Origin of the sequence: Streptomyces humi, assembly GCF_001005085.2 — a bacterium.
In the GTDB taxonomy this organism is placed as follows: domain Bacteria; phylum Actinomycetota; class Actinomycetes; order Streptomycetales; family Streptomycetaceae; genus Streptomyces; species Streptomyces humi.
Genome location: NZ_LBMU02000088.1, coordinates 112,681 through 225,800 on the forward strand (window position 1 = coordinate 112,681; position 113,120 = coordinate 225,800).

Consider the following 113,120-nt stretch of genomic DNA (forward strand, 5'->3'; position numbering starts at 1 on the left):
ACGTCCTGGCCCGGCACGGCAGCGAGCAGCTGCGCCGCGAGGTGCTCCCGCACGCCGCCACCGGCGACCTGCACGTCTGCTTCGGCGTCACCGAACCCGACGCCGGCACCGACACCACCGGCATCTCCACCTTCGCCCGCCGCGACGGCGACCACTACGTGATCGACGGCCGCAAGATCTGGATCACCAAGGCGGGCGACTCCCAGAAGATGGTCCTGCTCGCCCGTACCACCCCGCGCGACCAGGTCGACAAGCCCACCAAGGGCATCTCGGTGTTCCTGGTCGACGTCGACCGCACGGCGATGGACATCCGCCCGATCCCCAAGATGGGCCGCAACGCCGTCGCCTCCAACGAGATCTTCATCGACGGTCTGCGCGTCCCGGCGAGCGCCCGCATCGGCGAGGAGGGCGAGGGTTTCCGCTACCTCCTCGACGGCCTCAACCCCGAGCGCATCCTGCTCGCCCACGAGGCCCTGGGCCTGGGGCGTGCCGCCCTGGACGCGGCCACCCGCTACGCCCGCGACCGGGTCGTCTTCGGCCGCCCCATCGGCCAGAACCAGGGCATCGCCTTCCCGCTCGCCGAAGCCCTCACCCGCCTGGACGCCGCCCGCCTGATGGCCCGCAACGCCGCCTGGCGCTACGACCGGGGGCTGGCGTGCGGCCGCGAGGCCAACATGGCCAAGTACCTGTGCGCCGACGCCGGTTTCCAGGCCGCCGACCGCGCCGTGCAGACACTGGGCGGCATGGGGTACGCCCGCGAGTACCACGTCGAACGCTACTTCCGCGAGTCACGGCTGCTGCGGCTCGCCCCCGTCAGCCAGGAAATGGTGCTGAACTACGTGTCCCAGCACGTACTGGGGCTGCCCCGGTCCTACTGAGAAGCGCCCGCGCGGAGGCCGAAGCGGCCGCCCGGTCCGGACGCCCGGCCAGGCCGCTCGGTCGGACCGGCCCGCCGCGCCGACGTCGATCCGTCGGCGGTCTGCTCGCTGCCTCCGATCCGAACCGACCTGGACACCGTCGCACCGGCCGGGGTTCCCGGGAACCCCTCCTCAGTCCTCGCGGCTGGGGTCGCACAGCACCATGACCGCGCGGGCGACGAGTTCACCGGCGCCACCGAGTTCCTGCCGGTAGCGGTCCGTGACACCCCGGACGGTCTCCGCGAAGGCCGGGTCGGCGGCGCGGGCGCGAGCCGGCGGCGGGAGCTCCTGGGCCATCGCGCGCCGACGGGCGAGGAGCGCGATGATCTCGTCGTCGAGCCGCTCGATCCGGGCCGGTGACATCTCCGCCGTCGGTGCGGCAACGGGGTAGGCCGTCACGTGTGATCTCCGTTCTCCGGGAGGAATCGGGGCCCGGTTCCCGTCCGTGGTCATCTCCGCGGTCATCGCAGCTGGTCCTTCATCACTTTGCCCGTGGCGTTCACCGGCAACTCCTCCCGGAACTCCACGGACCGCGGAACCTTGAACCCGGCCATGCGCTCACGGCTCCACGCGATCAGCTCGGCCTCGGTCACCGGCCCGTGCCGCACCACGAACGCCTTGCCCACCTGACCCAGCCGCGCGTCCGGCACACCGATCACCGCGACCTGCGCCACCGCGGGGTGGCCGAGCAGGAAACCCTCGATCTCGGCCGGGTAGGCGTTGAAGCCACCGACGAGGAACATGTCCTTCTTGCGGCCCACGATCCTCAGGTGCCCGCGCGCGTCCAGGGTGCCGAGGTCGCCGGTGTGCAGCCAGCCGTCCCCGTCGACGGCCTCGGCGGTCGCCCGCGGGTCGTCGAGGTAGCCGCGCATCACGCTGTAGCCGCGCACCAGCACCTCCCCGTCGTCGGCGATCCGGAGCTCCACGCCGTCGCAGGCGGTGCCCACCGTGGTGGCGATGTCCTCGAAGGAGTCCCCGGGACGGGAGGCCGTGACCGTGCCGGCCTCGGAGAGGCCGTAGCCGGTCATGATCGACCGGAAGGGGAGTTCGTCGCGCATCCGGCGGATCAGCTCCACCGGGATGTCGGCCGCCCCGGTGACCGCGCACCGCAGCGACGACAGGTCCCGGCCGCCCTCCCGCCGGGCCTCCAGAAGGGAGTGGTAGAGGGTCGGCGGCCCCGGAAGCATGGTCACCCGCTCGCGCTCGACCAGGTCGAGCACCCGGTCCACCTCGAACACCGGCACCGGCAGGATCGTGGCCCCGCGGATCAGGGAGGCGATGCAGCCCGCCTTGTAACCGAAGATGTGGAAGAACGGGTTGACGATCAGATAGCGGTCGCCCTCCCGCAGATCGGCCAGGTCGCACCACTCGGCGTACAGGCGGAGCGTCTGGGCGTGCGTCATCATGACGCCCTTGGGCCGGCCGGTCGTGCCCGAGGTGAAGACGATGTCGGCCACGTCGTCGCCGCGCACTTCCCGCACGAACGGCGAACCGCTGTCCAGGAAGCCGGACTTGAGGTCGATCACCGCGACGCCGGGCGGCCCGGTGAACTCCAGGCCCAGGAAGCCCTGTTCGACCAGTACGGCCTTGGCGCCGCTGCGTACGACGATGTCGTGCGCCTCGTCCGCCTTGAACCGGGTGTTGACCGGGACGAGCACCCCGCCGGCGGTCAGCAGCCCGAAAGCGGCCACGATCCACTCCGCGGAGTTGGGCGCCCAGATCGCCACCCGGTCGCCCCTGCCCACCCCCAGCGACGCGAAGGCGCCCGCCGCCACCCGCACCCGCTCGGTGAGCTGGGCGAAGGTGAGACGCAGGGAGCCGTCGACGACCGCTTCGGCGGCACCGAAGCGGTCGGCCGCGCTCAGCACCATCCGGGGGATGGTGTCCCACGTGGCACGAGCCGTCATGTCACGCGGGGATCAGCCGGGACAGGTTGCCGCCCATGATCTTCGCCTGGTCGGCCTGGCTCAGCCCCTGGATGGCGTCGACGTACGAGGCCGGCCGCGCCAGGCCCTCGGGGTGCGGGTAGTCCGAACCGAACAGCACCCGGTCCACGCCGATGAGGTCGACGAGTTCGCTCAGGTTCTCCTCGTAGAACGGGCTGACGTGGATGCTGTCCTTGACCGCCTGCACCGGGTCGCCGAGGAACTGCTCCGGCATCTTCTTGTACACGTCGGCGAGCTGGTCGAGCAGCGGGGCCACCCAGGAAGATCCGTTCTCGATCAGTGCGATCTTCAGTTCCGGGAAGCGGAACAGGGCGCCGTGGCACACCCAGGAGGCCACCGCGTCCTGGATCGGCCGCCATTCGTTCACCTGGCGGAAGGCGTTCGACTTGAACGGCAGCATCTCGGCGCTGTTGCCCTCCCAGTCGTTGGCGTACCGCGAGTACCCGCTGTCGGACGAGTGCATCGCCACCAGCACACCCGTCTCCACGACCCGCTTCCAGAACGGGTCGAACTCCTCCATCGCGAAGGACCGCGAGCCGCCGTACCCGGGCACCGGTGCCGGCCGGACCAGGATCGCCCGCGCGCCGCGCTCCACGGCCCAGTCGAGCTCCGCGATCGCCTTCTCCACGATCGGCAGGGTGATCACCGGGGTGGTGAGGATCCGGTCCTTGTAGTTGAACGACCAGGTCTCGTGGAGCCATTCGTTGAGCGAGTGGATGACGGCGTGGATGAGCTCCGGGTGGTGCCGCATCCGCTCCTCGATGAGACTCGCCAGCGTCGGGAACATCAGCGTCCGCTGCACGCCGAGTTCGTCGAGCAGTTCCAGCCGCGGCCCCGGCTCACGGAAGGCGGGCACGGAGCGCATCGGCTCCCCGAAGATCTCCCGGCGGGACTTGCCGTCCGGGTTGCCGACGCGGAAGTACTCCTCCATGGCGCCGGGCCGGGCGACCACCTCGAAGGTGGGGTTGGGGATGTAGTCGCTGATCTGGCCGAGGATCGCGATCTTGGTACGGCCGCGGACCTGTACGTACTCGATCGCACCCGCGTACTGCTTCGGGAGGAACTTGGTCAGCGCCTCCTCGGTCTCGTACAGGTGGTTGTCCGCGTCGAAGAGCAAATACGGCAGCGCACGCGAAGACATGGAATCCTCCTTTGCGTTTTGAGAGAATCCTATTCTCCTCAGTCGCGTACGGCAATGTCCTGACGGAGCCGGAACTTCTGCACCTTGCCGCTCGCCGTCCGTGGGAAGTCCGCCACCTCGTGCAGCTCCTCGGGCCACTTCTGCCTGGCCAGGCCGGCCCGCTCGAAGTGGGCGCGCATCTCGGCCAGTTCGGGCATCGGGTGGCCGGGCAGCAGGCGCAGGAACCCGGCCGCGTGCTCGCCGAGGCGGGCGTCGGGAGCGGCGACCACCGCGGCCTCCGCGACACCCGGCATCGTGAGGAGCACCTCCTCGACCTCCGGCGCGCTGATGTTCTCGCCGCCCCGGATGATCATGTCGGCCTTGCGGCCGGTGACCGTGAGGTAGCCGTCCTCGTCCACCTCTCCGAGGTCGCCTGTGCGGTACCAGCCCTGCTCGTCGAACGCCCGCGCCGTCAGGGCCGGGTCGGTGTAGCCGAGGCACAGGTCCGGACCCCGGCTGAGGATCTCGCCGTCCTCGGCCAGTCTGACCTCGACGCCCGGGAGCGCGGTGCCGTCCGTGAACAGCCGCTTGGGCTCGGGGGCGTCGTACCGGGACGAGGTGATCGAGGGGTGCTCGGTGCTGCCGTACGCCCGGAACACCCGGATCCCCAGACCGGCCAGCCGCGTGGTGACGGCCGCCGGCACGGTGGATCCGCCGAGCCCCGCGTAGCGCAGGTACCGCAGATGGTCCTCGGTGAAGTCGCAGTGGTCGAGGAGACTGGTGACGTAGTACGGCGCCCCGCCCCCGACGTGGAGCTGGTGGCCGCTCATCAGCCGCAGGGCCCGGGCCGGGTCCCAGACGTCGGTGAGGTGCACGGGGGTGCCGTCCAGGACGGGGATCAGGAAGGCGTTGACCATGCCGATGAAGTGGCCCACGGGCGCCGCGGTGAGCTGCCTGCCGCGGTCGGGCGGGTAGCTCGCGGCGAGCTGCCGGGTCTCGTGGCCGAGGGTCCGGTGGCTGTGCACGACGCCCTTCGGGTCGCGGGTCGTGCCGGAGGTGAAGGCGATCAGGGCGGTGCCGGCCGGGTCGGCCGGGAGCGTCCCGGTGAGCGGGGTGCCGCCGAGCAGGTCCTCGAAGCGCTCGGCGTGGGCCCGGCCCCGGACCGCCTCGCCCACCACCGCCACCACCGGCACGTCCGCGCACAGGTCCGGCCGGAACTCCAGGTGGCCGAAGTGCTCGGCGGTGACGAAGGCGCGCGGCCGGACAGCGTCGAGGATGTAACCGACCTCCTTGCGCCCGTAGAAGTGGACGACCGGGACGACCGCCGCCCCCAGGAACGCCGAGGCCCAGAACACCGCGGCGGCCTCCATCCAGTTGGGCAGCTGGAAGGCCACCGCGTCACCGGGCCCCACCCCCCGCTCCCGCAGCCCGGCCGCGAGCCGGCGCGCGACGGCCTCGACCTCCCGGAAGGTGCCCGCCCAGGGCCGGACGCCCGAGTGCACCCGGAACTCGGTGTCGGGCGCGGCCGCCAGACCCCGTGTCAGCAGGTCACCGATCGTCTCCCGGGTCCACCAGCCCTCGGCTTCATAGCGCTCCACCAGCTCGACGGGGATCTTTCGCATCTGCGGCTACCTCCACTGCGACGGGCGGCTCTTCGAGGCATCGGACGGTGCTGATCAGCGGCGTATACGCTATTCTCGCAAAACGAGAATGCCAATATCTCCAGAGGGGAATCGCGTGATCGACCTGGAGTTGGACGACGGCCTGGCCGTCCTCACGATCGACCGCCCGCACGCCCGCAACGCCATCTCGCTCGCCACGATGGACGAGTTGGAGAAGGCGCTCGATGCGGCGGCGGGCGCGCGGGCACTGGTGATCAAGGGAGCCGGGGACCGGGCGTTCGTCTCCGGGGGAGACCTCAAGGAACTCGCCGCGATCCGTACCGAGGACGAGGCGGCGGCCATGGCCTGGCGGATGCGGGGCCTGTGCGACCGGATCGCCGGCTTTCCCGCCCCTGTCGTCGCCGCGCTCAACGGCCATGCCCTGGGCGGCGGGGCCGAGGTCGCGGTCGCCGCCGACATCCGTGTCGCGGCCGACGACATCAGGATCGGCTTCACCCAGGTGACCCTCGCGATCATGCCTGCCTGGGGCGGCGCCGAACGCCTCGCCGTCCTGGTCGGACGCGGCACAGCACTGCTGCTCGCGGGTACCGGGGCCGTGCTCGGCGCCGCCGAGGCGGAGCGGGCCGGCCTGGTGGACCGGGTGGTGCCGCGCGCCTCCTTCGGGACGGAATGGCGTTCGCTGGCGCGTTCCCTCGCCACCGGCCCCGCGGCGGAGATCAAGAAAGTGGTCGGCGGCGGCACTTCGCCGGACGAGGCGGTGCACGCCTTCGCCCGGCTCTGGGCCTCGGACGCGCACTGGGACGCCGCGGACCGGGCGCTGCGCCGCGGGCAGTGAGCTGCCGGTGCCCCGGGTCCCTCTCGCCACAGCGCCATCATCGGCTCGGCGGCGGGCGCGCGCGAGGGTGCGGACACGCCGGTTGCGTCACGTGCGCGGGAGGGGGTGTCCCTGCGGGTTGACGAAACCCAGGGGGGACACCCTCCCGCGGGACTCAGGTGTTCCGGCCTCCGTTGACCCCGATCACCTGTCCGGTGATGTACCCGGCCTCCTCCGACACCAGGAACGAGCACGCGGCCGCGATGTCCTCGGGGCGCCCCGGCCGCCGTACGGGGGTGAGCTCCGCGTGGTGGTCCACCGACCCGCCGAGCAGACCGCGTTCCTCGGAGTCGCGCAGCATCGGCGTGTCGATGAAACCGGGCGGAATGGTGTTCACCGTGATCCCGTCCGGACCGAGCTCCAGGGCCAGGGACTTGGTGAGCCCGACGAGCCCGGACTTCGAGGCGACGTAGTGCGCCATGTACGGCTGCCCCGAGTGCGTGCTCGACGAGGAGATGTTGACGATCCGGCCCCAGCCCGCCTCCCGCATGTCGGGCACGACCGCCTGGCAGAGATAGAAGGGCCCGTTGAGGTTCACCGCCATGATCCGGTTCCAGGTCTCGTCGGTGATCTTCAGGAACCGGCCCACCTCGCTGATCCCGGCGTTGTTGACCAGCACCAGCACCGGGCCGCCCAGCGTCTCGCGCACCCGCCGCACCGCCGCGTCCACCTGCCCCCGGTCGGACACGTCGACGCCTCCGAAGGCGACCGCCACGTGCCCCTTGCGCCGGGACTCCTCGGCGGCCTCCTCGGCCGCCTCCCCGTTCAGGTCGAGGACGGCGGTGGCGAAGCCGTCCTCGGCCAGCCGCTGCGCGATCGCGCGCCCGATGCCCGAACCGCCGCCCGTGACGAGGGCGGTACGCCGCTCGCTCATGCGACCGCCTCCTCGCCGAGCAGCGAGGTGCGGTGCATCAGCCGGGCGGACCCCGGGCCGTACGGCAGGGCGCGGTGCAGCATTCCGGTGTTGTCCCAGATCACCAGATCGCCCTGGCGCCAGCGGTGGCGCAGGGTGAACTCCGGCCGGGTCGCCCAGTCCAGGAGCCGGCCCAGCAGCGCGCGGCCGTCGGCCGCCGGCCTGCCGGTCACCTCGCCCGCCGTCGCGCCGATGAGCAGTGACCTGCGTCCGCTGCCGCGGGTCCACACCAGGGGGTGCTCGCGGGCCGGGTTGCGGTCCCAGGCCGCCCGCTCCCGCGGCGACGGGTCCGGTGTCACGAGCAGTTGCGAGGCGGCGAAGCTGTGCACGACGCGCAGGCCGTCCAGCTCCTCACGCTCGGCCCGGGGCAACGCCTCGTACGCGGCGTAGGTGTTGGCGAACTCGGTGTCGCCGTCGCCGTCGTCCGACACCTGGCGTGCCGTCAGGAGGGTCGCCTTGTTGGGTACCTGCTCCGTCGTGCCGTCGATGTGCCAGAAGAAGGTGGACTCGCGGTAGGCCGCCAGCGGGCTCTTCGACGGGTCGCGGGTGATCCGCTGGATCTCGCCGTGGGTCGGGTGACCGCCCATCGGCAGCGGGACGACCTCGCCGAGCAGCCTGCTGAACGCGACCAGGTCGGCGTCGTCGACGTCGGCCTCGCGGTAGATCACCACTCCGCGCCGCTCCAGCGCGGTCAGGCACTCCTCCGCGACACCGGGGTCGACCAGCCGGCTCCCGGAGAGTCCGGTGATCTCCACGCCGGTGGTGGGGGTCAGTTCGGTGACGGTGACGGGCATACGGATGCGGCCCTTCTCTCGGTTCCTGTGGGATCGTTGTCGGTGAGCGAGAATCCCGTTCCGGTGGCAGAGGGCCAGGCCGGGACGACCGCCGTGCCGTCCGTCCGGGCGGTGCCGGTCACGTCACCGCCCCCGCCTCCTTCAGCGCCAGGATCCGCTCCCAGTCCAGCCCCAGCTCCAGCAGGACCTCCTCGGTCTGTGCCGCGAACTCCGGCGCCGGGCCCAGCCGCGGTGCGGTGACGTCGAACTGCACCGGATTCGCGACCAGTTCGAGCTCACCGGCCCGGACGACGTACTCGTTCGCCCGGACCTGCGCGTCCCGGCCGGCCCCCAGGGAGTCCTGCACGGGCGCCCACGGGCCGGCCAGCGTCGCGAAGCGCTCGGACCACTCGGCCAGGGTGCCCGTGGCGATCACCTCGCGCAGGATCCTGACGGCCTCCTCCGTGTTCGCGGCGAGCCGTTCGCCCGTCGCGAAGCGCGGATCGTCGGCCAGCTCCGGGCGGCCGATGTGCCGGCACACGTCCGCCCAGAACTTGCCGGGCTGGAGCATCACGAGCGACAGATAGCGGTCGTCGGCCGTGCGGTACAGCCCCGTCAGCGGGTTGGCGGGGGAGTTGTGGGTCCCGGGCGGCGACGCGACCCAGCTCTTGTCGAGGTGGAGGGAGAGCGCGATGCCGTGTCCCATCGCCCACACCCCGCTGCCGAGCAGGGAGACGTCCACGACGGACGGCTCGCCGGTGCGTTCGCGCTTGAGCAGGGCCGCCGCGATGCCCCCGGCCAGGTTGGTGCCCGAGATGGTGTCGCCGTAGGCGGGCACCGGCGGCGGGATCATCCCTTCCGTGCCGGCCGGTGTCAGGCTGGCCGCCGTGCCGGCCCTGGCCCAGAACGCCGTCATGTCGTACCCGCCCCGGTCCGCCTCGCCGCCCCGCGGGCCGAGCGCGCTGCCACGGGCGTAGACGATCCTCGGGTTCACCTCCCGGATGTCGGCCACGTCGATGCCGAACCGCCGCCGCGCCGAGGGCAGGAAGCTGGTCAGGAACACGTCCGCGCGTGCGGCCAGTCGGTACAGCACCTCCCTGCCCTCGGGCCGCGCCATGTCCAGACCGATGCTGCGCTTGCCCCGGTTGGCGTGCTCCACGTTGGGGTTGGGGTCGCCCTCCACCCTGAAGGTGCCGGTCTGCCGCAGCCCGCGCTGCGGATCGCCGCTGACGGCGTGTTCCACCTTGACGACGTCAGCGCCCCAGTCGGCGAGCACCGCACCCGCGGACGGGACGAACCCGTACATCGCCACTTCCAGGACCCGTATTCCGGCCAGCGGGCCGTCGCCGCTCATCCGACCACTTCCCCGAAGGTCTTGCGCTCCATGAACTCCTCCAGACCGGCGCTGTTCGGGAGTGGCATCCCGTCGCCTCCCGGACGCCGGAAACCAAGTTCTCGATTTTGAGAACCCTACCCGTCCGAGGATCCCGCGTCACGTCGTCGGAGACGTGGTCTTGACGCTGTCGCGCAGCAACACAAAGTCGTAAGAAGGGGGTTCCGGCGTCAACTTTCTGAAAGTATGGTTCTCGCATCCGGAAAGGAGATTCTTGTGATCGGAGTCGTGGGCGCCGGTCGGATGGGCCTGCCGGTGGTGCGACGGCTCGCCGGGGCGGGCCACCGGGTACGGGTGACCGGCAGGACCCCCGAAGCCCGCCGCGCCCTCGGCCGGGAGCCCGCGCAGGTCGTCCCCGACGTCGCCCAGGTCGGCGAGGGAGCGGACGTCGTACTGGTGTGTGTCCGCACCGACGGGCAGGTGCGTGAAGTCTGCCTCGACAGCGGGCTGTTGACCACGATGCCGAGCGGCAGCACCCTCGTCGTCCACACCACCGGAAGCCCCCGGACCGTCCAGGCGGTGGCGGACCGGGCCGCGGCAGGCGGGATCGGCGTCGTCGACGCACCGGTCAGCGGCGGCCCACCCGACGTGACGGCCGGCCGGATCACCCTCTACGTCGGAGGCGCCGCCGACACCGTCGCCCGCGTCCGGCCCGTACTGCGCAGCTACGCCGACCCCGTGCTGCACGTCGGACCGCTGGGCTTCGGCCAACGGGTCAAGCTCGTCAACAACACCGTCTTCGCGAGCCAGCTCGGACTGCTCGCCCACGCCACCCGCCTCGGCCGCCGACTGGGCGTCGACGAAAGCCTCCTGCTGGACGCCCTCACCCACGGCAGCGCATCGAGCCGCGCGCTCGCCGGCGTCGTACGCCACGGCTCGGTCACCGAGTTCGCCCGCGCGACAAGGGAGTTCCTCGGCAAGGACATGGACGTCGTGCACGCGGTCGCCGCCGAGCTCGGCGCCGACCTCGGCGCCCTCGCCCCCGCCCTCGACGCCCTGTCCGACGCGACCGTACCGGGGAACGGCGGCTGAGCAGGCGAGCCACGCACCGGAGCCGAGGCGACGACGCGACCCCGACCACCGGCCACCCCGCGGCCCGGGAACGAAGTACAACCACCGAAGAAGGGACACCGCCCATGGGACGAGTCGAGGGCAAGGTCGCGTTCATCACCGGCGCGGCGCGCGGCCAGGGGCGCAGCCACGCCCTGCGGCTGGCCGAGGAAGGCGCCGACATCATCGCGGTGGACATCTGCCGCGACTACGAGACGGTCCGCTATCCGATGGCCACCCCCGAGGACCTCAAGGAGACCGTCCGCCTGGTCGAGGAACAGGGGCGGCGCATCGTCGCCCGGCAGGCCGACGTACGCGACACCGCCCAGCTGCGCGCCGCCCTCGACGCGGGCCTGGCACAACTCGGCGGCCTGGACATCGTGGTGGCACAGGCCGGCATCGCCCCGCTGCGCGGCGAACCCAAGCTGCAAGCATGGTGCGACGCCGTGGACGTCGACCTGATCGGCACCATCAACACCATCCAGGTCTGTCTCCCCGACCTGCGCGAGGGCGCCTCCGTCATCGCCACCGGCTCCACCGCGGCCCTGATGGACCACGGCATCGTCCAGACCCCGGGCGCCAACCCGGGCGGCGCGGGGTACGCCTTCGCCAAGCGGGCGCTGTCCGAGTACGTCCACGAACTCGCCCGCAACCTGGCCCCGTTGAACCAGCGCGCGAACGTCCTGCACCCGACCAACGTCGACACCCACATGCTGCAAAACGAGTCGATGTACGAGTCCTTCCGGCCCGACCTCGAACATCCCACCCGCGCGGACGCCGAGCCGTCCTTCGCCGTGCAGCAGGCCATGCCGATCCCGTTCGTGGAGCCGCGCGACATCAGCAACGCCCTGCTCTTCCTCGCCTCCGACGAGGCCCGCTACATCACGGGAACCCAGCTGCGGGTGGACGCCGGCGGCTACCTCAAGTGGTACGACTGGCGCCGCTGAGCCCAGAGAACCCAGGCCGACGGCGACCAACCACCGCCGAAACCCCAGGCCGACGGCGACCAACCACCGCCGAAACCCCAGGGCGACGGGGAGCAGACCACCGCCGAGACCCCGGGCCGACGGCGACCGACCACCGCCCAGCCCCGAGAGCCACCGTCTGAACCCCAGGTCAACAGGGAGAGGCACCGTGAAGGTACGGGTCGACCCGGAGCGCTGCCAGGGCCACACGCTCTGCGCGATGATCGCTCCGAAGGCATTCCAGCTCGACGACATCGACGGCCACTCCTCGGCCGTCGGCGAAGAAGTCCCCGCCGACCAGGAGGAGCAGGTCCGGGAGGCCGCGCACTCCTGCCCGGAACGGGCCATCCAGCTCTTCTGAGCCAGCCGAACCTCCAGCCGAACTTCCCCGAAAGGAGGGCAGAGCCATGAGCGAGGCCGGCGCCGACGACGACCGCAAGAAGCACCGGGTGCACTTCGACCGCCACACACCGGAGTACCGCGACCAGTTCGAGGAGATCACCCACGACCTGCACGCCAAGTGCCCCATCGCCTGGACCGACACCCACGGCGGCCACTGGGTCGCCAGCGGCAACCGCGAGGTCTTCGAACTGGCCCGCGCGGCCGAGTTCCTCTCCAACGACCACGACGTCAAGGGCGAACGGCGCGGCTACAAGGGCATCACCATCCCCTCGCCGCCCCGCTCCCGCGAACAGCAGGGCGGCTTCCTGGAGATGGACCCGCCCGGCCAGCGCCACTACCGCCAGGCGCTCAACCCCTACCTCTCCCCGGCGGCCGTCGCCCGCTGGATCCCCTTCGTCGACGAGGTCGTACGCGCCTGTCTGGACGAGAAGATCGAGGAAGGCCGCATCGACTTCGTCGACGACCTCGCCAACGTCGTCCCGGCCGTCCTCACCCTCGCCATGCTGGGCATCCCGCTCAAGGACTGGACGGTCTACAACGAGCCCGCCCACGCCTCCGTCTACACCCCGCCCCACTCGCCCGACATGGCACGGGTCCTGGAGCTGAGCCGGAACATGGGCCGCAGCCTCTACAGGTCCCTGCTGGAGATCCGGGAGCACCCCAGGCCCGGTCTGGTCGACGCCCTCGTACACGCCGAGATCCACGGACGGCGGCCGTCCGACGAGGAACTGGTCGGCGTGCTGGCCCTGCTCGTCGGCGGCGGCTTCGACACCACCACGGCACTGACCGCGCACGCCCTGGAGTGGCTGTCGCAGCATCCCGGTGAGCGGGACCGGCTCAGCCGGGAACGGGACACCCTGCTGGACTCGGCGACCGAGGAGTTCCTGCGCTTCTTCACTCCGGCGCCGGGCGACGGCCGCACCATCTCCGCGGACTGCGAGATCGCCGGCCAGCGGTTCGAGGAGGGTGAACGCCTGTGGCTGTCCTGGGCGATGGCCAACCGGGACCCCGCCGTCTTCCCCGACCCCGACCGCGTCCACCTCGACCGCAAGGGCAACCGGCACAGCAGCTTCGGCCTGGGCATCCACCGCTGCATCGGTTCGAACGTCGCCCGCACGGTGTTCAAGCGGATGGTGACGGCCGTGCTGGACCGGATACCGGACTACCGCTGCGACCCCGACGGCACCGTCCACTACGAGACCATCGGCGTCATCCAGGGCATGCGGCACCTCCCGGCGGCCTTCACCCCGGGCAGGCGCCTCGGCCCCTCGCTCGACGAGACGCTGGAGACGCTCCAGAAGGCCTGCGACGAGCAGCGGCTCGCCGAGCCGGTGACCACACGCCCCGGCCGGGCGAAGACCGAACGCTGAAAGGGAGTCGACGAGTGGCCGCATCCCCGGAATCCGGTCCGGCCGGTCCGGCAGCCGCGTCCCCAGGGCGTCCGCTGCCCCTGGTCACCGACCAGAACCAGTTCTTCTGGACGTCAGGGGCGGACGGCCGGCTGCGGATCCAGGAGTGCACGTCCTGCACCGCCCTGATCCACCCGCCGCAGCCCGTGTGCCGGTACTGCCGCGGACGGGAGATGGGCGTACGGGCCGTCTCCGGACGGGCGACCCTCATCGGCTTCACCGTCAGCCACCGCTTCAGCCTCCCCGGCCTGCCGGCGCCGTACGTCGTCGCGCAGGTCGCCCTCGACGAGGACCCCCGGATCCGGCTCACCACCAACACCGTCGGGTGCGACCCCGGCGGACTAGCCCTCGGCATGCGCATGGAAGCCGTGTTCGAGCGGGCCGGGGAGGACGTGTGGCTGCCGCTGTTCCGGCCGGCCGCCGAGCAGGGGGAACCCGCACCGCTCCCCGCCGACGAGACCGCACCGGGCCAGACGACGCGCCGCATACGACCGACGCGGAGCACAAGGAGGTTCGAGGACGACGTCGCCCTCACCGGCATCGGCGCCTCCCCGCTCGGCCGCCGGCTCAGGATCCACCCGCTCTCCCTCACCGTCCAGGCCTGCGAGGCCGCCGTCGCCGACGCCGGACTCACGCTGGACGACATCGACGGGCTGGCCAGCTACCCGGGCGCCGGCGCCTACGGCGGCTTCGCCGAGGGCGGCGTCACCGCCCTGGAGGCGGCCCTCGGTATCCGCCCCACCTGGCACAACGGCGGCAGCGAGACCTTCGGCCCCGGCGGCTCCCTGATCTCGGCGATGCTCGCGGTGGCCGGCGGCCTCGCCCGCCATGTGCTCTGCTTCCGCACCGTGTGGGAGTCCAGCCACGCCGAACTCGTCAAAGAGGGCAGGGTCCCCGTGGCCGGCGGCGCGGACCCCGGCTGGCTCAAGCCCTTCGGCGCCACCTCCGCCGCCCATACCCTCGCCCAGAACGCCCAGCGGCACATGCACCGTTACGGGACCACCCGCGAGACCCTCGGCTGGATCGCCCTCAACCAGCGCGCCAACGCGGCCCTGAACCCCACCGCGATCTACCGCGCCCCGATGACGATGGACGACTACCTCCAGGCCCGCCCCATCACCACCCCCTTCGGCCTCTACGACTGCGACGTCCCCTGCGACGGATCCGTCGCCGTCGTCGTCTCGGCCCGCGACACCGCACGCGACCTCGCGAGGCCACCGGTCCTCGTGGAGGCCGTCGGCACCCGGATCACCGAACGCATCGAATGGGACCAGAGCACCCTCACCCACGAACCCCAGACCCTCGGACCCTCCGCCCACCTGTGGACCCGTACCTCCCTGCGCCCCGCCGACGTCGACGTGGCCGAGCTCTACGACGGCTTCAGCTTCAACTGCCTGTCCTGGATCGAGGCGCTGGGCTTCTGCGGCATCGGCGAGGCGAAGGACTTCCTGGACGGCGGCAAGAACATCGCCCGCGACGGCGTACTGCCCCTGAACACCCATGGCGGCCAGCTCTCCCACGGCCGCACCCACGGCATGGGGCTTGTCCACGAGGCGGTCGTCCAACTGCGCGGCGACGGCGGCGCCCGCCAGGTGCCCGGGGCCCGGGTGGCGGTGGTCAGTACCGGCGGGCTGACGCCCGGCGGGGCCATTCTCCTCAGGACGGACACGTGACAGAAAGCCATCCGGACGTGGTGTCCGGCGCGGTGCGCGTCGACGACATCTCCCTCTCCTACCGGGCGAGTTGGGTACGACAGCCACGCGCCGTCGTCCTCGCCCTGCACGGCGGCGGCACCGACTCGGCCTACTTCGACTGCCCCGGCCACCCTCGGCTCTCGCTGCTGCGCACCGGAGCCGCCCTCGGCTTCACGGTCGTCGCCCTCGACCGGCCCGGCTACGGCGCCTCCCTGCCCCACGCGCCCCGGCTGACCGACCCGGCCCGGCGGGTCGACCTCGCCTACGCGGCCCTGGACCGGCTGCTCGCCGTCCGCCCGGCGGGCGGCGGGGTGTTCCTGGCGGCCCACTCCGCCGGCGGTGAACTCGCCGTGCGGATGGCCGCCGACGAGCGCGGACGCACCCTGCTGGGCCTGGAGATCGCCGGCACCGGACGGCACCACCACCCGCGCTCGGTGGGCTTCCTGGAGAGCGGCGACGAGGAACTGCGCCGCCCCGGCCGGGCCCGCGACCGGCTCCGCGAAGCCCTCTGGGGCGCGAGCCACCTCTACCCGCCGGAGGTCCACGGCGGCGCGAGCATCGCCGCCGCCTCGCCCGCCTACGAGTCCGCCGCCCGCGGCTGGCGGTACGAGTTCCCGGACCTGGCGGCCCGCGTACGCGTACCCGTGCACTTCACCCTGGGCGACCACGAGGAGGTGTGGAGTTCCGGCCCCGCCGCCCTCGCCGACATCGCCTCCCTCTTCACGGCGTCGCCCCGCGTCCGGGTCCACGAACAGCGCGACGCCGGACACAACCTCAGCCTCGGGCACTCGGCCCGGGCCTACCACCTCAGGGTGCTGTCGTTCGCCGAGGAGTGCGCGGTGGCCCGGGAGACCGGCTACGCCCTGCCGCCACGACAAGGGAGAGCGGGATGAACCAAACCGATGCCGTCGCACTGCTGCTGCGCCTGGTGCTGGGCGTCGTCATGATCGCGCACGGCCTCAACCACTGGCGCGGCGGCGGCCGGATCGCGGGCACGGCCCGCTGGTTCACCGGCCTGGGCCTCACCCACGGCACACTCCAGGCGTGGCTGAGCGTGGTCACCGAGGCCGGTGCCGGCGTGCTGCTGCTGGCCGGACTGCTCACCCCGCTGGCCTGCGCGGCCGTCCTGTCGGTGATGCTGGTCGCGGGCCTCCTCGCCCACCGGCCCAACGGCTTCTTCGTCTTCAGAGAGGGTTACGAGTACGTCCTCACCCTCGCCGTCACCGCCCTGGCGCTGGCCGTCCTGGGCCCGGGCAGCGCCTCGCTGGACCACGCGGCGGGCCTCGGCCTCGACGGCTGGACGGGCGCGGGCCTCGCCCTCGGCGTGGCCGCGGTGGCCACCGCGGGCCTGCTCGCCGTGTTCTGGCGCCCCACGCCCGCGCCCACGCCCACGCCGGAACCGGCGCCCGGTCCCGAACCCGCCGAGCAGGAGGCCCGCTGATGCGCGTCGGATTCATCGGCCTGGGCAGCCAGGGCGCCCCGATGGCCCGCAGGATCGTGGACGCCGGCTACCGGACGACGCTGTGGGCCCGCCGGCCCGCCACCCTCGTCCCCTTCGGTGACACCCTGGCCGCACGCGCCGCCTCCCCCGCGGACCTGGCCGCGGCCAGCGACCTGGTCTGCGTCTGCGTCGTCGACGACGCGGACGTCGAGGAGATCCTCACCGGCGAGCACGGCGTCCTGGCCGGGTTGCGCGAGGGCGGGGTGGTCGCCGTGCACAGCACCGTCCATCCCGACACCTGCCGCCGCCTGGCCGACCGGGCCCGCACCCACGGCGTCGCCCTGGTCGACGCCCCGGTCAGCGGCGGTGGCCCGGCGGCCGCCCGCGGCAGACTGGTCCTGATGGCCGGGGGCGAGCCCGGCACCGTCGCCTACTGCCGTCCGGTGTTCGCGACCTACGCGGACCCGGTCGTGCACATGGGGCCGCTCGGCACCGGACAACTGGCCAAGCTCCTCAACAACGTCCTGTTCACCGCTAATCTGGCCACCGCCGCCGACACCCTCGCCCTCGGCCGGGGCCTCGCGATCGACCCGGAGGCCCTCGCCAGGGTCCTCGCCCACGGCAGCGCGGGCAGTTTCGCACTGAACCGGGTGGCGGCGGCCGGCGGCACCCTGGACCGGTTCGGGGACAGGGCCGGCCCCCTGCTCCGCAAGGACGTCCGGCTGGCGACCGACGTCGCCGAGACCGCCGGCGCCGTCCCCGACATCGTCCTGCCGGCCGCGCGCGCCGCCCTCGCCCTGATGAACGGGCAGAACCCGAGGGGCGGTTCAGGGCCGGGCATGGCGGACCCGGCCGTCGACGACGGTGAGCCGCACCAGCTCGGCCGACGGACGCGACAGGGCGACGGCCAGCGGCACGGACAGCAGGACGAGGTCGGCGGCCGAGCCGCCGCGCAGCCGAGGGGGAGGGGAACCGGGGGAGCGGGGCGGTGAGAGGTACGACGCCAACGCCGCGGCGGCGGTGACCCGTTCGGCGGGGTTCGCGGTACGCCCGCCGGGGACCCGGCGCGTCGTGGCGGCCCGGATCACGGACCAGGGGTCGAGCGGCCCGTACGGTGCGTCGCTCGACAGGGCCAGCGGGACCCCGGCGCGCAGGAACGAGGCGCAGCGGTACAGGTCGGCGTGCTCATGGGGCGGGGTGGCGTCGAGGAACGCGTCACCCCGGTCGGCGAGGAAGCCGGGCTGGGTCACCACCCTCAGCCCCAGGCGCCGTACGACGGGCACGGCCTCCGCCGGTACCACCGCGGCGTGTTCGACGCGGTCGCCGGGGAGCACGCCGGTCTGCTCCAGCGCCGCGAGCAGGAGGGCGAGCGACACCGCCGTGACCGTGTGCACGGCCACGGCACGGCCCAGCCGGTGCGCGGCGTCGATCTCCTCGGTCAGCAGGGTGAGGTCCGGCAGCCCGGAGTCCGCGAGGACGATCTTCCACGGCCCCGGCACCGGCCCCGGCCGCGCGACCGGCGGTGTGCCGAGCGGCGCACCGGGCCCGCCCGGAGCCCGACGAAGCGGCGCTCCCAGCAGCAGCAGCCGTTGCGGCAGGCGGCCGCTGTCCGCTTCCGCGGCGAGCGCGTCGACGGACCGGGCGGTCAGGTTCGGGGTGGCGTCGGTGACCGCGGTGATGCCGTGACGGGCCAGCCGGTCGCCCACCGCCGTCAGCGGGGGCACGGCGGCCTCGGGCAGCCGTTCGCGCAGCCAGTCGTCGGCCCGCCAGACCCGGCCGGTGGGCCGTCCGCCGGTGTCGCGTTCGACACCGGGATGACGTCCGTGCGTGAGGCCGACGCGTTCGGCGGCACGGGAGTTGAGCACCCACAGCGCTCCACTGCGGTGCTGCACACGCACCGGAACGTCCGCGCGCAGCGCGTCCAGTCCGGCGGTGTCGAGGTCCCCGGCGACCCGTTCGTCGTACCCGACGCCCCGGATCCAGCCGTGCCCGTCCGCGGCGGTCCGGTGCAGCGCCGCGCGCAGCGCCGCACGGTCGCGGACGTCCGGAGGGCCGCATCGTACGGAGGAGAACGCGGCCGCCAGGGCGAACAGGTGGAGGTGGTGGTCCGTCAGGCCGGGCAGCAGGGCCCCGCCCGCCGCGTCGAACGCCTCCTCGCCGGGCGCGCGCGTGAGGGCCGGGGCGATCTCCTCGATCAGCCCACCTCGGACGCGGACCGAGCACCGCCGGCCTTCGACCTCCGCGTCCCGGATCAGCAGGCCCCTCACGGCACCCGGATCCCGAGGCCGCGCAGTACGGAGACGGTGTCGGCGCCGCTCGCCGGGGCGTTGCCGGCCGGCCGGCGCGGCTGCGGAGCGGCCAACGGGTAGGCGGAGCCGCCGCTCTCCACCAGCCAGTCGTCACCGTGCCCGACGAGGCGGACGCCGTCACCGGCGGACAGGGCCAGGGAGGCCGACACCACGTCGGCCATCGCCACGTCCAGGACCGCGCCGCCGCCGTCCGGCGGCTCGGACAGGGCGAGCGCGGCGGCGAGCAGACCGGCGAGCGGGTCGGCCACCGCGTCACCGGCGAACACGGGCCGCCCGTCCGCGTCCGTGCCGAGCAGGCCGCGGGCGGCGGCCACGTCGTCACCGAAGCCGACCCGTCCCGAGGCACGCCCGTAGGCCGTGACGGAGACCCAGGTGCAGCCGCGGGCCGCCGCCGCCTCGGCGTCGAGTCCGAATCCGGCGAGCGCCCGGGGCCGCGAGGCCTCGACGACCACGTCGGCGCGGTCCACCAAGGCGTGCAGCGCGGCCCGGCCGTGCGCCTCGGCGGGGTCGAGGACGACCGAGGCCTGCCCGGCGTGCAGCAGGTCGTAGAAGGCGGGGTCACCGAAGCGCGCGCCGTCCGGACGGGACGGTGTCTCCACCTTGACCACCGTCGCTCCCGCCGTGCCGAGGAGGTGCGCGCAGAGCGGCCCCGCCCACAGCGCGCTGAAGTCGACCACCAGCAGCCCTCGCGCGTCACGGGGTGTTCCGGGCAACGGGCAGGACCGGTCCGGCCGGGGCCGGACCGAACCGCCCGCGAGACCCAGGAGTTCCACCCGCTCGTCGAGGTCGGCGCCGTCGTGCGTGGCGAGCCAGTCTGCCAACCGGCCGGGCAGCGCCGCGGCGTCGAGGTCGCGGCCGATCAGGGCGCTCCACAGCAGCGCGTCGTCCGGACGCGCGACGGACACGGCTGCCCAGCCGTCCCGGGTGGGCAGCAGCCGGCAACTCCCGCCCACCGACAGCCGTCCCCGCCGTCCGCGGCCGGTCAGGGCGGCCCGTTCGGCGAGCAGCCGGGCTCCGTCGAGCCTCGCCCCACCGGCGGCGGTGACGTGGTCGGCCAGCAGGGTCGCGAGGGTGGCCGCCCCACCGGGCGGGAGCAGCGGGGGCCCGTCGGGGCATCCCGTCAGCAGGGGGACGCCGCTGCGGGCCCAGTCCGCCGCGACGCGCACAGGATCGAACTCGGGCCGGGGCGGGGCCGGTTCGCAGGCTCCGGGGCGTGGCGGGCCCGGAGGAGACGCCGACGGTCCGCCGGGTGCCGGGCACGGGGACGACCGTGCCGTTCTGACGGATGCCCGGTCGTCGGCCATGCCGGGATGGTAGATCAGAGAGGTGCCCGTGACCACAGCGATCTCCGTGACCGATCTCGCGGCCGGGGCGGCGGACGCCGACCTCCTGGACGACCGGGCGCGGCCGTCCCGCCCGCTGCTGGTCGTCGATCTGGACGCGGCGACCGCACCCACCGCCGCCGACGTCGAACAGGCCGTGCGCCGGGCCCGGGAGAGCGGCCGGCTGCTGGTCGGACGCACCGCACGCCCGGCTCCCGACTGCTCCGACGACCTCCTCCACGCCCTGGACGTGACCCTGGTCCGGGCTCCCCACGACCGTCTCTGCGCGACCGACGCCGCCGGGAGCCCCGCCACGGTGGCCGTCACGGACCCGGCCGCCGAGGCGGAGTTCCTGCGCGCACGGGCGGCGGAACAGCCGGCGGCGGCGCTGGTCCTGCGCCAGGTCCTCGGCATGGCCGCCGGCCTGCCGGTGCCGCAGGCCCTCGACCTGGAGTCGATGGCGTACTCGACGCTGCTCGGAGGGTCCGGTTTCGCCCGGTGGCTCGCGGCGCGGGGGTCACGGCCCGCCCCGCCCCGCGCGTCCCGTGATCCCGTGCTGGTGCGCCGGGCGGCCTACGTCCTGCGGATCACGCTCGACCGGCCCGAGCGGCGCAACGCGCACGGCGCACAGTTGCGGGACGCCCTGGCCGCGGCCGTCGACATCGCCGTCTGGGACGAGAGCGTGCGGGAGGTGGTCCTGGACGGCAACGGTCCCTGCTTCAGTTCCGGTGGCGACCTGGACGAGTTCGGTACCGCCGACGACCTCGCCGCCGCGCATCTGGTCCGCACCCGGGCGGGGGTGGCCCGGCGCCTGCACGCCCTCGGCGGACGGCTCACCGCGAGGATCCACGGCACGTGTGTCGGCGCGGGCGTCGAACTGCCGGCCTTCGCGGCCCGCCTGCTGGCGGCCCCCGGCACCACCGTGCGGCTGCCCGAACTGTCCATGGGCCTGATTCCCGGCGCCGGGGGCACGGTCGGCATCCCCCGCAGGATCGGTGGCCGGCGGACCCTGTACCTGGTCCTCGACGGCCGGCCCGTCCCGGTCGAACGGGCCCTGGCCTGGGGCCTGGTGGACCGGATCGAGGAGTGAGACCCCGGCGCCGACGCACGGCACCCACGGGACCGGCGACGCTCTGACGCCTGCCCACCCGACGCCGCTCACGGCCCCCGGCGGTGGCTCCCAGAAACTTCTAACATTATTTTCATCAAAATTGTCAACAATCCTGTGGCCCCTTCCCTACAGTCTGGGACTCGAACGAGCCGCACAGTCCGTCCTGCCCCGGTCCTGCCGGAGCGGTGCGCAGGTACCGCTGTGACCACGCATCACCTGCACAGGGAGATTCACGGTGGACATCAACCGCAGAACCGCCATCCGGGGCGCAGCGGCCGTGGCCGCGCTCGGTATCGCCGAGAGCACGGCGGGCGCGGCCTTCGCCGCCACCTCGTCGTCACGCGGCGCGTCGAGCACGTCGAGCACGTCGAGCGGGTCCTCGGCCTCCTCGCTGGAGTTCGATTCCACCGCCTGGTCGTACGACTCGACCAACGACGTGTACTACCAGCTGGGGAAGACATATGTCACCGACCCGGCCGCGACGGACATCGAGAACCTGTCGATCTACGTGCCGGGCGCCTACCTCACGGCCACCGCGAACAGCGACGGGACCACGTACACCGCGAAGGCCGACCCCAAGGGCACCGTCGGCGGCTACTCGGGACGCACCGCACCCATCGTCATCCCGGTCAACACCCCCGGCTACGCCGCGCAGAAGCCGGCCACCTCCTACAGCTACAGCAGCGTGTCGAAGTACCTGGAGGCCGGGCACATCTACGTGTGGCCGGGCCTGCGCGGCCGGGACAGCTCGACCAGCGACCGCTCCGACGCGGCCCCCTGGGGCGTCACCGACCTCAAGGCCGCGGTCCGCTTCCTGCGGTACAACCGGGACCTGCTGCCCGGCAGCACGGACGACATCGTCCTGTTCGGCATGAGCGGCGGCGGCGCCCAGGACACCGTGGCGGGCGCGTCCGGTGACAGCCCCCTGTACGAGCCCTACCTGCGCACGATCGGCGCGGCCATGGAGGACGCCCACGGCCGGCCGCTCAGCGACGCGGTCGCCGGCGTCATGGCCTGGTGCCCGATCACCAGCCTGCACGAGGCCAACCTGTCCTACGAATGGAACATGGGCCAGTTCGCCTCCACCGGCACCCGTGCGTCCGGCACCTGGACCAGCGCCTACTCGACGGACCTCGCGAAGGCCTGGCCCAGGTACGTCAACCGGCTGGGGCTGCGCGACGAGCGCGGCCGGCGCCTGGAGCTGACCGAGTCCGGCGACGGCATCCACCTGCGCGGCAGTTACTACGACCACCTGATCGAGGTGATCACCACCTCGCTGAACAACTTCCTGGCCGACACCACCTTCCCGTACACCATCACCACGATGGGCGGCCCGCCCGGATCGGGACAGACCGGGACCTCCACCACGTACGAGACGGTCGACGACTACCTCGCCTACCTCAACACCGACGACACCTGGGTCGCCTACGACGCCGCGACCAACACCGCGACGGTGTCCGGCCTCGAGGGCTTCGTCAAGAGCCAGAAGGCCGCGAGCAAGCCCGTCGGCGCGTTCGACGGCTACTCCCGCGGGCAGACCGAGAACGGCGTCTTCGCGATGGGGCTCGGCGCCCCGGCGCACTTCGCGCCCCTCACCCGGGACGTCGTCAAGGCGAACGAGTCGGCGTACGCGACGTACTCCGACTGGCAGTCCGACTACGGTTCCGCGGCGTACGACAGCGACTTCGCGAAGAAGGACAGCGTCGGCAAGGACATGGCCTGGCGGGCCGACGTGTACAACCCGCTGTACTACCTCTCGCCCGCCTTCGCCGGCTACCGCCGGTCGAAGCCGGCCCGCCACTGGCGCATCCGCACCGGCATCATGCAGGGCGACACCGCCAACACGACCGAGATCAACATCCAGCTGGCCCTGCGCAACTACGGCATCCAGGACGTCGACTTCGCCACCGTGTGGGCCCAGGGGCACACGATGGCCGAGCGCACCGGCGACTCGACGACGAACTTCATCGCCTGGGTGGAGTCCATCACCAAGAACTGAACACCCTTCCGGCCAGGGCCGGGCACCTCACCGACGAGTCTCGGTCAGGTGCCCGGCACCACGGGCACGGTCAGCAGGCGGCCACCCGGTCCGCACACGGTGCCGGGATCCTCCGCCGCCTTGTCCCGTCGGTCGTCCGACCGGCGCCACGGTGGCACCGCCGAGCCGACCCCATCGAGGACGCGCGGCAGGGCGGCCCCCGGTGTCCGGAGCCTCCGACTGCCGGGCGGCCGCCGGGACTTGGATGCGCACGGGCCGAGGTGCCTGGATCTTCCGGCGGAGGCACGGCGTGCCGTACGGTGCGTACCGAATCGGATCCCGGGGGACCGGGGCGAGGCGGGGACCGGAGGGGAAAGTGCGCGAGAGGCCCGGCGGGCAGGGTGCTGTGGCGGACGTCGGGAGGCCGGCCGGCGCGATGGTGGTGGTCGAGGACCTGCGCCGCACCTACGGCACCGGCGACACCGCCGTGCACGCGCTGCGGGGTGTCTCGTTCACCGTGCCGCGCGGCGAACTCGTCGCCCTCAAAGGGCGCTCCGGCTCCGGCAAGACCACCGTGCTCAACCTGGTCGGCGGCCTGGACACGCCGGACGGCGGCCGGATCGCCCTGGACGGCACCGACCTGGCCGGCCTCGGCTCCGACGGCCTGCTGGCGCTGCGCCGTGACCGCGTCGGCTTCGTCTTCCAGTCCTTCGGCCTCATCCCCGTTCTGACCGCTGCCGAGAACATCGGGGTGCCGCTGCGCCTGCGGAAGGTGCCGGCCCGCGACCGCGAGGACCGCGTACGACTTCTGCTGTCCCTCGTCGGCCTCTCCGACCACGCCGACCAGCGTCCCGGCGAGCTGTCCGGCGGCCAGCAGCAGCGGGTCGCGATCGCCCGGGCGCTGGCCAACAACCCTGCCCTGATCATCGCCGACGAACCCACGGGCCAACTCGACGCCGACACCGGTCTCAGTGTGATGAACCTGCTGCGCGCCGTCGTCCGCAGCGAGTCCGTCACCGCCCTCGTCGCCACCCACGACACACAACTCCTCGCGCTGGCCGACCGCGTGCTCGAACTCCGCGACGGCCGCATCGTCGAGGACGTCTGACAAACCTGCCGGGAGGTCGTCGTCACGGATCGCGTCCCTCGTACGGACGTCCGCATTATCCTGACGACCGTCCGACAGCGTTGTCCGCAGAGCTCACCTCCCCGGGGGACCGTGTGCCACTTCACGAACAGCCCACCGGGGCACCGGATCTGGCCGAGCTGCGCCGGCGGGCCGCGGCCGGCCCCCCGAGCCGTGAGGCGGGGATGGTCGTGTGCGAGAACCTGGTGCGGATCTACCAGTCAGAGGGCGTCGAGGTCCAGGCACTCCAGGGCCTGGACCTGACCGTGGCCCGGGGGGAGATGATCGCGGTGGTGGGGGCCTCCGGCTCGGGCAAGTCCACCCTCCTGGGCATACTCTCCGGGCAGGACGTGCCCACCGCGGGCGCCGCGGAGGTCGACGGACACGACCTGCTGGCGATGAGACGCCGTGAGCGGCTCGGCTACCGGCGCCGCACGGTGGGCTTCGTCTGGCAGCAGACCTCCCGCAATCTCCTGCCCTACCTCTCGGCGGCCGAGAACGTGATGCTTCCGATGACGTACACCGGGATCGGACGCGCCCGGCGCAGGGCCAGGGCGGAGGAACTTCTCGACCTGCTGTCCGTCGGCCATTGCCGGGACCGCACCCCCGACACGCTCTCCGGCGGTGAGCAGCAGCGGGTCGCCATCGCCGTCGCCAACGCCAACGAACCGCGGGTGCTGTTCGCGGACGAACCCACCGGCGAACTTGACACCGCCGGCAGCGACGAGGTCTTCGCGGCGCTGCGCCGGGCCAACGAGGAACTGGGTGTCACCGTGGTCGTGGTCACCCACGACGCGCTGGTGTCCGAGCAGGTGCAGCGCACCGTACGGATCCGTGACGGCCGTACCTCGACCGAGGTGGTGCGTGGCGTCGCCACCGGCGAGGACGGTGTCGAGGTGCGCACCGCCGAGGAGTACGCGGTACTGGACGGCCGTGGCCGGCTTCAGCTGCCGGTCGAGTTCACCGAGCGCCTGCACCTGCGCAAGCGGGTGCGGCTGGTGCTGGAGAGCGACCACGTCGGGGTGTGGCCCGACGCCGCCGCCCGCCGGGCGAGGGACGCGGCACAGGACCCGTCGACCGGTGGCACCGCACCCTGAGTACGTCACGCCAGGCGCAGTACGCTGCCCAGTCCCCGCCTGCGGGCGAGGACGGTCTCGGTGACCGCGGCGGCGAGGATCAGCGCGGTCACGCCGGCGACGAGGGCGACGGTCAGCGCGGAGTCGGTGTGCAGCGCCGGCTGGGCGGGTCCGCCGGTGAACTGCCGCAGGTCCAGTGCCCGTGCCAGGAGCCGGGGTTCGAGCAGCCCGAGCAGGGTGCCGCCCACCGCCGAGGCGACCGCCAGTGGCAGCAGTTGCAGGAAGTGCAGCGCCGCGGCTTCCCTGCCGCTCAGCCCGAGTGTGCGCAGGAACGAGGTCGTGCGGCTGCGTTCGTGGGAGGTGAGGGTCAGTTCGAGGAAGAGCGCGAGCAGGCCCGACAGGGCGGCCAGGATCGAACTGGTGGTGTAGATCGTACCGAGGCCCTGTGTCAGGCCGTCCGTGCGCAGGGCGGTCAACGTCTCGGAGCGGACGCGGATCCGGGCCGTCGGCCCGAGCGCCTTGGCCGCCGCCGACCGCAGTGCCGCGGGTCCGGCGGTGGCGGGCCCGTCGCCCTCCAGGAGCAGGACGGTGCTTCCGGCGGACTGCGGGGGCAGCCAGCGCTCCGCCCCGGCGGTGGTGATCAGCATCGGCGTCCCGGCGGCGATCTGCGCCGTCACCGGCCCGAGGAGGGGGTCGCGCAGTTGTGCGGAGGTGAGGGTGCCGACCGGACGGAAGACCAGGTCCACGGGGCGCTGCCCGGACGGCACGACGGTGGCGGTGAAGCCTCCGGTACGTTGTCGGGCCCGCAGATCGGGGGAGAGGAACGACGGCAGCGGGGCATGGGCGCCGGCCCGGGTTCCCACCGGGGCGGCCAGCCGGGACAGCAGGGCGTGGGCCAGCGGCGACTTCGGGGCGAGGGCGGCCAGTTGCCGGGGATCGACGGTGATCAGGGCGACCGGCGAGATCACCGCGCCGTCGGTCCGACCTGCCAGATCGAGGGTGTACAGATGCTGGAGGGCGGTCCGCGTCCCGGCGGTGCCGGACCCGGGTGCCGGGGCCACGGTCCCGGCCACGGTCGCGCTCGCGTCGGCGCCGGTGGTCCAGGCCGCCCCCGCGGCCAGGCCGTCGTCGATCGTACGGTGCACGAGCCCGCCGAACACGGCCGTACCCAGGGTCAGGACCAGGACGAACAGCGCCAGGCCGGTCGCCGGGGCGTCGTGGGCGGCCCGGGCGGCGCCGACGAAGGCGACCGTCCCCCGGCCGCGCCGGGTCCCCCGCACCACCGGGCGCAGCACCAGGGGGTAGACCCGCAGCAGGAAAAGGACGACGGTCAGCGCCACCAGCGCCGGCACCGCGCCCAGAATCCCGTCGGGGCCCTGCGAGCGGAGCGCGACCACGCCTGCCGCCGTCGTGACCAGCACCGTCAGCTCCAGGACCACGCGGCGGCCGGCGGCGACGTTGCGGCGCGGGCGCCGCAGGCGGCCGGGTCTGCGCGGCTCGCGGACCGCTGTCCAGGTCAGCAGCGGCACCGTCAGCGCCACCACGGCTGCGGCGAGAACGGCGGTCGTCGGCTGCGGCGAGCCCGACGTACCGGTGGGCGCCAGGGCCCCGCCCGCCGCCCAGCCCAGCAGCGCCGCGATCACCACCACCGGCCAGGCCACCGCGCAACGCAGCAGCACCAGCCGCGTCGTGGACGCGCCCCGCGCGCGCTGTAGCCGCAGGTGCGCCTGCCGTCGGCGCAGCAGCAGCCGTACCGCGACGGTGACGGTGGCCAGCGCGACCGCGGCCACTGCGTCGACGGCGAACGTCGCCAGCTCCCTGGCCTGTTCGTCCTGAGACGTGAAGGCGGCGAGCAGGGGAGTGAGGGAGTCGGTCACCAGCAGGGACCCGGTGGCCTGGCCGCCGACACGGCAGGCGGTGTCGCCGGTGATCGGATCGGCCCCCTGGCACAGGGCCGCGCTGAGCTCGGCGCTGTAGTGGGACAGCGGCCCGGTCAGGGCGCGGGCCCGGTCGAGCGCCGCTCCGGACAGGTCGGCGCGCAGCTGCCAGGTCACCCGCGGGCCACCCACCCCGGCTCCGGACAGCAGGTCGGCGGCGTCGCGGCCGACGAGGCCGCGGACGGCGAGCACCGTGCCGGCGGAGTGCTCGGCCGGGTAGCGGGACGGCTGGTCCAGCGTCTCCCGGCCGGCCCAGAAGTCGTCGGTCGCCGCCGTGGTGCGGTAGACGCCGCTCACCACGAGCCCTGCGCGGGGCGGGGCGTCCTGCACCCCGAGCGTCTTGGCGAACTCGACGGTCAGGCGGCTGCCGGTCCGGACACCGAGCGCCTGCGCGGTGGTCTGGGACAAGCCGATCTGCGGCGCGGTGCCCAGCGGCGTCCGGTCGGCCGGCGCGTGGCCGCCGACATAGCGCAGGTGGGCCCGTGCGGACGGCAGGTGGCTGACCGTCAGTTGGACGCTGGTGTCCGACGGTCCCGGTGGCAGCGGTGAGATCAGGGCTGCCTGGTTGTAGTCGTAGCTGCCTCCGGTGACGGTCACTCCTCGTGCGGCGGCGCCGCTGAACCGCTCGGTGAGGGTGCGGCCGGCGTCGAGCAGGTCGGCCGTGTGCAGGGCCGGCGGGACGGTGTCGAACACCTCGGGTGTGGTGCTGACGCTGATCAGGGGTGCCTGGGCCTGCGCGGCGTCGACGCGCTGTCGCAGTGCCCGGTCCTCCTGGCCGCCCGCGAAGGCGGGGGTCCACGCGCACAGCGCGGTCAGGACCAGGACCACCGCCGCCAGGCAGGCCAGCAGCGGCAGGTCGCCGCGGGTCTCCCTGCGTATCAGGCGCCGCGTCACCGCAGCGCCGGTGCCCACGGGTCGCGTCACCGGTCACCCCATTCGGTCGCGTCCGGCCGTCCGGCGCCCCGTGCGGACTCTTCCTGCCGTTCCCTCAACGGTCTTCCCCCGTTCGCAGCACCCGTGCGAGGTCGACCCGGGCCAGCAGCCGGGCCAGGCCCAGTACGACCGCGCTGACGGCCAGGGCGGTCGCCACCGTGGTGAACGCCACGACGGCCCACGGTACGACCAGGGGCAGCGGCGGATACGGGACCTGTCCGCTGTCGTCGACGGTGACCAGGGGCAGCACCGCCGACGCCAGGGACACGCCCATCAGTGCCCCCGGTACCACCGCGAACAGGGTCAGAGCCAGTTGCTCGGCGCCCAGCAGCGCGGACAGGCTTCCGGCCCGGACACCGATCGCGCGCAGCAGCGCGAACTCCGTGCGGCGCTGCCGCACGGACACCACCGCGTGGACGGTGAAGGCGACGACCGCGAACCCGGGGGCCACGTACCGGACCAGTTCCAGCACGCGGCGCAGCCCGCTGCGGAACGGGTCGGTCCGCAGGGCCTCGGCGGTGCGCGCGGTGGTCGTGACGCGGCCCAGCGCCGGCTGCGCCTCGGCGGCGGCGGCCGTGCGCGCGCTGTCGGTGCTGCCGAGCCACCAGAACGCGGGATCCTCCTGATCGGCACCGACCCGTGTCGTCGCGGCGGCCAGTTGGCGCTGGTCGGCGATCAGATGTCCCTGTCCGCGGCCCAGTCCGGGCAGCGAGCGGGCCCGGCCGACCACCACGGCGGTGACCCGGGCGCCGCCCAGATCCAGCGTGGTGGTGCTGCCCACGCCCAGGCGCCCGTCGCTCAGCGCCGAGGTGTCGGCGCGCACCGGCAGCGGAGCCGGCCGCCCGTCAGGCACCGCCACGAGCCGCACCCGGCTGCCGGGCACGGTGTCGTAGTCACTGCTCGACAGGTAGCCGCCGAAGAGGTCACCGGTGGACTGCGAGGCCCGGATGCCGGTGCTGACGGTCGCCCGGAACACCTCGGAGCCGCCGGGAACGACCGAGCACACCCCGGGGGTGCCGGGGGTGTAGCCACCGGTCGGTCTTCCCTCGCACGCCCCCGCGGCGGAGTCCGTGGCGTGGGCCGTGCCGTCGGCCCAGACCTGCCCGCCGGGCAGCCGGGTGACCCAGGTGTCCGTGGCACCGCGCGCGCCCAGCCGGAGCAGTTCCAGGTCCAGCCGCGCGGGCCGCACGTCCGGCTGCGGCAGCACGCTGACGCTGGTCACCGTCAGCGGGTACTCGCGCGGATGACCGCCGCTCAGCGCCACGTCGAGGGGTACCACGACGACGTGCCTGGCGCCGTCGGCGGCGGGCAGACGGGCCGTGACCGTGCTGACGAGGCCGGACGCGTCCTGCACGGTCAGTTCCAGGTTCGGTGCCGCCCGGCTGCCGTCGCTGCCGAGGCGCTCGTCGAGGAGCAGCGCGGTCGGTCGCCCGGGGAGCCGTAGGCCGGGGACGGCCGGGTGCGGGGTGCGGGGTGCGGGACCGCCGATCGTGCCGACGAGCTCCTCGGTGGCACCGCCCGGCAGGGTCACCGTCGACTGCGTCACCGGTGTCACGGAGGTCGCCGCCGGCAAAGCGCGGTAGGCGGCGGCCAGTACGGCGGCGGGGTAGCTGTCGGCCGCGGAGGGAGAGAGGCGCACGTCCGCGCCGACGGTGAACGCGGCCTGCTCGGACGCCAGGCCGTCCAGGCAGGCCAGCGCGGTGGCGGCGAAGGCGCTCACCGACACGGCCAGGCACATCAGCGCCACCGGTCCCGCGGTGCGCGCGGCGCGCCGGCTCAACTGCCAGCCGGCCAGCGGGAGGACGAGGCCCCGGCTGCGCCGGCCGAACGCGTCCAGCAGCAGGGAGGCCAGCGGCAACAGCCGTAGCAGCAGCAGCGCGGCGGCGCCGGCCACCAGGGCCGGCACCAAAACCAGCACCGGGTCCGCGGACGCGGTGCCGGTGCCCATACCGGCGATCAGCGAGTGGTGCCGCCGCAACTCCAGATACCCGAGGGCCGCGACGGCCAGCAACGCCAGGTCGGCGCCCAGCCGTTGCGCGACGGCGGCCCGCGCGCCGCGGGACGGCCGCGACCTGGCCGACGGCAGCACGGGCAGCAGCACCGCGGCGGCATGCACCAGCAAGGTCAGACCTGCCGCCGCCCACGCGCCGGAGCCCGGGCTGCCAGGGTGCGGCAGCCCGGCCACGAACGGCGCTGCGACAGCGGCCGGAACGCCGGTGAGCGCCCACTCGGCCGCCGCGCCGCGCAGCAACCGCAGTGTGCCGGCGCCCCTGGCCCGTTGCAGGACCAGCTCCGCGTGCTGGCCGCCCGTCAGCTGACGGGCGGCCAGCACCAGGGTGGCCAGGGCGAGGGCCGCCAGCATCGCGCCCGGCAGGTACAGCGAGGACCTGGCCGCCACCATCGGCACCGTCAGGTCGTCGATCGCGCCCGGCAGGCCCGATACGACGGTCAGGTCCTCCAGCGTCGGCTGCCGCCCGCCGAACACCGACACCCGGCTCTCGCTGCCGGAGAAGGCGCGCAGCCGGTCGTGCAGCCCGGCGAGACTGCCCGCGTCGACACGGGCGTAGTCGGGCAGCACGCTCCAGCGGGCCGTCAGCTGTCCGTTCAGTACGGCGCTGCCGTTGAGCGCCGAGGCGGACACCACCAGCAGGTGCTGTTCGGCGGTCTCGCCCTGGGCCAGGTTGCCGGCCATCGCGGGCCAGAACCCGACGGCGCCCCTCGCCCGGAAGACACCGGTGATCCGCACGGTCATGGCGTGCTCGAAGCCGTCCTGCACCCGAAGGCCGGTACCGGCTCCGACGCCCAGGCGCCTGGCCAGCGCGACGGGCACCGCCGCCTCGACCGGGGCGGTGGACCCGGTGGCGACCGGGACGTCGGGGAGCGAGGTGAACGCGCGGGCCGGGGCGGCCGCCGTGTCCGCGGGCCACCGTCCGGCGACCAACTGCCCGAACCGGCCCGCGTCCTGGACCGCGACCGGGTGCAGCCCGCTGCCGCCGGGGCCGCGCGGCAGGCCCGTCACCCCGTCGATTCCCGTCACCGAGACGGGTGACATGCCGAGCAGCCCCGCGTACGTCCGCTGCGGCACCCCGGCGAACACCCGCTGGGCGGCGGCCCGCACATCGCGGTCCGCGGCGGCCATTCCCCCGGCCCGGAAGGACGCGCCGACGGCCACCTGGGCGTCCGGTGCGGCAGCGAGCCGCCGCACGGCCCCGTCCTGCACCGAACCTCCGGCCAGCGCCGCGAGCGCGGCCAGCGCGGTCGCACACAGCAGCACGGTCACCGCGACGGCTGCCGGCACCAGCCCGTGCCGTGTGGCGCGCCTGACGACGACGGGTAACCAGGACCGGGGCGGTCGCGGGGCGTCCGGGCGTCGCCGTGGCGAAGACGACAGGGCCGTGGCGGCCACATGAACCCCCGCAGAATCGAACATGTGACGGTGATCAGCGCGCCCCAGTCCTACCAGGCGTCACCCCGACCACACAAGAATCACCACACTGTTCCGCACCAGCCCTCTGCCGTCCGGAACAGACGCGGAAGCGGGATCCCACGTACGCGATCCTGCCGCCGGAGCGCCCGGGAGGCCGGAGCCGCCGTACGACCGGGGTGCCGCCGGAGCGGCCGGGAGGCCGGAGCCGTCGTACGACCGGGGTGCTGCCGGAGCGGCCGGGAGGCCGGAGCCGTCGTACGACCGGGGTGCTGCCGGAGCGGCCGGGAGGCCGGAGCCGTCGTACGACCGGGATGGCGCCGGGACGCGGTGACGGGTGGGCGTGCCACCGGCGCGGGCCCGCGGGGCACACCCGGTCCTCGCGCCGCGGTCCGGCCTGCGTGGGCGGGCGAGGGCGCCGGAGCACACCGGCGGAGTCCGGCCGGCTCCCCTCCACCGTCGTGCTTCCGCGCGCTGTGCGGGCCCTGTGCGTCGTACCGCGGCGGGGGGAAGGAACCGGCTTGAGCGCGCCGACGGGTGTGCCCCGCAGGCCTGCCGCCGCCCACCCCCGCCGCCGAGGGCCGGGCGAGCACAGAACCCATTCGGACCGCCAGTTCGGAGGCTGAGCCGTGACCATGGCCGACACACCCGCCCCCGTCCCCCGCGCACCCGGAGCGCTGCCGCTGCTCGGGCACGCCCTCGCGCTGCTGCGCGACCCGCTGGGTTTCCTGCGCTCGCTCCCGCCCCACGGCGATCTCGTCGCCGTCAACCTGGGCTCCCGCCCCGCGATCGTCGTGTGCGAACCCCGTCTGCTGCACCACGTCCTGGTCGACGACCACGTCTTCGACAAGGGCGGTCCCCTCTACGACCGGATCGCGGACTTCCTCGGCAACGGCCTGCTCAGCTGCCCGCACTCCCAGCACCGCCGCCAGCGCAGGCTCGTGCAACCCGCCTTCCATCCCCGCACGCTGCCCGGTTACGCCCACACGATGGCGGGCCGGTTCGCCGAGGCCGTCGGCACCTGGCGCGAGGACCAGGTGATCGACGTCCTGCACGAGACCCAGCAGATCTCCTCCAGCGCCTTGATCGCGACCCTGTTCGGCACCGGCCCGGACCCGGCCGGCAGGGCCCGGATAGCCGACGACGCCGCCACCCTGGTGGCCAACGCGTACCGGCAGGCGATCCGGCCGTCCTGGGTCAACGCCCTGCCCACACCCGCCAACATCCGCTGCCGCCGGGCCGTCGGGCGCCTTCGCGCCACCAGCACCGCGTACGTCGCCGAGCAGCGCGGGCGCGGCGACGCGGGCCCGATGCTCTCCGTGCTGCTGGCCTCCCGTGACGACGAGGGCGGCGGGCAGGGACTGTCGGACACCGAGTGCGTCGACCAGGTCGTCGTGTTCTTCCTCGCCGGAACCGAGACCACGGCGGCAACCCTGGCCTGGGCCATGCACCTGCTCGCCACCCGCCCCGACCTCCAACGCGAACTGCGCGGCGAGGCCGCCCGCGCCCAGAACCCGGCCGACCCCCGACAGCTGCCCCTGACCAGCGCCGTCATCACCGAGGTTCTGCGCCTGTACCCGCCGGCCTGGCTCTCGATGCGCACCACCACGACCGACACCGTCCTGGGCGGCCATCACGTCCCGGCCGGCACCACCGTCGTGTTCAGCCCCTACCTGATCCACCACCGCCCCGATCTGTATCCCGATCCCGAGCGGTTCGACCCCCGGCGATGGACCGGCCAGGCCCGACGGCCCCCGTCACGCGGCGCTTTCGTGCCCTTCGGCGCCGGCGCCCGCAAGTGCGTCGGCGAGCGCTTCGCGTTCACCGAGGCCGTCCTCGCGCTCGCTGCCGTCGTCGACCGCTGGCACCTGGAACCACCGGGCGGAGCCGCCTTCCGCATACCCAGGCCGATGACGTCGTTCCAGCCCACGGGTCTGCACCTGCGGGTCACCGCACCCCCTGCCGGCACCCCCGCCTCCGGCGGGCTGCCCTCGACGGAAGGACGGGCACGATGACCGACCAGAGCGTCGTGCGGCCGGCCGCCCCGTGGCCGGCCCCGTGGCGGGCGGTGGCGGGCGAGGCGGCGTTGAGCTGGCGGTTCATTCGCAACGACCCGTGGGCCGGGCTCTGTCCGGGAGTGGCGTTCACCGTCGCCGTCGCCTGGCACCACCGGCTGGCGCCCGACCGGTTCGCGTGGACCGTCGCGGGGTCGGTCCTGTACTTCTACCTCTACCTCTACGGCTTCTGCCTCACCAACCAGCTCACCGGCCGGCTCGAAGACCGCATCAACAAGCCCACCCGGCCGCTCCCGCAGGGCCACGCCGGCACGCGGGGCACCGTCGTGCGCGCCGGCGTCGTCTTCGTCGCCTTCCCCCTGGTGGGCGCCCTGCTCGGGGTATGGGTGTGGGCGCTGGCCTGGGAGGCGGTGACGGTCCTGAACAACCTGGCAGGCGGCGCCCGCCGGTGGCTGGTCAAGGACGCCGTCATCGGCTCCGGGGTGCTGCTGATGCTCGCTCCGGCCTGGCAGATGGCCGCCCCGCTCACCGCGGACACCTGGCGGTGGATGCTCACCCTCGCCGTAGTGATCTTCCTGCTCATTCCCGTGCAGGACCTTCGAGACGTACCGGGCGACACCGCGGCCGGCCGCGTCACCTTTCCCATCGCCTTCGGTGAGCCCTTCACCCGCGCCTTCCTGGCCGTCGGCTTCTCCCTGCTGCCCCTGGTCGACCACTTCATGCTGCTGCGCGCGTCCACCGCCACGGCCTGGATCGCCGAAGCGGCGACAGCCGCCCTGTGCGTGACCATCGCCTGGCGGGTGACCCGCGGGCGCTCGCCGGCCCACGACCACCTCACCTACCGCCTCTTCGAGTACTGGTACGCCGCGATCCTCGCCGCCGCGATCATCACCCTGTAGCAGCCGGCCGCGGCCGGACCTGCGGGTCCGCCATCGCGGTGGCTCGGCGGGTGGTGGCCCGGACGGTACCTCTGAGGCTCCTCAACTCGCTTGGCGAGCACCGGTCACGGCCGTCAGGCTGATCTCCATGACAGGAATCGTGGGACTGGGCAGGAAGAACACCTTCGTGCTGACCATCCGGGACGCGGACGAGGTCGCGGCGGCCCTGCGCGAGGCGCTCGCGGAGGCCTCGCCGGAGGAACGCCCGGGCCTGGAACGCGCCGCCGCACTCGTGGAGTCCACCGCCGCCGCCACGGAGGCCCGGCTGCGCGCCCGCTGGGTCCGCTCCCGGCTGGCCGCCGCCGGCTTCACCGGGGACGTCGGCTCGGTCGCCGCGGTGAAGGCGCTGCGTCAGGCGGAGCCCACGCTGAGCCTGCTCGCGGCGGTGCAACTCCAGCGCGAGGCGGTGGCGCACCCCGAGTGAGCCGGCGTCCGTCCCACGGACCCGGTCGGGCTGCCGAACGACTCAGGGAGACCCTGGGCGCCGTGGGCCACGGCCTGAACCGGCACGGCCGTGACCCGGACGAGACGTTTGTTCGGGCGGAATCGGTGCACACGATGAGCTGACACAGCCCTTATTCGAGGAAGCGAGACGCATCATGGGCATCATCGCGTGGATCATCATCGGCCTGCTCGCCGGCGCCATCGCCAAGGCCTTGATGCCGGGCAAGGACCCGGGCGGCATCATCGTCACCATGCTCATCGGCATCGTCGGCGGTCTGCTCGGCGGCTGGCTCGGCAAGGTGATCTTCGGTGTGGACTCCATCGACGGGTTCTTCGACCTGTCCACGTGGATCGCCGCCATCGTCGGCTCCCTCATCCTGCTGGTCCTCTACCGCCTCGTCACCGGTAACCGGCACTCGCACCGCCACGCGTAACGCGGCGAAGGCATACCCCGACGCGACCTGAACGGCTCCCTCCCTGAACTCACGGGACGGGAGCCGTCAGCGTGTACGACCACTCCACCGCGCGGTTCATCGGCCTGGCAGCGCTCCGGCAGCAACTCACCACGATCAACCCGGTCGGGATCTTCGGTCCGGTACTCGGTTCCGACTACGCCGGTTCGATCCGCATCATCCACGCGATGCTCACCGGTGCCATGCGCGCCGCGCCGCCGATCTGGACCAATACGGTCGACGTCCGGGACGTCGCCGACCTGCACGTCAAGGCGATGACCTCGCCGACCGCCGCCGGGCGGCGGTACCTGGCGCCGGCGGGCGAACCGATCTCCTTCGGGCAGATCGCGCTCGCCCTGCGCTCCCAGCTGGGCGCAGCGGCCGTGAGGGTTCCCGCCCGGTCGGCTCCCGCCTGGCTGCTGCGGCTGCTGTCCACGGTCAGCCCGCGGCTGCGCGAGACGTTGCCGCAGTCGGGCGTGGCCCGCCGGGCCGGCAACGCCAAGGCCCGCGAGCAGTTGGACTGGGCACCACGCCCGAACGAGGAGAGCGTGGTCGCGAGTGCACGCGGTCTGGTGCGGCTCGGCCTGCTCGCCGGCTGAGGTCGGAGGATGAGCGACATGGCGGACACCCTCGGCGACTTCCTGCGGGCCCGGCGGGAACAGCTCAGCCCCCAGGAGGCCGTGCCTGCCCGCCGGAGTACGCCGCCGCGCCACCGGCTGCACCCGGTTCCACCACCCCTCGGTCGGGCAACTGGACCTCCACTACGAAAAGCTCCTCAGACCAGAGGCGCAGCAACTCCTCGTCGTCCACCACGCCGAGCAGGGCTCACCCGGCGCCGAGCGCCTGCGACTGCTCACCAGCCTCTGAACCCGGGCAGGGGGACGACATCTCGACGGTTGCGTTCGGATGGAGACCAGCCTGCTTACACCTCAATCGAGTTGACCACCTCCGCCAGGCAGTGCTGAGGTCGGCAGGTGGACAGCATCCCCGCCAACCGGCGGTTCTGGAATCAGATCAGCAGCGCCTACCAGCACGAGCACGATCCGCAGATCGGAGCCGCACCCCGGCTGTGGGGCATGTACTCCGTCCCGGACGCGCACCTGCGCGCCCTGGGTGACGTCACCGGCAAGCGCGTCCTCGAACTCGGCTGCGGCGCCGGCCAGTGGTCCAGGGCGCTCGCCGCCGAGGGCGCCACCGTGGTCGGGCTCGACCTGTCCGAAGCCCAACTCGCCGCAGCGGAACGTGCGATGGGAGCGGCCCGCTACCCGCTGGTGCAGGGCGCCGCCGAACGACTCCCCTTCGCCGCGGACAGTTTCGACCTGGTGTTCTGCGACTTCGGCGGGCTCAGCTGGGCGCCCCCGCACCTGGCCGTCCCGCAGGCCGCACGCGTCCTGTGCCGGGGCGGGCGCCTGGTGTTCAACGTCGCCAGCCCATGGTTCGAAGCCTGCTACGACGAGGCCGCCGGCCGCGTGACCACGACGCTGCGGCAGGACTACTTCGGGCTGGACACCATCGCCGAGGACGACGGCGCGACCAGCTATCAGCTCACCTACGGCGACTGGGTCAGGGTCCTGCGCGGCGCCGGTCTCGTCATCGACGACCTCATCGAGCCTCGGCCCGAACGCGGAACACCCAACGGCTACAACGAGACCGACCCACCCGACTGGGCACACCGCTGGCCGGCGGAACTCCTCTGGGTGACCCACAAACCGTAGGCTCCACCGGCTCCCGAAGAGCTGTCGCCCCCGACGATTCACCAGCGGGTGGCGCGGACGCCGGGCGTCCCGGCCCGGTTCGTACGCGAGGTGTGCCCGCTCGGTGCCGTGCGTCAGTGGTGGCCGACGTAGGCGACGAGTCCGCCGACGGTCAGACCCACCGCGCATCCGTAGCGGAAGGATGCGCGGCGCATGCGCGGGGTGTGCTGCGCGTCGGTCATCGCGTACGGTGCGCGGATCCCCAGTTCCACGCCGCACAGGCACGCGACGTAGCCGTGCCGCAGGGCGGCGGCCGCCCACTCGGGGTCGTGCGCGACCCAGGTCCTGGAGTAGATCTCCCCGTCGGGCGTCCGCAGTTCCAGCCGGGAGTAGGTGTATCCGAAGCGCTGCGCCAGTCTCGGCTCCTCATCGGGTATCTCGTGCAGCTCCCACCCGGGGATCGAGCGCAGGTCGACGTAGCCGGGCGGCCTGCCTCGCATGCCGAAGTAGACCTCGTCGGGGTCGCGTCGCGGTGGTTCGGGCATGCGCAGCTCCTCGAATACGGTGGGCCGCTCCCCGTGATCGTCAGATCCTGGTGGGTCGGGCAGGCGCAGCTCGGAGAACTCGGGCGGTAGGCGCCTCATGCCGAACAGGATGGCGCTCTCGACCTGCGGTTCCTCGAGCTCGTCGAGCGAGGCCGCCGCCCGCCACGCCCACTTCATCCCGAATTCGCCCACGCTCAGGGCGCGTCTGAACTCGAAGAGGGCAGTGGGCATGTGGCGTGTCTGTGCGTGATCGAGGGCGACGGTGCCGTCCGCGGTCTCCAGGCACATCAGCACGTACTCGAGCCCCAGCGAGGGGTCGTCGCTGAACAGGATCCGCCCGTTGTCGTCGACCTGTTCGTCCTGATGCCCGCTCATCTCCCGCTGTCCTCCGGTTGGTCGGCGCTCCGCGTCCGCGCAGCCGGCGACCGCACGTTGAATCATCCTATTGAGGGATCGTTGAACAATCCATACATTGGCACGAGTGCACCACCAAGGCGGCGGTCTCACCGAAAGCGGGGGCGGGTTGACTGCGAAGCGACTACGCAAAGGGCTGTCAGGCGTCGGCCGACGGGTGCTGGTGGGCGCCGCGAGCACCGGCGCAACGTCGGCGCTGTGGGCGATCGTGCGTCTGATCGGGCACACGGCCCTTGTCACGCACGCCCAATGGATCGTCTTGCTGTGCGCGCCGGCGATCGTCCTCGGCTGCGTGTTCCTGTGCACGTGCTGGTACTTGGACCTGCGGTGGTTGCTGTGTGCGGCGTGCCTCCTCGGGGTGCTGATCCTCCAGACCCTGGAGCTGGATCAGCAGGCACTGCACCAGCACGGGCGCACCGAGCACGTCAGGGTCCGGCAGATTCAGTGGTCCGCCGGCGACGGCATGGATCCGGGCGTCCCCCGCTACACGGTCACCGTCCTCGACGGCCCGCCGCTGGCTCCGTTCGAGGAGAACGGGCTCATGGGCTGGAAGTGGGTGGTGGGCGGCACCTACACGGTGGCCGTCGATCCACAGGGCCGTGCCCCGCTCAGCCGCGGGAGCAAGCCCGGGCCTCCAGTGATCCAGCGGTCCCTCCAGATCCCACTCGGCCTCGGCCTGGCCTACGCCCTGTGGCGGCCCGCAAGCCTGCTCGTGCGCGGACAACGCGTCCCGCCGGCGGGCCGGTTCAGGGCGCGCATCGAGTCGTCATCAATCCGCGGGATTCCCGCTCGTGACGAACGCTGATCGCACGGCTACGGGCAGCCGCACTGGAAGAGCGTGCCGGTCAGCCTGTGGGCAGGCCGATCTGGTCGCGTTCGAGTACGGAGCGCAACTCCGAGAAGACCTGTGCGGCGGCAGCTCCTGAGGGACCACCCAGGACGTCTGCGGTCAGCTCGGCCAGTGTTCTGGTGAAGGTCGCCTCCGCCGCCTCGACGAGTTGCAGGCCTCCGGCGGTCAGGTCCAGCAGTGACGAGCGGCGATCCGATGGATTGGTTCTCCGTGCGACCCATGCCTGCTTCTCCAGGCGGTCGATGCCCTTGCTGGTCGCGCCGATCCCGATGGCGAATTCGGTGGCGAGGTCCGCGACCCGGGACCCGGGGCGGTCACGCAGGAAGCGCAGGAACTCGAACTGCGAGGTGACGATCCCGTGCCGCTCGCGAAGGCGGTCGTTCAGCGCGTTGTAGAGGCGTGTCTCGCAGCGGACGAGATCGGCGAAGAAGCCCGGGAGGTCGATCGGGCCACGGCTTGACTTAGATGCCATGGCATATATTCTAACCTAGATTCCTAGGCATATAGTTCCTTGGCATGCACTCGCGATGGAGGCGACCATGAGCAGGCAGCAGCGCGCGGAGATCGACGCGATGGTCCGACGGCCTCAGCCGGAGGGCCCTCGGTCGGTGGAGGAGCTCCGCGCCGGGTTCAGGGCGATGATGGGGGAGATGATCGTCCCGGCTGGGATCCGCACCCGGACTGTCACGCTCGGCGATCGGCCCGCGGTGCTCGTCGAGCCGGTCGGCACTCCGAAGGCAGGGACGATCCTCTACTTTCACGGTGGCTCCTACGTGGTCGGTTCACCGGAGACGGCGATGTCACTGACGGGGAACCTGGTGACCAAAACGGGGTTCAGGGCGTTCTCCCTGGATTACCGGCTGGCCCCTGAGTATCCGTTCCCGGCCGCGATCGAGGACGGACTGAACGCCTACCGCGCACTTCTCGACAGCGGCGAAGACCCTTCGGCGATCGCGTTCGCCGGGGACTCCGCCGGTGGCGGCCTCACCGTCACCACCTGCCTCGCCGCCCGCGACGCGGGCCTGCCCATGCCCGCCGCGATCGTGGCGTTCTCCCCTGGACTCGACATGACCCGGACAGGCGAGAGCATGGACACCAAGGCGGGCATCGACCCGTTCTTCACGCGTGAGGGCCTGGAACACACCGGGACCATGTACCTCGCGGGACAGGATCCGCATCAGCCCATGCTCAGCCCCGCCACCCTCGCCGACCCGACAGGCCTCCCCCCGATGCTTTTGCAGGCGGGCACCAACGAAATACTCCTGGACGACTCCACGCGCATGGCCACTCGCGCGAGGGAAGCCGGAGTGGACGTCATCCTGGACGTCACCGCTGACGTTCCCCATGTCTTCCAGGCGTTCGCCGGCGTCCTGGACGAAGCCGACGAGGCACTGGACCGCGCCGCTCTCTTTCTCGGTCAGCACATCCGCACCAGCGGTACGGCACGCACGTCGGCAGGCTGAAGCCCGCAGCGGTCTCCACGAACCACGGTCCGAACTCCGAACCCCGAACCCCGAGCCCTGGCTCGCCGCTCCTGTTCCTGGCGGCCGGCACCTCACCTCGCTCCGAGAGCCGTTCACGACCCGGGGGTGCGTTCACGACCCGTGACGGACGTGAAATACGCCTGATCGACGCCGACAACACCGCCTGGTCGCTACTACTGTAAAAACCACCCGCGGCCGGACGAAGTGCAGTACCCATTGTGGAAAGGTCTGCGCGCGGGCTCGACGATGACCACGGCCGGTCTGCGCGCGCGGCTGGAGGAGTGCACCGGATTCTCCTCGCCGCCCCAGGAGCGCACCGCGGTGCAGCAGCGCAACCTCGACGACATTCTCGCCGTCAGCAAGGTTCCTGAACGCACACTGGAATCGCACCTGAGGTTCGCCACGTTCACCTTCCGGGACATCGTGCACAACCGGCTCGGTGACCGGAACCCGTTCTCCAACATGGGAGTCGTCTACTCCGGCTCCCATGACGACGCGGCTCTCAACGCCGGCGTCGAGCGCTTCTCGGCGGACCCGCACGCGGTACGGGACCTCTCCTACGACAGCGACCTCACCGGTAAGGTCCCGATCCCGGTCCTCACGCTCCATGCGATCGACGACCCCACGGCGTTCGTGGAACACGAGGCCGCCTACCGCGCCACTCTGCGGGGTGCCGGGCGCGACAGGTACCTCGTACAGACCTTCACCGACGAGCACGAGCACAGCGGGCTGAGCACGTCCGAGTACGCCGACTCCATCTCGGCTCTCGACACATGGGTGCGCAGCGGCAAGAAGCCCACTCCAGCCTCGATCGCGGCCTCCTGCCCCGCCTTCGACGCCCGCTACGGCACCGGATGCCTGTACCGGCCGTCCTACGTTCCCCAGCCGTACGCGACACGCGTGAACGCGCGTCCCGGCGGCCTGAGCTGGCCCGCCCTGACGGCTCAGCAGGAGAAGAGGTGCAGCCGCCTGCCCATGGTGGGTATCGCGCCCTGAGCTTGTTCTCCATGGTCCGAGTCGCCTTGAGAGTGCGTGACGCGACCCGGTCAGGGGCTGAGTAGGGTGGTGGCCATGGCCAAGGGGACGGGGCGGCGGCCCAAGGTGGACCTGGACAGTGGCGTCGAGGACGTGGCTCTGTCCATCCTGGAGTGGCTCGGCGAGCAGGGGGTCGGTGCCATGATCCGGGTCGACGCGGAGCGCATGCGGGACGGTCAGCCGGCGTGGACATTCGCCGCTTCTGGTGGGCCGCTGGACGGTGGGATGAGGGCCGACGGGGCCTCGGTCGCCGAGTGCATGGGCATGGCGCTGCTTCGCTTGCGCGAGGCTGGGCTGGCAGTTCCCTTCTGACGTCGTGTTCCGCCACTGAGCTGATCGCCTTCGGTGACGCTTTCGGGGCGCCTGGCGGTCTTGGCGCGGCGATGATCAGCCAGGTCCGGCGCTCGCCGGCTCTCCGCTGTTCAGGCCGGTGGCGGACGACCGGAGCCAGAGCGGGAGCGGGGCGCCTCCGCCGGGCAGGCTGTCGACCTGGAGGCGGATCAGCGGGCCCTCGATGACGGGGAGTTCACCGGTGTGGTCGATCCAGGCGCAGCGGGTGGTCAGCCTCGGCTGGATGCGGTCCCAGGCCATTGCGCGGGCGGTTCGGTATCGAACAAGTCCTCCCGGAAGCGTGACGCTTGCGCGAACGCCTCCACGGGCCTTGATGCATCAGCCGGCGAGCAGGGCCCGCATCCACTGGTCTTCGCGTTGCTCGATGTATTCGGCGTCGTTTCGCCAGGCGTCGCCGTGGCCTTCAGCCCACAGCTTTGCCCAGGGCTGGGTTCCTTGGGCTGCCTGGTCGCGCAGGAAGTCGTGCATGGAACGCGTACGGCGCCCCAGCACAGGGACCAACCGACGACGCTCGGACTCAGCAAGACCGTAGGCGTCGGCGAAGACTCGCAGGCGGTCCGCCGCGTCCGGGCTCTGCCACTCCGGATGCGCGGACAGCGGGATGAACCCGTGCATGGCATAGGCGACATCCCACACGCGCGAGCCGGGACCCGCGCCGTCCCAGTCGATGAAGGCCCACCGGGCCTCGTCCGCGACCACGAGGTTCCAGGGGGCCAGGTCGTTGTGGGCGATGATGTCACCGCCCTCAGCGGGGATCAGCGTCTGCCACCGCGCATCGGACGGCGGCGTGAAGTCCTGCACGGCGTCGTGGAAGTCCCGGATCAGCCGCGCCACGCGAGCCAGTCGTCGAGCGGGTTCCATCAGCGAGAACCGGTCGGGCCAGACCACATCTCCCGGTATGAAGGTCAGGACCTCACGCCCCTGATCGTCCATGCCGAGTGGGCGAGGCGCCGCGCCGAATCCCACCTCGTGCAGATGGGCAAGCAGGGCATGCACAGCGGGAGTCCAAGGTCCGGCCGGACGGCGAACGGTGTCCCCGACGCGAACGACACCGTCGCTGACGTTGCCGCCGGACAGAGGCTCTTCATCATCGTGCCGCATCGAACCAGTGTGTCGGATCAGCTCATCATGATCACCCCATTTAAGACGGGGCTGTAAGACATCTGGGCCGGCACCAAGAACCCCGAGCAGACCTGGAAGTGGGTCTCCTGCGTGGGCAGCGAGGCCCGCCAGTCCGAGGCCTCCCTGACCGGTACCTTCTTCCCGTCCATCCCGGCCTCCATGAGCGCGTCGGCCACGGCGCCGGCCACGACGGGCGTGGACCTGTCCGTCTTCACCGACCTGATGAGGAACAAGAACCTCTATCCGTCCCCGGTCCACGGCAACGGCGCCGTCCTCCAGTACGCGTTGCGGCCGTTGTTCCAGGCCTACTTCGCGGGCCGGAAGAACGACTCGGCTCCACCGACATGCAGAATCAGAGCAAGCAACTGCTCGCCAAGAAGTGACCCTGCCCCACCACCCCTGTCCGGCTGCCGGGCGGACCCGTCCCGACGGGTCCGCCCGGCAGCCGGACGATCGGAAAGGACTCCACAGCATGCCGGACACCACGGCGCCGATCCACATCCTGCGCGCGGCCGGCACCGCTCTCGTCGTGGAACTCACCGAGCCGGTGCCCAGAGTCCTGCACTGGGGGGTCGACCTGGGCGATCTGTCACAGGACGCGCTGGACGCACTGGCCCTGACCGGTGAACCCGCCGTGCTCAACAACTCGGTCGACATCCCACGCCGGTTCACCGTCTGGCCCACCGAGGCCGACGGCTGGTCCGGCACCCCGGCCCACGAGGGGCACCTGGCGGGCGCCTTCACCGCGCCCCGGCTGACCCTGGCCGGCACCTCCTACCAGCCGCGGGAAGAGGGCGGGGAACTGTCCCTGCACCTCTCCGATCCCGGAGCCGGACTCGATGTCACCGTGTCCTACCGGCTGGAGCCCTCGGGGGTACTGGGGGTGCGCTCCACGCTCACCCGCCGCCCGGACGCCGACCCGGTGCCCTACGACCTGGCACAGGTGACGACCTTGCTGCCGCTGCCCCGGCGGGCCGCGGAGATCCTCGACTTCACCGGCAAGTGGAGCCGGGAGCGCTCCCCCCAACGGCTGCCGCTGGGCTTCGGCACCCACAGCCGGGAGGTGCGCCGCGGCAAGCCCGGCCTGGACTCGCCGTACCTGATGGCGGTCGGTGTGCCCGGATTCGGCTTCCGGGCGGGAGAGATCTGGGCCGTGCACGTGGCCTGGAGCGGAGACCAACGCTATCTGGCCGAGCAGTTGCCGGAAGGCGCGGGCGCCCACGCCGCGGTGCTCGGCGGCGGCGAGTTCCTGCGGGCGGGGGAGATCCGGCTCCTGCCCGGGGAGTCGTACACCACTCCGGTCTGCCACTTCGCCTGGTCCGACCAGGGCCTTGACGGTCTCGCCGACCGCTTCCACACCCTGCTCCGGGCCCGCCCCGGGCATCCGCGCGGTCCCCGCCCGGTGATTCTCAACAGCTGGGAGGCGGTGTACTTCGACCACGATCTGGACCGGCTGCTCCGGCTGGCCGACAAGGCCGCCGAGGTGGGCGTCGAGCGGTTCGTGCTGGACGACGGCTGGTTCCGGGGCCGTCGTTCGGACAACGCCGGACTCGGCGACTGGACCGTCGACCCCGTGGTGTGGCCTGAGGGGCTGACCCCGCTGGTGGACCATGTGCGGTCGCTCGGCATGGAGTTCGGGCTGTGGGTCGAACCGGAGATGGTGAACCTGGACTCCGACCTGGCCCGCGAGCACCCCGGCTGGGTTCTCGGCCCGGCCCGCGGAGTCGGTCCGTCCGCACGCCATCAGCACGTACTGGACCTGTCGAACCCCGAGGCCTGGCAGTACCTGCTGGATTCGCTGGACGCCCTGGTGGAGAAGTACGCCATCGCCTACCTCAAGTGGGACCACAACCGGGAACTCCACGAGAGTGTGCACGGCACCGCCGACCGTCCCGTGGCGCACGCCCAGGTGGTGGCCCTCTACCGGCTGATGGACGCCCTCAGGGAACGTCACCCCGCGCTGGAGATCGAGAGCTGCGCCGCCGGCGGGGGACGGGTGGACCTGGGCATCCTGGAGCGGACCGACCGGGTCTGGGCCTCGGACTGCAACGATCCGGTGGAACGCCAGACCATTCAGCGCTGGACCGGGCAGTTGCTGCCGCCCGAGCTGGTCGGCACTCATGTGGGCCCGCGCACCAGCCACACCACCGAGCGGGTCGGCTCCGATCCGCTGCGGCTGAGCACGGCGCTGTTCGGGCATGCCGGCATCGAACAGGACCTCACCGCGTGCTCGCCGGAGGACCTCGCCCGTCTCACCGCCTGGACCGCGCTCCACCGCGAACTGCGCCCGCTGTTGCACGGCGGCCGCACCGTACGGGCCGACCTCGCCAACGAGTCGACGCTCCTGCACGGAGTCGTGGCGTACGACGGCTCGGCCGCCGTGTACTGCTGGGCGCAGCTCGCCACGTCCCCCGAGGGCCAGTACGGGCGAGTCCGTCTGCCCGGTCTCGCTCCCGAGGCCACCTACCGGGTACGGGTGCGCACCGAACTGGGCCTGCCCTCCTTCCACCAGGTGACAGGGCCCGCCTGGCTGGCCGCGGCCCTCGACGACCGGCTGCCCCTGCCCGGCTCCGTCCTCACCGTCGCAGGTCTGCCCCTGCCGAACCTCAACCCCGGGCAGGCCCTGCTGCTCGAACTCACGAGGACCACGCCCGCCTGACCCGCGGGCGACGACCTCACCACTCCCGTCGGCTCTGGCCGTGGTGAGTGCGCCGGGTGACCGCCCTATGGCAGCGAGAGACGGGGGGTGAAGTGGCTGAACCCCGCTTGACCCCCCGTAGCCCACCGTCGTACGGCCCGGCCCGGCAACGGCACCCGGCCGCTGCCGGTCACCTCGCACTCAGGCGTCGTCTGCCTGCTGTTCCGGGCGAATGCTGCCGAGGTCGACGACCTCCGTACCGATCTGCGCAAGAACGTCCTGTAGTCGGCGGACGGCGTCCTCCGCCTCCGTGTACTCCTCAGGACTCGGGAGGACGGTGCCGAAGGTGGCGCCACCTTCAGCCGGCAGGGCGCGCCAGCGCAGGACTGGTTCGAGCGCGTTGAGAGCGCCGGAGAGGAACCAGGCCAGGCGACCGTGCGTGCGCGCGAGGGCGATGGCGAGAACGGCGAGCGTTTCCCGCAGGTGTTCGAGCCGCTGGATGCGAGGCTGAACCTCCTGGACGTCCGGAGGGCCCACGGCGTCGCGCAGGCCGGCCTCGACCTCGCGGGCGAGTGCGCGCTCGCTCAGCGTCAGTCTCCATACATCGCCCTGGATCTGCTGCTCGGCTTCCTCGACCAGCACCGCGACGATTCTCCGCATGTCCATGCTGATCACTCTAAACGGACGCCTCCTGCCGCCCGACCCGGCCTTGACCGCTTGGGTACGGGCCGAGGGCCCGGAGCAGGCGCCGAGACCGGAGCCGCGGCTTCCGAGAGTGGGCCGCTGCCGGCTCTGACCAGGGGGCGGCCGCATGCGTAGTGGGGGCGCACCTTAGTCTTACAAGATGTAGGAGATGTTGGGGGTGGGGTGCTGACTGAGGAGTGGCGAGAATGAGCGAACACCGGCGCCGATCGTCGGGGCGGACCATGCCGTCCGGCTCCGACGGCATGCACCACGGCGGCCGGGCCGCGGCGCGCAGGGCCGCGCAGTCCCGGAACGGGCGCGCCCGCCGCGCGGAGCGTACGCGACGAACGGACGCCGGACGTTCCGGGCGGCGCCGCCTGGTCGACTACCCGCGGACGGGCCGACGCGGCCTCCGCCGGTGGCTGCCCTCGTGGAAGCTGGTGTCGGGCACCTTCCTGCTGTTCGTCGCCGGCCTGCTGGGCCTGTTCGGCTACGCCTACGCCACGACGACCATTCCGAGTGCGAACCCCAGCACCCAGGCGCAGAGCAACACCTACTACTGGTCGGACGGCTCGGTGATGACCACCCAGGGGGCGACCAACCGGCAGAACGTCGACCTCGCCCAGGTGCCGAAGCTGGTGCAGTGGGACTTCCTCGCCGCGGAGAACGCCACCTTCTACTCCGATCCGGGCGTCGACACGCAGGGCATGCTCCGCGCCGTCTACCACATGGCCACGGGCGGTGAGGTGCAGTCGGGGTCCACCATCACCCAGCAGTTCGTGAAGAACACCTACCTCAGCCAGGACCAGTCGGTCACCCGCAAGCTCAGGGAGATCATGATCTCTCTGAAGATCGGTGACCAGCTGTCCAAGCAGCAGATACTCCAGGGCTACCTCAACACCTGCTACTACGGCCGGGACGCCTACGGCATAGAGGCCGCGGCCCGTACCTACTACCACGTGCACGCCTTCCAGCTGAACGTCAGCCAGGGTGCCTTCATCGCGGCCACGGTCAACGAGCCGAGCCTGCTGATGCACGCCGACACCGACCCGCAGGCCAAGGCCCAGGCCAAGGCGCGCTGGACGTACGTGCTGGACCGGATGGCCAAGATCCACAAGATCACCGGCGCCCAGGAACAGCGGTACCTGGCGGCGGGGTTCCCCACGCCGAAGCCGTACGCGCCGTCGGCGGGCATGGCCGGGCAGACCGGATACCTGGTGCAGGCCGCGGAGAAGTACGTCGAGGCCCACACGTCCCTCACGGACCAGCAGCTGGGCCACGGCGGCTACCAGATCTACACCACCTTCGACAAGAAGAAGGTCGGCGCCCTGTCGGCGTCCGTCACGGCGATGGAGCGGAAGCATCTCGATCCACGGCACCGCACGGCCGACAAGGACGTCCAGGTCGGCGCGGCGTCGATCGATCCGTCCACCGGCGCGGTCGTCGCGCTGTACGGCGGGCCCGGCTGGAACAAGGGGCACTGGACGGACAACGCGGACGCGACCGGCGTGCCGGTCGGCTCCACCTTCAAACCCGTCGACCTGGCCGCCGCTCTCGACCACGGCGCCGTCCTGGCCCCCGGTCAGCCGGCCTCACCGGTCACCCCGGCCTCGAAGTTCGACGGCGACGACGGCATCACCATCAGGAACCAGCAGGGCCAGGAGCTCCCGGACGCGAACGACCCCACAGGACTCCTCCACCAGCGCAACGACGTGACCACGAAGTGGGGTTACATCACCCTGCGCAAGGCGATGGAGCAGTCGGTCAACACCCCGTACGTCCAGCTCGGCGAGTACGTCGGCTACGGCAACGTGGAGGGCGAGGCCCTGAAGGCGGGGCTCCTGCGCACGAGCCTCCAGTACGACACCCCGGGCTTCTACATCGGGACCTCCACCCCGTCGGCGATCCGGATGGCCGACGTGTACGCGACCTTCGACGACGGCGGGGTCCAGCACGAGCCGTACTCGGTGACCAAGGTCGTCGCCGACGGCCGGCCGCTGACCGGCTTCGACAAGCCCAAGGGCACCACGGCCATGCCCGCCTCGACCGCCGACACCGTCACCGACGTCCTTCGGGACGTCGTCAAGAACGGCACCGGTACCAACGCCCAGGCCCTGGGCCGTCCGGTGGCCGGCAAGACGGGTACGACCGACGACTACAAGTCCGCCTGGTTCATCGGCTACACCCCGCAACTGACCACCGCCGTGAGCATGTTCAAGGAGGACCCGAAGAACGCCGGCCTCCGGTCCATGCAGGGCGTCGGCGGCTACGCCAAGGTCTTCGGCGCCGACATGCCCACCGAGGTGTGGACCGGCTACATGACCGCCGCCCTCCAGGGGCAGCCCGTCGAGCAGTTCCCGCCCGCACCCGCGCTCGGCCGGTCCATGGACGAGTACGGCGCGCCCTCGCCCACCCCCTCCGCCACCGAGGCCCGGAGCACGCCCCCGGCCACCCCGACCGCGCCGGCCACCCCGACGCCCACCACCGCACCGTGCCGCGGGCACGGGAGGCACTGCGTCAGCCCGAGTCCGACCGGCACCGCCGGAACCACGGCCGGTACCGGCGGCGGCCTCCTGGGTGGCACGACCGGCGGCGACACCTCGCCGGCACCCACGCCGACGAGCAGTACGCCGGCGCCGACAGGTGTCCGCGGGCGGCCCTGAGGTGTCGTGTCAGCCGAGGCCGCGACCCGCCCCGCCGGTGGGCAGGCCGGGGACGCCGTGTTCGTTCAGCGGGCCGACCCGCCAGCCGCGTTCCTGGCAGGTGTCGAGGATGCGGGGGAGCGCGGCGAGGGTGGTGCGCCAGGAGCCGGTGGCGGAGGTGCAGTCGGAGTCGTGCAGCAGGATGGTGCCGCCACCGCGCAGGTCCCGCAGGACGGTGTGCTCGACGGACCGAGGGGTGGCCCGCCTGCGCCAGTCCTCGCCCCAGCAGGTCCACAGCACCGGGGTCAGGCCGAGGCGCCGGCAGGCCAGATGGGCGGCGGTGCTCATCACCCCGTACGGCGGCCGGAAGAGCACGGGCGGCCTGCCGGTCACGTCGGCCACGGCGTCGCGGGCGCGGGCGAGGTCGTCGTGGGCGGCACGCGGCGCGCGCAGCAGCAGCGGACGGTGGTGCCAGCCGTGGACGGCGATCTCGTGCCCGGCGGCGGCCATCTCCTTGGCGAGCCCCGGTGAGCGGGCCAGCATGGAGCCGAGCAGGAAGAAGGTGGCCCGCAGCCCGCGTGCGTCGAGGAGGTCGAGGAAGCGCGGGGTGGACAGGTGGTCGGGGCCGTCGTCGAAGGTGAGCGCGACATGATCCGGCCGGCCGCGGCCGGCCAGGCGGGGCATGGCCGTGTTGCGCAGGGGCCCGAACGTGGAGATCACGGGTGCCGCGTGCAGGGCCGCGAGCGCGGGCACCGCCGCGACGGAGGCGAGCGCCGTGGCACGGGCGAGACGGGCCGGGGTCACCGTCCGTCTCCGTCCAGGTAATGGGCGACGGCCGTGAAGCGGGCGGGCGTCTCGTTGTAGGCGTGGGCCAGCGGGGCGGCGACGCCCAGACCGGCCGTGGCCGCCACGGTGACGGCCGTCAGGGCGGTCCGCCGGCGGCCGGCGAAGCGCCTCGCTGCGGGCTGTGCGTACGGCGCGGCGGGCGGCCCGGTCCTGGCGGCGATGGCGGTCACCGGTCCGGGAGCCAGGCGGTGCAGATCGAGTCCCACCGCACGCTGGGCCCGGCCGCGCGGTCCGTCGAGGAGTTCGGCCAGCACCGGGCCGAGGTCCGCCGGGTCGCGGATCCAGGCCGCCAGGCCCGCCTCGTCCAGGGCGTCCGCGTTGGTCCGGCCGTGACCGGGGATGCAGCGGTAACTGGCCACCGGCAGCCCGACGGCGAACGCCTCCAGCGCGGTCAGCCCGCCCGCGTTCTGCACCAGGACGTCGCAGGCGTGCATCAGTCCGGGCATGTCGTCCACCCAGCCGAAAGCGTGCGCGACGCCGTCCCCGCGCAGCTCCTCCGCGAGGGACTCGTTGCGCCCGCACACCACCACGGGTACCGCGACCCCGGTCGCCCGTATCTCGGCGGCGGCCCGTCGTACCGCTCCGACGCCCCACGACCCGGCGACCAGCAGGGCAAGGGGTGCGTCCGCGGGCAGGGCGAACCGCTCGCGGGCGGCGGTCCGCTGCCCGGCGGTGGCGGGGGAGAAGCGCGCGTCGGTGACCGGACCGACGACGGTGGCGGCGGCCGCGCCCTGTACATGGGCCTGCGCCGCCGGCACCGGGTGCACGGCCAGGTGGGCGTCGATGCCGGGGGCGACCCAGAGGGCGTGGACGGAGAAGTCGGTGAGGTAGGTGAGGGCCGGCACCGTCAGCCTGCCACGCCGGCGCAGTGCGCCGAGGACCTGGCTGGCTCCGGGGTAGGTCGAGACGACCACGCGGGTGTCCGGCGCGAGCGCCCGCAGAGTGCGCCGCTCGGCCGCGCGGAACAGGGCCCGCCACAGCGCGCTGGGGCGCGCGGCCCGGTCGGTGGCCGCGTACAGGCGCTGATAGCCGTCCGGCATCCAGGTCAGCATGCGGTGGTAGGTACCGCACAGCAGTCGTCCCGTCCCGGTGGGCAGCAGGTCCAGGAAGTCGTGCCGGTCCACCTGGTATCCGTGCTCGGTCAGCCGCTGGGCCAGCCCCGCGGCCGCGCCGTCGTGTCCCGCGCCGACACCGGCCGAGATGATCGCGATCCGCCCGGCACCGCCCTGTGGCGGTGCGGCGGACGGCGAGGGCGCCGGCTCCGGCACCAGGTCGTCACGGTGGACCACGGTGGATCGCCTCCTGATGGGCTACGGGGCACGCCGGGCATGCCCCGGCCCAGACGGCGCTGCGGGCAGGCCGAGGCCGCGCCTGCGCGCGGGCCAGGGCCACTACTCGACCGCTGTGGTGCCGAGGAGGAAGCTACTACATGATGTAGAACTTAGGAAACGATCGCCGCGGGCCGGGAATCCGGCGGCGGCCCGGGGTGCGGCATCCCTGCTCATGTCGCATGTCGCGTCAAGTTACTACGAGATGTAGGAGTTCTGGTGGTTCACCGAGGGGCGGGGGCGATGGTGTGGGGTCTCCTGGCGGGCGCGGCGGATCTGTATGTGCGGGCGATGCTGCCGGGATACCGCCTCCGGTCATCGGGTCGCCGCGCGCCCGCCGGGTGTCGTCCGGTCCGGCCCGGCGGCTGTGGCGTCGCCCGCTGCGGCGGAGGTGGCTCGGCCGCCCTGTATCTACAAGATGTAGTAGGTTGGTCTGGTGGTCACTCCGGCGTCTTCGCCACGTCATTCAGGTGTCACCTCGCAAGCGTGAGGCGGCGGGTGAGTGACAGGGGCCGGGCCCCATGGCCGCCTCGCTCATTCCGTGAGCACTCCGCGCGCTCACAAGGACGGAAGGACCTCTGCCCATGGCCGCGGCCGCCACCGCGTACCTGGCCCTCGACGGATCCGGCATCGACGGCTCGTTGTTCAGGTCGGTCACCGACTTCGCCCGTGACACCACATGGCTCAACACGCCCATGGAGGTGTGGACCAACCTCGGTCTCGGGGTCTTCGCCCTCCTCATGATCGCGGGCTGGTGGACCGCACGGCGCCGTGACCCACGGGCGATGACCGTCGCGCTGGCAGCGCCGGTCGCCGTCCTGACGGCCTTCGCCGCCGCCGAGGTCGTCAAGAAGCTCGTCGCGGAGGTGCGGCCCTGCCGGTCGATGCCTCACGCCTACTTCGTCGACACCTGCCCGGCACCTACGGACTACGCCTTTCCCAGCGGGCACGCCACCGTGGCCGCCGCGACCGTGGCAGCGCTCTTCCTGCTCGACCGCCGGCTGAGCGCCGTCGCCGCCGTGTTCGCCCTGCTGGAGGGCTTCAGCCGGGTCTACGTCGGCGCCCACTACCCCCACGACGTCCTCGGCTCCGCTGCCGTCGCCCTCCCGGTCGCCTTCCTCGTCAGCTCGGCGCTGGCCCGCTGGGCCACCCCGCTGGTCGGCTCCCTGAGCCACGGGGCGCTGCGCCCGTTGCTGACGACCGAGCTCTCAGTCGGCACGGCGTCGTCCCCCTGATCACCGCGACCGGCAGCAGCCCGGGTGGTGCGTACGGGGGCGGCGGCCGCGGTTCTCTCGCCGTGGCCGCCGGTGTCGGTGCACGCGTGCGGGGCGTAGACGGGCCGGGCCTAGACGGTCCGGGCGTAGACGGGTCCGGGCGTAGACGGGGCCGGGCGTAGACGGGTCCGGGCGTAGACGGGGCCGGGCGTAGACGGTCCGGGCCTAGACGGTCCGGGCGTAGACGGGGCCGGGCGTAGACGGGGCCGGGCGTAGACGGGGCCGGGCGTAGACGGGGCCGGGCGCCGGTATCCGGCTCGCGCCAGCCCGTGACCGGCCTTCTCGCTCGGCGGGGTGAGGACCGGCGCCGGGCAGGTCAGAAGTGGCGCTCTCCGTGCTCCGGACGGTCAGGGGCAGCACGGCAGCCGTCCGGTCCGGGTCCAGGCGGGTCGTCGTGGACGGTCGGCGCGGCGGCGGCAGGGGTGTCGGCGTGTGTCCCGCACAGCGCCCACTGCGCGCTGTCCAGCATGCGGTCGCTGTCCGAGGCGGCGTTGGCCAGGCTCGCGCAGCAGAGGGCCAGCAGCAGACCGCCCGCCAGCAAGGGCAGGCTCCGGCGGGCCGGCGGCGGGGCCAGCAGGGCCCGTACTCGCTCCGGCACCACCCCGCCGGTCGCGGCCAGCGCGGCGGGACGGGACGCATCGGCGGACGCCAGGGCGGCGCGGCCCACGGCGCGGGCGACGACCGTACGGTCGCCGACCCGCTCGGCGGCCTCCTCGTCGGCCCAGCGCTCCAGGACGAAGTTGCCCGCGACGGCCACCGGCCGCAGCAGCGGGTTCAGGGCGGCGGTGAGCCGCCACACGCTCTGGAAGACGTGGTGTCGCCTGCGCAGGTGCGCCCGCTCATGGGCGAGCAGCGCCTCGCGCTCGGTGCCACTGAGCCGGCGCAGCATCCCCCGGGAGACGACGATCCGGCCCGGGGCCCCGGGCAGTGCGAAGGCCAGCGGGACGTCGTCGTCGAGTACGGCCAGCTCCGTGTGCCCGGGCAGCTCGGCGCACTCCCGACGGGCCCGGAGCAGGTGGCGGCCCTGCCGGACGGCGGCCACGCCGAGGGAGGCGACGCACACCACGAGCACCAGGGTGCTGACGGCCGCGACCACGGCGTAGACGGGGTCATGGGAGCGCAGCGCGGACACGGACCAGCGGCCCTCCTCGGCGATCTCCGGGATCTGCGCCACTCCGGTGAAAGCCAGCAGGGCCAGGGATCCCGCCCAGCCGGCCGCCGTCACCAGCGCGGCACAGGCCAGCGCCAGGGCCGCCGGGCGCGGGGGCAGTCGGCGTGCCACGGGCGGCGCGAGCACGGCGAGCGCCGCCGTGACGAAGAACGGGATGTAGACGCTGATCAGCACCGGCTCACCGCCTCCCGGGCGGGCGCCGGCTCTCGGGGAGTGCGTCGTCGTGCCCGGAGAGCAGTTGGTGCAGCAGGTGCTCGTCCTGTTCGGACAGTTCCGACACGAAGCGCGCCAGGACCGCCTGACGGTCGGAGCCGCCCGTCAGCAGGGAGTGCATGCGCTGGGCGGTGTGTGACGCCTCGTCCCGGGCCGGCTCGTAGGCGTAGCCACGGCCCTCGCGGTGCCGTACCAGCATGCCCTTGTCATGCAGCCGGGACAGGATGGTGAGGACGGTCGTGTAGGCGAGGTCGCCCGGCAGCTGTTCCCGGACCTCCCGCGCGGTCCGCGGACCGTCCGCCGCCCAGAGCGCGGCGAGCACGTCGCTCTCCAGTTGGCCGCGCGCCCGCCTGCCGGACGCCTCGTGGGCTTCCTCTTCTCCCTGGCCGGTCACCTCGCCGTCCGCCTCTCCCTCGCCGTCGTCGCGTACAGGCTACCCGCCCACGTCCTGCTGGTTGTAGGACGTGTCCTCGCGGGAGACCGGCAGGGGCGTCCTCTCTGCCTGCTCCGCCCGACCGCCCGGCGACATGTGAGATACCGGACGATTCGGCGAGCGGCTACTACGTCACGTAGAGGTAGGGCGTACCGTGGGTGCCTCGCGGGAAGCGGGCGGGCCTCCGGTCCGTGCCCGTAGTCGTCCGGTACACGGGCCGCCCGGAAAACAGAGAACTGTCGCTGGAGTACCTGGGGTCGGCCTGTGGCTTTCATCGTGGTGTGTGAGGACGACGCGGCGGTCCGTGACGTCCTCAAACGTGCGCTCGAGCACGACGGCCACACGGTCGCCGTCGCTGCCACCGCGGACAGCCTGCTGCGGCAACTCGAGCCGCTCCCTCACCTGGTCGTCCTGGATCTGGGGCTCCCGGACGCCGACGGCCGCGATGTCTGCCTGGCGCTGCGGGCCCGTGGCGTCGATGCCCCGGTGCTGATGCTGACCGCTCTGGACGGCATGCATCACAAGGTGGGCGGCTTCGAGGCGGGCGCCGACGACTACCTGACGAAACCGTTCGACATCCCGGAGTTGCTGGTGAGGGTCCGGGCCCTGCTGCGCAGGACAACCGCGGCGACCCCGCCGAGGGGCGTCGTTCTCGACCCGGCGAAACATGTCGTGACCCACGGTTCGACGAGCGAGAGCCTGACGCCGACCGAGTTCCGTCTGCTGGGCAGGCTCATCGCCTCGCAGGGCGACGCGGTACGCCGCCACGCCCTCGTCGCCGCGGGCTGGCCGCACGGCGCGCACGTCAACGACAACACCCTGGACTCCTACGTTCGCCGGCTGCGGACCAAGCTCGGTGCGCTGGGCGTGGCCGATCGCCTGGCGACGGTCCGCGGGGTGGGTTATCGATGGGAGTGACGGGCTTCCGCGGGAGGGTCGTCGCGCTGGCGGTTCTGATCGCGACAGCGGTGGTCGCGGTGCTGGTGGTGGTCTCGCACGTGCTGCTGAGCCAGGTGACCGACGCCGACGCGAACGCTCTGGCGCACACGCGCGCGGAGGCGGTGGCGGCGAACGTGGCCGTGCGCGGTGGTCACGTGGTGCTGATCGAGGGCGGCAACGAAGCACTGGACACGGTCTCGTGGGTGTACGCCGACGGGCGCCTCGTCGACGGGATCGTGCCGGGCAGCGTCCTCGACCGCGTCGACGCGCTCGTCGGCTCCGGGCAGTCCCGGACCACCACGGTCGGCGGGCACCTGCTGTACGCCCAGCCGATCCGGCTGGCGGGCCACCACGTCATGGTGGTCGTACGGGTGGATCTGACGCCGTACGAGACGTCGGAGCAGCGCAGCCTGACGATGTCGCTCATGCTGGGCGGCATCGCGATCCTGCTCGCCGGCGTCGTCGCGCGTCTCGTGGTGGGCCGTGCGCTGCGGGTGGTCCACGACATGGCCGCGCTCGCCGACGACTGGGGCGAGCACGAACCCGGGCGCCGATTCGACCTCGGCGTTCCGCGGGACGAGTTCGGGGAGCTCGGGCGGACTCTCGACCGCCTGCTCGACCGCGTGGACAACGCGCTCGCGGACGAGCGCCGGCTCACCGACGAGATCGCCCACGAGCTGCGGACGCCCCTGACGGCCCTGCGGGGCGAGGCGCAGCTGGCGCAGCTCTCCGGCCACCAGGTGGCACCGGAGTCCGTCCTGACCGAGGTCGACCGCCTGAACACGGCGATCACGACGATTCTGGGCGCCGCCCGGACCCGGATCGACGGCGGTACCCGCTGCGATCTCGGGTCGGCGGCGCGACAGGCGATCGCCGGTCGCCCCATCGAACTCGCCGTCCCGGCCGGCGTCGACGTCGCCGTGGCGGCCGAACTCGTCGTGGCTGTGCTGTCACCCCTGTTGGAGAACGGCCTGCGGCACGCGAGTTCGCGCGTCTGGGTCACGGGGCGCGTCCAGCCCCAGGGCGTCGTGATCGATGTCCTCGACGACGGCCCGGGGTTCGGTCCGGCGGAGGTCGACCGGGTCTTCGAAGCGGGCGTGACCAGCGGCGACGGGCACGGTCTCGGGCTGGCCGTGGTCAAGCGTCTCGCCGCGTCCGCGGGAGTGGCGGTCCGTGCGATCGCGGACGGTCACGGTCGCGTCGAGGTGACCTTCCCCACGGCGGAGGCGGCCGCGTAGTCAGGTTGTGTGCAGGTTGGCCGGGCCAGCCTCGGCGCATGACTACGACGAGCGAAGCCCGCACACGCCGCGGTGGGCGGCTGATGCTGAACAAGGTTCCCGAGGTCACCGTCTGGTTCTGGGTGATCAAGATCCTGTGCACGACGGTCGGCGAGAGCTTCGCCGACTGGATCAACATGAAGCTGGGCGTCGGCCTGGTGAACACGGCCTGGATCTTCACCGCGGTGTTCGTCGTGGTCCTGGGTGTCCAGCTGCGGCTGAAGCGGTACGTCCCGTTCCCGTACTGGCTGACCGTGGTCGTCGTCAGTGTCACGGGCACGCTGTACACCGACATCCTCACCGACCAGCTCCACGTGCAGCTGTGGATCAGCACCACGGTGTTCTCGGTCCTGCTCGCCGTGGTCTTCGGCGCGTGGTGGCTGCGCGAGCGCACCCTCTCGATCCACTCGGTCAACACGCCGCCGCGTGAGTCCTTCTACTGGCTCACCGTGCTCGTCACCTTCGCGCTCGGCACCGCGACCGGCGACTGGACCCTCGAACTCACCGGATGGAGCCCGGGCGTCTCGGTCCTGCTGCCGCTCGGCCTCATCGCGGCGATCATGCTGCTGTGGAGGTTCGGCGCGAACCCGGTGCTGTCCTTCTGGCTCGCCTACGTCCTGACCCGCCCGCTGGGCGCCAACATCGGCGACTGGCTCGCCTCCCCGAAGGTCGCCCAGCCGGGCGAGCCGACCGGTCTCGCACTGGGCACCTTCACCACCAGCCTGATCTTCCTCGGCCTGATCCTGGCGACCGTCGTGTACCTGACGGTGACGCGCTCCGACGTGACCGAGACCTACGACGCCACGCACACCCCGCAGACCACCGCCGACCCCCGGAGGGAACGTGTCGCGCTGGCGGGCTTCGGCCTCCTCGCCGTCGCCACCGTGGGCCTGCTGGTCTGGGCGCACGGCCGCCCGCACGTCGGCCCGGCGCCGGAGGAGGACGCCACCTCCACCGTTCACCTCGCCCCCGGCCAGGCCGTGCAGAAGTTCCCGGCCACGAAGGTCGACGCGCTGAAGGCGCTCGCAGCGACCTCGCTCAAGGACGCACGATCGGGAAACGCGGCCGGCGCCCACGCGGCCGCCCAGTCCCTGCGAGACCTCTGGGACGCCGACCAAGCCACGCTCCAGCCGCTGGACAACACCGGCTGGACGTTCCTCGACGCCCAGATGGACCAGGTCCTGAAGACCTTCGGCATCGACCACTCCAACGCGCCGATGCCGGCGGCGCAGCAGGAGGCCGAACTCACCACCCTCCTCACGGACATGCGCTGACGGACGCGATGGGCGGCGACTCCGCACAGCTTCCTGTCCGTCGTTGTCCCGGCCGTCGTCAAGGACGAAGAGCGGCTTGGTGCCGTGCGCGGGCGCTTCGGCCAACGTGACGGCGGCACATCGCGCGCCACGCCGCCTGAACAGGGGCGGGGCAGGCATTCAGGAGGTGTTCAGGTCGACGCTGCCAAGGTCGTTGATCGCGATCGCCTCGCCGCGGTCGCCCCTGTGGCACGGCTCTCGCCCCCCCCCATAACCGGGCGAGCGCCGTGCCGTGCGACCACCCAAGGAGCCCCCCACCTTGCAGCAGCCGAACGACCTCACCGAGCCCGACGTCGCGAGCACGACGAAGTCGGTGATGAAGAAACTGCCCGAGGTCACCCTCGCCTTCTGGATCATGAAGATCGCGGCGACCACCCTCGGCGAGACGGCCGGCGACCTCTTCTCCCAGACCCTGAAACTGGGGTACTTCCTCACCACGATCGCGCTGTTCCTGATCTTCGTGGTGACCCTCGTCGTCCAGCTCAGGTCCCGCCGCTACAACCCCTTCTTCTACTGGACGGTCATCCTGTCGACCAGCATGGCCGGCACCACGACGTCCGACTTCATGAACCGGGACGCCAGCGCCAAGTACCTCTCGGGCGGCGCCACTTCGCTCGGCTGGGGACCGCAGGGCCTGGGCCTCGGCTACCCCGCCGGGGCGGCGATCCTCATCTCGATCCTGCTGGTCATCTTCGCCGTCTGGAGGGTGAGCGGGATGACCTTCCGGATCCGGGACATCGTCACCTCCCGCGGCGAGGCCCTGTTCTGGTCGGCGATCCTCGTCTCCAACACGCTCGGTACCTCCATGGGCGACTTCCTGTCCGACAGCTCCGGCCTCGGCTACGCGGGCGGCGCACTGCTGGTGACCGGGGCGCTCGCCGTACTGGTCGCCCTGATGAAGGCACCCGCGGTGCCGAACGTCCTGCTGTTCTGGATCGCGTTCGTCCTCACCCGCCCCCTCGGCGCCACCGCGGGCGACTTCCTGACCAAGCCGACCGCCAAGGGCGGCCTGGACCTCGGCACGGCCGGTTCCTCGGCGGTCCTGCTCGCCGTCCTGCTCGGCCTCATGGCCTACGCGAGTGTCCAGGAAGGCAGGACGCTCAGCGAGCGGGCATAGCCACCTGGCTTGAGGCAGACGGGCCGGGAAGCGCACCCCAGGACTGCCCGGCCTGCGACACCCCGCCGACGACGACGCGGGCCAGGCACCGTGCGAGCGGGCCGGGCCCGCGCCCGGCTGCTCAGTCCACGGGTTCCAGGACATAGACGGGGATCTCGCGCCCGGCGGTCTTTCGGTAGAGGGCGAAGTCGGGGTAGGTGGCGTCGGCGCGCTGCCACCACTGCTGTTTTTCGTCGCCGAAGACTTCACGGGCGAGCATGTCGCGTTTGTCGGGGCCGTCCTGGAGCTCGACCAGCGGGTGGGCCAGGACGTTCTTGTGCCAGGCCGGGTGTTTGGGGCCGCCGCCGTTGGAGGCCACGATGGCGTAGACACCCTCGTGCTCTATGCGCATCAGCGGGTTCTTGCGCAGCTTTCCGGAGGTGGCGGCCTTGGTGGTGAGGATGATCACCGGCCGGTTCCTGAAGGTGTTTCCCGCGTCGCCGGCGGTGATCTCGTACAGCTCGACTTGCAGGCGTACGTAGGCGGCGGAGCTGGGTTCGTACTCGCCTTCCAGTGGCATGGTCTCTCCTGAATGTCGGCGGCGAAGCGGGCGGTGAGGTCGCGGACCGGCATGGGGCCTGGGTCGTCGAAGCGGTGGGAGTGGAACAGCGATCCCGCCTCCAGGAGCCTCATGACCAGGCGTCCGCCATCGAGAGGGGTGCTCCGGCTCCGCGGTGGCAGCCGCGGTGGCAGCCGGGATGGCAGCCGGGATGGCGTCGGGGCGCCGCAGAGGCTGTCAGGCGGCGGCGAGTGCGGCGTTGCCGGCGATGTGGACGGCCGCGAGGCGGGTGACGCGGGCGCCGAGGTGTTCGGCGGTGGCGATGTCGGAGGGGTGGACGTGTTCGACGCTGCCGTCCTGGGGGGTCTGGGCTCCGGCGCCGATCCAGAAGCCGAGCCGGTTCAGGTCGTGCTCGCTGGCGGTGGTGGCGTTCCATCCCGGAGCCAGCCCCAGGCCGACCCAGACCATGTGGTGCTGGGCGGCAAGGGCGTGCATGAAGGCCAGGGAGTTGAGCTTGTCGCCGCTCTTGGAGGCGGAGTTGGTGAACCCGGCCGCGATCTTGTCGGCCCAGGCGTTGCTGATGTAGCGGCCGCTGGTGGCTTCGGCGAAGGCGTGGAAGGCGGCCGAGGCACCCCCCATGTAGGTGGGGGCGCCGAAGACGATGGCGTCGGCGGCGTCCAGCTGCTGCCACTGCTGCTCGGTGATGGCGTCCACGGCGACGAAGGCGACCTCCGCGCCGCTCTTCTCGGCGCCGCGGCGCACCGCTTCGGCCAGGACCGCGGTGTGGCCGTAGCCGGAGTGGTAGGCGACAGCGACCAGGGGGCGGACGGTGTTCTCGGGCATGGGGTCCTCCTCGCAACGATGATTGAGTCTCGAATGTACATCAGGTCTCTAAAAGAGACCATGCCTGTCTTGGGGTGCTGGTGTAATCTGGGTCTCATGGCGCAGGCAGAAGAGACTCCGGCGGTCCTGGACCCGGATCGCGAGATGGATCTGTTGGACGCGGCCTGTCCCAGCCGTGACGTGTTCGTCGACCTGGCCGACAAGTGGGCCCTGCTGATGCTGATGAGCCTGCGCGAGCGCGGTACCCAGCGTTATTCCGAGCTACAACGCTCGGTGGGCGGAATCAGCCGCAAGATGCTCGCGCAGACCCTGCGCACCCTGGAGCGGGACGGCATCGTCAGCCGCACGGTGAACCCGGACGCGACCCCGCCCCTGGTCCTGTACGCCCTGACCCCGCTGGGGGCGGAGGTCGCCGAGGAGACCCGGGTGCTGTGCACCTGGACCCACGACCGCGCCGCCCAGGTCTACGCGGCGCGCGCCGCCTATGACCGGCGCGCCGACGCCCAGGCCTGACACCCCCGCGCGCGGGCCCCCGCCGCGGGGAGCGATGTTGGAGTCGATGCCCGCCAGGGTCAGGTCCACCCTGCCCCGCTTCGCGGCTTCCCTGATCAGGCCTTCCAAAGCCGTTCGGGATGCGGACCGTATTCGCCCATGGACGGGTACGGCCCGATGAACTCCTCTTCCTCGTCAGGAAGTTGCAGTCACGTCATTGTGCGGAGACCTCTCCTCACCGGCCGCTCCGCGAGGGCGAAACCCGGGGCTGTCATCGTCCGCCATCGAGTCGAATGAGGCTCAGCCGAGACCACGGTGCGCGGCCCACAACTTCCCGGCACGGCTGGCGGCGTCTGCGACCAGGGATGCCAGTTCGGGCTTCTCGGGGACCGGGAACGAGACGTACGCGCCCCGACCACCGCCGACGGGTCGGCCATAGGCCTTAACGGCGAGGTGACCGTCCGGGAGAAGCCGGACGTTGAGTGTGGTGAGCGTGAACGCTTCACCCCGGCGGGTGTCCGTCCAACGGAGTGCCTGCGGGATCGTGACATTGATCGCCAGAGCACTCACTTCCAGGTCGCTGCTCATGGACGAATGTTCTCACCCGAGTCCCCTCAGGCGGCCACAACCGGCTTGTGTACCAGGCAGTTTGATCTCGGCTCGATACACGTCCAAGATCCAGCATCTGGCGTTTGTGCAGGTCAAGGCCCTTCCGGGTGGCCTCGGGTCGGCAAAAGGTCAGCATGCGTCACAACGGCGTCCTCGCTGGCTGACGTTCCGCCCGCTGCGCAGACGCGGGTGCGTGATCACTGATGTGCGCTCGGGGCACGCATCCTCGACGCCGCTTTCTGGGACGCCGCCTGATTGCGCCGCCTCTCGAACGAGCAGGTTCTCGGTCGTCTCTACTGCCGGGACCGGGACCGGACGATCCTGACCACCAGCCTCCCTGCGTCTGGCCGACCGACAGGACCGGGGCCCTCAGCGACCCCAGCGAAGAACCGGACGCCCGAGCGGAACCCACAGCCGGTCCCGGTGGGAGCCGTCAGGCGCTCCACGGGACCGGCATGCCCGCGTTCTCGGGAACCGGCCGCCTTGTCATTCGGATTTTCCGATGGTCGATGCTCGGAAAAGTCCGCTGGACCTATCTGTGGTGGCTGGGGCACGGTGCTCCACAAAGCACCGCTCCTCTCCCGGCGGTACCACCACCCGCCCCTGGTACTCAGGGCGGCGTCGGACATCGGAAGGCCCATATGCTCCCCAGGTCCGCCTCGACCCCAGCGGCTGCCGAGCCCCTGGACTCCGACCCCACCGGTCTGTTGGCCAGACTGATCGCCATCGACTCCGTCAACCCGGACCTGGTTCCCGGCGGGGCCGGCGAGACCGTCATCGCCGACTTCTGCGGCCACTGGCTGGCCGCCCATGGTTTCGAGGTCCACCGTCTGGAAAGGCGCCCCGGCCGGCCCTCGCTCGTCGCGATCGCCCGCGGCACCGGCGGCGGCCGCTCCCTCATGCTCAACGGTCATCTCGACACCGTCAGCCTCGCCGACTACGACGGCGACCCGCTCGACCCGCAGATCCGCGGCGGAAGGATGTACGGCCGCGGCTCCTTCGACATGAAGGGCGGCATCGCCGCCATGATGGTCGCCGCGGCCCGCGCCACCGCCGACGGACCCCTGCGCGGCGACGTCATCCTCGCCTGCGTCGCCGACGAGGAGTTCGGCAGCTCCGGCACCGCGGAGGTGCTGGAGTCGTTCACGGCCGACGCGGCGATCGTCACCGAGCCGAGCCACCTCGAAGTCACCCTCGCCCACAAGGGTTTCGTCTGGTTCGACGTGGAGATCGAAGGCCGAGCGGCCCACGGCTCGCGGCCCGACCTCGGCATCGACGCCATCGCCAAGGCCGGGCACTTCCTGGTCGCCCTGGAGAACCTGGGCCGGCGCCTCGCGCACGGCCCGGCCCACCCGCTCCTGGGCACCGGCACCGTGCACGCCTCCGTCATCCACGGCGGCGAGGAGCCCTCCACCTACCCCGCGCACTGCCGCATCACCCTGGAGCGCCGCACCGTCCCCGGCGAGAACGCCGACACCGTCGAGCGCGAGCTGACCGCCATACTCGACCGACTCGCCGCCACGGTTGCCGACTTCCACTACCGGCTGACCCGCGGCCTGCACCGCGAACCCTTCGAGGCCGACCCCCAGGCACCCGTCGTCCGTACTCTCACCCACCACGCCGAGCAGGCCCTCGGCCACCCGCCGGTCGTGCGCGCCGAGCCGTTCTGGACCGACTGCGCCCTCCTGGACCAGGCCGGCATTCCCTGCCTGCTCTTCGGCGTCGACGGCGAAGGCGCCCACGCGGCCACCGAGTACGTCGACCTCGCCTCGCTGGACCGCCTCACCGACATCCTCACCGCCACCATCGCCAACTTCTGTTCCTGAGCCGTCGGCCGGACCCGGGCCCGGCACGGAACGAAAAGTGCACCACCATGACCACTCAGGTCGACCAGCACCACGGCGACGACCGCGCCGCCCTCGACGGCGCGCCCGACGAGGGTTACCAGCGCGGTCTCAGCGCCCGCCAGGTCCAGATGTGGCGATCGGCGGCGCCATCGGCGTCGGCCCCTTCCACGGATCGGGCGCCGGCATCGCCCGGATCGGGCCGAGCCTGATCGCCTGCTACGCCGGAGCAGGCGTCGTCGTCTTCTTCATCATGCGGGTCCCGGGGTGAACTGCTCACCTGTCGCCCACGCGCTCTAGCCCTGCACGGTGAGCCGGGCCTGGTCGAAGCGTAGGGCGGCGAGGTCCTCGGGGCGAATGAGCCAGTAGAGAGTGCCCTCTTCACCCCACGCCGTCTTCGCTTCTGCGTCGCTGTCGAACTGGGCGAGCAGTGCCCAGCGCTCGGCTTCCCGGTCCAGGGGCTGGTCGCCCCACGCGTGCGTGCCGTCGAGCGCCGCGTTCGCGATGTCGTACTCCACCGGCCCCTGGACGGGCACGGCGTGGCCGCCGATCTGGTGACCGATCCGGGTGCGCAGGCGGCCGAAGGCACGGAGGAACGGCTTGAGCTCAGCCGGGGTCTCGCGAGGGTGAGGCCAGTGCCGGGTGTCGCCGAGCAGGGCTTGCCGGGCCTGGGGCAGCCACAGGTCGGGGGCGCTTTGCTCTGTTCCGGCGGTCAGCTCCACCCGTGAGAACGCTTCCAGCTCCGGGGGCGCCTCTGTCGGGAAGACGGGGGTGTTCTCCGGTACGTACAACACCTGAGCCCCAGCCCAGGTTTCGGGGTCGTCGGCCGAAACGAAGACGTCTTCGTCGAGCTGACCGTCGAAAAGGAAGAAGAGCAGGCTCCCGTCCTGCGGAAACTGCTCAACAAGTCCCTCGCGGGGGAGTGCGGCACACCGCACCGAAGCGACGAAGGACAGGGGCCCGTGCCCGGGCCACTCCGGCCAGCCGGCCCCTGCCGGAAGATTCGGGTTCCCGCCGAGGGCGGCCACGGTCTGCTCGCCGTCCACCGCCCGACGAAGGCGTACGCATGGCCGTAGAAGCGCTGTCCAGCGCTGGGCAAGATCGCCGGGAAGGTGCTCGGCAGCAAGCCGGGAGTATCGCTCGTCGGTCATGCGGGGCATCATCCCCGCCCCCGCTGACAACGCGGTGGCAGGACAGGGAGTGAGGTCGGTTGTGCACAACGGTTTTAGATCCTTGGCGTCACGGACCTGTCCGACGTGCCCGGCCTGCGGCGCGTCGACAACGTCGAAGGCATCACACCGGGCCCGTGCCTCCCGGACGGCCGCCGTACCGTGCTCCTGGTCTCCGACGACAACTTCTCCTCCGTCCAGACGACCCGGTTCCTCGCCTTCGCCGCCACGGGCATCTGACGCAGCACCTCACAAGGGCCTGTCGGAACGTGTCAGTGCGCCCCTCTACAGTGCGGCCATGTCCGACCGTCCGACTGCTGATGGTGAGCAGGTCGGTCCAGGTGAATCATCCAGATGTGATCAGATGTCGCCAGGAGAAAGGGCATGGCAATGGATGAGGACGAGTGCCTTCACCGCTACGGTCTGCACCCTGTCGGCGTGGGCCTCGATGAGGTTCGCGAGCTGCTCGGAGTGCGTATCCGGCTGGAGCGGAAGGCTCAAGGCCACGGCGACACCGAACTGATGAAATTGTGCTGCGTTCAGCTGTTCAACGCCGGCCGTCTCGACGACGTATTGCTCATCTGGAAGGCCAAGTCCGCCAGCATGGAAGCAGACTGCTCGATCGACATCCAGTTGTTGTGCGGAAGCGGACTGGCCAGAACCAAGGCGCACCTGTTGTCGCAGCGTCAACCAGAAGCCGAAGCGGCGCTTCAGCGATTGCTCGACTGCGAGAAGACCGGCGACTTCGAGGACTTCTCCGTCGAGGGACACTCCTCCCGGTACGCCGCCTACTACACGTCATGAAGTTGACGGACACGCGGTCGGGCTCCCGTCGGCGAGGCCCCCGCCGTCGCGCGTCTCGTGGGCCTTGCGTGGCGGCGAGCCGGGCAGACCACTCCCGTTCAGCGATGACGAGGGCGTCCTCCGGTGCGGTGAACCCCGCCGGCGGCGCGGTCGGCGTGCGAAGCGACGGCGCTCGTCCTTGAGTTTCTTGACCAGCAGTGGCGGATAGAACGCGTTGTCCCACGTTTTCACATGGAGCCCGCCGACGAAGATGTCGACGCACAGCAGGTACGGTTCACGTTCAACGTGGAACTCCAAACCGAATCCGATCCGCGACCCGAACAACATGGCGACCCCCCAGCACTGGCGCTACGCCCCAACGCGGGTGGCCGACGCCTTGGATACGTGGTTACTGTACGCAGATGTCGTACCGACTCGACGCTGTCGTAGGTGAATTTGACCGCTTGCGAAGCTGGGCCGAAGGAGTGCCGGGGGCGGTGGTCGCCCCGCTCAGGCAACGCAAGGGCTTGCTGCCCCTTTCCACCGCGCTCATCGGTGACCTGCCGAGAATGCTGTGCGACCTCTCACTGAGTGGACCGGTGGTTCATGTGCACGCGGACTTCTGGGGCGGCGAGGGGGATCAGACCGCCGCCTTGTGGCGGGCCGGCGTACTGCAATGGGGGCCGGTGCATACTTCGGAATTCAGCGGCCCGCGGGAGGACTGGCCGATCAACGCGGCGCTCGCCCGGCTCGGTGTGACGCCGGCCGGCCCCGACGCGCCGGACTACCGCGACCTGTTCATGGAAGTGGGCCTCGGCCAGGGGCGGGACGAGGAGGACTGGCGCCGGGCCGCTTTGCAGGCCCGCGACGCGGCCGACTACGACGAGTGGCACGCGAGCGAGCAGGCCAAGCGTGAGGCCGAGGAGCGCGCCGCAGCCGAGCGTGCCGTCTCTGAGCGGCTCCCCGGCATCCCGGTGCCCCTCAATGGCAAGGAGATCATCGCCCTGCTCGGCCTGCCTCAAAGCCGGACGATAGGGGCGGCCATCCGCCACCTCCAGCAACTCCACATCGACTGCGGCCCCCAGTCCCGTCAGGAGGCCGAAGCCGCACTGCGCGCCTGGGCAGCGGAGCCAGGGTTGCCCCCCGCCACCGTACGACGGGTGGACACGACGTCGCCGCGCCCTCGCCGCCCGGCTTCTGCCGACCGCCACCGCGGCCAGTAGTCACCGACGGCCTCCTTGAACCAGAGCGCTCAGGTCGGAGTGCGGTAGCTGCTGAGGGTTTAGGCGTTGTTGCCGGTGCAGGCGAGGGAGCGGTCGGCTTTGCGTTCGTCGGCGGGGGAGCCGACGGCACCCGGCGAGCCGGGGCATGGTGCGTTCGGCGGTCCAGCGGTGGCTGCTGAGTCGTTGTGAGGTTTCGACACCAACGAAGTGATCAGGAGGCCCTGTTCGAGTACGCCGAATACGCAGGGTCCCGGCAGCGAGTACGGCCGGCGCGTTGTGGGCCCTGACTTGGGGCTTTTCCTTACGGCTCTGCGCTGAGAAGGGTCAGGAGGGCCACAGCGAGGTCAGTTGGTCCTTGAAGAACACGCTGGCCTCGAACGTGTCGGGGCTAGTGCTGGTGATCTTGTCAGAGAAACCGAAGGCAAGCCGCGGACCACTGGAGGTCCGCCAGACGGCTATGCCCTGGGGTTCACGCCCGGGCAAGGAGGCGCCGGCCGTCGTATGGAATTTCCAGCGGTACGGACTCGAGGGATCGTTCATGTCGATGCAGATGATGTACGAAGGCGGGGTGGAGTCGCCGCTCGAGGGCGGTCCGCCGAAGAGCAGGTAGGCGTATTGCCCATATGCGGTGATGCCCTGGAACAGATCGCTGTCGTTCAGCCCGAGTTCGGCGTTGGTGGGAATCGCCCGCTCCAGCAGGCGCTTGGAAATGACACCCGAGGACAGCACCTCGGACAGGTCGAACAGCGCCAGACGCCAGGGTGTCGTCGTTCCCATGTACCGAATGAGAAGCCGGTTGTTGTAGGGATCGATCGCCGGACGAGGGCAGTCGAGGAAGGTCGCGACGTCCATCGGGAACACCCCGAGGTACTGTCCGCCGCGATTGAAGTAGTCGAGGTCGCCGCCGTCCTTGTACTTGAAGCGGGCGATCTTGTGACTGTTCGGCGGCTCGGGTGGCGTGGCATGGGGATTCGAGCTCTCCCAGTCGCCTGCCACCCAGATGTAGGGAGATCCGTTGGTGTCGGGCTCGACCCCGATGGACGAGCCGTGGTCGAACGAGTGAATTGCCATGGCTCCGAGCACATTGCCCGAGAGATCGGTTCTCGTCACCCACAGATCGCCGGTGTCACTGCCCACTTTGGTCTGCACGAAGTAGATGTGCCCGTAGACGTGATCGTAGGCGAACGACTGCATCGCCCAGTAAGGCTGGTGAAGCGTCTGCCGCAGGACGGGATTATCGCCGGTCCCGTCGAGTTTGAAATGCAGGGTGGGATCCACATCGGCGTTGGCCGTTCCCGCCGCCGACAGGGAGAGTCCGCCGGTCGCGGCGGCGACGGTCAACGCTGCGCTGCCGCGAAGGAATGCGCGCCGGTTCGTGTGGTGCTTGCCGCTCTCGTGGGTTATGCCGCTCAAATCATCACCCTCCAGATGCCTGACAGATTTTGATCAAACTAGCAGTCAGGTCGCTGTGAGAGGAGTGAAGAGACTGAGTCTTTTCCGACCTCGCGCTGAGGCTGCGAGGTCGAGCGTCCGGACGAAAATGCCTTGCGGCCAAAGGGGTTGATCGCCCTACGGTTGCTCCCCGTGACCATGGAGATGCCCTACCAGCCACTCCCGATCGACCAGTCCGACGTGCGCTACCTCCACGGACCCGATTCCACTCTCCAACCGGGCGTGCCCGCTGGCGAGACAATCGAGTTCGAGTGGAGGGACAGCGAGGTCTACCCGGGAACCCTCCGGAAGTTCTGGGTACATGTGCCTGCACGGTACGACCCAGCGGAACCGGCATCCTTGATGGTGTTCCAGGACGGATGGTGGTACCTGGACCCCGCAGGGGAGGTACGCGGCGCGATCGTCCTGGACAACCTCGTTCACCGCGGCGACATCCCTGCCACCATCGGTGTGTTCGTCGATCCGGGCGTCTTACCCAGCGCGGAGAACCCCAAGAACCGTAACAACGAGTACGACGCCTTCGACGACCAGTACGTCACCTTCCTCCTCACCGAGATCATCCCGCAGGTCGCAGAGCGCGTTGTCATCGCCCAGTCGCCCGAACAGTGGGGCATCTGCGGAGGGAGCAGCGGCGGCAACTGCGCCCTTACCGCCGCATGGCTGCGTCCGGACAAGTTCCGCCGCGTCATCGGATACCTGTCCAGCTTCGCGCAGATGCCGGACGGCAATCCCTACCCCCACCTCATCTCCTGCGCCCCTCCCAAGCCGCTGCGCATCTTCATGCAAGGTGGCCACCGCGACCTGCACTGGAATGAGCCTCAGTGGAACTGGCTCGCCGAAAACCTGCGCGTGGCAGCCGCTCTCGCAGAAGCGGGCTACGACTTCCGTCTTGTTCTGGGAGACGGCGGACACAGCCCCAACCACGGCGGGGTCCTGCTGCCGGATGCTCTGCGCTGGCTGTGGCGGCCCAACGAGGAGTGACCGGTACGCGCGTCATCCAACCAGGCACCGGCCGCAGTGAGGTGAGATGCAGCCCCGGGTCGCACAAAGGCGTGCAGTTCCTGGTCAGGCGAGTTCACAATCAAGATCACTCGCCTGACCAGGAGCGTCGTCGTGCTTGCCTACCCATCCGCCATCGACCTGTCCAGCCGCACCCTGCACGACCTCTCCGCCCTTCTCGCAGGTCACCGCCGCCGCATCGGCTCCCGCTGGCGCCGCCTGACCTGTGGCAGCCAGACCCTTCTCGCCCTCGCCCACCTGCGCTGCGGAGACACCTACGCCCGCCTGGCCGCCGGTGTCCGCGTCGGGATCGCGACGGTCTACCGATACATACGCGAGGCGGCCGACCTCCTGGCCGCGCTCGCGCCCACGCCCGAACAGGCCATGGTGACCGTACGGAAGAAGGCGTAGGTGATCCTGGACGGCACCGTGCTGCCCATCGACCGCGTTGCCGCCGACCGCCCGTACTACTCGGGGAAGAGGAAAAGCCACGGGATGAACGTGCAGGTCATCGCAGATCCAGCCGGACCCCTGATCCGGGTCGCCCTGTCCGTGGCCTCGGTGGTGGACCTCGCGGCCCGGCGCACCCGTCAGGCATCCCGGCTGAATGCCTCAGGCGTCGCGCGGCAGGGCCTCGAACGCCCTCCCCAGGTGGCCGCTGTCCGGTCGCAGCCGCCAGGTGTTCCGGCGGTGCAGGGCCGCGAGTTCGGCCTGTAGCGGGGACGGTGGCACCGCGAGGACGGTGCAGGTGGCGTGGGCGAGGCAGCAGCGGCCGACCGACGGCCGCAGCACGCGGTGCAGTCGGCTTCGCCGCCCGGCGCCGACCACGAGGAGGTCGTCCTCCCTGTCAGCGATCCGCACCAGTGACCGTCCCGGTGCGCCCCGGACGACGAGCGCCTGCCCCGGTACGGCGGGAGCCGTGCTGCCGAACACGTCACCCAGCGCCTTGAGCAGCCTCTCCCGGGCCAGCCGTTCCCACTCCCCGACCATGACGGCCGCGGCCGGCGACCTGCGGGCGGCGAGCTCTCCGCCGGGCGGCTCCCAGGCCAGCACCGGCCAGAGCTCGGCGCCCCGGCGCCGGGCCTCGTCGGCTGCCCGGCCCAGGGCGGCGAGGCTGCCCATCGAGCCGCTCACCCCCACGACGACGCGAACGGCTGAGGTGCTGGGGGACTCGGACATCGCTTTCACCTTCTGCAACACGCCCACCGGAGACCGCGGACCGGCCGGTCCTTCTCGGAACCGCTTCCATCCCACCCCCGCCCGGCGCCCCACGAACAGCCCGGCCGCCCGTTCCTGACGTAGCCCTGACGGCCTCCTCCATGCCGTCCCACCAGGCACGTCAGCATCCCGTCAAGGTCCTCCGGAGCGGCGTCAGCATCCCGTCAGGGCGCGTCCTGAGGCCGGGGAAGCCGGGCATAGCGTCACAGGCGAGCCCCGGTCCGCCTCCCCGCGGCCGGGGCACCACGCATCGATCACACACCGATCGCCTTTCGGGAGCCCCCATGTCAGAACTCCTCTACGAGGACGACCCCGAGCCCTCTGATCGCCACCCGGCCGGACCCCTGTACGTCCCGGTCCGGCCGGGCCCCTCCGGGTGCGCGGCCCGGCTCTTCCGCACCCCGCTCGGCGACCGTACGGCCGTCGGCTTCACCTCCGAGCGCGGGCTGACCGCCACCCTCGGCCCCGGCCAGGCGTGGATCCGCCTCGCCGAACCCGCCCTGCGAGCGCTGACCGCCCCGCTCGGCATCATCACGGTCACGGTGGACCCGCAGTTCACCGCCCCGGCTCCCCGGCCGGTCAAGCCGGCCAGCTACGACGTCCCCGCTCTGCGGGCAGCCTGAGAGGGGCAGCCACGATGACCACGGTCCACGAACCCACCACCCCAGTCACGCCCCCCGACCTGTCGGTATGGCCCGCCTCCACCACCGAGCCCGGACCCGGTGACCTCGCCGTCGGCGGTGTCCCGCTCGCCGAGGTCGCCGACCGCTTCGGCACCCCTGTCTACGTCCTGGACGAAGCCGAGGTCCGAGACCGCTGCCGCACCTACCGGGACGCCTTCCCCGACGCCGAAGTCCTCTACGCGGCCAAGGCGTTCCTCTGCCGCGCCATGGCCCACTGGACGGACGACGAGGGGCTCGGTCTCGACGTCTGCTCCGCCGGCGAACTCGAACTCGCCGTCACCACCGGATTCCCGGCGGAGCGGATCGTCCTGCACGGCAATGCCAAGTCCCCCCGCGACCTGGAGACCGCCCTGCGCCTCGGCGTGGGCCGCATCGTCATCGACAGCCCCTCCGAGATCGCCCGGCTGGCCGCCGCCGTCGGACCCGACGGCCACCAGAAGGTCATGGTGCGGGTCGTCCCCGGCATCAGCGCGGGCGGCCACGACAAGATCCGCACCGGCACGGACGACCAGCAGTTCGGCCTGTCCATCGCTGACGGATACGCGCAGCACGCCATCGCCCGCATCCTCGACCAGCCGCAGCTCGAACTCACCGGCCTGCACTGCCACCTGGGCTCCCAGATCACCAGCGTCAAGTCCTACCTGGCCGCCGTACGCCGCATGGTCGGCCTGATGAGCCGTCTCCACGAGCAGCACGGCCTGGCCCTGCCCGAACTCGACCTCGGCGGTGGCCACGGCATCGCCTACCGCCCCGGTGAGGAGGCCCTCGACCTGACGGCGCTCGCCCGCAAGGTCCGCACGGAACTGGCCGATGCCTGCACGGCGGCCGGACTCCCCGTCCCCCGCCTGATCATCGAGCCGGGCCGGGCGATCGTGGGCCCCGCGGGCATCGCCCTGTACCGAGTCCTGTCCGTGAAGCGCACCGGGCACCACGTGTTCGTGGCGGTGGACGGCGGCATGGGCGACAACCCGCGCCCGGCCCTGTACGGCGTGCGGTACGCCCCGCGACTGATCGGCCGCCACAGCACCGCTACCCCGGCCCCGGTGACCGTGGTGGGCCGCCACTGCGAGGCGGGTGACATCCTGGCCGCCGACGTCGAACTCCCCGCCGACACACGCCCCGGCGACCTGCTCGCCGTGCCGGTCGCCGGTGCCTACCACCTCTCCATGGCCTCCGGCTACAACCTGGTCGGCCGCCCGCCGGTGGCCGCCGTACGCGACGGGATCGCCCGCATCCTGGTCCGCCGCGAATCCCTGGAGGACATCCGCGGCCGGGACGTGGGCCTCTGACGCCGGCCTGAGCCGGGACGCGGTCGGGCGCCGCGATGTTTCTTCGCCCATGCCTGGGGCCGGGCGACGGGCCGGGCGGCGAGCGTGCGGGCAGCCGTGATCGGCGAGCCCACGGCTGCCTGTGGATGAGCGTCAGGACGCAGCCGGTGCTGTAGGCAGTGGCGGACGTGACCACGGGTGTGGACGACTCCGCATCCCGGCGGGGTGCCTCCTTGCGCCGGCCGGCTTGATCTCCGTTCTCTCCGGTGGTCCCCGTTCCGGCTGCGGCATGTCTGGCGGCCTCCGCTGTTCGGCCTGTGGGCGCGCTGTGCCCTGGCGTCTGTGCGGACGACCACGTCGATCGGCCGGCGAGAGGACGGGACCGCAGTAGCGGCGTGCGCGTGCGGACGATTGTGCGAAGGCCGGTATCGTCCGCCGTGACACACCTGACCTGGGGCACAGCAGCCCGTGCGGAGGAGGACCACCATGGCCGACAGTCGGCAGGAGAACGCGCCGACGCCGCCACCCGGGGCCCATCGCCAGCTCGCGCACGACTCGGTGCGTCTGGCGGTGGTGATCGGTGCTCTCGGCGTGGTCTTCGGTGACATCGGGACCAGCCCGATCTACACGCTGCAAACCGTGTTCAACCCGAGCGACCCGCACCCCGTGCCCGTCAGCACGCAGAACGTGTACGGGGTGGTGTCGCTGGTGTTCTGGTCGGTGATGGTCATCGTCACCGTCACCTACGTGCTGCTGGCGATGCGCGCCGACAACGACGGCGAGGGCGGCATCATGGCCCTCATCACCCTGGTGCGCAGGTGGAGTTCGCAACGGGGCCGACGCACCGCCGCCGTACTGGCGGCGCTCGGTATCTTCGGCGCGTCCCTGTTCTTCGGCGACAGCATGATCACCCCGGCGATCTCGGTGCTGTCCGCGGTCGAAGGACTCAAGGTCGTCGAGCCGTCGCTGGACGACGCGGTCGTGCCGATCACCGCTGTGATCATCGTGGTGCTGTTCCTGGTGCAGCGCCGGGGCACGGCGGCGGTGGGCCGGGTGTTCGGACCGGTGATGATCGCCTGGTTCACGGCCATCGGCGCGTGCGGGGCGGTGGGCATCGCCGACCACCCGGACATCCTCAAGGCGCTGTCGCCGACCTACGCGCTGGGCTTCCTCTTCGGGCACTTCGGCACCGCCTTCTTCGCCCTGGCCGCGGTCGTGCTCGCGGTCACCGGCGCCGAGGCCCTCTACGCCGACATGGGGCACTTCGGCCGCCGGTCCATCACCCGCGGCTGGCTGTTCCTCGTCTTCCCGGCCTGCGTCCTGAGCTACCTCGGCCAGGGCGCGCTGATCCTCGACGACCCGGCCAACATCAGCAGCCCGTTCTTCCTGCTGGTGCCCGACTGGGGGCGCTGGCCGATGATCCTGCTGGCCACGGCGGCCACCGTGATCGCCTCCCAGGCGGTGATCACCGGCGCGTACTCGGTCGCCTCCCAGGCCGCCCAGCTCGGCTACCTTCCCAGGCTGCGGATCGCGCACACCTCCGAGTCCACCGTGGGCCAGATCTACGTCCCCTGGATCAACTGGCTGCTGATGGTCTCGGTCCTCACCCTGGTCTTCGCCTTCCGCAGTTCCGCCGCACTCGCGTTCGCCTTCGGCATGGCGGTCACCGGCACCATCACGATCACCACGCTGCTGTTCTTCTATGTCGCCCGCGCGAAGTGGGGCACCCCGAAGTGGCTGATCGGCATCGGCGCGAGCGTGCTGCTCTTCGTGGACCTGCTGTTCGTGGCGGCCAACATGACCAAGCTCGTCCACGGCGCCTGGCTGCCGCTGCTGATCGGCCTCACCGCGTTCACCGTCATGACGACCTGGCAGCGCGGCCGCGAGCTCGTCACCGCGGAGCGGGCCCGCGAGGAGGGCCCGCTGCCGGAGTTCATCAACGGCCTGCGCAGCGGTGAGCTGCCGGCGCGGCGCGTGCCCGGCACGGCCGTCTTCCTGAACCGTGGCAAGGAGACCGCTCCGCTGGCCATGCGGGCCAACGTGGAGCACAACCACGTACGGCACGAGCAGGTCGTGATCCTCTCCATCGAGACCGAGCCGGTGCCCCGCGTGCCGGCCGACCGGCGGCTCGCCGTCGACGGCCTCGGCTACGCCGACGACGGGATAGTCCACGTCACCGCCACCTACGGCTACATGGAGACCCCGGACGTACCGGCGGCGCTGGCGATGCTCGACCCGGCCGAAACCGAAGGGCCTCTGAGGCTCGATCAGGCGTCCTACTTCCTGTCGAAGATCGAGCTGCGGCGGGGACAGGCGCCCACGATGGCGCCCTGGCGCAAGCGGCTGTTCATCGCCACCTCCTACATCACGGCCGACGCGGCCGAGTACTTCGGCCTCCCCCGGGAACGCACGGTCATCATGGGTTCCCACATCGAGGTGTAGACGACGCGAGGGCCTGGGGCGTCGAGCCGGGGCGGGCCGCCGTTGCGCCACGGGGCGGGCCACGGAGACGCCGCACCGTCGCGGGCGCTGCATGCGGCACTCATGACGCTCCAAGGCCCTCGCGGCCGGCCCGAAGAGCCGCGAGAGGTCATCTGACGCGCTGTTTCTTCGGCTCCCGCTCCGTAGGTCGCGTTTCCGATGACAGCAGGCCGAGCACCGACTTCCGTGCCCCGGGCGCCGGGATTCGACTCGTGTGAATCGTCCCGCTGACCGGCTCGTCAGGCCTTCGAACGCCTCCTGCCGGCGGGCAGGGTCTACGCTGTGACCTGCGGTCATCACATGATCTTCAGTTCTCACACGCCGATGATCAACGGTGGCCGCACCCGTTTTCACAGCGCGTCAGGGTTGTGTGGCGCCTGCCTGCCCCGTCCTGTGTCTGGAGGACTTGTGCAACGTGGCGAAGTCTGGTGGGTCCAGTTCGACGAGAGGAGGTTGGTCGTACTGCTGACGGGAGACGACACGTCCGGGATCCGGGTGATGCAGGTCGTCGCTCCGGCGGGCGTCGACATCAGCGGTCTGGGCATCGAAGTGATGGTCGGTGCCGATGAAGGACTGCCGTTCGAAGGTGTGTTGCGGCTCGCGTTCCCGCGTCCAGGCTTCACCCCTTGCACGTGGCTGACCACTGTGTCCCGGGACGACCTGATAGAGCGGGCAGCCGTTCTGTCCCCCGTGAAGCTCAGCGAGGTTGACGATGCCCTCCGACTCGCTGAACAAGCGCAGGAGCGGACTCCGGCAACGACCGCGGAGCTCAGCGAGATAAGGGACGCCCTCCGTCTTGGCGAACTCGGGTAGACGGAGAAGGAGTGGCATCAGTGCGGGGAAGAGGATCTGGACCTGGTGTCTTGTGCGCCGCACCATTCGGTCAGTGCCTGGCGGGCCGCGTCGATGCGACGTTCAGGTGACTCGTCCGCAATGGCCCATGCGATGTAGGCATCTGGCCTGACCAGAACGCTTTTCTGGGTGGTGCCCTTCGGGGACACGATCTCCACCTCGCCGGACCACTCTTCGATCAGTGAGGGAAGGTGCTCGACGTCGGGCGGTGTGACGAGCACGAACCGTCGGGCGCGGAGGGCTTCGTAGAGTCTGCGGCCGTCGCTGAGGGGTACGTCAGGTGCCCGCCTGCCGACGAGGGGGTGTGCGCCGGCCGGGGCGGCGTAGGAAATGTCGATCCCCGAGATCGCCTTGGCCAGTCGCCTGGCCACCGCCGGGGCTCGCAGCACCGTACGCGCCGAGAGATCACGGAGGCCGCACAGTGCGCGTGGTGTGGTGAGGACTCCGCGCAGCAGTGCACCGCTCATCCACAGGACCCGGTGTCCTACCGGGTGCCGTTCGGTCTGGTAGCTGTCGAGCAGGGTGTCCGGTGCGCGACCGCGCTGAACGGCCGCGAGTTTCCAGCTCAGGTTCGCGGAGTCCTGGATGCTGGTGTTGAGGCCCATGCCGCCGGCGGGGGAGTGGACGTGGGCGGCGTCGCCGACGAGGAACACGCGGCCCACCCGGTAGCGGGGACACTGGCGTTCGTCGCTGTGGAATCGGGAGAGCCAGCGGGGGTCGTGCATGCCGAAGTCGCTGCCGAGCGCCTGGCGGGCGACGTCCTTGATTTCTTCCAGATCGACTGATGCGTCATCGGGCATGGGGTGGTGGCGATTCCATGCCATGATCCTGAACCAGCCGTCGCCGAACGGGACGACAATGGCGAAGGCGTCTCCGATCGCTCCCACGGTGGGCGGCTTCTTCGGCGGATCGGCCAGGCGGACGTCTGCGAGCATCATGGAGCGAACGGCGGAGCGGCCGGGAAACGGAAGACCCAGGGACCGGCGTACGCAGCTGTTTCGTCCGTCTGCGCCGACTACGAATTCCGCACGCATGGTGTGTTCAGTGCCGTCTGGTGTTCGTACGGTGACATCGACCCCGGTGGGGTCTTGCTGGAGGCCGGTCATTTCGTGGGCCCGCAGGATGTTCACGCCGTGTGTCAGCGCGCGGGACAGGAGCAGTCGCTCGGTGTTGTATTGGGGCGTCACAAGGACGTGGGGGTAACGGGTCGGCAGATGGGAGAGATCGATCCGCAGGAATTGCAGGATCGGGTTGCGCAGGCCGGTCAGCAGCAGGTCGTCGGCGACGCCGCGGGCGTCCAGTTGTTCCATCGTCCGAGCGTGAACGGCGAACGCGCGTGTCAGCGGTGATTCCCCCTCTCGCCGTTCCACAACGGTGCAGCGCACTCCGGCTTCGGCCAGGTCGCCCGCGAGCAGCAATCCCGCTGGACCAGCACCGACGACCAGCACGTCAATGTCGGATCCCATACTCTGTCCTCCGCGTGCCACAGAAAGAGCAGTAGGACGGGTGATTGTCCGGCTGCCACCCGCCGACGGCGATCCAGTTCAGGGTTGGTGGGTTACCGTTCCCGGAAGCTCCATCGGTCGGCGTATCCCGTGGTGTCTTCCGGCCCCTGGAATACTCACGGCATCGTGAGAACCACCGTACGAGACCGGCCACTTCCTCGCCTGTCATGCAAGGCCGTTCCACTCCCACCAGAGCGGTGGTTCCCAACGCGCTGAGTCGGCTCCTCTGCGGTTATATGGACCTAATGCGGTGCCGTTTCCGTGCCATCCCCGGAACATTTGACATGCCGCGAGCGGACTTCGAGAGGAATGCCATCATGCCCTTCGCCACTGCCCAGGACGGCACTCAGATCTTCTACAAGGACTGGGGCTCCGGCCAGCCCGTCGTCTTCTCCCACGGCTGGCCGCTCACGGCGGACGCCTGGGACCCCCAGATGAAGCTCATGGTGGACAACGGCTTCCGGGCCATCGCTCACGACCGGCGCGGTGGCGGCCGCTCCGGTCAGCCCTGGGAGGGCAACAACCTCGACACGTACGCCGACGACCTGGCCGCGGTCATCGAGGCCGAAGACCTGCACGACGTCATTCTGGTCGGGCACTCCACGGGCGGTGGCGAGGTCACCCGCTACATCGGCCGGCACGGTACGGCACGGGTCGCCAAGCTGGTCCTGCTCGGCGCGATCCCGCCGCTGATGCTGAAGACGGACGCCAACCCCGAGGGTCTGCCGATCGAGGTGTTCGACGAGATCCGGCAGGGCGTGCTCACGGACCGCTCGCAGTACTACAAAGACCTCAGCGCCCCGTTCTACGGTGCCAACCGTGAGGGCTCGACCGTGTCCCAGGGGACGCGTGACGAATTCTGGCTGTGGAGCATGACCGTCGGCATCAAGGGCGCCTACGACTGCGTCAAGGCGTTCTCCGAGACGGACACGACCGAAGACCTGAAGAAGGTCGATGTGCCGACCCTGATCGTGCATGGCGACGACGACCAGATCGTGCCCATCGTCTCCGCGGGCGACAAGTCATCCAAGATCGTCAAGGGTGCACAGTACAAGGTCTACGAGGGCGCACCGCATGGCCTCGCGATGGTGCCCAAGTACGCCGAGATCTTCAACAAGGACCTGCTCGAGTTCGCGCGCAGTTAGCGGCGGCCCGGCCCGCGCCTCTGCGAACGGGACAGCCGGCAGCACCGCCGCCCGCCGAGGGCACCGCCCCGAAGCGCCGCTGTGAATCGGCCGCCCGGGAGAGCCGCCCATTACCGCGCGCCTTGGACGCATGTGCCGGGGCTTCGTCGGCCGGCTGTCGCAGACCCGCGCTGCGCGGCCGTGGCGGACGGTGGCGCGCATCATCTGCGGACGGTGCCGACCTGCGGGGATGGGTCAGTGTCGGGACAACTGCTTGAGGGCGGCGTGGCTTATCTGAAGCAGAGCCGGGCCGCCCATGCCGGTCTTGGCGAGAAACTCGATGCCCTGCATGACGGCGAGGAGCAGTCGCCCGAGTTCTTGGGCGTCCGCGTCCGGTTCGACCGTCCCGTCGTCCTGGGCTTCCTTCACGCAGGCGATCAGAAGATCCTCGACCGCTTGATAGGTGGTCCGGGCCCGGGAGACGACATCGGGATCGTTGCTGTGCAGCTCGGATGTGCTGTTGACCAGAAGGCAGCCGCGCCGCTGCGGGTCCTCCGTGAATCCCGCGGCCACCCCCTCCACGAGCAGGGTCAGGCGTTCGAAGGCGGTACCGGGCCCGGTCAGGACCGCTCGTACGCCGTTCAGCTGTTCGTCGCGGTAGCCGTCCAGGACGTGCAGGAACAGCTGCCGCTTGTCGCCGAAGGCTCCGTACAGGCTTCCCTTGCCCAGTCCGGTGGCGTCCGTCAGGTCCTGCAACGACGTCGCCGCGTAGCCCTGATTCCAGAACTGCTCGCGGACAGACTCCAGTACCTGCTTCTCGTCGAAATTCCGCGGCCGTCCCATGCTGAACAGCATACGCCATTCTTGACCTATCGGTCCAGATCGTCTCCCCTCGGGCCTTCCCGGTGTCCGCGGGCGGGTCGACACCGGCCGGCTCGCGGGCGCTCGGAGGTGTGGAGCCAGTCACGTTTTTGTCCGTGCGGTCCATAACGTTGTTCTTTACCGTATGGTCCATAACTAGGTCCGGCCGTCCGGTTCGGGCCGTAACAGCGCAGTGACACGTGGTGCACGACTTCTGGCGTTCGCACCGGACAGGGGTAAAAGATCATGGGACAGCTTGACGGGAAGACGGCAGTCGTCACCGGAGGCAACAGCGGAATCGGGCTGGCCACCGCCAAGCGATTCGCGCGCGAAGGCGCACACGTGTTCATCACCGGCCGCCGGCAGGAGGCCCTCGACGCCGCGCTGGCCGAGATCGGTGGCGAAGCCACCGCCGTCCGGGGCGACGTCGCGGACCTCGCGGACATCGACCGCCTCTACGCGGCCGTCGCCGAACGAGGCCGGCCCATCGACGTATTGTTCGCCAACGCGGGCGGCGGTGAGTTCGCCACTCTCGAGCAGGTCACCGAGGAGCACTTCGACGCCACCTTCGACATCAACGTGCGTGGCATGCTCTTCACCGTTCAGAAGGCCCTTCCGCTGCTCAACGACGGTGCCTCGGTGATCCTGACCGGATCGACCGCCGCCACCTCGGGCGGCGCCGCCTTCGGCGTGTACGCCGCGTCCAAGGCCGCGGTCCGCTCCTTCTCCCGCACCTGGGCCAACGAGCTCAAGGGCCGCGCGATCCGAGTGAACACCCTGGTTCCCGGCCCGATCGTCACGCCGGGCATCACCGGCCTGGCCGCCGACGCCGACCAGGCCGCAAAGATGAAGGACAGCTTCGCGAGCCAGGTTCCGCTGGGCCGGATGGGGCACCCGGACGAGGCCGCTGCGGCCGCACTGTTCCTCGCCAGCAGTGAGAGCAGCTTCGTCACCGGGTCCGAACTGTTCGTGGACGGCGGACTCAATCAGATCTGATCGCAGCTGAAGGACACACTGTGCCCGTCCCCGGCGAAGCCCATAGCCGCCGTCTCCGCGTCGCGGTCACAGACCCAGAGGGGCCACGCAGTTCCAGGGGGCGCCGAAGCCGTCGCGGTCTTGGGCGAAGGCCGCTCCGTTGACACTGGTGAGAGGACGGTCGTCGACCACCGGCTCCGCCCGCCGCCGGTCCGTTCCCGTCCGGTCTTTGGCGTCGCTCCCGCCCACGTGCCGGCAATGCTGTCCGGCTCGTGGAAGGGCTCGGTCCGCGACCGTCGAGACCGCCTGGACGAAGAGCGGCGGGTGCCCGGCCTCGACCCGGCACCCGCCACGCATCGCCCCCGTCCCGGCTCCCGGATGCCGCCGGTTCTCGACCTTGCCCAAGGGCACGAATCTCGGGGCGGAGGCGATGCCCGCGAGCCCGACAAGTGCCGTGCGGCGCTCGGCAGTTGTGCGTCAGGCGGATCTGTGGCGGGCGCCACCCTCGACATGGATCGTCTCGCCGGAGACGAACCCCGCACGCAGGAGCCACATGACCGTGTCGACGACGTCACCGGTCTCACCGTGCCGTCCGACGAACGTCCCGGCCGCGCTTTTGCTCAACAAGCCGGTCTTGTCGTCACCGAGGTGGTCCCAGGTGCCCGAGTCGACGACTCCGGGCGAGACGGCATTGACCCGCACCGGCGCCAGGTCCGCCGCCAGGTGGCGCACCGCGTACTCGACCGCACCGTTCGTGACCCCCTTGACCAGCGATCCAGGCCCAGGACGCCAGCCGACGACGCCGGAGAACAGCAGCATCGACCCCGTCGGCCGCAGTACGGGCGCGAAGTGCTTCGCGACCAGCATCGGGCCGATCACCTTCGCCGTGAACGCGGCCAGCAGCCTGTCGCGTTCCAGCTCGGTCGCGCGAACGTCGTGCGGAGCCGAACCCGTCGACACGATGTGGTCCACTCCGTCCCTCAGTCGTTCCGCCGCGGCCGCGAGCGTCGACTCGTCCTGTAGGTCGACCCGCACCGAGGTGCCGCCGATCTCGCGCGCCAGTACGTCGGCCGCGGTCACATCGCGAGCACCGACCACGACGTCGTACCCGTCCCGCGCCGCACGCCTCGCGACGGCCGCACCGAGCGCCCGGGCACCGCCGATCACCAGGATCCGCTCCACGCGTCTCACTCCCTCTCGTAGGATCGGGAACGACGGTATGGATTTGATACCGGTATCTTCAACGGAACTGGGAGCAGCGATGGGCAAGGCGTACGACGTGATGGCGGCGACCTGCCCGAGCCGCACGGTGCTGCACCGGATCGGCGCCCGCTGGACCGTTTTCGTCGTCAACGCCCTCGACGACGGGCCCCGCCGCTTCACCGAACTGAAGGGGCGGATCCAGGGCATCACCCCGAAGGTCCTGACCGAAACCCTCCGCTCCCTGGAGGCCGACGGTCTGATCAGCCGCCACGAGTACGACGAGAACCCGCCCCGCGTCGAGTACGCCCTGACACCGCTGGGCCGCTCCCTGCTCGTCCCGCTGCGCGCCGTACGACTCTGGGCCGAAGAACATGTCCCGGACATCGAGGCGGCCCGAGCGCGCCGGCCGGACCTCTGACCCGCGAACCGACCGCCTGTGCGCCCCGGAGTGGCAGTACCATCCCCACCGCGTCGAGGAGGCGGGTGCCGGTCGTCACACGGCGGGTGCCGGCTGCCTCCGGTCGAGGCTCGGTGGCGTTGGTCGGTCAGGCGCGGTCGTGGAGCGTGACGTGGTAGCCGTCGGGGTCGGCGAAGGTGAAGGTCCGTCCGAAGGGGCCGTCGATCGGTGCGGAGACGATGGTGTGGCCGTCGGCGACGAGCGCGTTGTGGATGGCCTGGACGTCGGTGGCGTGGAGCCAGATCGCGGCACCGATACCGGGCTGGGCGACGGATGCGAGGTCGGTGCCGGGAATGACGTCGCGAAGTGCGAACGCGATCGGTTTCGTCTCGAAGACGACGGCGTGCGGGGGTCCGGCCGGCGAGCGGACGAGGCCCAGGTACTGCTCGTAGAACGCCTGTGAGGCGTCGAGATCGCGCACTTGGAGCGAGATGAAGTCGGGGCCGGTGGCGGGCATGATGGCGCTCCTTCTTTCGTGTCAGTTTTCTGACATGCGGGAACCTATGTCAGAATGCTGACATGAGTCAAGAAGGTGTCGGCGTCGACCTGGAGACGTCACTGGGCTACCTGCTCAAGGAAGCGTCGAGTGCCCTCCGTGTGGCCATGGAGGAAGTGCTGCGGCCGCTCGGGATGAGCGTGACGCACTACTCCTGCCTCGAACTGCTGGCGCAACGACCGGGCTTGTCGAACTCCGAGCTCGCGCGGGGCGCGTTCGTGACACGGCAGACGATGAACGTGCTGCTCCAGGCTCTGGAACGAGACGGCTACGTGACCAGGCCTGCGGAGGCGGCCGTCGGGAAGGTGCTGCCGGCGCGGCTCACGCCTCGCGGCCGGCGAAGCCTTGAGAAGGCGAGCGCGGCCGTCCGGTCCGTCGAGGCCAGAATGCTGACCGGCCTGACCGAGACCGAGCAGTCAGGCGCGTTCCGGATCCTTCAGAGCATGATCCATTCCCTGCGTGGTGACGACGAAGGCGCATGACCCGTTCCGCGGCGCACGTGTCGTCTCGCGCGGACCTGAGTGCGGCCGAGCCTGAAATCCGTGTCGGTGACCTCGAAGACGACCGATCTCCCAGTGAAGCCACCGCAAGCCGGAAAAATGGGGCCGACTCGAACCGTTCAAGTCACCGGTGCGGTCTTCGTCGGACATGGTGAGCGCGGCGCGGGTGCCGCGGACCGGGAGGGTGACGGTCTTGCCGGGCGTGTGTCGGGTACGGGCGAGGCGCACGGCCGGATCCCCGTTGCGAAGATCCCTGATAGGTCGTTACCTTCGTAAGCGGTCCGGTTGGTGCGGTGACCGCCGGTCGGAAGCGGCTTGCGGTCTTGCCCGGGTCTCAGCGTTGTCATGGGTGCCGGGAGTCGTTGCGCCTGGGCGCGAGCTCGATACCGCGGATTCTGCGGAGCCAGCTGACGAACAGCCGCAGCGTGATTCCGCACCCGCCACACCACCCCCAGCCTTCGGTGACCAGGGCATGCAAACCGTCCTCGTGCCGGATGTACAGGATCTGCGCACCGACGGCCAGCGCAATGAGCGTGTGCGCGCGCGACTCCACTGACAGCAGCCAGTCCACAGGCATCCACAGGGGTGCCACGAGGTCTCGGAGTCGCATCCGCAACGCCGCCCAGAGGAAGCCGATCGCGTACTGCATCCTGCGGTGCGAGGACAGGACGATGCCGTTCCCCGGGTCGCCGGCCAGGACGGCGGCCCACTCCTCCCGGAGGTGCGCCCTACGCTCTCCCGCGAGAAAAGAAGCGAAGGCCAGAGTCCGAAGTCCGGCCCTGCCGCCCGGGGCGTCTGCGTTCGGCGGGGCTTCGGGCTCTTCCTCCGCCTCCGGCAGAGCGGGGCGGGAGCGCAGAGCAGTCAACAGCAGACCGACGGCGCCGGCGAGGATCGCGACAACCGCTACCGCGCCGGACACCCAGCCGGCCGTGAGCATGGTCTGGGCGAACGCCGGCGTGGGGTCGAGCATCCTCAGGATGTAGCCGACGATCAGTAAGATCGCTGCCGCTGCGCCGAAGAACACCGGTGCCAGCACGGCGGCAACAGCAATCGCTCCGGCACCGGCGGCCTCAGAACGTTGCTCTCCTGTGCTCACGCCGGGCCTCCTTCAGGCGCGGCGCGGAGCCCGAAAAGCCGAGGCTTCCGTTCCCTGGCCTGGCAGGCTGCACGCCGGCCGAGGGCGGTGAGTTCGTAGTAGTACCGCTTCGGCCGGCCTGGATGCTCCGCTGTTTCCTCGTACCGGGTGGCCCACCCGGCCTCGACTAGGCGCTCGAGGATCGGATACACCGTCCCGGACCCGAGGTCGGCTTCCTCGCAGATCTTCAGACCCCACGCAGGGTCCTCGGCAGTCGACGCCAGCAACACCTTGATCACCTCAAGTGTCGGGCGTGTAAGGCGAATTGATGCCATATCGCGAGTGAAGCATCACATCCACCATATGTCGAGTACGACACTTGAGTGGGACGCCCCTTGGTGGCAGACGTCGCGAAGCGACCTATGGGATGTCACCGCTGTGGGTGGTGAACTCGGCCGCTCGCGCGTCCGCTTACAGGGCCCAACCGGTTCAGGCAGGGACCGTCCGCGCCACCGCCGTGCCCAACTGGTTCTCCAGGGCTTCACCTCCGAATGGTTCGCAGGTCTTTCGGACGCCGCCGGGGCCCTCGACGGGCTCGTAGGAGCGCCGCCGAACTTGTGCTTCATCGTCGTGACGATCGCACGACCCGCAGGACTGGCCGCGATCGAGCGGATCCTGAACGGTTGAGCGGGAATGTCGGCGGGGCCGAGTGGTGGTCCGGAGACGTTGATGAGGCTGCCTGACCTCCAGGTCAACGGGCAGACCACGGGGAGACTGCGCACTTGCGCGCTCGAAGCACAGCTCGAAGTTCCTCAAGGGCTCCGGGCCGTGGTGTCGCGGACGGCGGACTGCGGGGTGCTGTTCTAGTCGTGGTCGGTGGCGAGGGCGACGTGCCGCCAGGCGTCCATCTCCTTGCGGAAGTTGTCCAGCTTGGCTTCGAAGGCTTGCAGGGTGTCGGCTCCGAGCTGGAGGCGCAGGGGCGGCTCGGGGACGGTGGTCATCTCGACGACGGCGCGGGCGGCCTTGGCAGGGTCGCCGGGCTGGGTGTGGTTCAGGCCCTCGGCGGCCGCCCGCATCGCGCCGACGGTCGGCGCGTAATCGTCGCTCGTGTCCGGGCCGGTGAGCAGACTGGCCGGGTCGAGGAAGTCGGTGCGGAAGAAGCCCGGTTCCACGAGCGTGACGTGGATGCCCAGGGGCGCCAGTTCGGTGTGGAGGGTCTCCGTGAAGCCTTCGAGGGCGAACTTCGTGGAGGCGTAGACGCCCCAGCCCGGCGCGGTGGCGAAGCCCACGATGGAACTGATGTTGATCACGTGGCCCGAGCGCTGGCGCCGCAGCAGAGGCAGTACGGCGCGTTGCACGGCGAGCGGGCCGAACACGTTGGTCTCGTACAGCGCGCGGACCGCGGCGTCGTCGGACTCCTCGACGGCGGCGAGCAGTCCGCTGCCGGCGTTGTTGACCAGGACGTCGATCCGTCCGAACCGCTCGATTGCCGCGTCGACGGCCACTTGGACGCTCTGCGGGTCGGTCACGTCCAGCGCCACGGTGAGCAGCGCGTCGTCGGCTTCGGGAAGCCGCTCGCGGACGGTTTCGGCCCTGCGCGCGGTCGCGACCACCTGGTGGCCTGCGGCGAGGGCGGCGCGGGTGATTTCGAGGCCGAGGCCCCGGGACGATCCGGTGATGAACCAGACGCTCATTGATTTCTCCGGTGTTCAGGCGGTGGGCAGGTCGAAGGCCGCGCGGTTCCGGGCGATGAAGCTCTCGACGTCCAGGGGGTCGCTGCCGCCGATCGTTTTCACCAGGTCGTTGGTGCCGGCGAAGACGCCGTTGCGGTAGTCGACGGCGACGGCGAGCAGGTGCTGGACGAGATGCTCCGGCGCGCCGCGTCCGCGCAGGATGGCGGCGAACTCGTCGAGTTCGATGGGCACGTAGGTCACCTGGCGGTCCAGCGCCTTCGACATCTTCGCGGCGATCTCGTAGTGGTCGAGCTCTTCCGCTCCGTACAGCGGGTAGGTCTGGCCGGCGTGCGGGGTGGGGTCCTCCAGGATCGCCGCGATCACCTTGGCCTGGTCGCTCTCGGCGATGGGGGCGTGGCGTCCGTCGGCGAACGGCAGGCGCAGTTCGCCGGTGCCGTCGGCCCAGGTGTCGATCAGCCACTGGGTGAAGAAGGTCGGGCGGAGGTGGGTGACCGGGACCGGGGCGTGGTCCAGGACGCGTTCGGCGACCCAGTGCTGGCGGGCCGCGTTGCTCGCGGTGTGGCGGCGGGCGGACACCTGAGACATGTTCACGATCGCCTGGACCCCGTTCTCCTCCGCTGCCTGGGCGACGTTCGCGGTGGCGTCCATCAGGCCGGGGCGGATGGGATAGGCGAAGTACAGGGCGTCGATCCCCTCGGTCGCCCGGGCCAGGGAGTCCAGGTCGAGGACGTCGCCTGCGACGACGTCCGCTCCGAGGGCGGCGAGCCTGTCGGCGCGCCCGTCGAGGCCGCGGACGAGTGCGCGGACGTGGTGACCGCGCTGAAGCAGGAGTTCGGTGGTGTGGCCGCCGGTCTTGCCGCTGGCGCCGATGACGAGGAGGTTGCGTTCCATGGTGGTCGTTTCCGTTTCTTGAGAAGGAGGTGATCGTTTCTTGAGAAGGAGGCGATCGCAGAGGGAGAGGTTCTTGAGCGGGAGCCGGTGGGAACTCCAGCGTCAGTCCTTCGACCGGGTGCCGCACGAGATGGGTGAGAGGCGGTGCGGTGCCCGTCCGGCGGGACGACGGCGGTCGATGCCACCGTGGTCAGGCCGTGTGACGGGGTCGTAGGACCAGCAGCGCGGCGGCCGCGGCGACTCCGGCGACGGCCTGGACGGCCCAGGCGTGATCGAACCCGGCAGCCGTGGCCCGGGGCGTGAGGGCGACGAGCACGGCTACGCCGACGGCGCTGCCGATCTGCCGGCTCATGTTGAGGACGGCGCTGCCGGTGGTGGCGCGTTCGGGTGCCAGGGTGCCGGCCGCGGCGAACAACGGTGCCCAGGCCAGACCGCCGGCCAGGCCGACCAGGATCAGCCCTGGGAACATGCCGCTCCAGTAGCCGGGAGCGGTGTGCACGGCCGCGAGCCAGTACCCGGCTGCGAGTGCCATGGCCAGCGTGCCGGTCACGGCGGGGGATGTGCGTCCGAAACGGTTCTGGATGGGGCCGGCGTTCATCGCGAAGGCGATCGAGGCGAGGGGGGCCGGGGCGATGCAGACACCGGCGCGCAGCGGACTGAAGTGCCAGACCTCCTGCATGAACAGGGCGGTGCTGAGCAGAACGATGGCGAAGCCGGCGGAGAACAGGAACAGGGCCACAGTGGCGGCGGTGAACGGCCTGCCGGCGAACAGCTGCTTCTCGATCACCGGCGCCTCGGCGCGCAGGGTCCGCTCGACGGTCGCGGCAACAGCCAGGGCCGCTGCGGCGAACAGGGTCATCGTGCGAAGGTCCGTCCAGCCCCACCCCGGTCCCTGGACGGTGGCGAGCACCAGCAGGCTCACGGCCAGCAGGAGCGCGAGGGCGGAGCCCGCGTCCGGTACAGCGGCGCCCTTGGGCTGGCGCACCTCGGGCAGCAGTCGCGCGCCGGCGACGAGGGTGGCGATGCCGACGGGCACGTTGATCAGGAAGATCCACCGCCAGTCGAGGGTGACGAGCAGGCCGCCGACGGGCGGGCCCGCCGAGGCCGCGATCGCGCCCACGCCCGCCCACAGTCCGACCACCAGGGTGTGCTGGCGCCTGGGAAAGCTGGGGTAGAGCAGGCCGAGGGAGGTCGGCACGATCATCGCGGCACCGACGGCCTGGAGTGCCCGGGCGCCGACCAGCACGCCGAGAGCCGGTGCGGCGGCCGCGACGGCGGAGGTGAGGGTGAAGAGCGCTACCCCGGACAGCAGCATCTTCCTGCGTCCCCAGTGGTCCGCGATCCGGCCCGCGGGCACCAGCGCCGCGGCGAAGACGATCGCGTAGGCCGACAGGACCCACGACACGCTCGCGACGCCCGTTCCCGGGAACGACCGCCCGATCCCGTCGAGGGCGACGTTGACGACGAAGAAGTCGAGCTGCGCCATGAAGGCGACGGCTCCCAGCACCGCCATGATGCTCCAGCGGCGCGGGTGCCCCCCTTCGGTGACGGCCGTAGCCGTAGCCGGAGCCGGAGCCGGAGCCGGAGCGGTGCCCGTGCCCGGTGTCGTCGCGACCGCCTGCGGTGAAGCCTGTGTGGACAACCCGTCCGCCTCCCAAAGGAATGGGCTTCGCAGCCCTTTTTTAGGTCTGCGTCCAGGAGACCTCCCTCGGAATGGGTTGTCAAGCCCTTTCTTGCGATACGATGGTCGCCATGACCACCACCGGTGAAGCGTCGGGTCGGAAACTGACCGCCAAGGGCCTGGCCACACGCGAACGCATCGTCCGGGCGGCGGCTGAGCTGATCTACGAACACGGCGTGCAGAACACCAGCAACGAGCAGCTCCGAGAGGCCGCCGGGGTCAGCGGCTCGCAGCTGACGCGTCACTTCCCCACCAAGGAGTCCCTGGTGCGCGCGGTGCTCGCCTGGCAGGCCGACAGCATCGTCGCCCGCCATCAGGCGCCCGAGCTGGGCGACCTGGACAGCTTCGCCGCGCTGCACCGGTGGGCCGACTCCTACATCGCCTCGCAGGGCATGGTGCGCGGCGGGTGCACGTTCGGCTCCCTGGCGGCCGAGGTCGTCAAGGCCGAGCCCGCGCACCGGGCCGCCGTGGCCGACGGCTTCGAGCGGTGGCAGGAGGTGTTCAGGCGCGGCCTGAGCAAGATGCGTGAGCGCGGCGAACTGCGGCCGGACGCCGACCCTGCCGCGCTCGCCCACCTGCTCGCCGCCGCGTTCCAGGGCGGAGCGCTGCTGGACCAGGCGGCGGGCGACGCCACCCCGCTGCGCGACGCGCTGTACGGCGCACTGGCCTACGTCGAGTCGTTCGCCGCGGAACGCTGAGCGGACCGAGGGCCTTCGGGCGGGGAGCGCTCAGGAGGCGTCGGAGACCGCTGAGCGGGACGCCTGCCGGGACCGGGACCGCGCCTGCGCCGTCAGCGGGAGTCCGCCGAATGTCTGATCGGCGACGCGCTCCAGCGCGTGCACGTCGAATCCGGCCCTGGCCAGTACTTCCATGCCCCGGTTGACCGCCATGAGCAGGTGGCTGACGTCCCGGGTGTCCGCCTCGGGGTCGAGGTCGCCGTGACGCTGCGCGGCCCGCACGCACCCGGTCAGTGAACCCTCGATCCTCCCGAGGGCCTGTCGGACGCGCGCACCGGCCTGCGGGTCGTGGTCGGTTCCCTCGACGACGAAGCCGGTCACCATGCAGCCGAGCCCGTCGGGGTCGTCGTACACGACGCGCGCCGACGTCACGAGGTAGGCGTGCAGTCGTTCCAGTGCGGCGTCGTCGGGGCCTTCGAGCACGGCCGCCCAAGCGGCCTCGGTGCGGTCGCAGTACGCCTCCAGCGTCCGCAGATACAGCTTGCTCTTGTCGCCGAAGGCGGCGTAGAGACTGCCGCGACCCAGCCCGCCGACCTTGGCGACGTCGTCGACGCTGGTCCCGGCGTATCCGGTACGGCGGAACTGTCGCTCGACGGCCTGTACGACCTTGTCCTTGTCAAATCCTGGTGGGCGCCCCATGGCGGCCAGCGTACAGGGCCGCACGGCCATTCTTGACATTCCGTTCCACAATTTCACGCGGTTTCTGGCAAAGCGGTCCAGAATCCTGGCGGCCGTAGCTCACGGCATCCCACGAGACCCGCAGAACGGATGACACACATGTCCTCGCACGGCGGCATCCACACAGAGCACCCTGACACCGCTGTGGGCACGTCGGCAGCTCATCCAGGCCGGACTGCCGGCCGACGCCCGGCACATCGTCGTCGGAGACGGCCGGGGAGACGGCCGGGGAGACGGCCGGGGCGTCGGGTCCGCCGTCGTGGACCGGGCCGACTGCGTCGCGTTCACCGGCTCCGTTCGCACCGGCCGCGAAGTCGCGGCCCGCGCGGCGGCCCGGCTGGCCGCTCGCCACCCGCACCGAACTGATCGGGGAGAGCGCACCAGTCGCGGGTGAGGTGTGCCGGCCGGTCCCCGAGGCCCCGGCCCACACGCCCCGACGTTGCTGTGAACCTCGGGCCGCCTGTCGGCCCGTGGCGGTCCGCCGATGCCGGGGTGGAGGCGGCACGTGCTCGGGATGCCGCGCGATGCGCCTCGGCCGAGCAGGAGGCGGACCCGGCCCGGACGGACGTCGGTGCCGACTTCCTCGCCGACCCTGGCGACCACCGGGCACTTCGCCCCGGCCGTCTCCGTGATGCCGCCAGGCGTACCGGCTGCCATGCCCTGAACGTCCGATCGCTACGCAGCCTCGGCGGGAACGTCGCGAACGAGTTCGGTCAGCTCGCCGGAGTCGATGTCGTAGAAAAGGCCGTAGATCTCCACGTGCTTCGGGGTGCCCGGGCTGTTGCGGATCAGGCTCACGTCGTAATTGAGCGACTTCTCGAAGTCGGTGATGGCGATGCCGTCCCAGTCGTACAACGACGAGATGTCGGAGTGCTGCTCTTCTTTCCACGCGGAGGTGATTCCCTCCGCCGTGAAGGACGTGGCGCCGCAGAAGGAGTGGTGGACGACGACAACGCGCTCGACGCCGAAGAGGTGTTGGGAGACCGTGATCGAGCGAAGGGCGTCCGCCGCGCGACCGCCCCCGACGATCAAGGGGAACACCGTCGCCGTGGAACCGATCTTCCTGCCGGCCCCACTGAGGAGAAGTTCACCGGGATAGACCTCGTCGCCGAAGTGATCGGCCACCGCCTGTACGGCCCCGGCCGCCCGGGGGTCGAAGCAGTGCATGACGATCGTCCTGACGGGAATCGAACCGGTGACTATTTTCCGAGCCGCCGCCTCGTCGAAACCCGGCTGCGCTCGGAACGTGAACTCCGCAAAATCCGACACTGCTTACTCCGCTTCTCATTCTCATGGTTGACTCCCCGGCTTTCCCGGGAAGCCCGGAAAGTCACAGGTACCGCTACTCGCCCCACGGCCCGCCGGCCACGCCGCGCTCCATGGTGGTGACGCCGTCGGACGCCCGCTCCTGAGCGAGGTGGAAGGCGAGCGCGTAGGGAGGCGCGGCTGTCTCGGAGCGGGCGCCGTGGGCGAGGACCTGCTCGGCCAGGTGGTGGGCCATCCGCAGCCGCGGATACGCGGCATGGATCTGCTCCTGCTCCTCGGCCACGAGGTCGGCGTTCTTGCCGAAGTCGACCCAGATGCCCTCGTAGGTCAGGTGGGTCAGCAGCCCCAGGCGTTCGGGGATCTGCGGAGTGGTGTGCAGGGCGATGGCCTCCCAGACCTGGTCGACATCCCTGGCCGGGGCGCCGAGGCCGGTCAGCAGAGCGGCGGCGAGATCGGCGCTCTCGATCTCGAACCGGAGCAGGCCCGGTGCGTCCGGCCCGGTGCCCAGGTCGTGCAGCACATTGGCGGCGAAGAGGAGTTCTTCGTTGTAGTCCGCGTCGTTCAGGACCCCCTTGCGGGCGGCGAACAGGCGGGACCAGTAGAAGCCGCGGACGCAGTGGTTCAGCACCGACGGATGCACGGCGGCTCGGGCGGCGGCGAGGCTCGCCTGGACCAGCGGTCCGGAAGGAAGAGCGAGTACGCCGTCGTGCGGTCTGTTCGGGACGGTGGGGGGAGTGTGGGTCATGGTGTGACGCTACGAAAGCGGATGCCGCGCGAAAAGTGGCACGGATGCCAACCATCGCTACTGTCGTGCCACTATGACGAACAGACACCATGTCGCCGTGCTCGTACTGCCCGGTGTGCTCGCGCTCGAATTCGGCGCCGCGACGCAGATCTTCTCGACGGACCCGCACTACGAGCTGACCGTGTGCGCCGGGGACGGGCCCGGAACCGTGCCCGTGTCCGGCTTCGCGATCACGGTCGCGGCCGGCCTCGAGGCACTGGAGGACGCCGACACCGTGATCGTCCCGGGCTACGACGACATCGACATGCCCCATCCGCCGGAGCTCCTGGCCGCGCTGCGGGCGGCTCACGCCCGGGGCGCCCGGCTCGTCTCCATCTGCACCGGAGTCTTCGCCCTCGCCGCGGCCGGACTGCTCGACGGGCGCCCCGCCACCACGCACTGGCGGCACGCCGAGCAACTGCGTCGGCGCTACCCGCGCGTCGACGTCCTGCCGAACCAGCTCTACGTCGACGACGGCGACATCCTCACGTCCGCCGGCGTGACGGCGGGGATCGATCTGTGCCTGCATCTGATCCGTACCGACCTGGGCGCGGCGGCGGCGAACACCCGCGCGCGGGACCTCGTCGCGCCCCCACGGCGACGGGGAGGCCAGGCCCAGTTCATCGAACAGTTCCGCCCCGAAGCCGGCGGGGACGAGCTCGCTCCGCTGAGGGAGTGGATGCTCGACAACCTCGCGGCCCCCCTGGCTGTCGACGACCTCGCGGAGCGCGCCCACATGTCCCGGCGGACCTTGATCCGCCGCTTCCGTCAGGAGACCGGCACCACGCCGATGGCCTGGCTGACCGACGCGCGTATCGACCGGGCACGGGAGCTGCTGGAGGCGAGCGCCATGCCCGTCGAGCAGGTCGGCCGTCTCTCCGGCTTCGGTGCCCCGGCGTCTCTGCGGGCCGCCTTCCACCGGCATCTCGGCACGTCTCCCCAGGAGTACCGGGCGGTGTTCCGTCACAGGGCGGAGGAGGCGAACGCCTGACAGCACGCCCGGGTCGCGGGCCGTCCGAGCATTCTTGACATGTCGTTCCAGAAGTTCGTAGGGTTCTTGACAAGTCAGTCCAGAACTATGCCGGCAGTCATGCTCGGCACCCCTCGAAGCCCACGGAACGGACCCGACGCATGTCTTCGCAAGATCAGATGGCCCCTCCACTGACACAGAGGGGAGGTGAAGGCTCCTCGAACACCCGTCCGGCTCTCATCCTCGCGGTGCTGGCCATGGCGAGTTTCCTCGGCCAGCTCGACGTATGGATCACCAACGTCGGCCTGCCGAACATCGGACAGGGCGTGGGCTCGACCTCTCTGTCGGACCTGAGCTGGGTACTCAACGGCTACGCGATCGTCTTCGCCGCCCTTCTCGTCCCCGCCGGGCGGCTCGCCGACCGCTTCGGACGCAAGAACGGCTTCCTTCTCGGCATGGCCGTCTTCGTGGCGGCGAGCCTCGGCGCGGCACTGTCCGGCGACGTGTGGGTGCTGGTCGTCTTCCGCGCCCTCCAGGCCGTGGGCGCCGCCCTGCTGACCCCCGCCAGCCTCGGCCTGGTCCTGACCAGCGCCCCCGCCGACAAGGTGGAGAGGTACGTCAAGATCTGGTTCACCGCGGGCTCGCTGTCCGGGGTGTGCGGACCGATCTTCGGCGGGCTGCTGGTCCAGGCATCCTGGCGGTGGCTGTTCCTGGTGAACATTCCCTTCGGACTGCTCGCCATCGCACTGGCCGCGCGGCTCATCACCAACGCCCGGCACGAACAGGACGCCCGCATCCCCGACCTGCTCGGCGGCGTCCTGCTGATCGTCGTGGTCGGCGCCCTCGCTCTCGGCGTGGTGAAGGCGCCCGACTGGGGCTGGTCGGACACCCGGGTCGTCACGTCCCTGGCCGTGACAGTGGTCGGATCGGTGGCGTTCCTGTTCCGCTCGTCACGGCACCGGGTGCCCGTGGTCGACCTGTCGCTCTTCCGTGACCGGATCTTCGCGTCGGCGAACCTGGCCGGCATGCTGCAAGTGGCATCGTTCGGCAGCCTCCTGCTGTCGTCGATCCTCTGGATGCAGAACCACTGGCACTACTCCGCCATCAGGACCGGATGCGCCAGCCTTCCCGGCCCGATCGGCTTCGCGGTGGCCGCCACCATCAGTGAGACCCTCCAGCGCCGCTTCCGGATCCCGGCCGGTGTCGTCGCGGCGGTCGGCAGCGCGATCGCCTCCGTCGGCATCCTGCTCTTCGTCTTCCTGCTGCACGACGACCCGAACTACCTTTCCGGAGTCCTCCCGTGCTGGCTGCTCTTCGGGTTCGGCGCCGGCCTGGCGCTCCCGACCGTCGTCTCGTCCGCGACGGTCGGACTGCGCCCGGCGGAGGCCGCAACCGGCAGCGCCATCGTGACCATGTCGACGCAGATCGGCTCGGTCGTCGGCATCAGCATCCTGGTCGCCGTGCTCGGCACCGCCTCCGGTGGCGCATCCCTGGACACGTACCGGCACGCATGGCTGGTCGCGGCGGCCCTCATGGCTGTCGCGGGCGTGGTGTCCCTGGGCGTGTCCCAGAAGAGGGCGGGGGCGGTCCGATGACGGCGTCCGCTCCCGCTCAGGCCTCCCGCGCCGCCGGTCCCGGCAGCGGGCGGTCCCGGTGGCTCGGCCTCCTGGTGGTCTGCCTCGGCGTCATGATGGCCTTCGTCGACGTCACCTCCACCATCTCGGCCCTGGGCGACATACAGACCGACCTGCACGTCACCGCGAGCACCCTGGTGTGGATCACCAGCGCGTACAGCCTCGCCGTCGTGAGCTTCGTGATGTCCGCAGGGACCTTCGGCGACCTCGTGGGGCGCCGGCGAGTGTTCAGCCTCGGTGCCGCCGTCTTCCTGGCAGGCAGCGTGCTCGCCGTCTTCGCCGACAGCGCAGGCATGCTCATCGCCGCACAGGCGACCGCGGGTCTCGGCGGGGCGGCCGTACTGCCGACCAGCCTGGCGATCGTCAGCGCCACGTTCACCGACCCGCACGAGCGCACCTCCGCGATCGGCATCTGGGCCGCGTGCTCCGGCGTCGGCCTCGCAGTCGGCCCGATCCTCGCCGGAGCCCTGCTCGAACACTTCTCCTGGCACTCCGTCTACATCGCCAACATCGTCATCGCCGGCGCGGCCCTCGTCCTGGCCCCGGTCTTCGTGGCCGAGTCCAAGCACCCCACGCGCAGGCCCGACCTCGCGGGTCTCGTCCTCGGCACCGTGATGACGGCCTCGGCCACCTACGCGATCATCCAGGGCGGCTCCACGGGATACACCGAGGCACCGATCATCGCCATGTACGTGTTCTTCGCCCTGTCCCTGTTCCTGTTCGTGCGCGTGGAACTGCGCAACCCCGACCCCATGCTGGACCTGAGGCTCTTCCGGAGCGCCTCCTTCTCGGCCGTGATGGGCGTGGCCGCCATCAGCGTCTTCGGACTGGTCGGTGTCGCCCTGCTCAGCGTGCTCTACATGGAACGCGTGGGACAGACCAGCCCTCTCGACGTCGGGGTGCGCCTGCTGCCGCTGTTCGGGACGTTCCTACTGGTCACCGTGGTGGCCGCCCGGGTGCTGGTCCGCCGGGTCGGCCTGACCTCCCTGATCACCGCGGGACTGGCCCTGATCGGCGCCGGGTCCCTCGCACTGCTGTCTACCGACGCCTCGGGAGGCTACGGGGCGATGTGGCCGGGACTGCTCATCGCGGGCGTCGGCGCGGGACTGCTGACAGCACCTTCGACGGCTGCCGCGGTCAACAGTGTCCCGCCACAGCAGGAGGGCATGGCGGCGGCAGCGGTCAACATGGCTCGCCAACTGGGCACGGTGCTCGGCCCCAGCGTGCTCGGAACGATCGTCACCAGCCGCTTCCCCCGTAACCTGCACGACCGTCTCGTCGAGGCGAACATCCCTTCGCCGCAGGCGGACCGGATCGTGGAGGGTGTGTCACACGGGGGTGGCGGAGGGGGCCTCCCCGCTTCCCTGGGCCGGGTGGTGGGAACGGCGGTACCCAAGGCGTTCACCGACGCCGTGCACCTGGGAAACCTCATCGGCGGAGTCGTACTGATCGCCATGGCCGTGCCCGCGGCCCTGTTCGTCCGCCAGAAGGTGCGCAGCCCCCGGACATCCGCCGATGCGTGAGCGGTAGTACGCCGACGGGACGGTGTGAGGCCTCCGCAGGGCTCCGCAGGCCTCCGCAGGATCGCCGGCTGCACAACCGTGCCTCCGACAGCCGGTGTTGATCGCTGAGCAGCTCAAGCATCAACACCGGCACCGCTCACGAACCGAGCACCGTTCAAAGTGACGGCCCGATCCCCGGACGGCTGGACCTCCCAACGGCTGGACCTCGCAACGGCTGGACCTCCAGACGGCCGGATCTCCGGACGATGCCGTGATCAGCGGTCGGCCCGGTCCAAGCCAGACCGAAACCGTGCGCCTGGCGCCCCCGTGTCAGCGTGCGCGCGAGGCGCGAGGCAGCACGAGGCGCGAAAGAGAGACATCAGCATGGCCGAACTCCTGCTCACCGTCCACGTGTTGGGGGCGATCCTGCTCATCGGACCGGTCACCGTCGCGGCGACCCTGTTCCCGCGTTTCGCGCGCCAGGCACTGGCCGACGGACCCGAGCAGCAGTCGGCCGACGGTGCGGTACGGCTGCTGCACCGGATCTGCCGGGTGTACGCCGTGGCCGGCATCTCCGTCCCGGTCTTCGGCGTCGGCACCGCCCAGGTGATGGGCGTGATGGGCAGCGCCTGGCTCATCACTTCCATGGCTCTGACAGCGGTGGCCGCCGTCCTGCTGGGCATCGCGGTGCTCGGCACCCAGGACGGCGTGATCAGCCAACTCGACAGGCCCGACCCGACGCCGACCGCCACGGAGTCGCTGATCGCCCAGCTGCCCCGCCTGTCGAGGATCACCGGCCTGTTCGCCCTCGCCTGGCTGATCGTGGTGGTCCTGATGATCGTCCGCCCCGGCTCGACGACAGGCGCATAGCGGCTCACGTGGAGCAGCCCGGCCGGTGAGGGCCCGACGACCGCGGCGGCCGCACCTGATCCAGCACGGTCGCTCGGGCACGAACTGAGCAACTTCCCACTGGACCAGAACGCCTCCTCCCCTCGGCGCCTACGCAAGAGGCCGCCCTCACCCGGTCTTCGCCGCCCAGGCTCGTGCCCCCCTCAAAGCGGGGGCACCGCTGATGATCGTGGTCAGCGCGGCCGGAGATGACTGGGCGTCGGGCGGCCTTCGTCCGTCGTGCCGGCTGCGGCGGTGCCCAACGGCGCGGACTGGGGGAGTGCCTGCCAGTAGTGGCGTCGGCCTCCGCCTGCGTGTCCTGTGGAGCCCGGGATCCACAGGACCGCGTCGATGATCAACAAGATGATGCCGAGGGTCCAAAGGCTCACATCGGCCCCAAGGTCGGCCCCAGCCGTGAGCGGCGAGGCATCCGCCGCCAGGGCGAGGTTTCACGAGAAGGTAGGACTTTCCCTCACAGGAAGGACCTCCCATGCGTCTTACGCGCATCACGGCCTTGATTGCAGCGACCGCGCTCGCCCTGCTGCTTCCCGCCACCAATGCCCACGCCGCTGCCGTCGCCTGCGGCGGTTCCGTCTCCACCGAGGGCATCGCCGCCAACGGCTGCATCAGCGCCGAAAGGGGCAAGGAAGGACGCATCCACCTCCGCGACATCAAAGCTCACGTCGTCCTGACCAACACCCGCTCCCACGCCGTCAACGTCGACTACGAGGCCTTCTTCCGCGTCGTCTCCGGCGGCCACTGGGTCAAGATCGGCAACGGACGCACTCTCGTCTCCCGTCGCACCACCACCAGCCCCATCGAGATCGGCAGCACCACCCGCGTCTGCTTCGTCGTCAACGCCAAGGTCGAGATCCGCGTTCACGTCAAACCTGCTGGAGGCTCCTGGAGCAACTGGACGGGCGCCGCTACCTCGCAATGCCAGACCTGACCGCCATAGCTGCCTGCGTACGCAGACTCCGCGAACCCCTGCCGAAGCGTTCGCGGAGTCAGCGCGCTCCGTCACCGAGCCCAGTGGTCACCCAGGAACTCCTTGTGCCTTCCTGCGGCTTGCCAATCGCCGCCGGTGAGCAAACGGCCGACGAGTGACTTGGTTCTGACCTGCGGCCAGGCGACGCCATCGGCCGGGGCCGGGACGGGCGGACAGCGCAGCGTACGTACGTACGCGAGCGTCTGCTGCTTGGTTCAAGGCCGCCCCGGCCGCTGTGGGTGTGCCCACCAACCTGGGCCCGCCGAACTGTTCCTGCCGCCGTGTTCGAAGTGGCTGGCTGCTGCTCGGCTCGGTATCGACGTGGCCGCGGTGCGGGCGGCTGGAATTGCTCCGGCCATCGCGGGAATGTGGGGACTCTGGATCTTTTCGAGGAGGCTGACGTGGCGCGGGAGCGGGTGGTACTGGGAGAAGTGCTGGCGGCGGCGGAAGCAGCGGCACCGGTGGACTCCCTGGACGTGGTGGCGCACGACCTGCGCGAGCGATTCGGCGCACGGTACGTGTCCTTCCTGTTCCTCGACCTGATCGGCCAGCGGGTGGTGCGGGTGGCAGAGGACGCCACCACGCTCCACGGACGCAGCACCGAGCGGATCCAGCTCACCGGCAGCCTCTACGACCAGGTCCTGCGTACCCAGAAACTGGTCCGCGCCCCGGACGATCCCGGCGGGCACGGGCACCGTGTGATCGCCCCCGTCACCAACCGTGGCGACGCCATCGGCTTTCTGGAGCTCACCCTGCCCGAAACCGTCGATGTCAGCGACGACACCCTGAAGGAGGTGGAGCAGGCAGCTCACGCCCTCGCCTACATCGTGGTCACCGACCGCCGCTTCACCGACCTCTACCACTGGGCCCAGCGCACCGCCCCCGTCAGCCTGGCCGCCGAGATCCAACGCCAGCTCCTGCCCACCGCCTCCTGCTGCGAGGCCGCCCAGTTCACCCTGGCCTGCGCCCTGGTGCCCGCCGAGAGCGTCGCCGGCGACACCTACGACTACGCCCTGGACCGTGAGACCCTGCACCTGTCCCTGACCGACGCCATGGGCCACGACCTCAACGCCGCGCTCATCGCCACCCTTCTCGTCAACGCCTCCCGAGGCGCCCGCCGCGTCGCAGCCCCGTTGACCGAGCAGGCCGACCGCGCCCACCACTCCCTTCTCGCGCACAAGCCCGGGGTCCTGGCCACCGGCCAGCTCCTGCGGATCGCCCTGGACGGAAACGGAGCGCAGCTCGTCAACGCCGGCCATCCGCGCCCGCTGAGGCTGCGCGAGGGCACCGTCGAAGAAGTGCCCCTGCGCGCCGATCTGCCCTTCGGCGTCGAAGGTCAGGGCCGGTACCGGGTGCAGGACATCGACCTGCGCCCCGGTGACCGGCTGGTGTTCTACACCGACGGAATGCAGGAACGCCGCGCGCGGTCCGTCGACTTGCCCGCCCTCATGGCCGCCACCGCCGGCGAGCATCCGCGTGAGGTGGTACGGGCTCTGGTGGCCGCCGTCACCGACGCATGCGACAGCAAGCTCCAGGACGACGCCACCGTGATGTGCCTGGACTGGCACGGCCCCACCACCAAGGGACGCCAGGCCCACGCCGGAGCCAATATCTGAGGGGTCGTCGACTTTCCGACCTCCGTGTGTGGATTTCGCCGGTCAGGCACGGAAGTCGGAGCTGTCACGGGAGTCTCGACTCGTTGCCGGCCGGGATCGTGTGGGGGTGGCGGATCGCCGGTCGCCGGAAAGTCAGGTGCGGTGCGGTACGGATCCGTCCTGCCAGCGGTAGAGGTCGCGCAGCAAGGAAATCTCGGCGCCGTGATGGATCAGCTCCCTGTTGACGTGCAGGACCCTGTTCTCCATGGGAAACCTCTCGGGACCCACCGCGGGTGGATTCTCCAGGTCGGCGTCCGAGAGTCCGCGGACCCCCGCGTTCCATCTCCCATACATCTCATCGAGCTGTTTCAGCGCCTCGTCAGCGGTCCCCGCGTAGGGGAACGTTTCGGAGTCGACGTCCTGGCCGCCGAAGTACCATCCGACCCGATAGCCCAGGCACGAGACGATGATGTGCGCCAGCCGCCAGGCAATCGTCGTCACCGGCGCCGGCTCCGGGCCAGGGGACGCGAAGTCCATCGTCCATTCCCCCGGACCTTCCGCCATCGGTGCGGCCGACGTGTCACGTGTGCGGATGCTCCAGCAGCCGCGCACCGGCTCCCAGAAGTACTCCTCATCGGTAAGACCGTCCAGCCGCGGCCGTAGGTTCTTGTGCCAGTACCAGTCCAGCTGCTCGGCGAGTCGCTCACTTCTTGTCATTTCCGCACACTACATACACCGGAGACCTGGCTGAGACCCTCGCGGACGCCGTCGCCGACCGCGGGCCACGAGAGCGTGCCGCACCGGGAAATGGCGCTGGGGGCTGATGTGGCTTTCGGGTCGCGCCGCCACCAGCGGCTGTCTGGGCCGTCTGCGGTGATCGATCACAGTGATGTGGGGCTCGTCCCGAGAGCTGCCGCGCCGCCGCCACCAGTGCCCGGGGCGCAGCGCCTGCGGGCGGCGGGAAACGGCTCGCCTCTGGCGAATGTTTTTCGCAAAAGGGGAACACGGGGAATATCGGACACGCGGTAGGAGGTAGGTGCGATGTCTACCGGCACGCTTCTGGCGATTGTGATTCCCGTTGCTGTTGTCGTCCTGTTGATCGCCGCAGGTCTCTTCCTCTTCATGCGGCACCGGTCCCTCCGCGAGCGCTACGGCCCGGAGTACGAACGCACCGTCGAGGGCGCCGACAGTCGGCTCGCCGCCGAGCGCGAGCTCAGCGCGCGCGAGAAGCGACACGACAAGCTCGACATCAAACCTCTGCCCGATCGCGTCCGTGAGCGCTACAGCCGTGACTGGGACAACGTGCAGCACGAGTTCGTCGACCGCCCGGAGGATGCCGTACACGACGCGGACCGGTTGGTGACCTCGCTGATGCACGACCGCGGCTACCCCACCGACAACTACGACCAGCAGCTCAAGGACCTGTCAGTGGAACACGGCCGCACTCTCGACCACTACCGGACCGCCCACGAGATAGACACGCTCAGCGTCAACCACAAGGCCACCACCGAGCAGCTGCGCAGCGCCATGGTCCACTACCGGGCACTGTTCGACGACCTGCTGTCCGACGGCGGTCAGACTCGCCACGTCCCGGCCTGAACCCGACCCGCCGGGACCGCCACAGGCACGGAGGAGACATGCCACGCGACGACGTACCGCACACGTCAGACACCCCCTTGTCCACAGAGGACCTCGCCGAGCCTCGCGCCGCCGGCACGGAGCAGAGTGCCCCGGTCTATCCCGGCCAGGCCGACCGCGACGACAGGACGGATGCGGTCGGCGAGACTGCCTCCAGCGCCACGCAACCTGCTGCGACGGGCGCGGACCAGGCAGCGGGTGCTCCGGCCCACGATGCGGATGACATGCCGCAGTTGTTGAATACCCGGGATCAGGAGGGCTTCCGCGAGCGCTGGGAGAACATCCAGAAGAACTTCGTCGACGATCCCCGTGAAGCGGTCGAAGCCGCGGACGGCCTGGTCGCCCAGGTGATGCAGACGCTCGCCACGACCTTCGACGAGCACAAGAAGGCGCTCGAAGAGCAATGGGCCCAAGGCGGTCAGGTCGACACCGAAGCCCTGCGCACGGCCCTGCGCCACTACCGTTCCTTCTTCAACCGCTTGCTCATCACCTGAAATCCCACGGCGCACCTGACTACGGCACAGCGCGGAGGATCGCCGTCGGCTTCCCCAGTCATCAGTGGCCGGCGCACCGGCCGGAAAGAAAGAAGAGCGCCATGATCGCACTTGGCGTCATCCTGCTCATCGTCGGATTCCTCCTGCACATCGGGATCCTGTGGACGATCGGCATCATCCTGCTCGTGATCGGGCTCATCCTGTTCGTCCTCGGCTCCGTCGGCCACGCCGTCGGCGGCCGACGCCACTACTGGTAGCCCCACCGGCCTCCCGGCGCACGGTGCGCCGCCTCAAACCCCCTTGTCCTGTGGCGGGCGGGCAGGCGGGAGTCGTGGAACCGCTGGCCTTGGGCGGCGCGAGCCACCGCGGCCCGCGGCCCGCGGCCCGCAGCCCGCAGCCCGCAGCCCGCAGCCCGCAGCCCGTACGGCTCGGGACCCAACGCGCGTGGGTATGCATTCCCGGGCCCAGCCTGATGGCTCCGTCCGTATCCGACAAAGCGTTGGCGGTTGCCGCAGCTCGCTGCTGTAATAGACACATGCTCGATTCATCACTTACATGCACCTCGGTTGTGCAGGACTGGATCTCCGGCTGGGTGGTCTCGCGGGGTGCGTCCGATCCCGTGGCGCGGCCCTGGGGCTGGACCATCGACGTCGGACAACCGGCCCAGGTCGCGCGGCATGTGGTCGTCGACGCGGACGAGGCGCGCGTGTGCGAGGCCGCCGCCCAGGCGACGGGGGAGGGGTGGTGGCTGAAGGTCTTCCTGCCTGAACCGCACGAGGCGCCGGAAGCTCAGGTCTGCGCGTGGCTCGGGCCGAGGTGGGCGTCCGACGCGGCGGCCTTCCTGATGTCCGTCGAGCTGGCGCCGGTCACGCCCGGTGCGCTCCCACCCGGGTACGCGCTGCGCACCTGGACCCGGGGCGGCGTCGTCCGCGTGCTGGTCGCGGCCCCCGATGGATCGCTCGCCGCGCGTGGGCAGATGGGCTTGGCGGGGGAGGTGGCGGTGGCGGACCAGATCCTCACCACCCCGGCCAACCAGCGCCGCGGCCTCGGCACCGCCGTGATGCGCGCGCTCCAGCGGCAGGCTCTGGCCGCGGGCGCCACTCGCGCCGTCCTCGGCGCGTCGCCCCAGGGGCGTGCCCTGTACGAGTCCCTCGGCTGGCGCACGCACACCGCCTTCGTCAGCCTCCGTCGCACCACAGGGCCGACGGAGTCCCACTAGAGGGCGAGCGGTGTGGAGAGCGGGACCGGCGCCCGACGCAGGCCCTCCAGCATCAAGTGAGAGAGGACTTCGAGGACTGCGTCCATGGCGTATGGCAGGGCGGAAGCGCCGGGGGACTTGTCGATGTCGAGGGCGTCGGTCCTCCGGGCCGGGCCGCCGTAGAGTACTCGCTGTGACCCCTCACCGAATGCCTGCTGCGGAGGTTTCAGTCTCGGTTCACTTGGTGCGCCGCCTGCTCGACGAACAGCACCCCGACCTGGCGGGTCGGCCGGTCGAGGTGCTGGCCAACGGCTGGGACAACCTTGTGTGTCGGCTTGGTGAGGAGTTCCTGGTCCGGTTGCCCCGGCGGGCCATGGCCGCCAGTCTCGTCGCGCACGAGCAGCGATGGTTGCCGGAGTTGGCCGACCGCCTGCCGTTGCCTGTCCCGGCGCCGGTGCGGTTCGGGCGGCCGACGGCTCAGTACCCGTGGCCCTGGAGCGTCGTGCCGTTTTTCCCCGGCCGGACCGCGGCGCGATCGGAGCCCGACGACCCCGAGTCGGCCGCTGCGGTGCTCGGCTTTTTTCTGCAAGCGCTGCACGTCCCGGCTTCTTCGGCCGCGCCTGTCAACCGAGCTCGCGGAATTCCGTTGGCAGAACGTGCCAAGGGTGTCCTGACCGGGCTGGCACACGTGGATCCGGGCGATCGCGCCACCGCACTTCAGATTTGGGAAACGGCCGCCGCCGCACCCGTGTGGGACGGGCCGCCGGTATGGCTGCACGGAGACCTGCACCCGGCCAACATCCTGGTCGACTGCGGCCGAATCAGCGCCGTGATCGACTTCGGAGACATCACCTCCGGTGATCCCGCCACCGATCTGTCCGTGGCGTGGATGCTGTTCACGGCCGAGCAGCGTGCCACCTTTCGACGGGCTTACGGCCACGCGGACGACGCGACCTGGGCGCGGGCCCGCGGGTGGGCACTTGCCCTGTCCCTGGTCTTCCTGTCGCACTCGGCGGACAACCCGCTGATGCGCGGCATCGGCGAACGTACCTTCCACGCGGTGCTGGAGTAGAGGACGGCCTCGAGGATCGACCCGGCAACTGTTTCCGAACCTCGGACGAACCCGTGCGGCTCGTGGAACGTGATCCCGGAGGCTCCCCCGTTTTCGGCCCTCCCGCAAGGCCGCCCTCCCCCAGCACCCCGCTTCACTTGCCTGACACGGACCGGGCCGGCCCCCAAGCGCGACCGGGTGGCTGAACTGCGGCGGAGCGGGGCGCCGGGCCTGCCGCCCGGCAGCCTGGCCCCCGCTACTCTCCACGGTTTCCCACACGGTGCGTGTCTGGCATGGGTGCGGTCGTTCGTCCGCTCTGCACGAGATCACTCGTAGGTCGTCGCAGCGCGCAGAGCTCGTGCGAAGAAGCTCCATCCGCCGTCGGCGGGCAAGTCTCGCCCGGCGTTGCTGTACCAGCCGTCCCGCGTCGTCGATCCACACTGCCGGCGACTCCAAGGAACTCGCGAGATCCGCGTTCTCCCACGAGTGACCCTCCTCGACGTGGCTGTGGTGGAGGGCACGGACGAGGGCAGCGAGGTCTTCTCTGCTGCCGACATGGTCGATCTTGCCCTCGGCCTGGACGGGGTAGGTGTCGTGCGTCGGTGCTGATGTAGGTGCTGGACAGTCGGCGGACCAGGGACGACGCCGCCGACCGTGCCGCGCAGCGGAGAGAGCACAGGCGCGGACCCTCAAGAGATCGTCGCAAGTGGGGCACTGACTCATTGGTACAGGTGAGCCAGAGCCTTTTCGTTCACGGGGTAGGGGCGTTCACGTGGCAGGAGTTGCCGTGCGGCGTCCAGGTCTCCGTCCTGTACATGCGTGTGGATCGTGTGGGTGAGTGACGTGACGTCGGTGATGGAGACGGTCCACTCGTCGGCGTAGCGGCGCGCGGCTTCGTCGGCGAGGCCGAGCTGGAGCGAGCGGTGGGCGAGCGGCTTCAGATGCAGATCGCGCTCGGGGTCCCACTGCACCCGGGTCGGGGCCCGCTTCAATTGGCGCTTCCACGTGTCGCGGTCAGCGTGGAGCCCGTGCTCGTAGTGGGAGAGGCAGGCGTGTTCCAATGCCCATTCGAAGCCTCCACGGGAGATCTCGACGGCGAGGACGGTTTCCTGCCCTTCTTTGGTGCCCCACCCGCTGCGGTACATCATCCACAGGAACGACGGCTTGATCCACGTCATTCGGTCACGTTGCCACACCGCTGGGAATCGCCCCTCCTGGGCGGCCGGTAGGCCAATCTCCGGGGCGTACGCCTGGTAGACGGTGACCGTGGTGTCTGTGTGCAGGGCTCGAATCTGGTATTGGGGTTGTGCCACGGGGACCAGGGTGGGCGCACTGTTCCGCGCGCGCCATCGAATTACCGCGGTGCGAGGCAACCGAGCCTCAGGTGGCAGATGAGAGTCGCGGCGATGCCGGCGAAGGTGAGGAAGCGCGCGACCTTGCACTCTCAGGACGTCGTTCGGCTGTGTACCTACGTGATGGACGTAGACCGGCGCGCCGAACGCGGCGGGAACGGCGCCGCGCATCACATGTTGCACGCTCACGGGGCTGGATACGGCGGCATTCAACTCTACGAACGTGTGCGGCTGCTGACTGCGGTCGATCGCGATCGCGATCGAGCTCGGCGGCCGGCCGGCCGGCCGTCCGGCTGTGCCGCCGCTTGCGGCTGGCGGCGGGCCGGACCTGGTCAAGGCTCCATGCCGGCCACGGCATTGGTCACGGCGCGGCCGCTGAGTCAGGGGATGGGCTCAGCAACACCGCTTGCGGATCCCCCGGAAACCTGTAGCAGATCCCAAAGAATGACGTCACGGTCGATCAACGACCCAACCCCGCGCTCGGAGGTGTTCCCAGGCCCACCTCTGCCGGGGGGCTGGGCCGCTGGTGCGCTCAGCGGGCCGCTCATAGCGTCGGAGCATGATGGATGCCACGAACGCACAACGAACGGGTACCACCAGGCGGGCGGCACTGCGCGGTCTGGGGCTCGCGGCCGGGGGCACGGCCCTGGCCGGCGGGCCCGGAGTCTCACGAGCGGTGGCGGAGCCACGTCACGGGCCTACCACCTACGTGCTGGTGCACGGTACCCACAGCGCCGGCGCGTTCTGGATGCCGATCGCGCGGGAGCTGACACTTCGCGGTCACCGTGCCGTCACGGTGGACCAGCCGCGGCATGGCACGGAAGCTTTCGTCCCGGAGTCGTACCAGCGGCAGGACCTCAAAGCGATGGCCGTCGAGCCCTCCCCGCTGAAGGGCCTCGCGCTGGACGACTACGAGGCGCGCGTCACGGGCATCGTGCGGCGCGCGGCGCGGAACGGCCCGGTGGTGCTGGTCGGGCACAGCCTGGGAGGCGTATCGGTCAGCCGTGTCGGCAATGCCGTCCCGCATCTGCTCCACCACATCTGCTACATGGCCGCCTTCTGCCCCAGCCGTGCCCTGCCCACAGCGGACGCCTGCACGGCGGCACCCGAGAACGCCAACGCCGTCAGCCCGGTCGAGCTGACGGTGGGTGACCCGGACCAGCTCGGGGTGCTACGGCTGAACTTCCGGACGGGCGACAGCCGTGAACTGACCCTCCTGAAGGAGATGATCTGCGCGGACTACCCCTATGCCGACTTCCGCCGGATTCTGGCCGGCATGCAGACCGACGAGCCCATCGCCGCTTACGCGGGCCGAGCGGTCGGCCGGGCTGACAGTTGGGGACGCATTCCCCGCACCTACCTGCGCTTCGGTGAAGACCGGACGATCGCCACCGCGCTCCAGGACAGGATGGTCGCGGAGGCCGACGCACTCACACCCGACAACCGCTTCCGCGTACATGACTTTCCCGAGGCCTCGCACGTAGGCCCTCTGGATCCCGCCCCCATCACAGAAGCCCTGCACACACTCGCGGCGTAGGCGCAGTCCGGTCGGCCCGGTCGCGGCGCAGGCGATCGGGCCGCCACGGTCGTCCGTCCGGCGTACCACCGTGCGAGGAGCGGCTTCAGGGCGACTTCCGTGGACACTGTCGAACGGCCGCCGGAGGACTTGAATGGATCACGCGATCGTGGGCACTCCGCCCCATGCGCGCAAAAGGCTCTTGGCCGAGCAGGGCCATTAGGCACACCTTCGTCAGGCACACCTCCGTTCGGCAGAGGAAGGACGATCCGATGTCCGACACACCCCGTTCTCAGCCCCGGCGACCGGAACCGGACTTCCCGCAGCAGGACCAGGAGCACCCTGGGTGGACCGGTCCCATGGACCCGCCGCCGGATCACGGCGAAGACTCCTACCGGGGCAGGGGCCGGCTCCAGGGCCACAAGGCGGTACTCACGGGCGGTGACTCGGGCATCGGCCGAGCTGTCGCACTTGCCTTCGCCAGGGAGGGCGCCGACGTGCTGTACACGTATCTGCCCGAGGAAGGCGAGGAGGCGGCGGAAACCACCCGCCTCGTTCAGGACGCCGGTCGCACGGCGGTAGCTGTCGCCTGTGACATCCGGGAGGAACAGCAGTGCCGACGGCTGGTCGATCGCGCGGTGGAGGAATGGGGCCGCATCGACATCCTCGTCAACAACGCCGCTTACCAGATGTCGCAGCCGGACGGTATCGCGTCGATCACCACCGAGCAGTTCGACCGCGTGGTGCGTACGAACCTGTACGGGATGTTCTGGCTGTCGAAGATGGCGCTGCCGCACATTCCGCGGGGCGGCTCCATCATCAACACCACCTCGGTCCAGGCGTACCAGCCCAGCCCACATCTGCTGGACTACGCCATGACCAAGGGTGCCATCGCGACCTTCACCAAAGGACTGGCCCAGATGGTGGCCGCGGACGGCGTCCGCGTCAACGCCGTGGCGCCAGGGCCCGTCTGGACACCGTTGATCCCGGCGACGCTCCCGGACACGACGGAATTCGGAAAGCAGTCGCCCATGGGCCGCCCGGCCCAGCCCGCGGAGATGGCTCCCGCCTATGTCTTCCTCGCCTCTCCGGAAGCGAGCTACATCACCGCGGAGATCGTCAACGCCACTGGTGGATCACCCCTGCCGTGATCCCTGCCGCAGAGTGCGCGCGGGTCAACGGACCAGGTGACGAGCGACGAGTGACCACTGCACGGACAGCAGTGGACCGAGGACGGACCGGTTCGGAGGGGGCTGGATGTTCGAAGGGTTCCGAGAGGTGCAGGTCGATGTCGGCGAGGCGTCTGCCTTCGTGCGCTACGGCGGGGAAGGGCCGCCCGTGGTGCTGCTGCACGGCCATCCCCGCACATCGGCGACGTGGCATCGGGTCGCTCCCCGGCTCGTGGCAGCCGGTCACACGGTGGTCTGCCCGGACCTGCGAGGGTACGGGCGTTCCCGAGGCCCGCGATTCACGGCAGACCACGAGGGTTACTCGAAACGCGCCGTCGCCGGGGACGTGGTGGCCGTGATGCGCCACCTCGGCCATCGGCGGTTCGCGCTCGTCGGACACGACCGCGGGGGCAGCGTCGCGCTGCGCCTCTCGCTCGACCACCCCGAAGCCGTCTCCAGAGTGGCGTTCCTGGACTGTCTGCCGTTGACGGAGCACCTGTCGCGGATCACGACCGAGTTCGCCACCCAGTGGTGGCACTGGTTCTTCTACGCACAGCAGGACATCCCGGAGCGGGTCATCACGGCCGATCCCGACAGCTGGTACCGGGGCGAACCCGACGTCATGGGGCCGGAGAACTACGAAGAGTGGCGGCAGGCCACACGCGATCCCGACGTGGTGCGGGCGATGCTCGAGGACTATCGAGCGGGCCTCACGGTCGACCGTCGGCACGAGGGGGCCGACCGGGCTGTCGGCGCGCGCATAGCCTGCCCCACGCTGGTCCTGTGGTCGTTGCGGGACGACCTGGAAGACCTCCACGGCGACCCTGTCGCCATCTGGCGCCGGTGGGCCACCGATGTCCGTGGGCACGGCTGTACTCGATAACGCGGGCACCCTGAGCGGACGAGTTCAGGGCGGGCGGGGTCCTCTGATCGCAGCTCCGGACGGACGCGGTGCTGCGGGGTGTGACTCGCGCGTACGTGCGTTTGGTTGCGGGTAGTGGCGGCTACTCGGCTCCGGGAAGCCTGCGTCGCAGCGAGGGACGGCGGCGACGGGACCGCGCAGAGGCAGACGAACAAGGGGTTGGTCGCGATGACCGTCGCGACACAGCGGGGCGGCGGAGGCGGTTCCAGCGGCCTTTACGACGTACTGGAACTCATCCTCGACCGCGGGCTGGTGATCGACGCGTACGTGAGGGTCTCCCTTCTCGGTATCGAGATACTCCAGATCGACGTACGGGTCGTCGTAGCCAGCGTCGATACCTACCTTCGCTTCGCCGAAGCGTGCAACCGCCTCGACCTGGAAGCGGGGCCGGGCAAACCGGCCGGGCTCACGGAGCTCAACCGGTCCGGGGCACGCGGCAAGACCAAGGGAGCCCTGCCCCGTGCCGAGGAAACGATCTCCGGCACCTTCCAGCAGGCACGTCACGAGGGCCGGGAGCGTCAGAGCGACCGAGCCGCGCGGAGGAGAGGGGAATGACAGATGAGCACCTACGTCTACGGAATCATCCGCGCCTCACACCCCTCCCTCGCCAAGGACCTGGACGGCATCGGAGACCCTCCGCGGCCGGTACGCGTGCTGCGCCAGGGCGAGCTGGCCGCAATTGTCAGTGACGCCCCCGATCAGCTGCGGCCCAAGCGCCGCGACCTGCTCGCCCACCAACGTGTCCTGGCCGAGGCTGGAGCGGGCGGCGTGGTACTGCCGATGCGGTTCGCCAGCGCCTCTCCGGACGACGACACGGTGACCGAGGTGCTCGCCGAGCGTGCGGAGCACTTCCTCGAGCGGCTGCGGGCGCTCGACGGCACAGCGGAGTACAACGTCAAAGCCAACCACGACGAAGAGGCCGTGATCCGCCTGATCATGACCGACCATCACGACATCCGGTCCCTGGCAGAAGCGAACCGCGAGGCCGGCGGCGGCACACAGGAAGACAGGATCCGGCTTGGGGAGATGATCGCCGCCGCTGTCCAGGAACGCGAGGCAGCTGACGCGCGGCTGCTCCACCAGGCGCTGGAGCCGTTGGCCGAGGCGGTCAGCGCCGGACCGCAGAGCAGTGGCTGGCTGGCCAACTTCTCCTTCCTGGTGGAGGGCGGTTCAGCGGAACGATTCCTGGCCGCGGTCGACGCATTCCGCCGCGAGCATCTGCATCTCGAGCTGCGTGTCAACGGCCCGCTGCCGCCCTACAGCTTCGTCGACACCCCCTCCTCCCGGCAGGTCGACGGCGGCACCGCCGAAGCGTTCGGAGCCGCGGCAGCCCAGCCGGACGGGTAAGAGGTCGCGGAGCCTGACAGGAACGGCTGGAGCCCCCTCTGCGGGTGATGTCTGCCGGGCCTGGAACAGCGGTGATGGGCAAACACACGGTGTTCTACGACGACGTCATCGACGCGGTCCATCTGTTCGGCCTGCTGGCACGCTATGGGACGTTGTGCCTGCTGATCGTGGACATGCGGCCGCTCCCCCCGGCGTGGGCCAGCGGCGCCGGATCAGGCGGGGGGGGGAAAGGCGTCAACGAAAAGACAGCCGCTAGGAAGACCGTGGCGGCGAAGAAGACGGCCGGGAAGAAGACGGCGGCCAAGAAGACGACGGCCAAGAAAACGGCGGCCAAGAAAACGGCGGCCAAGAAAACGGCGGCCAAGAAAACGGCGGCCAAGAAGGCGGCCAGCCGCCCGCAGGCCCGCCGCAGTGCGTGGTCGGCGCCGTGGCATGGTCGGCGCGGGCGCGTGACCGGCACGTGCGCGCGGGGTGGCTAGCGGGTCAGATCGCCTGCTTTACCGCGTGCAGGGAGCCGTTGAGGGTGCCTTCTTGCTGTTCGTAGTGGGAGAGTGCCAGGCCGAGGCCTATGAAGGTCGGTGCCCATTCGCCGACGAAGATTCCCCATCGGTCGGCTCGCTCGATGCCGGCCTGTTCTGCCTTGAGGCTGGCGATCCAGGATACGAAGCTGAGACCGATGGATGACAGGCCGGCGAGGTAGGCGTGTTCGCTGCGGATGCCCATGTCGTGCATCTTCTTGATCACCATGGGGGCTCTCCGATCTGTGGCGGCTCCTGTCGGGTACCACACTGATTCCTCCCATACATCCCTCATGGATGCATATGAAGCAATATTCCCGACAAGATGCCCACCCGGTGACAGCCGCGACCGAGGCTGTGCCCCTCGACCATCGGAATGCTCCTGGCCGTCAGTCGGCCAGCCCCCGCGGCCAACTTCGCTCCGAGCGAGACTGTAGATCCCTCGGTGTGACTCCCGATCATGGAAGAAGCATCGATGACCCGTGAGAACACCGACCTGGTCACACCGTTCGTTCGACAGACCCGGCGCTGTCGTGTCACAGCGGGCACGGCTGGCCTGTCTGTTGTTGTGACCGAACAAGCGCCTGTCGAAGCGGCGCAGGTATGACGTGAGGAGCTGCCATGCGGGTGGCCGTGCTCGATGACGGTAGTCCCCTCGGCTCAGGGACCGTGGAGCAGGTGAAGAATCACGGTCTCGACGTCGTCGTGATCTTCAACCCGCGCGGATCCGGCTCTGTCACCCAGGCCGATCTGGCGGACAAGCTCGCCGGCTGTTCCGTCGTGATCGACCTTGCCGGGCCACCGAGTCTTGGCGACGGCACGCTGACGGAGGAGTACGGCCTCGTGATCGACGAGGAGTCCCTCCTGTCACGCGTCAGGGACTCGGTATCGATGCTGCTCGCCGCCGAAGCTGCCGTCGGAGTGCACCACCACATTGCCCTGTCCGTAGTGGGTGTCGACCGGATGGGGACGGAGGGGGCCTTCCGGGCCCTGCTAGGGAAGGAACGGATGGTGGCGGGCTCCGGGGTCCCGTACTCCATAATCCGGTCCACCCAAGTGTTCGAAACGGTCGTCGATGTGGCCGAGGCAGCCACTGAGGACTGGATCGTGTGGCTGCCGCCGGTTCGGACGCGACCGGTGGCAGGGGAGGAAGTGGCCACGCTTCTCGCTCACACCGCAGCGTTCTCACCATTGCAGGGTGTGAAGGAGATTGCCGGTCCCGAACAGTTCAGGCTCGACACCTTCGTACGGCAGGCGCTGACCGCGGAGCACGAGCACCGTCAGGTCTTCACCGACTGGCGCAGCACCTTCTTCGGTAGTCGGGTGCGGCGCGATGATCTGCTTCCGGGGCCGGGCGCCTACATCGCACAGCGGCTCTATGGGGAATGGCTCATTGACCGGACGGGGGAGGGGCACAGGACGTCCTGACCAGCGCTCGCAGTCGTGCACGAATCGGTGCCGGCGAGGGGCCGAGCACGACTTGCGGCGGTTGCCCGGTCTACGGAGGGCGGGTACGGCCGTCGCGGCGTTCTCCGCGTGAGGCGGCTCCGGTCGGCATGAAGGCGCCTGCTCCGTGGTGGGCCGACGCCCGGCACGCCGGCACGCGGCAGATGACGGAGGCATCCATGGGGCCAGGGCGCCGGTGACGCGTTGTCAGGAGGGGTCGAGTTCGACGACGACGCGGTAGCTCGCCGGTTCCGAGGTGATGTGCAGGTCGGGGTCGTCGAACATGCGCCGTAGCGAGGCATGCCACTCGGGATTGTCGGTGGCTTTGTCGAGGGCGGTCCCCGACGTCCACTCCGCGATGTGGACGAAGCGGGTCTCCGGGCCTTCGCCGAGGGGACGGTGCAGGCGGGAGCGGAGGAAGCCGGGCTGGGCCGCCATGATTCGGGCGTTCTCCTGGTACACCACGGTGAAGTGGTCGGCTTCGTCCGTCGGCACGGTGTAGCTCTTGATGACGGTGACGGGTCCGTCGGTGCTGGTCTTCGACGCGAGGGAATGGCTCATGTCCCCACTGACCGACGACGCCCCGCGCTTGTGACGGGTCGACGGGTGCCGATGTACGCGATCCCACTGGGAGAGACGAAGACCCTCATACGGTGTGCCCGACGGCACTTCGCGTGAGAGCCCTCTTGTCACTGCTCGACTACGGGGACACATGGCTCAGCTGCCGCCGTTCTCCCAGTGGTGAACGGCGGCGGGTGCGGTCACGTCGTTCGTGTAGACGTGGGCGGCACGGCGCTTGTACTGGATCGTGTACAAATTGCTATCCGCTCCGCACAGTGACTTTGACACCGTGTGACCGGCTCGGTCCGCTCTGGCTTTTAGTGCACGGAGCCGAGAGGGCTTCGGTCAGGACTCCTGGGCGCGGTAGAGGCCGCGGCCGGCCCGGCGTACGCGGGAGGTGCCGACCAGACGGTCGAGCGTGCTGCGCACCGCATTGATGCTCCCGGAGTCGGTGTCACGGCCGAGCGCCGCGGCCACGTCGCGCGCGCGGACCTCCGCGTCACCGACGCCCGTGAAGTACTCCAGGATCTGTTCGGTGAGCGCGCCGTAGCTGCGCGGTTCGTCGGCCTCCGCATGCGAGGAGGCCGTCGGCTTCTCCTTCTGCGTGGGCTCCGCCTGTCGCGGCGCGGACTGCTTTCGCGCCATGCGGGCGGCGGGCGTGACGACCGGAGTGTCGGCCTCCGCCTGTTCGGGCTGCTCGGCGGCGCGGCGCCCGGAAGGCTCGGCCATGAGGACCGTCAGGGCGCTCAGCGCGCGCTGGACGGAGTCGAGGTGGGCGGCCACGGCGGCCAGTTCCCTCTCCAGTGCCTGCTTCTGGATCTCCAGGCGGGCGAGGTCCTCCTGGAGGCTCTCCGCAGTGACCTCAAGCTCATGCGCTGCGCGAGTTGCCGAGACCATGTCTTCCTCTCATCCTCAACCCTCCGTGCCGCGCCTCGCTGAAGTCAGCTGCGGTGCCGCTCGGCCGGGACCCGGGGAGATGTGTGTGTCTGCATCGTA

Annotated in this window: 105 protein-coding genes and 9 pseudogenes (1 of these 114 running past the window's edge); 68 read left to right on the forward strand and 46 right to left on the reverse strand. The window is 70.9% G+C overall.

The features are described from left to right. Positions 1-878, forward strand: partial view of an acyl-CoA dehydrogenase family protein gene (locus AAW13_RS34680; protein WP_046731354.1) — the 3' portion only. The gene continues 289 nt to the left of window position 1, outside the view; 878 of the gene's 1,167 nt are visible here — the last part of the coding sequence; its start codon lies off the left edge, out of view; the stop codon is at positions 876-878. 171 nt (positions 879-1,049) lie between these two features. Here AAW13_RS34680 and AAW13_RS34685 read toward each other — a convergent pair whose 3' ends face one another. From AAW13_RS34685 to AAW13_RS34700, 4 genes are all read right to left on the reverse strand, one after another. Continuing rightward, on the reverse strand, positions 1,050-1,316 hold the full coding sequence (locus AAW13_RS34685) for a hypothetical protein (RefSeq protein ID WP_240528814.1): 267 nt from the start codon (positions 1,314-1,316) through the stop codon (positions 1,050-1,052). 62 nt (positions 1,317-1,378) lie between these two features. Continuing rightward, positions 1,379-2,824, reverse strand: coding sequence for a FadD3 family acyl-CoA ligase (locus AAW13_RS34690; protein WP_046731355.1), 1,446 nt, complete (start codon positions 2,822-2,824; stop codon positions 1,379-1,381). 1 nt (position 2,825) lies between these two features. Then, positions 2,826-4,004 carry an amidohydrolase family protein gene (locus tag AAW13_RS34695; RefSeq protein WP_046731356.1) on the reverse strand — a complete coding sequence of 393 codons (1,179 nt, stop codon included), beginning with the start codon at positions 4,002-4,004 and terminating at the stop codon, positions 2,826-2,828. Positions 4,005-4,042: 38 nt separating this feature from the next. Continuing rightward, positions 4,043-5,605, reverse strand: a complete 1,563-nt coding sequence (locus AAW13_RS34700) for an AMP-binding protein (protein ID WP_046731357.1) — start codon at positions 5,603-5,605, stop codon at positions 4,043-4,045. A gap of 115 nt (positions 5,606-5,720) precedes the next feature. On the opposite strand from AAW13_RS34700, the gene AAW13_RS34705 reads away from it, so the two are divergent. Continuing rightward, positions 5,721-6,440, forward strand: a complete 720-nt coding sequence (locus AAW13_RS34705) for an enoyl-CoA hydratase/isomerase family protein (protein ID WP_046731358.1) — start codon at positions 5,721-5,723, stop codon at positions 6,438-6,440. 154 nt (positions 6,441-6,594) lie between these two features. On the opposite strand, the gene AAW13_RS34710 is transcribed toward AAW13_RS34705, so the two are convergent. The 3 genes from AAW13_RS34710 to AAW13_RS34720 form a co-directional block, all read right to left on the reverse strand. Beyond that, positions 6,595-7,353, reverse strand: a complete 759-nt coding sequence (locus AAW13_RS34710; protein ID WP_046731359.1) for an SDR family NAD(P)-dependent oxidoreductase — start codon at positions 7,351-7,353, stop codon at positions 6,595-6,597. Continuing rightward, positions 7,350-8,186 (reverse strand): TauD/TfdA dioxygenase family protein, encoded by an 837-nt coding sequence (locus tag AAW13_RS34715; protein WP_046731360.1) that lies wholly within the window; start codon positions 8,184-8,186, stop codon positions 7,350-7,352. The genes AAW13_RS34710 and AAW13_RS34715 overlap by 4 nt, the downstream gene beginning before the upstream one ends. A gap of 118 nt (positions 8,187-8,304) precedes the next feature. Beyond that, the gene (locus AAW13_RS34720) at positions 8,305-9,519 is read right to left on the reverse strand and encodes a CaiB/BaiF CoA transferase family protein (RefSeq protein ID WP_046731361.1); all 1,215 of its coding nucleotides are present in this window, start codon (positions 9,517-9,519) and stop codon (positions 8,305-8,307) included. A 255-nt stretch (positions 9,520-9,774) separates the two neighbouring features. Here AAW13_RS34720 and AAW13_RS34725 point away from each other — a divergent pair, with 255 nt between their 5' ends. From AAW13_RS34725 to AAW13_RS34760, 8 genes are all read left to right on the forward strand, one after another. Then, positions 9,775-10,590 carry an NAD(P)-binding domain-containing protein gene (locus tag AAW13_RS34725; RefSeq protein WP_206306320.1) on the forward strand — a complete coding sequence of 272 codons (816 nt, stop codon included), beginning with the start codon at positions 9,775-9,777 and terminating at the stop codon, positions 10,588-10,590. A 104-nt stretch (positions 10,591-10,694) separates the two neighbouring features. Beyond that, the gene (locus AAW13_RS34730; RefSeq protein WP_046731363.1) at positions 10,695-11,555 is read left to right on the forward strand and encodes a mycofactocin-coupled SDR family oxidoreductase; all 861 of its coding nucleotides are present in this window, start codon (positions 10,695-10,697) and stop codon (positions 11,553-11,555) included. 187 nt (positions 11,556-11,742) lie between these two features. Then, positions 11,743-11,934: a ferredoxin gene (locus AAW13_RS34735; protein WP_046731364.1), complete on the forward strand. Its 192-nt coding sequence runs from the start codon at positions 11,743-11,745 to the stop codon at positions 11,932-11,934. Positions 11,935-11,980: 46 nt separating this feature from the next. Next, positions 11,981-13,345: a cytochrome P450 gene (locus tag AAW13_RS34740; protein WP_046731365.1), complete on the forward strand. Its 1,365-nt coding sequence runs from the start codon at positions 11,981-11,983 to the stop codon at positions 13,343-13,345. 14 nt (positions 13,346-13,359) lie between these two features. Then, positions 13,360-15,057 (forward strand): thiolase C-terminal domain-containing protein, encoded by a 1,698-nt coding sequence (locus tag AAW13_RS34745; RefSeq protein ID WP_046731366.1) that lies wholly within the window; start codon positions 13,360-13,362, stop codon positions 15,055-15,057. After that, on the forward strand, positions 15,054-15,971 hold the full coding sequence (locus AAW13_RS34750; RefSeq protein WP_206306321.1) for an alpha/beta fold hydrolase: 918 nt from the start codon (positions 15,054-15,056) through the stop codon (positions 15,969-15,971). Before AAW13_RS34745 ends, AAW13_RS34750 begins: the two co-directional genes overlap by 4 nt. Beyond that, positions 15,968-16,519, forward strand: a complete 552-nt coding sequence (locus AAW13_RS34755; protein WP_046731367.1) for a DoxX family protein — start codon at positions 15,968-15,970, stop codon at positions 16,517-16,519. Before AAW13_RS34750 ends, AAW13_RS34755 begins: the two co-directional genes overlap by 4 nt. Beyond that, a complete protein-coding gene (locus tag AAW13_RS34760) occupies positions 16,519-17,511 on the forward strand; it encodes an NAD(P)-dependent oxidoreductase (RefSeq protein WP_079179077.1) in 993 nt (330 codons plus the stop codon). The genes AAW13_RS34755 and AAW13_RS34760 overlap by 1 nt, the downstream gene beginning before the upstream one ends. Here the strand turns inward: AAW13_RS34760 and AAW13_RS34765 are convergent. Beyond that, positions 17,422-18,786: pseudogene (locus AAW13_RS34765) on the reverse strand (amidohydrolase family protein); the annotation flags it as partial. The gene AAW13_RS34760 and the pseudogene AAW13_RS34765 overlap by 90 nt on opposite strands. Further along, positions 18,783-19,994 (reverse strand): CoA transferase, encoded by a 1,212-nt coding sequence (locus AAW13_RS34770; RefSeq protein WP_046731369.1) that lies wholly within the window; start codon positions 19,992-19,994, stop codon positions 18,783-18,785. The pseudogene AAW13_RS34765 and the gene AAW13_RS34770, both read right to left, overlap by 4 nt. A 166-nt stretch (positions 19,995-20,160) precedes the next feature. Here AAW13_RS34770 and AAW13_RS34775 point away from each other — a divergent pair, with 166 nt between their 5' ends. From AAW13_RS34775 to AAW13_RS34790, 4 genes are all read left to right on the forward strand, one after another. Next, entirely contained in the window at positions 20,161-21,240 is a 1,080-nt protein-coding gene (locus AAW13_RS34775) for an enoyl-CoA hydratase/isomerase family protein (RefSeq protein ID WP_046731460.1), read from the forward strand. Between the two features lie 256 nt (positions 21,241-21,496). After that, the gene (locus tag AAW13_RS34780; protein ID WP_046731370.1) at positions 21,497-23,260 is read left to right on the forward strand and encodes a hypothetical protein; all 1,764 of its coding nucleotides are present in this window, start codon (positions 21,497-21,499) and stop codon (positions 23,258-23,260) included. Between the two features lie 415 nt (positions 23,261-23,675). Next, entirely contained in the window at positions 23,676-24,347 is a 672-nt protein-coding gene (locus tag AAW13_RS34785) for an ABC transporter ATP-binding protein (RefSeq protein WP_046731461.1), read from the forward strand. Between the two features lie 149 nt (positions 24,348-24,496). After that, positions 24,497-25,462 (forward strand): ABC transporter ATP-binding protein, encoded by a 966-nt coding sequence (locus tag AAW13_RS34790; RefSeq protein WP_046731462.1) that lies wholly within the window; start codon positions 24,497-24,499, stop codon positions 25,460-25,462. A gap of 5 nt (positions 25,463-25,467) precedes the next feature. Here AAW13_RS34790 and AAW13_RS47515 read toward each other — a convergent pair whose 3' ends face one another. Together AAW13_RS47515 and AAW13_RS34800 are read right to left on the reverse strand one after the other, a co-directional pair. Next, complete coding sequence (locus AAW13_RS47515) at positions 25,468-28,302, reverse strand: hypothetical protein (RefSeq protein WP_276207621.1); 2,835 nt, start codon at positions 28,300-28,302, stop codon at positions 25,468-25,470. A 64-nt stretch (positions 28,303-28,366) separates the two neighbouring features. Then, positions 28,367-31,609, reverse strand: a complete 3,243-nt coding sequence (locus AAW13_RS34800; RefSeq protein WP_046731371.1) for an ABC transporter permease — start codon at positions 31,607-31,609, stop codon at positions 28,367-28,369. A gap of 761 nt (positions 31,610-32,370) precedes the next feature. Between AAW13_RS34800 and AAW13_RS34805 the strand changes: the two genes are divergently transcribed. From AAW13_RS34805 to AAW13_RS34830, 7 genes are all read left to right on the forward strand, one after another. Continuing rightward, positions 32,371-33,750 carry a cytochrome P450 gene (locus tag AAW13_RS34805; RefSeq protein ID WP_046731464.1) on the forward strand — a complete coding sequence of 460 codons (1,380 nt, stop codon included), beginning with the start codon at positions 32,371-32,373 and terminating at the stop codon, positions 33,748-33,750. After that, positions 33,747-34,649, forward strand: coding sequence for a UbiA family prenyltransferase (locus AAW13_RS34810; RefSeq protein ID WP_052768631.1), 903 nt, complete (start codon positions 33,747-33,749; stop codon positions 34,647-34,649). Before AAW13_RS34805 ends, AAW13_RS34810 begins: the two co-directional genes overlap by 4 nt. Before the next feature lie 127 nt (positions 34,650-34,776). Continuing rightward, positions 34,777-35,112 carry a hypothetical protein gene (locus AAW13_RS34815; protein ID WP_046731372.1) on the forward strand — a complete coding sequence of 112 codons (336 nt, stop codon included), beginning with the start codon at positions 34,777-34,779 and terminating at the stop codon, positions 35,110-35,112. A 175-nt stretch (positions 35,113-35,287) separates the two neighbouring features. Then, the gene (locus AAW13_RS34820; protein ID WP_046731373.1) at positions 35,288-35,566 is read left to right on the forward strand and encodes a GlsB/YeaQ/YmgE family stress response membrane protein; all 279 of its coding nucleotides are present in this window, start codon (positions 35,288-35,290) and stop codon (positions 35,564-35,566) included. A 71-nt stretch (positions 35,567-35,637) separates the two neighbouring features. Continuing rightward, positions 35,638-36,183: a Rossmann-fold NAD(P)-binding domain-containing protein gene (locus tag AAW13_RS34825; RefSeq protein ID WP_240528815.1), complete on the forward strand. Its 546-nt coding sequence runs from the start codon at positions 35,638-35,640 to the stop codon at positions 36,181-36,183. A gap of 85 nt (positions 36,184-36,268) precedes the next feature. Then, on the forward strand, positions 36,269-36,451 hold the full coding sequence (locus AAW13_RS47875) for an MmyB family transcriptional regulator (protein ID WP_167391765.1): 183 nt from the start codon (positions 36,269-36,271) through the stop codon (positions 36,449-36,451). A gap of 107 nt (positions 36,452-36,558) precedes the next feature. Further along, the gene (locus AAW13_RS34830; RefSeq protein WP_046731374.1) at positions 36,559-37,299 is read left to right on the forward strand and encodes a class I SAM-dependent methyltransferase; all 741 of its coding nucleotides are present in this window, start codon (positions 36,559-36,561) and stop codon (positions 37,297-37,299) included. A 113-nt stretch (positions 37,300-37,412) separates the two neighbouring features. Here the strand turns inward: AAW13_RS34830 and AAW13_RS34835 are convergent, their stop codons facing one another. Continuing rightward, positions 37,413-38,198 carry a hypothetical protein gene (locus tag AAW13_RS34835; protein WP_046731375.1) on the reverse strand — a complete coding sequence of 262 codons (786 nt, stop codon included), beginning with the start codon at positions 38,196-38,198 and terminating at the stop codon, positions 37,413-37,415. A 106-nt stretch (positions 38,199-38,304) separates the two neighbouring features. Between AAW13_RS34835 and AAW13_RS34840 the strand changes: the two genes are divergently transcribed. After that, entirely contained in the window at positions 38,305-39,042 is a 738-nt protein-coding gene (locus tag AAW13_RS34840) for a hypothetical protein (protein WP_143145065.1), read from the forward strand. Positions 39,043-39,082: 40 nt separating this feature from the next. Here the strand turns inward: AAW13_RS34840 and AAW13_RS34845 are convergent, their stop codons facing one another. Beyond that, positions 39,083-39,559: a MarR family winged helix-turn-helix transcriptional regulator gene (locus AAW13_RS34845; RefSeq protein ID WP_046731377.1), complete on the reverse strand. Its 477-nt coding sequence runs from the start codon at positions 39,557-39,559 to the stop codon at positions 39,083-39,085. Between the two features lie 67 nt (positions 39,560-39,626). Between AAW13_RS34845 and AAW13_RS34850 the strand changes: the two genes are divergently transcribed. The 3 genes and pseudogenes from AAW13_RS34850 to AAW13_RS46455 all read left to right on the forward strand — a co-directional run bounded on the left by AAW13_RS34850 (position 39,627) and on the right by AAW13_RS46455 (position 41,918). Beyond that, positions 39,627-40,550 (forward strand): alpha/beta hydrolase, encoded by a 924-nt coding sequence (locus tag AAW13_RS34850; protein WP_046731378.1) that lies wholly within the window; start codon positions 39,627-39,629, stop codon positions 40,548-40,550. A 189-nt stretch (positions 40,551-40,739) separates the two neighbouring features. Continuing rightward, positions 40,740-41,567, forward strand: a pseudogene (locus AAW13_RS34855) (hypothetical protein); the annotation flags it as partial. Positions 41,568-41,642: 75 nt separating this feature from the next. Further along, complete coding sequence (locus AAW13_RS46455; RefSeq protein WP_052768639.1) at positions 41,643-41,918, forward strand: hypothetical protein; 276 nt, start codon at positions 41,643-41,645, stop codon at positions 41,916-41,918. A gap of 105 nt (positions 41,919-42,023) precedes the next feature. Here AAW13_RS46455 and AAW13_RS46460 read toward each other — a convergent pair. The 3 genes and pseudogenes from AAW13_RS46460 to AAW13_RS46135 form a co-directional block, all read right to left on the reverse strand. Next, positions 42,024-42,218: pseudogene (locus AAW13_RS46460) on the reverse strand (NF041680 family putative transposase); the annotation flags it as partial. A gap of 57 nt (positions 42,219-42,275) precedes the next feature. Beyond that, positions 42,276-43,058 carry a phosphotransferase enzyme family protein gene (locus AAW13_RS34865; RefSeq protein ID WP_046731379.1) on the reverse strand — a complete coding sequence of 261 codons (783 nt, stop codon included), beginning with the start codon at positions 43,056-43,058 and terminating at the stop codon, positions 42,276-42,278. Between the two features lie 17 nt (positions 43,059-43,075). After that, positions 43,076-43,312 (reverse strand): hypothetical protein, encoded by a 237-nt coding sequence (locus tag AAW13_RS46135; protein ID WP_046731380.1) that lies wholly within the window; start codon positions 43,310-43,312, stop codon positions 43,076-43,078. A 239-nt stretch (positions 43,313-43,551) separates the two neighbouring features. Between AAW13_RS46135 and AAW13_RS34875 the strand changes: the two genes are divergently transcribed. Next, complete coding sequence (locus AAW13_RS34875; protein WP_046731381.1) at positions 43,552-45,738, forward strand: alpha-galactosidase; 2,187 nt, start codon at positions 43,552-43,554, stop codon at positions 45,736-45,738. A 180-nt stretch (positions 45,739-45,918) separates the two neighbouring features. Here AAW13_RS34875 and AAW13_RS34880 read toward each other — a convergent pair whose 3' ends face one another. After that, positions 45,919-46,383 carry a hypothetical protein gene (locus tag AAW13_RS34880; protein WP_046731468.1) on the reverse strand — a complete coding sequence of 155 codons (465 nt, stop codon included), beginning with the start codon at positions 46,381-46,383 and terminating at the stop codon, positions 45,919-45,921. 224 nt (positions 46,384-46,607) lie between these two features. Between AAW13_RS34880 and AAW13_RS34885 the strand changes: the two genes are divergently transcribed. Beyond that, positions 46,608-49,064 (forward strand): transglycosylase domain-containing protein, encoded by a 2,457-nt coding sequence (locus tag AAW13_RS34885; RefSeq protein ID WP_240528816.1) that lies wholly within the window; start codon positions 46,608-46,610, stop codon positions 49,062-49,064. A 9-nt stretch (positions 49,065-49,073) separates the two neighbouring features. On the opposite strand, the gene AAW13_RS34890 is transcribed toward AAW13_RS34885, so the two are convergent. Together AAW13_RS34890 and AAW13_RS34895 are read right to left on the reverse strand one after the other, a co-directional pair. Continuing rightward, complete coding sequence (locus AAW13_RS34890; protein ID WP_046731382.1) at positions 49,074-49,847, reverse strand: polysaccharide deacetylase family protein; 774 nt, start codon at positions 49,845-49,847, stop codon at positions 49,074-49,076. Further along, a complete protein-coding gene (locus AAW13_RS34895; RefSeq protein ID WP_338059072.1) occupies positions 49,844-51,178 on the reverse strand; it encodes an MGDG synthase family glycosyltransferase in 1,335 nt (444 codons plus the stop codon). The genes AAW13_RS34890 and AAW13_RS34895 overlap by 4 nt, the downstream gene beginning before the upstream one ends. 623 nt (positions 51,179-51,801) lie before the next feature. Between AAW13_RS34895 and AAW13_RS34900 the strand changes: the two genes are divergently transcribed. Beyond that, positions 51,802-52,452 (forward strand): phosphatase PAP2 family protein, encoded by a 651-nt coding sequence (locus AAW13_RS34900; RefSeq protein ID WP_046731383.1) that lies wholly within the window; start codon positions 51,802-51,804, stop codon positions 52,450-52,452. Positions 52,453-52,807: 355 nt separating this feature from the next. Here the strand turns inward: AAW13_RS34900 and AAW13_RS34905 are convergent, their stop codons facing one another. Further along, entirely contained in the window at positions 52,808-53,836 is a 1,029-nt protein-coding gene (locus AAW13_RS34905) for a M56 family metallopeptidase (RefSeq protein ID WP_079179081.1), read from the reverse strand. 4 nt (positions 53,837-53,840) lie between these two features. Further along, positions 53,841-54,269 carry a BlaI/MecI/CopY family transcriptional regulator gene (locus tag AAW13_RS34910; protein ID WP_107483480.1) on the reverse strand — a complete coding sequence of 143 codons (429 nt, stop codon included), beginning with the start codon at positions 54,267-54,269 and terminating at the stop codon, positions 53,841-53,843. Between the two features lie 303 nt (positions 54,270-54,572). On the opposite strand from AAW13_RS34910, the gene AAW13_RS34915 reads away from it, so the two are divergent. The 4 genes from AAW13_RS34915 (at position 54,573) to AAW13_RS34930 (ending at position 58,954) form a co-directional block, all read left to right on the forward strand. Next, a complete protein-coding gene (locus tag AAW13_RS34915) occupies positions 54,573-55,226 on the forward strand; it encodes a response regulator transcription factor (RefSeq protein ID WP_046731384.1) in 654 nt (217 codons plus the stop codon). Continuing rightward, the gene (locus AAW13_RS34920; RefSeq protein ID WP_046731385.1) at positions 55,217-56,485 is read left to right on the forward strand and encodes a sensor histidine kinase; all 1,269 of its coding nucleotides are present in this window, start codon (positions 55,217-55,219) and stop codon (positions 56,483-56,485) included. The genes AAW13_RS34915 and AAW13_RS34920 overlap by 10 nt, the downstream gene beginning before the upstream one ends. Positions 56,486-56,523: 38 nt before the next feature. Next, positions 56,524-57,798 carry a COG4705 family protein gene (locus tag AAW13_RS34925; RefSeq protein ID WP_046731386.1) on the forward strand — a complete coding sequence of 425 codons (1,275 nt, stop codon included), beginning with the start codon at positions 56,524-56,526 and terminating at the stop codon, positions 57,796-57,798. Between the two features lie 298 nt (positions 57,799-58,096). Then, entirely contained in the window at positions 58,097-58,954 is an 858-nt protein-coding gene (locus AAW13_RS34930; protein ID WP_206306323.1) for a COG4705 family protein, read from the forward strand. Positions 58,955-59,075: 121 nt separating this feature from the next. Here AAW13_RS34930 and AAW13_RS34935 read toward each other — a convergent pair whose 3' ends face one another. Then, a complete protein-coding gene (locus AAW13_RS34935; protein ID WP_046731387.1) occupies positions 59,076-59,513 on the reverse strand; it encodes a nitroreductase family deazaflavin-dependent oxidoreductase in 438 nt (145 codons plus the stop codon). 216 nt (positions 59,514-59,729) lie between these two features. Continuing rightward, on the reverse strand, positions 59,730-60,335 hold the full coding sequence (locus AAW13_RS34940; protein WP_046731388.1) for a flavodoxin family protein: 606 nt from the start codon (positions 60,333-60,335) through the stop codon (positions 59,730-59,732). 96 nt (positions 60,336-60,431) lie between these two features. Here AAW13_RS34940 and AAW13_RS34945 point away from each other — a divergent pair, with 96 nt between their 5' ends. After that, complete coding sequence (locus AAW13_RS34945; RefSeq protein ID WP_079179082.1) at positions 60,432-60,848, forward strand: winged helix-turn-helix transcriptional regulator; 417 nt, start codon at positions 60,432-60,434, stop codon at positions 60,846-60,848. 279 nt (positions 60,849-61,127) lie between these two features. Here AAW13_RS34945 and AAW13_RS34950 read toward each other — a convergent pair whose 3' ends face one another. Next, entirely contained in the window at positions 61,128-61,415 is a 288-nt protein-coding gene (locus AAW13_RS34950) for a hypothetical protein (protein WP_046731390.1), read from the reverse strand. 662 nt (positions 61,416-62,077) lie between these two features. Here AAW13_RS34950 and AAW13_RS34955 point away from each other — a divergent pair. Both AAW13_RS34955 and proY read left to right on the forward strand, forming a co-directional pair. Further along, positions 62,078-63,262 (forward strand): ArgE/DapE family deacylase, encoded by a 1,185-nt coding sequence (locus AAW13_RS34955; protein WP_046731391.1) that lies wholly within the window; start codon positions 62,078-62,080, stop codon positions 63,260-63,262. A gap of 47 nt (positions 63,263-63,309) precedes the next feature. Beyond that, positions 63,310-63,570 (forward strand): annotated as a pseudogene (gene proY, locus AAW13_RS44390) (proline-specific permease ProY); the annotation flags it as partial. A gap of 6 nt (positions 63,571-63,576) precedes the next feature. On the opposite strand, the gene AAW13_RS34960 reads toward proY, so the two are convergent. Beyond that, positions 63,577-64,431 (reverse strand): YwqG family protein, encoded by an 855-nt coding sequence (locus AAW13_RS34960; RefSeq protein WP_052768633.1) that lies wholly within the window; start codon positions 64,429-64,431, stop codon positions 63,577-63,579. A gap of 96 nt (positions 64,432-64,527) precedes the next feature. On the opposite strand from AAW13_RS34960, the gene AAW13_RS34965 reads away from it, so the two are divergent. From AAW13_RS34965 to AAW13_RS34980, 3 genes are all read left to right on the forward strand, one after another. Continuing rightward, entirely contained in the window at positions 64,528-64,689 is a 162-nt protein-coding gene (locus AAW13_RS34965; RefSeq protein ID WP_276207623.1) for an esterase-like activity of phytase family protein, read from the forward strand. A 144-nt stretch (positions 64,690-64,833) separates the two neighbouring features. After that, positions 64,834-65,253 carry a hypothetical protein gene (locus AAW13_RS34970; RefSeq protein WP_240528818.1) on the forward strand — a complete coding sequence of 140 codons (420 nt, stop codon included), beginning with the start codon at positions 64,834-64,836 and terminating at the stop codon, positions 65,251-65,253. Positions 65,254-65,654: 401 nt separating this feature from the next. Beyond that, positions 65,655-66,455, forward strand: a complete 801-nt coding sequence (locus tag AAW13_RS34980) for a hypothetical protein (protein ID WP_240528819.1) — start codon at positions 65,655-65,657, stop codon at positions 66,453-66,455. Positions 66,456-66,779: 324 nt separating this feature from the next. Here AAW13_RS34980 and AAW13_RS34990 read toward each other — a convergent pair whose 3' ends face one another. Then, a complete protein-coding gene (locus AAW13_RS34990; RefSeq protein ID WP_240528820.1) occupies positions 66,780-67,868 on the reverse strand; it encodes a twin-arginine translocation signal domain-containing protein in 1,089 nt (362 codons plus the stop codon). 177 nt (positions 67,869-68,045) lie between these two features. On the opposite strand from AAW13_RS34990, the gene AAW13_RS34995 reads away from it, so the two are divergent. Beyond that, positions 68,046-68,888, forward strand: coding sequence for an alpha/beta hydrolase (locus AAW13_RS34995; RefSeq protein WP_240528825.1), 843 nt, complete (start codon positions 68,046-68,048; stop codon positions 68,886-68,888). 132 nt (positions 68,889-69,020) lie between these two features. Then, positions 69,021-69,491 (forward strand): annotated as a pseudogene (locus tag AAW13_RS35000) (transposase family protein); the annotation flags it as partial. Between the two features lie 27 nt (positions 69,492-69,518). On the opposite strand, the gene AAW13_RS35010 reads toward AAW13_RS35000, so the two are convergent. Further along, entirely contained in the window at positions 69,519-70,085 is a 567-nt protein-coding gene (locus AAW13_RS35010; RefSeq protein ID WP_046731393.1) for a universal stress protein, read from the reverse strand. A 323-nt stretch (positions 70,086-70,408) separates the two neighbouring features. Between AAW13_RS35010 and AAW13_RS35015 the strand changes: the two genes are divergently transcribed. The 3 genes from AAW13_RS35015 to AAW13_RS35025 all read left to right on the forward strand — a co-directional run bounded on the left by AAW13_RS35015 (position 70,409) and on the right by AAW13_RS35025 (position 74,517). Beyond that, positions 70,409-70,747, forward strand: coding sequence for an SAV_915 family protein (locus AAW13_RS35015; protein ID WP_046731394.1), 339 nt, complete (start codon positions 70,409-70,411; stop codon positions 70,745-70,747). A 14-nt stretch (positions 70,748-70,761) separates the two neighbouring features. Beyond that, a complete protein-coding gene (gene lysA, locus AAW13_RS35020) occupies positions 70,762-72,096 on the forward strand; it encodes a diaminopimelate decarboxylase (protein WP_046731395.1) in 1,335 nt (444 codons plus the stop codon). A 465-nt stretch (positions 72,097-72,561) separates the two neighbouring features. Then, positions 72,562-74,517 (forward strand): potassium transporter Kup, encoded by a 1,956-nt coding sequence (locus AAW13_RS35025; protein WP_046731396.1) that lies wholly within the window; start codon positions 72,562-72,564, stop codon positions 74,515-74,517. 187 nt (positions 74,518-74,704) lie between these two features. Here AAW13_RS35025 and AAW13_RS47880 read toward each other — a convergent pair. Then, positions 74,705-74,853 (reverse strand): annotated as a pseudogene (locus AAW13_RS47880) (IS701 family transposase); the annotation flags it as partial. 111 nt (positions 74,854-74,964) lie between these two features. Here AAW13_RS47880 and AAW13_RS35030 point away from each other — a divergent pair. Further along, positions 74,965-75,369, forward strand: coding sequence for an mRNA interferase PemK (locus AAW13_RS35030; protein ID WP_046731397.1), 405 nt, complete (start codon positions 74,965-74,967; stop codon positions 75,367-75,369). A gap of 17 nt (positions 75,370-75,386) precedes the next feature. Here the strand turns inward: AAW13_RS35030 and AAW13_RS35035 are convergent, their stop codons facing one another. Next, the gene (locus AAW13_RS35035) at positions 75,387-76,874 is read right to left on the reverse strand and encodes an FAD-dependent monooxygenase (RefSeq protein WP_046731398.1); all 1,488 of its coding nucleotides are present in this window, start codon (positions 76,872-76,874) and stop codon (positions 75,387-75,389) included. Between the two features lie 356 nt (positions 76,875-77,230). Here AAW13_RS35035 and AAW13_RS35040 point away from each other — a divergent pair, with 356 nt between their 5' ends. Further along, positions 77,231-78,058, forward strand: coding sequence for an alpha/beta fold hydrolase (locus AAW13_RS35040; protein WP_046731399.1), 828 nt, complete (start codon positions 77,231-77,233; stop codon positions 78,056-78,058). Positions 78,059-78,292: 234 nt separating this feature from the next. Here AAW13_RS35040 and AAW13_RS35045 read toward each other — a convergent pair whose 3' ends face one another. Further along, positions 78,293-78,880 carry a TetR/AcrR family transcriptional regulator gene (locus AAW13_RS35045; protein ID WP_046731479.1) on the reverse strand — a complete coding sequence of 196 codons (588 nt, stop codon included), beginning with the start codon at positions 78,878-78,880 and terminating at the stop codon, positions 78,293-78,295. 264 nt (positions 78,881-79,144) lie between these two features. Here AAW13_RS35045 and AAW13_RS35050 point away from each other — a divergent pair, with 264 nt between their 5' ends. Continuing rightward, positions 79,145-79,894: a glucose 1-dehydrogenase gene (locus tag AAW13_RS35050; RefSeq protein WP_046731400.1), complete on the forward strand. Its 750-nt coding sequence runs from the start codon at positions 79,145-79,147 to the stop codon at positions 79,892-79,894. Positions 79,895-80,350: 456 nt separating this feature from the next. On the opposite strand, the gene AAW13_RS35055 is transcribed toward AAW13_RS35050, so the two are convergent. Further along, positions 80,351-81,055 carry an SDR family oxidoreductase gene (locus AAW13_RS35055; RefSeq protein ID WP_079179083.1) on the reverse strand — a complete coding sequence of 235 codons (705 nt, stop codon included), beginning with the start codon at positions 81,053-81,055 and terminating at the stop codon, positions 80,351-80,353. A gap of 79 nt (positions 81,056-81,134) precedes the next feature. On the opposite strand from AAW13_RS35055, the gene AAW13_RS35060 reads away from it, so the two are divergent. Further along, positions 81,135-81,494, forward strand: coding sequence for a winged helix-turn-helix transcriptional regulator (locus AAW13_RS35060; RefSeq protein ID WP_046731402.1), 360 nt, complete (start codon positions 81,135-81,137; stop codon positions 81,492-81,494). A 127-nt stretch (positions 81,495-81,621) separates the two neighbouring features. Here the strand turns inward: AAW13_RS35060 and AAW13_RS35065 are convergent, their stop codons facing one another. Next, positions 81,622-81,990: a VOC family protein gene (locus AAW13_RS35065; protein WP_046731403.1), complete on the reverse strand. Its 369-nt coding sequence runs from the start codon at positions 81,988-81,990 to the stop codon at positions 81,622-81,624. Between the two features lie 62 nt (positions 81,991-82,052). Between AAW13_RS35065 and AAW13_RS35070 the strand changes: the two genes are divergently transcribed. Beyond that, positions 82,053-82,511 carry a MarR family winged helix-turn-helix transcriptional regulator gene (locus tag AAW13_RS35070; RefSeq protein WP_046731404.1) on the forward strand — a complete coding sequence of 153 codons (459 nt, stop codon included), beginning with the start codon at positions 82,053-82,055 and terminating at the stop codon, positions 82,509-82,511. Positions 82,512-83,367: 856 nt separating this feature from the next. Here the strand turns inward: AAW13_RS35070 and AAW13_RS35075 are convergent. From AAW13_RS35075 to AAW13_RS35095, 5 genes and pseudogenes are all read right to left on the reverse strand, one after another. Continuing rightward, positions 83,368-83,601, reverse strand: a pseudogene (locus AAW13_RS35075) (hypothetical protein); the annotation flags it as partial. Positions 83,602-83,621: 20 nt separating this feature from the next. Continuing rightward, the gene (locus tag AAW13_RS35080) at positions 83,622-83,939 is read right to left on the reverse strand and encodes a PadR family transcriptional regulator (RefSeq protein ID WP_046731405.1); all 318 of its coding nucleotides are present in this window, start codon (positions 83,937-83,939) and stop codon (positions 83,622-83,624) included. A gap of 528 nt (positions 83,940-84,467) precedes the next feature. After that, positions 84,468-85,298, reverse strand: a complete 831-nt coding sequence (locus AAW13_RS35085) for an oxidoreductase (protein ID WP_046731406.1) — start codon at positions 85,296-85,298, stop codon at positions 84,468-84,470. 15 nt (positions 85,299-85,313) lie between these two features. Continuing rightward, on the reverse strand, positions 85,314-86,189 hold the full coding sequence (locus AAW13_RS35090) for an NmrA family NAD(P)-binding protein (RefSeq protein ID WP_046731407.1): 876 nt from the start codon (positions 86,187-86,189) through the stop codon (positions 85,314-85,316). Between the two features lie 190 nt (positions 86,190-86,379). Next, positions 86,380-87,702 (reverse strand): MFS transporter, encoded by a 1,323-nt coding sequence (locus AAW13_RS35095; protein ID WP_046731408.1) that lies wholly within the window; start codon positions 87,700-87,702, stop codon positions 86,380-86,382. A 239-nt stretch (positions 87,703-87,941) separates the two neighbouring features. Between AAW13_RS35095 and AAW13_RS35100 the strand changes: the two genes are divergently transcribed. Further along, a complete protein-coding gene (locus tag AAW13_RS35100) occupies positions 87,942-88,568 on the forward strand; it encodes a TetR/AcrR family transcriptional regulator (protein WP_052768641.1) in 627 nt (208 codons plus the stop codon). A gap of 30 nt (positions 88,569-88,598) precedes the next feature. Here AAW13_RS35100 and AAW13_RS35105 read toward each other — a convergent pair whose 3' ends face one another. Further along, entirely contained in the window at positions 88,599-89,246 is a 648-nt protein-coding gene (locus tag AAW13_RS35105) for a TetR/AcrR family transcriptional regulator (RefSeq protein ID WP_046731482.1), read from the reverse strand. A 169-nt stretch (positions 89,247-89,415) separates the two neighbouring features. Between AAW13_RS35105 and AAW13_RS45215 the strand changes: the two are divergent. Beyond that, positions 89,416-89,679: pseudogene (locus tag AAW13_RS45215) on the forward strand (aldehyde dehydrogenase family protein); the annotation flags it as partial. A gap of 281 nt (positions 89,680-89,960) precedes the next feature. Here the strand turns inward: AAW13_RS45215 and AAW13_RS35115 are convergent. Together AAW13_RS35115 and AAW13_RS35120 are read right to left on the reverse strand one after the other, a co-directional pair. Beyond that, positions 89,961-90,554: a carbonic anhydrase gene (locus AAW13_RS35115; protein WP_046731410.1), complete on the reverse strand. Its 594-nt coding sequence runs from the start codon at positions 90,552-90,554 to the stop codon at positions 89,961-89,963. Between the two features lie 73 nt (positions 90,555-90,627). Further along, positions 90,628-91,296: an HD domain-containing protein gene (locus tag AAW13_RS35120; RefSeq protein WP_046731411.1), complete on the reverse strand. Its 669-nt coding sequence runs from the start codon at positions 91,294-91,296 to the stop codon at positions 90,628-90,630. A gap of 73 nt (positions 91,297-91,369) precedes the next feature. Between AAW13_RS35120 and AAW13_RS35125 the strand changes: the two genes are divergently transcribed. The 4 genes from AAW13_RS35125 to AAW13_RS35140 all read left to right on the forward strand — a co-directional run bounded on the left by AAW13_RS35125 (position 91,370) and on the right by AAW13_RS35140 (position 96,311). Continuing rightward, positions 91,370-92,326 carry a GlxA family transcriptional regulator gene (locus AAW13_RS35125; protein ID WP_046731412.1) on the forward strand — a complete coding sequence of 319 codons (957 nt, stop codon included), beginning with the start codon at positions 91,370-91,372 and terminating at the stop codon, positions 92,324-92,326. Positions 92,327-92,562: 236 nt separating this feature from the next. Further along, the gene (locus AAW13_RS35130) at positions 92,563-93,900 is read left to right on the forward strand and encodes an MFS transporter (RefSeq protein ID WP_052768635.1); all 1,338 of its coding nucleotides are present in this window, start codon (positions 92,563-92,565) and stop codon (positions 93,898-93,900) included. Continuing rightward, positions 93,897-95,462 carry an MFS transporter gene (locus AAW13_RS35135; protein WP_046731414.1) on the forward strand — a complete coding sequence of 522 codons (1,566 nt, stop codon included), beginning with the start codon at positions 93,897-93,899 and terminating at the stop codon, positions 95,460-95,462. The genes AAW13_RS35130 and AAW13_RS35135 overlap by 4 nt, the downstream gene beginning before the upstream one ends. A 363-nt stretch (positions 95,463-95,825) precedes the next feature. After that, a complete protein-coding gene (locus AAW13_RS35140) occupies positions 95,826-96,311 on the forward strand; it encodes a DUF2269 family protein (RefSeq protein ID WP_046731415.1) in 486 nt (161 codons plus the stop codon). A gap of 305 nt (positions 96,312-96,616) precedes the next feature. On the opposite strand, the pseudogene AAW13_RS47130 reads toward AAW13_RS35140, so the two are convergent. After that, positions 96,617-96,712: pseudogene (locus tag AAW13_RS47130) on the reverse strand (DUF6131 family protein); the annotation flags it as partial. Between the two features lie 107 nt (positions 96,713-96,819). Here AAW13_RS47130 and AAW13_RS35150 point away from each other — a divergent pair. Beyond that, positions 96,820-97,278: a hypothetical protein gene (locus tag AAW13_RS35150; protein ID WP_046731416.1), complete on the forward strand. Its 459-nt coding sequence runs from the start codon at positions 96,820-96,822 to the stop codon at positions 97,276-97,278. A 440-nt stretch (positions 97,279-97,718) separates the two neighbouring features. Beyond that, the gene (locus tag AAW13_RS35155) at positions 97,719-98,933 is read left to right on the forward strand and encodes a PP2C family protein-serine/threonine phosphatase (protein WP_046731417.1); all 1,215 of its coding nucleotides are present in this window, start codon (positions 97,719-97,721) and stop codon (positions 98,931-98,933) included. 132 nt (positions 98,934-99,065) lie between these two features. Here AAW13_RS35155 and AAW13_RS35160 read toward each other — a convergent pair whose 3' ends face one another. Beyond that, the gene (locus AAW13_RS35160; RefSeq protein WP_046731418.1) at positions 99,066-99,629 is read right to left on the reverse strand and encodes a DinB family protein; all 564 of its coding nucleotides are present in this window, start codon (positions 99,627-99,629) and stop codon (positions 99,066-99,068) included. 324 nt (positions 99,630-99,953) lie between these two features. On the opposite strand from AAW13_RS35160, the gene AAW13_RS35165 reads away from it, so the two are divergent. The 5 genes from AAW13_RS35165 (at position 99,954) to AAW13_RS35180 (ending at position 103,314) form a co-directional block, all read left to right on the forward strand. After that, positions 99,954-100,511 carry a hypothetical protein gene (locus tag AAW13_RS35165; protein ID WP_046731419.1) on the forward strand — a complete coding sequence of 186 codons (558 nt, stop codon included), beginning with the start codon at positions 99,954-99,956 and terminating at the stop codon, positions 100,509-100,511. A gap of 38 nt (positions 100,512-100,549) precedes the next feature. Next, positions 100,550-101,044, forward strand: a complete 495-nt coding sequence (locus AAW13_RS35170; protein WP_046731420.1) for a hypothetical protein — start codon at positions 100,550-100,552, stop codon at positions 101,042-101,044. Positions 101,045-101,145: 101 nt separating this feature from the next. Next, the gene (locus tag AAW13_RS46140) at positions 101,146-101,301 is read left to right on the forward strand and encodes a DUF6131 family protein (RefSeq protein WP_167391763.1); all 156 of its coding nucleotides are present in this window, start codon (positions 101,146-101,148) and stop codon (positions 101,299-101,301) included. 311 nt (positions 101,302-101,612) lie between these two features. Further along, positions 101,613-102,263, forward strand: a complete 651-nt coding sequence (locus tag AAW13_RS35175; RefSeq protein ID WP_240528821.1) for a GNAT family N-acetyltransferase — start codon at positions 101,613-101,615, stop codon at positions 102,261-102,263. 172 nt (positions 102,264-102,435) lie between these two features. Beyond that, positions 102,436-103,314, forward strand: a complete 879-nt coding sequence (locus AAW13_RS35180; protein ID WP_240528822.1) for an aminoglycoside phosphotransferase family protein — start codon at positions 102,436-102,438, stop codon at positions 103,312-103,314. A gap of 698 nt (positions 103,315-104,012) precedes the next feature. Here AAW13_RS35180 and AAW13_RS35185 read toward each other — a convergent pair. Continuing rightward, the gene (locus AAW13_RS35185; RefSeq protein WP_046731423.1) at positions 104,013-104,606 is read right to left on the reverse strand and encodes a DUF4291 domain-containing protein; all 594 of its coding nucleotides are present in this window, start codon (positions 104,604-104,606) and stop codon (positions 104,013-104,015) included. Between the two features lie 748 nt (positions 104,607-105,354). Here AAW13_RS35185 and AAW13_RS35190 point away from each other — a divergent pair. The 6 genes from AAW13_RS35190 to AAW13_RS46465 all read left to right on the forward strand — a co-directional run bounded on the left by AAW13_RS35190 (position 105,355) and on the right by AAW13_RS46465 (position 110,078). Continuing rightward, entirely contained in the window at positions 105,355-106,182 is an 828-nt protein-coding gene (locus tag AAW13_RS35190) for an alpha/beta hydrolase (RefSeq protein ID WP_046731424.1), read from the forward strand. Positions 106,183-106,433: 251 nt separating this feature from the next. Next, a complete protein-coding gene (locus tag AAW13_RS35195) occupies positions 106,434-107,312 on the forward strand; it encodes an SDR family oxidoreductase (protein WP_046731425.1) in 879 nt (292 codons plus the stop codon). A 106-nt stretch (positions 107,313-107,418) separates the two neighbouring features. After that, positions 107,419-108,213 carry an alpha/beta hydrolase gene (locus AAW13_RS35200; RefSeq protein WP_079179086.1) on the forward strand — a complete coding sequence of 265 codons (795 nt, stop codon included), beginning with the start codon at positions 107,419-107,421 and terminating at the stop codon, positions 108,211-108,213. Between the two features lie 207 nt (positions 108,214-108,420). Beyond that, positions 108,421-108,807 carry a gas vesicle protein GvpJ gene (gvpJ, locus tag AAW13_RS35205; RefSeq protein WP_046731484.1) on the forward strand — a complete coding sequence of 129 codons (387 nt, stop codon included), beginning with the start codon at positions 108,421-108,423 and terminating at the stop codon, positions 108,805-108,807. Between the two features lie 3 nt (positions 108,808-108,810). After that, on the forward strand, positions 108,811-109,599 hold the full coding sequence (locus AAW13_RS35210; RefSeq protein ID WP_046731426.1) for a GvpL/GvpF family gas vesicle protein: 789 nt from the start codon (positions 108,811-108,813) through the stop codon (positions 109,597-109,599). Positions 109,600-109,673: 74 nt separating this feature from the next. Continuing rightward, positions 109,674-110,078, forward strand: a complete 405-nt coding sequence (locus tag AAW13_RS46465) for a histone H1-like repetitive region-containing protein (protein WP_240528823.1) — start codon at positions 109,674-109,676, stop codon at positions 110,076-110,078. Between the two features lie 4 nt (positions 110,079-110,082). Here AAW13_RS46465 and AAW13_RS35220 read toward each other — a convergent pair whose 3' ends face one another. After that, entirely contained in the window at positions 110,083-110,346 is a 264-nt protein-coding gene (locus AAW13_RS35220) for a hypothetical protein (RefSeq protein WP_046731428.1), read from the reverse strand. Positions 110,347-110,738: 392 nt separating this feature from the next. Here AAW13_RS35220 and AAW13_RS35225 point away from each other — a divergent pair, with 392 nt between their 5' ends. After that, a complete protein-coding gene (locus AAW13_RS35225; protein ID WP_046731429.1) occupies positions 110,739-111,545 on the forward strand; it encodes an SDR family oxidoreductase in 807 nt (268 codons plus the stop codon). A gap of 225 nt (positions 111,546-111,770) precedes the next feature. On the opposite strand, the gene AAW13_RS35230 is transcribed toward AAW13_RS35225, so the two are convergent. Together AAW13_RS35230 and AAW13_RS35235 are read right to left on the reverse strand one after the other, a co-directional pair. Continuing rightward, positions 111,771-112,124, reverse strand: a complete 354-nt coding sequence (locus AAW13_RS35230) for an antibiotic biosynthesis monooxygenase family protein (RefSeq protein WP_046731430.1) — start codon at positions 112,122-112,124, stop codon at positions 111,771-111,773. 345 nt (positions 112,125-112,469) lie between these two features. After that, positions 112,470-113,021 (reverse strand): hypothetical protein, encoded by a 552-nt coding sequence (locus AAW13_RS35235; RefSeq protein WP_046731431.1) that lies wholly within the window; start codon positions 113,019-113,021, stop codon positions 112,470-112,472. Positions 113,022-113,120 lie beyond the last annotated feature (99 nt).

Coding starts and splice junctions, on each gene's coding strand:
- AAW13_RS35080 (WP_046731405.1), bottom strand. CDS start 83,939: ATGGCATCAATTCGCCTTACACGCCCGACACTTGAGGTGATCAAGGTG.
- AAW13_RS34730 (WP_046731363.1), top strand. CDS start 10,695: ATGGGACGAGTCGAGGGCAAGGTCGCGTTCATCACCGGCGCGGCGCGC.
- AAW13_RS35225 (WP_046731429.1), top strand. CDS start 110,739: ATGCGGGTGGCCGTGCTCGATGACGGTAGTCCCCTCGGCTCAGGGACC.
- AAW13_RS35200 (WP_079179086.1), top strand. CDS start 107,419: ATGTTCGAAGGGTTCCGAGAGGTGCAGGTCGATGTCGGCGAGGCGTCT.
- AAW13_RS35070 (WP_046731404.1), top strand. CDS start 82,053: ATGAGTCAAGAAGGTGTCGGCGTCGACCTGGAGACGTCACTGGGCTAC.
- AAW13_RS34805 (WP_046731464.1), top strand. CDS start 32,371: ATGGCCGACACACCCGCCCCCGTCCCCCGCGCACCCGGAGCGCTGCCG.
- AAW13_RS35165 (WP_046731419.1), top strand. CDS start 99,954: ATGTCTACCGGCACGCTTCTGGCGATTGTGATTCCCGTTGCTGTTGTC.
- AAW13_RS34835 (WP_046731375.1), bottom strand. CDS start 38,198: ATGAGCGGGCATCAGGACGAACAGGTCGACGACAACGGGCGGATCCTG.
- AAW13_RS46465 (WP_240528823.1), top strand. CDS start 109,674: ATGGGCAAACACACGGTGTTCTACGACGACGTCATCGACGCGGTCCAT.
- AAW13_RS35235 (WP_046731431.1), bottom strand. CDS start 113,021: ATGGTCTCGGCAACTCGCGCAGCGCATGAGCTTGAGGTCACTGCGGAG.
- AAW13_RS34950 (WP_046731390.1), bottom strand. CDS start 61,415: ATGAGCAGCGACCTGGAAGTGAGTGCTCTGGCGATCAATGTCACGATC.
- AAW13_RS35050 (WP_046731400.1), top strand. CDS start 79,145: ATGGGACAGCTTGACGGGAAGACGGCAGTCGTCACCGGAGGCAACAGC.
- AAW13_RS34955 (WP_046731391.1), top strand. CDS start 62,078: ATGCTCCCCAGGTCCGCCTCGACCCCAGCGGCTGCCGAGCCCCTGGAC.
- AAW13_RS34845 (WP_046731377.1), bottom strand. CDS start 39,559: ATGGCATCTAAGTCAAGCCGTGGCCCGATCGACCTCCCGGGCTTCTTC.
- AAW13_RS35045 (WP_046731479.1), bottom strand. CDS start 78,880: ATGGGACGGCCGCGGAATTTCGACGAGAAGCAGGTACTGGAGTCTGTC.
- AAW13_RS35060 (WP_046731402.1), top strand. CDS start 81,135: ATGGGCAAGGCGTACGACGTGATGGCGGCGACCTGCCCGAGCCGCACG.
- AAW13_RS34925 (WP_046731386.1), top strand. CDS start 56,524: ATGACTACGACGAGCGAAGCCCGCACACGCCGCGGTGGGCGGCTGATG.
- AAW13_RS34960 (WP_052768633.1), bottom strand. CDS start 64,431: ATGACCGACGAGCGATACTCCCGGCTTGCTGCCGAGCACCTTCCCGGC.
- AAW13_RS46455 (WP_052768639.1), top strand. CDS start 41,643: ATGGCCAAGGGGACGGGGCGGCGGCCCAAGGTGGACCTGGACAGTGGC.
- gvpJ (WP_046731484.1), top strand. CDS start 108,421: ATGACCGTCGCGACACAGCGGGGCGGCGGAGGCGGTTCCAGCGGCCTT.
- AAW13_RS34940 (WP_046731388.1), bottom strand. CDS start 60,335: ATGCCCGAGAACACCGTCCGCCCCCTGGTCGCTGTCGCCTACCACTCC.
- AAW13_RS34700 (WP_046731357.1), bottom strand. CDS start 5,605: ATGCGAAAGATCCCCGTCGAGCTGGTGGAGCGCTATGAAGCCGAGGGC.
- AAW13_RS35170 (WP_046731420.1), top strand. CDS start 100,550: ATGCCACGCGACGACGTACCGCACACGTCAGACACCCCCTTGTCCACA.
- AAW13_RS35150 (WP_046731416.1), top strand. CDS start 96,820: ATGCGTCTTACGCGCATCACGGCCTTGATTGCAGCGACCGCGCTCGCC.
- AAW13_RS34920 (WP_046731385.1), top strand. CDS start 55,217: ATGGGAGTGACGGGCTTCCGCGGGAGGGTCGTCGCGCTGGCGGTTCTG.
- AAW13_RS34815 (WP_046731372.1), top strand. CDS start 34,777: ATGACAGGAATCGTGGGACTGGGCAGGAAGAACACCTTCGTGCTGACC.
- AAW13_RS35230 (WP_046731430.1), bottom strand. CDS start 112,124: ATGAGCCATTCCCTCGCGTCGAAGACCAGCACCGACGGACCCGTCACC.
- AAW13_RS35015 (WP_046731394.1), top strand. CDS start 70,409: ATGTCAGAACTCCTCTACGAGGACGACCCCGAGCCCTCTGATCGCCAC.
- AAW13_RS34785 (WP_046731461.1), top strand. CDS start 23,676: ATGGTGGTGGTCGAGGACCTGCGCCGCACCTACGGCACCGGCGACACC.
- AAW13_RS34690 (WP_046731355.1), bottom strand. CDS start 2,824: ATGACGGCTCGTGCCACGTGGGACACCATCCCCCGGATGGTGCTGAGC.
- AAW13_RS35140 (WP_046731415.1), top strand. CDS start 95,826: ATGGCCGAACTCCTGCTCACCGTCCACGTGTTGGGGGCGATCCTGCTC.
- AAW13_RS35120 (WP_046731411.1), bottom strand. CDS start 91,296: ATGACCCACACTCCCCCCACCGTCCCGAACAGACCGCACGACGGCGTA.
- lysA (WP_046731395.1), top strand. CDS start 70,762: ATGACCACGGTCCACGAACCCACCACCCCAGTCACGCCCCCCGACCTG.
- AAW13_RS34900 (WP_046731383.1), top strand. CDS start 51,802: ATGGCCGCGGCCGCCACCGCGTACCTGGCCCTCGACGGATCCGGCATC.
- AAW13_RS46140 (WP_167391763.1), top strand. CDS start 101,146: ATGATCGCACTTGGCGTCATCCTGCTCATCGTCGGATTCCTCCTGCAC.
- AAW13_RS35195 (WP_046731425.1), top strand. CDS start 106,434: ATGTCCGACACACCCCGTTCTCAGCCCCGGCGACCGGAACCGGACTTC.
- AAW13_RS35210 (WP_046731426.1), top strand. CDS start 108,811: ATGAGCACCTACGTCTACGGAATCATCCGCGCCTCACACCCCTCCCTC.
- AAW13_RS34850 (WP_046731378.1), top strand. CDS start 39,627: ATGAGCAGGCAGCAGCGCGCGGAGATCGACGCGATGGTCCGACGGCCT.
- AAW13_RS34875 (WP_046731381.1), top strand. CDS start 43,552: ATGCCGGACACCACGGCGCCGATCCACATCCTGCGCGCGGCCGGCACC.
- AAW13_RS35125 (WP_046731412.1), top strand. CDS start 91,370: ATGACGAACAGACACCATGTCGCCGTGCTCGTACTGCCCGGTGTGCTC.
- AAW13_RS35025 (WP_046731396.1), top strand. CDS start 72,562: ATGGCCGACAGTCGGCAGGAGAACGCGCCGACGCCGCCACCCGGGGCC.
- AAW13_RS34980 (WP_240528819.1), top strand. CDS start 65,655: ATGTCGTACCGACTCGACGCTGTCGTAGGTGAATTTGACCGCTTGCGA.
- AAW13_RS34885 (WP_240528816.1), top strand. CDS start 46,608: ATGAGCGAACACCGGCGCCGATCGTCGGGGCGGACCATGCCGTCCGGC.
- AAW13_RS35135 (WP_046731414.1), top strand. CDS start 93,897: ATGACGGCGTCCGCTCCCGCTCAGGCCTCCCGCGCCGCCGGTCCCGGC.
- AAW13_RS34720 (WP_046731361.1), bottom strand. CDS start 9,519: ATGAGCGGCGACGGCCCGCTGGCCGGAATACGGGTCCTGGAAGTGGCG.
- AAW13_RS34695 (WP_046731356.1), bottom strand. CDS start 4,004: ATGTCTTCGCGTGCGCTGCCGTATTTGCTCTTCGACGCGGACAACCAC.
- AAW13_RS34760 (WP_079179077.1), top strand. CDS start 16,519: ATGCGCGTCGGATTCATCGGCCTGGGCAGCCAGGGCGCCCCGATGGCC.
- AAW13_RS35095 (WP_046731408.1), bottom strand. CDS start 87,702: ATGGCGGTGCTGGGAGCCGTCGCCTTCATGGCGCAGCTCGACTTCTTC.
- AAW13_RS35100 (WP_052768641.1), top strand. CDS start 87,942: ATGACCACCACCGGTGAAGCGTCGGGTCGGAAACTGACCGCCAAGGGC.
- AAW13_RS35105 (WP_046731482.1), bottom strand. CDS start 89,246: ATGGGGCGCCCACCAGGATTTGACAAGGACAAGGTCGTACAGGCCGTC.
- AAW13_RS35040 (WP_046731399.1), top strand. CDS start 77,231: ATGCCCTTCGCCACTGCCCAGGACGGCACTCAGATCTTCTACAAGGAC.
- AAW13_RS34715 (WP_046731360.1), bottom strand. CDS start 8,186: ATGCCCGTCACCGTCACCGAACTGACCCCCACCACCGGCGTGGAGATC.
- AAW13_RS35085 (WP_046731406.1), bottom strand. CDS start 85,298: ATGAGCGTCTGGTTCATCACCGGATCGTCCCGGGGCCTCGGCCTCGAA.
- AAW13_RS34740 (WP_046731365.1), top strand. CDS start 11,981: ATGAGCGAGGCCGGCGCCGACGACGACCGCAAGAAGCACCGGGTGCAC.
- AAW13_RS34755 (WP_046731367.1), top strand. CDS start 15,968: ATGAACCAAACCGATGCCGTCGCACTGCTGCTGCGCCTGGTGCTGGGC.
- AAW13_RS35160 (WP_046731418.1), bottom strand. CDS start 99,629: ATGACAAGAAGTGAGCGACTCGCCGAGCAGCTGGACTGGTACTGGCAC.
- AAW13_RS34995 (WP_240528825.1), top strand. CDS start 68,046: ATGGAGATGCCCTACCAGCCACTCCCGATCGACCAGTCCGACGTGCGC.
- AAW13_RS35090 (WP_046731407.1), bottom strand. CDS start 86,189: ATGGAACGCAACCTCCTCGTCATCGGCGCCAGCGGCAAGACCGGCGGC.
- AAW13_RS34820 (WP_046731373.1), top strand. CDS start 35,288: ATGGGCATCATCGCGTGGATCATCATCGGCCTGCTCGCCGGCGCCATC.
- AAW13_RS34935 (WP_046731387.1), bottom strand. CDS start 59,513: ATGCCACTGGAAGGCGAGTACGAACCCAGCTCCGCCGCCTACGTACGC.
- AAW13_RS35035 (WP_046731398.1), bottom strand. CDS start 76,874: ATGGGATCCGACATTGACGTGCTGGTCGTCGGTGCTGGTCCAGCGGGA.
- AAW13_RS35010 (WP_046731393.1), bottom strand. CDS start 70,085: ATGTCCGAGTCCCCCAGCACCTCAGCCGTTCGCGTCGTCGTGGGGGTG.
- AAW13_RS34865 (WP_046731379.1), bottom strand. CDS start 43,058: ATGCGGCACGATGATGAAGAGCCTCTGTCCGGCGGCAACGTCAGCGAC.
- AAW13_RS34710 (WP_046731359.1), bottom strand. CDS start 7,353: ATGAGCGAGCGGCGTACCGCCCTCGTCACGGGCGGCGGTTCGGGCATC.
- AAW13_RS34810 (WP_052768631.1), top strand. CDS start 33,747: ATGACCGACCAGAGCGTCGTGCGGCCGGCCGCCCCGTGGCCGGCCCCG.
- AAW13_RS35065 (WP_046731403.1), bottom strand. CDS start 81,990: ATGCCCGCCACCGGCCCCGACTTCATCTCGCTCCAAGTGCGCGATCTC.
- AAW13_RS34945 (WP_079179082.1), top strand. CDS start 60,432: ATGGCGCAGGCAGAAGAGACTCCGGCGGTCCTGGACCCGGATCGCGAG.
- AAW13_RS34880 (WP_046731468.1), bottom strand. CDS start 46,383: ATGGACATGCGGAGAATCGTCGCGGTGCTGGTCGAGGAAGCCGAGCAG.
- AAW13_RS35220 (WP_046731428.1), bottom strand. CDS start 110,346: ATGGTGATCAAGAAGATGCACGACATGGGCATCCGCAGCGAACACGCC.
- AAW13_RS34970 (WP_240528818.1), top strand. CDS start 64,834: ATGGCAATGGATGAGGACGAGTGCCTTCACCGCTACGGTCTGCACCCT.
- AAW13_RS35130 (WP_052768635.1), top strand. CDS start 92,563: ATGGCGAGTTTCCTCGGCCAGCTCGACGTATGGATCACCAACGTCGGC.